At 45.0% G+C, this 91,488-nt stretch carries 99 protein-coding genes, 1 tRNA gene and 1 pseudogene; 32 read left to right on the forward strand and 69 right to left on the reverse strand.

Annotated elements, in window-relative coordinates; translation table 11 throughout:
• Positions 1-354: 354 nt before the first annotated feature.
• Both QZ938_RS07100 and QZ938_RS07105 read right to left on the reverse strand, forming a co-directional pair.
• Positions 355-1,359 carry a glycosyltransferase family 2 protein gene (locus QZ938_RS07100; RefSeq protein WP_293348377.1) on the reverse strand — a complete coding sequence of 335 codons (1,005 nt, stop codon included), beginning with the start codon at positions 1,357-1,359 and terminating at the stop codon, positions 355-357.
• A 208-nt stretch (positions 1,360-1,567) separates the two neighbouring features.
• Positions 1,568-2,326 carry a C40 family peptidase gene (locus QZ938_RS07105; RefSeq protein ID WP_293348204.1) on the reverse strand — a complete coding sequence of 253 codons (759 nt, stop codon included), beginning with the start codon at positions 2,324-2,326 and terminating at the stop codon, positions 1,568-1,570.
• A gap of 109 nt (positions 2,327-2,435) precedes the next feature.
• On the opposite strand from QZ938_RS07105, the gene QZ938_RS07110 reads away from it, so the two are divergent.
• Positions 2,436-3,374 carry a serine hydrolase gene (locus QZ938_RS07110; protein ID WP_293156705.1) on the forward strand — a complete coding sequence of 313 codons (939 nt, stop codon included), beginning with the start codon at positions 2,436-2,438 and terminating at the stop codon, positions 3,372-3,374.
• Between the two features lie 414 nt (positions 3,375-3,788).
• Here the strand turns inward: QZ938_RS07110 and QZ938_RS07115 are convergent.
• From QZ938_RS07115 to alr, 4 genes are all read right to left on the reverse strand, one after another.
• Positions 3,789-3,877, reverse strand: a tRNA-Ser gene (locus tag QZ938_RS07115).
• Positions 3,878-4,165: 288 nt separating this feature from the next.
• On the reverse strand, positions 4,166-5,293 hold the full coding sequence (locus QZ938_RS07120; protein ID WP_293156684.1) for a patatin-like phospholipase family protein: 1,128 nt from the start codon (positions 5,291-5,293) through the stop codon (positions 4,166-4,168).
• Positions 5,294-5,442: 149 nt separating this feature from the next.
• The gene (locus tag QZ938_RS07125; protein ID WP_293156687.1) at positions 5,443-6,282 is read right to left on the reverse strand and encodes a mechanosensitive ion channel family protein; all 840 of its coding nucleotides are present in this window, start codon (positions 6,280-6,282) and stop codon (positions 5,443-5,445) included.
• An 80-nt stretch (positions 6,283-6,362) separates the two neighbouring features.
• Positions 6,363-7,565 (reverse strand): alanine racemase, encoded by a 1,203-nt coding sequence (alr, locus tag QZ938_RS07130; protein WP_293156690.1) that lies wholly within the window; start codon positions 7,563-7,565, stop codon positions 6,363-6,365.
• A 96-nt stretch (positions 7,566-7,661) separates the two neighbouring features.
• On the opposite strand from alr, the gene QZ938_RS07135 reads away from it, so the two are divergent.
• Positions 7,662-9,404: a peptidoglycan-binding protein gene (locus tag QZ938_RS07135; RefSeq protein WP_293348201.1), complete on the forward strand. Its 1,743-nt coding sequence runs from the start codon at positions 7,662-7,664 to the stop codon at positions 9,402-9,404.
• A gap of 466 nt (positions 9,405-9,870) precedes the next feature.
• Here QZ938_RS07135 and QZ938_RS07140 read toward each other — a convergent pair whose 3' ends face one another.
• The 3 genes and pseudogenes from QZ938_RS07140 to QZ938_RS07150 all read right to left on the reverse strand — a co-directional run.
• Positions 9,871-10,887, reverse strand: a complete 1,017-nt coding sequence (locus QZ938_RS07140) for an S-layer homology domain-containing protein (RefSeq protein WP_293348198.1) — start codon at positions 10,885-10,887, stop codon at positions 9,871-9,873.
• 79 nt (positions 10,888-10,966) lie between these two features.
• Positions 10,967-11,164: a DUF3370 family protein gene (locus tag QZ938_RS07145; protein ID WP_363318773.1), complete on the reverse strand. Its 198-nt coding sequence runs from the start codon at positions 11,162-11,164 to the stop codon at positions 10,967-10,969.
• 53 nt (positions 11,165-11,217) lie between these two features.
• A pseudogene (locus QZ938_RS07150) lies at positions 11,218-11,451 on the reverse strand (Uma2 family endonuclease); the annotation flags it as partial.
• 105 nt (positions 11,452-11,556) lie between these two features.
• Between QZ938_RS07150 and QZ938_RS07155 the strand changes: the two are divergent.
• A complete protein-coding gene (locus QZ938_RS07155; RefSeq protein ID WP_293348195.1) occupies positions 11,557-12,291 on the forward strand; it encodes a hypothetical protein in 735 nt (244 codons plus the stop codon).
• Positions 12,292-12,305: 14 nt separating this feature from the next.
• Positions 12,306-13,142: a DUF6602 domain-containing protein gene (locus QZ938_RS07160; RefSeq protein ID WP_293348192.1), complete on the forward strand. Its 837-nt coding sequence runs from the start codon at positions 12,306-12,308 to the stop codon at positions 13,140-13,142.
• 157 nt (positions 13,143-13,299) lie between these two features.
• Here the strand turns inward: QZ938_RS07160 and QZ938_RS07165 are convergent, their stop codons facing one another.
• The 3 genes from QZ938_RS07165 to QZ938_RS07175 all read right to left on the reverse strand — a co-directional run bounded on the left by QZ938_RS07165 (position 13,300) and on the right by QZ938_RS07175 (position 16,162).
• The gene (locus QZ938_RS07165) at positions 13,300-14,193 is read right to left on the reverse strand and encodes a hypothetical protein (protein WP_293348189.1); all 894 of its coding nucleotides are present in this window, start codon (positions 14,191-14,193) and stop codon (positions 13,300-13,302) included.
• 320 nt (positions 14,194-14,513) lie between these two features.
• A complete protein-coding gene (locus QZ938_RS07170) occupies positions 14,514-15,119 on the reverse strand; it encodes a DUF1517 domain-containing protein (RefSeq protein WP_293156368.1) in 606 nt (201 codons plus the stop codon).
• Positions 15,120-15,670: 551 nt separating this feature from the next.
• Positions 15,671-16,162, reverse strand: coding sequence for a hypothetical protein (locus QZ938_RS07175; RefSeq protein ID WP_293348186.1), 492 nt, complete (start codon positions 16,160-16,162; stop codon positions 15,671-15,673).
• A gap of 358 nt (positions 16,163-16,520) precedes the next feature.
• Between QZ938_RS07175 and rfbB the strand changes: the two genes are divergently transcribed.
• The 4 genes from rfbB (at position 16,521) to QZ938_RS07195 (ending at position 20,275) form a co-directional block, all read left to right on the forward strand.
• On the forward strand, positions 16,521-17,627 hold the full coding sequence (gene rfbB / locus QZ938_RS07180) for a dTDP-glucose 4,6-dehydratase (RefSeq protein ID WP_293348183.1): 1,107 nt from the start codon (positions 16,521-16,523) through the stop codon (positions 17,625-17,627).
• Between the two features lie 277 nt (positions 17,628-17,904).
• Positions 17,905-18,753 carry a cyanoexosortase A gene (crtA, locus tag QZ938_RS07185; protein WP_293156359.1) on the forward strand — a complete coding sequence of 283 codons (849 nt, stop codon included), beginning with the start codon at positions 17,905-17,907 and terminating at the stop codon, positions 18,751-18,753.
• 2 nt (positions 18,754-18,755) lie between these two features.
• Positions 18,756-19,424: a cyanoexosortase A system-associated protein gene (locus QZ938_RS07190; RefSeq protein ID WP_293348180.1), complete on the forward strand. Its 669-nt coding sequence runs from the start codon at positions 18,756-18,758 to the stop codon at positions 19,422-19,424.
• A gap of 173 nt (positions 19,425-19,597) precedes the next feature.
• Positions 19,598-20,275 (forward strand): HpsJ family protein, encoded by a 678-nt coding sequence (locus QZ938_RS07195; protein ID WP_293331224.1) that lies wholly within the window; start codon positions 19,598-19,600, stop codon positions 20,273-20,275.
• A gap of 667 nt (positions 20,276-20,942) precedes the next feature.
• On the opposite strand, the gene mgtA is transcribed toward QZ938_RS07195, so the two are convergent.
• The 19 genes from mgtA to QZ938_RS07290 all read right to left on the reverse strand — a co-directional run bounded on the left by mgtA (position 20,943) and on the right by QZ938_RS07290 (position 42,494).
• Positions 20,943-23,459, reverse strand: coding sequence for a magnesium-translocating P-type ATPase (gene mgtA / locus QZ938_RS07200; protein WP_293348177.1), 2,517 nt, complete (start codon positions 23,457-23,459; stop codon positions 20,943-20,945).
• 216 nt (positions 23,460-23,675) lie between these two features.
• Positions 23,676-25,271, reverse strand: coding sequence for an oleate hydratase (locus QZ938_RS07205; RefSeq protein WP_293348174.1), 1,596 nt, complete (start codon positions 25,269-25,271; stop codon positions 23,676-23,678).
• Between the two features lies 1 nt (position 25,272).
• Positions 25,273-25,476 carry a hypothetical protein gene (locus QZ938_RS07210; RefSeq protein WP_293348171.1) on the reverse strand — a complete coding sequence of 68 codons (204 nt, stop codon included), beginning with the start codon at positions 25,474-25,476 and terminating at the stop codon, positions 25,273-25,275.
• Between the two features lie 25 nt (positions 25,477-25,501).
• Entirely contained in the window at positions 25,502-26,899 is a 1,398-nt protein-coding gene (locus tag QZ938_RS07215; RefSeq protein ID WP_293348168.1) for a sugar porter family MFS transporter, read from the reverse strand.
• Positions 26,900-26,943: 44 nt separating this feature from the next.
• Positions 26,944-27,225 (reverse strand): hypothetical protein, encoded by a 282-nt coding sequence (locus QZ938_RS07220; protein ID WP_293156338.1) that lies wholly within the window; start codon positions 27,223-27,225, stop codon positions 26,944-26,946.
• A 248-nt stretch (positions 27,226-27,473) separates the two neighbouring features.
• The gene (locus QZ938_RS07225; protein WP_293348165.1) at positions 27,474-27,878 is read right to left on the reverse strand and encodes a hypothetical protein; all 405 of its coding nucleotides are present in this window, start codon (positions 27,876-27,878) and stop codon (positions 27,474-27,476) included.
• A 320-nt stretch (positions 27,879-28,198) separates the two neighbouring features.
• Positions 28,199-28,867, reverse strand: a complete 669-nt coding sequence (locus tag QZ938_RS07230; protein ID WP_293348162.1) for a DUF2807 domain-containing protein — start codon at positions 28,865-28,867, stop codon at positions 28,199-28,201.
• A gap of 52 nt (positions 28,868-28,919) precedes the next feature.
• Positions 28,920-29,714 carry a DUF6544 family protein gene (locus QZ938_RS07235; protein WP_293348159.1) on the reverse strand — a complete coding sequence of 265 codons (795 nt, stop codon included), beginning with the start codon at positions 29,712-29,714 and terminating at the stop codon, positions 28,920-28,922.
• A gap of 70 nt (positions 29,715-29,784) precedes the next feature.
• The gene (locus QZ938_RS07240; protein ID WP_293348155.1) at positions 29,785-30,312 is read right to left on the reverse strand and encodes a DUF3122 domain-containing protein; all 528 of its coding nucleotides are present in this window, start codon (positions 30,310-30,312) and stop codon (positions 29,785-29,787) included.
• Positions 30,313-30,356: 44 nt separating this feature from the next.
• The gene (locus QZ938_RS07245) at positions 30,357-31,229 is read right to left on the reverse strand and encodes a hypothetical protein (protein WP_293348152.1); all 873 of its coding nucleotides are present in this window, start codon (positions 31,227-31,229) and stop codon (positions 30,357-30,359) included.
• 221 nt (positions 31,230-31,450) lie between these two features.
• On the reverse strand, positions 31,451-32,266 hold the full coding sequence (locus QZ938_RS07250; protein WP_293348149.1) for a potassium channel family protein: 816 nt from the start codon (positions 32,264-32,266) through the stop codon (positions 31,451-31,453).
• A gap of 142 nt (positions 32,267-32,408) precedes the next feature.
• Positions 32,409-34,088: an HlyD family efflux transporter periplasmic adaptor subunit gene (locus tag QZ938_RS07255; protein ID WP_293348147.1), complete on the reverse strand. Its 1,680-nt coding sequence runs from the start codon at positions 34,086-34,088 to the stop codon at positions 32,409-32,411.
• A 114-nt stretch (positions 34,089-34,202) separates the two neighbouring features.
• Positions 34,203-35,327, reverse strand: coding sequence for an ABC transporter permease (locus QZ938_RS07260; RefSeq protein ID WP_293156315.1), 1,125 nt, complete (start codon positions 35,325-35,327; stop codon positions 34,203-34,205).
• Between the two features lie 173 nt (positions 35,328-35,500).
• Positions 35,501-36,613 (reverse strand): ABC transporter permease, encoded by a 1,113-nt coding sequence (locus tag QZ938_RS07265; RefSeq protein ID WP_293348144.1) that lies wholly within the window; start codon positions 36,611-36,613, stop codon positions 35,501-35,503.
• Entirely contained in the window at positions 36,610-38,616 is a 2,007-nt protein-coding gene (locus QZ938_RS07270; RefSeq protein ID WP_293348141.1) for an ATP-binding cassette domain-containing protein, read from the reverse strand. The genes QZ938_RS07265 and QZ938_RS07270 overlap by 4 nt, the downstream gene beginning before the upstream one ends.
• A 452-nt stretch (positions 38,617-39,068) precedes the next feature.
• Positions 39,069-39,380, reverse strand: a complete 312-nt coding sequence (locus tag QZ938_RS07275; RefSeq protein ID WP_293348138.1) for a chaperone modulator CbpM — start codon at positions 39,378-39,380, stop codon at positions 39,069-39,071.
• Positions 39,377-40,336 carry a DnaJ C-terminal domain-containing protein gene (locus QZ938_RS07280; protein WP_293348135.1) on the reverse strand — a complete coding sequence of 320 codons (960 nt, stop codon included), beginning with the start codon at positions 40,334-40,336 and terminating at the stop codon, positions 39,377-39,379. The genes QZ938_RS07275 and QZ938_RS07280 overlap by 4 nt, the downstream gene beginning before the upstream one ends.
• A gap of 406 nt (positions 40,337-40,742) precedes the next feature.
• Entirely contained in the window at positions 40,743-41,000 is a 258-nt protein-coding gene (locus QZ938_RS07285) for a hypothetical protein (protein WP_293348132.1), read from the reverse strand.
• An 18-nt stretch (positions 41,001-41,018) separates the two neighbouring features.
• Complete coding sequence (locus QZ938_RS07290) at positions 41,019-42,494, reverse strand: SbmA/BacA-like family transporter (RefSeq protein WP_293348129.1); 1,476 nt, start codon at positions 42,492-42,494, stop codon at positions 41,019-41,021.
• A 99-nt stretch (positions 42,495-42,593) separates the two neighbouring features.
• On the opposite strand from QZ938_RS07290, the gene QZ938_RS07295 reads away from it, so the two are divergent.
• From QZ938_RS07295 to QZ938_RS07305, 3 genes are all read left to right on the forward strand, one after another.
• Complete coding sequence (locus QZ938_RS07295) at positions 42,594-42,770, forward strand: hypothetical protein (protein WP_293348126.1); 177 nt, start codon at positions 42,594-42,596, stop codon at positions 42,768-42,770.
• 548 nt (positions 42,771-43,318) lie between these two features.
• Positions 43,319-44,464 carry an ATP/GTP-binding protein gene (locus QZ938_RS07300; protein WP_293348123.1) on the forward strand — a complete coding sequence of 382 codons (1,146 nt, stop codon included), beginning with the start codon at positions 43,319-43,321 and terminating at the stop codon, positions 44,462-44,464.
• Positions 44,465-44,466: 2 nt separating this feature from the next.
• Complete coding sequence (locus tag QZ938_RS07305) at positions 44,467-45,117, forward strand: DUF3226 domain-containing protein (RefSeq protein WP_293348120.1); 651 nt, start codon at positions 44,467-44,469, stop codon at positions 45,115-45,117.
• A gap of 163 nt (positions 45,118-45,280) precedes the next feature.
• On the opposite strand, the gene QZ938_RS07310 is transcribed toward QZ938_RS07305, so the two are convergent.
• The 15 genes from QZ938_RS07310 to rpaB all read right to left on the reverse strand — a co-directional run bounded on the left by QZ938_RS07310 (position 45,281) and on the right by rpaB (position 58,799).
• Positions 45,281-46,075 (reverse strand): SDR family NAD(P)-dependent oxidoreductase, encoded by a 795-nt coding sequence (locus QZ938_RS07310; protein ID WP_293348117.1) that lies wholly within the window; start codon positions 46,073-46,075, stop codon positions 45,281-45,283.
• Positions 46,076-46,409: 334 nt separating this feature from the next.
• A complete protein-coding gene (locus QZ938_RS07315; protein WP_293348114.1) occupies positions 46,410-47,408 on the reverse strand; it encodes an NADP-dependent oxidoreductase in 999 nt (332 codons plus the stop codon).
• Between the two features lie 117 nt (positions 47,409-47,525).
• The gene (locus tag QZ938_RS07320) at positions 47,526-48,572 is read right to left on the reverse strand and encodes an NAD(P)-dependent alcohol dehydrogenase (RefSeq protein WP_293348111.1); all 1,047 of its coding nucleotides are present in this window, start codon (positions 48,570-48,572) and stop codon (positions 47,526-47,528) included.
• 424 nt (positions 48,573-48,996) lie between these two features.
• Entirely contained in the window at positions 48,997-49,980 is a 984-nt protein-coding gene (locus tag QZ938_RS07325) for an aldo/keto reductase (RefSeq protein WP_293363079.1), read from the reverse strand.
• Complete coding sequence (locus QZ938_RS07330) at positions 49,977-50,141, reverse strand: hypothetical protein (protein WP_293348105.1); 165 nt, start codon at positions 50,139-50,141, stop codon at positions 49,977-49,979. Before QZ938_RS07330 ends, QZ938_RS07325 begins: the two co-directional genes overlap by 4 nt.
• 12 nt (positions 50,142-50,153) lie before the next feature.
• Positions 50,154-50,567: a DUF5335 family protein gene (locus tag QZ938_RS07335; RefSeq protein WP_293348102.1), complete on the reverse strand. Its 414-nt coding sequence runs from the start codon at positions 50,565-50,567 to the stop codon at positions 50,154-50,156.
• Positions 50,568-50,746: 179 nt separating this feature from the next.
• Positions 50,747-51,418, reverse strand: coding sequence for a glutathione S-transferase (locus QZ938_RS07340; protein WP_293348374.1), 672 nt, complete (start codon positions 51,416-51,418; stop codon positions 50,747-50,749).
• A gap of 161 nt (positions 51,419-51,579) precedes the next feature.
• Entirely contained in the window at positions 51,580-52,119 is a 540-nt protein-coding gene (locus QZ938_RS07345; protein WP_293348099.1) for a general stress protein, read from the reverse strand.
• A 434-nt stretch (positions 52,120-52,553) separates the two neighbouring features.
• Entirely contained in the window at positions 52,554-52,982 is a 429-nt protein-coding gene (locus QZ938_RS07350; RefSeq protein WP_293158441.1) for a hypothetical protein, read from the reverse strand.
• A 59-nt stretch (positions 52,983-53,041) separates the two neighbouring features.
• On the reverse strand, positions 53,042-53,419 hold the full coding sequence (locus QZ938_RS07355) for a hypothetical protein (RefSeq protein WP_293158438.1): 378 nt from the start codon (positions 53,417-53,419) through the stop codon (positions 53,042-53,044).
• A 268-nt stretch (positions 53,420-53,687) separates the two neighbouring features.
• Entirely contained in the window at positions 53,688-56,291 is a 2,604-nt protein-coding gene (locus tag QZ938_RS07360) for a cation-translocating P-type ATPase (protein WP_293348096.1), read from the reverse strand.
• A gap of 29 nt (positions 56,292-56,320) precedes the next feature.
• Positions 56,321-56,770, reverse strand: a complete 450-nt coding sequence (locus tag QZ938_RS07365; protein WP_293331288.1) for a pyridoxamine 5'-phosphate oxidase family protein — start codon at positions 56,768-56,770, stop codon at positions 56,321-56,323.
• A 233-nt stretch (positions 56,771-57,003) separates the two neighbouring features.
• Positions 57,004-57,174 (reverse strand): hypothetical protein, encoded by a 171-nt coding sequence (locus QZ938_RS07370; protein WP_363318772.1) that lies wholly within the window; start codon positions 57,172-57,174, stop codon positions 57,004-57,006.
• Positions 57,175-57,316: 142 nt separating this feature from the next.
• Positions 57,317-57,958 carry a cofactor assembly of complex C subunit B gene (locus tag QZ938_RS07375; protein ID WP_293154822.1) on the reverse strand — a complete coding sequence of 214 codons (642 nt, stop codon included), beginning with the start codon at positions 57,956-57,958 and terminating at the stop codon, positions 57,317-57,319.
• A 109-nt stretch (positions 57,959-58,067) separates the two neighbouring features.
• On the reverse strand, positions 58,068-58,799 hold the full coding sequence (gene rpaB / locus QZ938_RS07380) for a response regulator transcription factor RpaB (protein WP_071587789.1): 732 nt from the start codon (positions 58,797-58,799) through the stop codon (positions 58,068-58,070).
• A 164-nt stretch (positions 58,800-58,963) separates the two neighbouring features.
• Here rpaB and radA point away from each other — a divergent pair, with 164 nt between their 5' ends.
• The 10 genes from radA to QZ938_RS07430 all read left to right on the forward strand — a co-directional run bounded on the left by radA (position 58,964) and on the right by QZ938_RS07430 (position 64,666).
• Positions 58,964-60,520 carry a DNA repair protein RadA gene (gene radA / locus QZ938_RS07385; protein WP_293348090.1) on the forward strand — a complete coding sequence of 519 codons (1,557 nt, stop codon included), beginning with the start codon at positions 58,964-58,966 and terminating at the stop codon, positions 60,518-60,520.
• A gap of 52 nt (positions 60,521-60,572) precedes the next feature.
• Entirely contained in the window at positions 60,573-60,806 is a 234-nt protein-coding gene (locus QZ938_RS07390; RefSeq protein WP_293154836.1) for a hypothetical protein, read from the forward strand.
• A gap of 3 nt (positions 60,807-60,809) precedes the next feature.
• Entirely contained in the window at positions 60,810-61,139 is a 330-nt protein-coding gene (locus QZ938_RS07395; RefSeq protein ID WP_293348087.1) for a type II toxin-antitoxin system PemK/MazF family toxin, read from the forward strand.
• 81 nt (positions 61,140-61,220) lie between these two features.
• A complete protein-coding gene (locus QZ938_RS07400; protein ID WP_293154842.1) occupies positions 61,221-61,451 on the forward strand; it encodes a type II toxin-antitoxin system Phd/YefM family antitoxin in 231 nt (76 codons plus the stop codon).
• A complete protein-coding gene (locus QZ938_RS07405) occupies positions 61,448-61,834 on the forward strand; it encodes a type II toxin-antitoxin system VapC family toxin (RefSeq protein ID WP_293348084.1) in 387 nt (128 codons plus the stop codon). Before QZ938_RS07400 ends, QZ938_RS07405 begins: the two co-directional genes overlap by 4 nt.
• Positions 61,835-61,865: 31 nt before the next feature.
• Complete coding sequence (locus QZ938_RS07410; protein ID WP_293154848.1) at positions 61,866-62,090, forward strand: hypothetical protein; 225 nt, start codon at positions 61,866-61,868, stop codon at positions 62,088-62,090.
• On the forward strand, positions 62,090-62,329 hold the full coding sequence (locus QZ938_RS07415; RefSeq protein WP_293331300.1) for a type II toxin-antitoxin system HicA family toxin: 240 nt from the start codon (positions 62,090-62,092) through the stop codon (positions 62,327-62,329). Before QZ938_RS07410 ends, QZ938_RS07415 begins: the two co-directional genes overlap by 1 nt.
• Before the next feature lie 63 nt (positions 62,330-62,392).
• Positions 62,393-63,349, forward strand: a complete 957-nt coding sequence (locus QZ938_RS07420) for a WD40 repeat domain-containing protein (RefSeq protein WP_293348081.1) — start codon at positions 62,393-62,395, stop codon at positions 63,347-63,349.
• Positions 63,350-63,395: 46 nt separating this feature from the next.
• Positions 63,396-64,253 carry a TIGR02587 family membrane protein gene (locus QZ938_RS07425; protein WP_293348078.1) on the forward strand — a complete coding sequence of 286 codons (858 nt, stop codon included), beginning with the start codon at positions 63,396-63,398 and terminating at the stop codon, positions 64,251-64,253.
• Positions 64,250-64,666 (forward strand): TIGR02588 family protein, encoded by a 417-nt coding sequence (locus tag QZ938_RS07430; RefSeq protein ID WP_293154854.1) that lies wholly within the window; start codon positions 64,250-64,252, stop codon positions 64,664-64,666. The genes QZ938_RS07425 and QZ938_RS07430 overlap by 4 nt, the downstream gene beginning before the upstream one ends.
• Positions 64,667-65,011: 345 nt before the next feature.
• Here QZ938_RS07430 and QZ938_RS07435 read toward each other — a convergent pair whose 3' ends face one another.
• The 8 genes from QZ938_RS07435 to QZ938_RS07470 form a co-directional block, all read right to left on the reverse strand.
• Positions 65,012-65,605 (reverse strand): CPBP family intramembrane glutamic endopeptidase, encoded by a 594-nt coding sequence (locus QZ938_RS07435; protein ID WP_293154857.1) that lies wholly within the window; start codon positions 65,603-65,605, stop codon positions 65,012-65,014.
• Positions 65,606-65,636: 31 nt separating this feature from the next.
• Entirely contained in the window at positions 65,637-66,719 is a 1,083-nt protein-coding gene (locus QZ938_RS07440; protein WP_293348075.1) for a DUF3326 domain-containing protein, read from the reverse strand.
• Complete coding sequence (locus tag QZ938_RS07445; protein WP_293154985.1) at positions 66,716-66,907, reverse strand: hypothetical protein; 192 nt, start codon at positions 66,905-66,907, stop codon at positions 66,716-66,718. Before QZ938_RS07445 ends, QZ938_RS07440 begins: the two co-directional genes overlap by 4 nt.
• A gap of 65 nt (positions 66,908-66,972) precedes the next feature.
• Positions 66,973-67,290, reverse strand: coding sequence for a 2Fe-2S iron-sulfur cluster-binding protein (locus tag QZ938_RS07450; RefSeq protein WP_293154863.1), 318 nt, complete (start codon positions 67,288-67,290; stop codon positions 66,973-66,975).
• A gap of 246 nt (positions 67,291-67,536) precedes the next feature.
• Positions 67,537-68,082, reverse strand: a complete 546-nt coding sequence (locus QZ938_RS07455) for a Uma2 family endonuclease (protein ID WP_293348072.1) — start codon at positions 68,080-68,082, stop codon at positions 67,537-67,539.
• Between the two features lie 305 nt (positions 68,083-68,387).
• A complete protein-coding gene (locus QZ938_RS07460) occupies positions 68,388-69,569 on the reverse strand; it encodes a GTPase (RefSeq protein WP_293348069.1) in 1,182 nt (393 codons plus the stop codon).
• Positions 69,570-69,765: 196 nt separating this feature from the next.
• Positions 69,766-70,305 (reverse strand): Uma2 family endonuclease, encoded by a 540-nt coding sequence (locus QZ938_RS07465; RefSeq protein ID WP_293348066.1) that lies wholly within the window; start codon positions 70,303-70,305, stop codon positions 69,766-69,768.
• Between the two features lie 194 nt (positions 70,306-70,499).
• Positions 70,500-71,141 carry a PD-(D/E)XK nuclease family protein gene (locus QZ938_RS07470; protein ID WP_293348062.1) on the reverse strand — a complete coding sequence of 214 codons (642 nt, stop codon included), beginning with the start codon at positions 71,139-71,141 and terminating at the stop codon, positions 70,500-70,502.
• 236 nt (positions 71,142-71,377) lie between these two features.
• Here QZ938_RS07470 and QZ938_RS07475 point away from each other — a divergent pair, with 236 nt between their 5' ends.
• Positions 71,378-72,322, forward strand: a complete 945-nt coding sequence (locus QZ938_RS07475) for a hypothetical protein (RefSeq protein WP_293348059.1) — start codon at positions 71,378-71,380, stop codon at positions 72,320-72,322.
• Positions 72,323-72,369: 47 nt separating this feature from the next.
• Here the strand turns inward: QZ938_RS07475 and QZ938_RS07480 are convergent, their stop codons facing one another.
• On the reverse strand, positions 72,370-72,570 hold the full coding sequence (locus QZ938_RS07480; protein WP_293348056.1) for a hypothetical protein: 201 nt from the start codon (positions 72,568-72,570) through the stop codon (positions 72,370-72,372).
• The gene (locus QZ938_RS07485; protein WP_293348053.1) at positions 72,567-72,938 is read right to left on the reverse strand and encodes a BrnT family toxin; all 372 of its coding nucleotides are present in this window, start codon (positions 72,936-72,938) and stop codon (positions 72,567-72,569) included. Before QZ938_RS07485 ends, QZ938_RS07480 begins: the two co-directional genes overlap by 4 nt.
• On the opposite strand from QZ938_RS07485, the gene QZ938_RS07490 reads away from it, so the two are divergent.
• The gene (locus QZ938_RS07490; protein ID WP_293348050.1) at positions 72,938-76,405 is read left to right on the forward strand and encodes a tetratricopeptide repeat protein; all 3,468 of its coding nucleotides are present in this window, start codon (positions 72,938-72,940) and stop codon (positions 76,403-76,405) included. The two genes, QZ938_RS07485 and QZ938_RS07490, sit on opposite strands and share 1 nt — an antisense overlap.
• Positions 76,406-76,537: 132 nt before the next feature.
• Here QZ938_RS07490 and QZ938_RS07495 read toward each other — a convergent pair whose 3' ends face one another.
• Positions 76,538-77,026: a hypothetical protein gene (locus QZ938_RS07495; RefSeq protein WP_293154881.1), complete on the reverse strand. Its 489-nt coding sequence runs from the start codon at positions 77,024-77,026 to the stop codon at positions 76,538-76,540.
• Between the two features lie 188 nt (positions 77,027-77,214).
• Here QZ938_RS07495 and QZ938_RS07500 point away from each other — a divergent pair, with 188 nt between their 5' ends.
• The 3 genes from QZ938_RS07500 to QZ938_RS07510 are packed head-to-tail and all read left to right on the forward strand — an operon-like array spanning position 77,215 to position 77,966.
• On the forward strand, positions 77,215-77,427 hold the full coding sequence (locus QZ938_RS07500; RefSeq protein WP_106149040.1) for a helix-turn-helix transcriptional regulator: 213 nt from the start codon (positions 77,215-77,217) through the stop codon (positions 77,425-77,427).
• A gap of 57 nt (positions 77,428-77,484) precedes the next feature.
• Positions 77,485-77,697, forward strand: a complete 213-nt coding sequence (locus tag QZ938_RS07505) for a helix-turn-helix transcriptional regulator (protein WP_293154889.1) — start codon at positions 77,485-77,487, stop codon at positions 77,695-77,697.
• Positions 77,698-77,753: 56 nt separating this feature from the next.
• Positions 77,754-77,966 carry a helix-turn-helix transcriptional regulator gene (locus tag QZ938_RS07510; protein WP_106149042.1) on the forward strand — a complete coding sequence of 71 codons (213 nt, stop codon included), beginning with the start codon at positions 77,754-77,756 and terminating at the stop codon, positions 77,964-77,966.
• Between the two features lie 89 nt (positions 77,967-78,055).
• Here the strand turns inward: QZ938_RS07510 and QZ938_RS07515 are convergent, their stop codons facing one another.
• The 11 genes from QZ938_RS07515 to QZ938_RS07565 form a co-directional block, all read right to left on the reverse strand.
• Positions 78,056-78,241 carry a hypothetical protein gene (locus QZ938_RS07515; RefSeq protein WP_293154892.1) on the reverse strand — a complete coding sequence of 62 codons (186 nt, stop codon included), beginning with the start codon at positions 78,239-78,241 and terminating at the stop codon, positions 78,056-78,058.
• Positions 78,242-78,456: 215 nt separating this feature from the next.
• A complete protein-coding gene (locus QZ938_RS07520; protein ID WP_293154895.1) occupies positions 78,457-79,407 on the reverse strand; it encodes a F0F1 ATP synthase subunit gamma in 951 nt (316 codons plus the stop codon).
• 483 nt (positions 79,408-79,890) lie between these two features.
• Positions 79,891-81,408 (reverse strand): F0F1 ATP synthase subunit alpha, encoded by a 1,518-nt coding sequence (gene atpA / locus QZ938_RS07525; RefSeq protein WP_293154898.1) that lies wholly within the window; start codon positions 81,406-81,408, stop codon positions 79,891-79,893.
• A gap of 313 nt (positions 81,409-81,721) precedes the next feature.
• Positions 81,722-82,267, reverse strand: a complete 546-nt coding sequence (gene atpH / locus QZ938_RS07530) for an ATP synthase F1 subunit delta (protein ID WP_293154901.1) — start codon at positions 82,265-82,267, stop codon at positions 81,722-81,724.
• Between the two features lie 3 nt (positions 82,268-82,270).
• Positions 82,271-82,798, reverse strand: a complete 528-nt coding sequence (locus tag QZ938_RS07535; RefSeq protein WP_293154906.1) for a F0F1 ATP synthase subunit B — start codon at positions 82,796-82,798, stop codon at positions 82,271-82,273.
• Positions 82,799-82,885: 87 nt separating this feature from the next.
• Positions 82,886-83,353 (reverse strand): F0F1 ATP synthase subunit B', encoded by a 468-nt coding sequence (locus QZ938_RS07540; protein WP_293154909.1) that lies wholly within the window; start codon positions 83,351-83,353, stop codon positions 82,886-82,888.
• A 27-nt stretch (positions 83,354-83,380) separates the two neighbouring features.
• Positions 83,381-83,626, reverse strand: a complete 246-nt coding sequence (atpE, locus tag QZ938_RS07545; RefSeq protein WP_193972048.1) for an ATP synthase F0 subunit C — start codon at positions 83,624-83,626, stop codon at positions 83,381-83,383.
• Positions 83,627-83,752: 126 nt separating this feature from the next.
• On the reverse strand, positions 83,753-84,508 hold the full coding sequence (gene atpB / locus QZ938_RS07550; RefSeq protein WP_293154916.1) for a F0F1 ATP synthase subunit A: 756 nt from the start codon (positions 84,506-84,508) through the stop codon (positions 83,753-83,755).
• Positions 84,509-84,535: 27 nt separating this feature from the next.
• Positions 84,536-84,907, reverse strand: coding sequence for an ATP synthase subunit I (locus QZ938_RS07555; RefSeq protein WP_293180536.1), 372 nt, complete (start codon positions 84,905-84,907; stop codon positions 84,536-84,538).
• 516 nt (positions 84,908-85,423) lie between these two features.
• Positions 85,424-86,713: a calcium-binding protein gene (locus tag QZ938_RS07560; RefSeq protein WP_293348047.1), complete on the reverse strand. Its 1,290-nt coding sequence runs from the start codon at positions 86,711-86,713 to the stop codon at positions 85,424-85,426.
• A 135-nt stretch (positions 86,714-86,848) separates the two neighbouring features.
• Positions 86,849-87,301 carry a nitrate reductase associated protein gene (locus tag QZ938_RS07565; RefSeq protein WP_293348044.1) on the reverse strand — a complete coding sequence of 151 codons (453 nt, stop codon included), beginning with the start codon at positions 87,299-87,301 and terminating at the stop codon, positions 86,849-86,851.
• Positions 87,302-87,466: 165 nt separating this feature from the next.
• Here QZ938_RS07565 and moaA point away from each other — a divergent pair, with 165 nt between their 5' ends.
• The 3 genes from moaA to QZ938_RS07580 all read left to right on the forward strand — a co-directional run bounded on the left by moaA (position 87,467) and on the right by QZ938_RS07580 (position 89,188).
• Positions 87,467-88,456: a GTP 3',8-cyclase MoaA gene (moaA, locus tag QZ938_RS07570; protein WP_293348041.1), complete on the forward strand. Its 990-nt coding sequence runs from the start codon at positions 87,467-87,469 to the stop codon at positions 88,454-88,456.
• Positions 88,457-88,544: 88 nt separating this feature from the next.
• On the forward strand, positions 88,545-88,895 hold the full coding sequence (locus QZ938_RS07575) for a type II toxin-antitoxin system RelE/ParE family toxin (protein ID WP_194009249.1): 351 nt from the start codon (positions 88,545-88,547) through the stop codon (positions 88,893-88,895).
• Positions 88,892-89,188, forward strand: a complete 297-nt coding sequence (locus QZ938_RS07580) for an XRE family transcriptional regulator (protein ID WP_293348034.1) — start codon at positions 88,892-88,894, stop codon at positions 89,186-89,188. Before QZ938_RS07575 ends, QZ938_RS07580 begins: the two co-directional genes overlap by 4 nt.
• A 26-nt stretch (positions 89,189-89,214) precedes the next feature.
• Here the strand turns inward: QZ938_RS07580 and QZ938_RS07585 are convergent, their stop codons facing one another.
• On the reverse strand, positions 89,215-89,814 hold the full coding sequence (locus QZ938_RS07585) for a Uma2 family endonuclease (protein WP_293348031.1): 600 nt from the start codon (positions 89,812-89,814) through the stop codon (positions 89,215-89,217).
• Between the two features lie 31 nt (positions 89,815-89,845).
• On the opposite strand from QZ938_RS07585, the gene QZ938_RS07590 reads away from it, so the two are divergent.
• From QZ938_RS07590 to QZ938_RS07600, 3 genes are all read left to right on the forward strand, one after another.
• Positions 89,846-89,986 (forward strand): hypothetical protein, encoded by a 141-nt coding sequence (locus tag QZ938_RS07590; protein WP_293348028.1) that lies wholly within the window; start codon positions 89,846-89,848, stop codon positions 89,984-89,986.
• Positions 89,987-90,238: 252 nt separating this feature from the next.
• A complete protein-coding gene (locus tag QZ938_RS07595) occupies positions 90,239-90,436 on the forward strand; it encodes a hypothetical protein (protein ID WP_293348025.1) in 198 nt (65 codons plus the stop codon).
• A 406-nt stretch (positions 90,437-90,842) separates the two neighbouring features.
• Positions 90,843-91,220: a hypothetical protein gene (locus tag QZ938_RS07600; RefSeq protein WP_293348022.1), complete on the forward strand. Its 378-nt coding sequence runs from the start codon at positions 90,843-90,845 to the stop codon at positions 91,218-91,220.
• Positions 91,221-91,488: the final 268 nt, after the last annotated feature.

Here is a 91,488-nt window from a genome sequence, read left to right on the forward strand (position 1 = left end):
AATCGCCGAGTATAGTCAGAAAAGGGGTTTTAAAATTTCCGATTTCTTCAGTCCGCGCAGGCGGACTTTGTTTGTGTAGTAGCGATTTCAATCGCCGAGTATAATCGACACCAATTTCAATCGCCGAGTATAGTCAGAAAAGGGGTTTTAAAATTTCCGATTTCTTCAGTCCGCGCAGGCGGACTTTGTTTGTGTAGTAGCGATTTCAATCGCCGAGTATAATCGACACCAATTTCAATCGCCGAATATAGTCAGAAAAGGGGTTTTAAAATTTCCGATTTCTTCAGTCCGCGCAGGCGGACTTTGTTTGTGTAGTAGCGATTTCAATCGCCGAGTATAATCGACACCAATCTTTTATTTAGAACCAAACACCTCACGCACCCGATAAATCGGTTTTCCCTGAGACTCGTGATAAGTCCGCATCATGACTTCCGCCAACAAACCAAAACAAAATAACTGCACGCCCGTCAACAACAACACCACAGCCAAAATCAGCAAAGGACGATTGCCAATAATTTGACCGAAACCCAATTTGAGGACTGTCAAATAAATCCCTAAAACCGTTCCCAAAGCCATCGAACTCATGCCCAAAAGTCCAAAAACGTGCATCGGTCGAGTTAGGAACTTCTTCATAAAAGAAATAGTCAACAAATCCATCAATACCCGAAAAGTCCGCCAAATGCCATACTTGCTTTGACCGAAACGGCGCGCGTGATGTCGCACCGGAATCTCTGCAATTCTCGCCCCTTCAATAAATGCCAAAGCAGGCAAAAATCTGTGCAACTCCCCGTAAAGATTTAAGTCTGCAACTAACTCAGATTTATAAGCTTTCAAAGAACAGCCGTAGTCGTGCAAAGTTACGCCCGTAACGCGACCAATTAACCAGTTAGCAATTTTAGAAGGAATCAGGCGGCTAATAGTATTGTCCTGCCGATTTTTGCGCCAACCGCTAACTAAATCGTAGCCTTCATTTAACTTTTCCAGCAACACCGGAATATCAGCAGGGTCATTTTGCAAATCGCCGTCTAGGGTAACAATAGCACGGCCTGTCGAGCGATCGAAACCTGCCGACATGGCAGCAGTTTGCCCGTAATTGCGGCGCAAAAGCACAGCACAAAGGTCATCGCGACTACCGGCTAGCTGCTTGAGAAGGTCAGCAGAACCGTCTTTAGAACCGTCATCTACACAGATAATTTGATAGCTGAGTCCAGAGGGTTGAATCGCAGAGGCGATCGCCTCAATCAGATGAGGCAAACTTTCCACCTCATTATACACTGGCACCACGACCGAAACGTCGATCGCCACCTCAGTTGCAGCCTGCTGTTCGGCCAATTTTTCCAAAAATAATGCAGCGTCCATTGCTTTGTTAGATAACATCATTGGTCATTAATCATTGGTCATTAGTCATTGGTCATTGGTCATTAGTTATTAGTTATTAGTTTTTAGTTATTAGTTTTTAGTTATTAGTTATTAGTCAACGGTCATTGGTCAACTGTTAACTGTTAACTAAAATAGGGCGGGTACGGGGACACCGCCCCTACAACTGTCAACTGTCAACTGTCCACTGTCAACTGTCCACTGTCAACTGTCCACTAGGTTGATAACTTGCCACAACTTTACCATATCCGCGCAATTGCTGGTAATAAGCTCGACTGACTGCATCCCCATCATCCGACAAAACATTGATACCAATACCGTCGCGACCTTGTACTTTTCCAGAACTGTGAATGTAGCAATTATCTCCAAGGTACAATCCTACATGAGTTGCTTTTTCCGGCGTACCAAAAAATACTAAATCTCCCGGTTCTAAATCGCTAACACTAATAGATGTAGTAAAAGCTTCTTGCTGGTAAGCATCCCTCGGCAACCAGATACCCGCAGCCACAAAAGCAGCTTGCATCAATCCCGAACAATCATAATTTGGCCCGACTGTACCGCCCCAAAGGTAATAATTGGATTGCTGCATCGCCTCGCGAGTAAAGGTAATTGCGATCGACAATTTATCCCTAATTTGAGCCTCAGAAAGCACCAGAGGATGATACACTGTTTCTGTGACTTCGAGCAACTCAATATCTCGAAGATCCAGCCATCCCGGATAATCGTCTTCGCACAGCCGCACCATCACAGCCGTTGTATCCCCCTGCACAAGGGAATCTATGCCATCTCTCCCACCCTTAACAAGGGGGGGCTGGGGGGGGTCAAAAAGGAGCAAATGTCGCCCCAAGGCTGCTTGAGTGGCCAAACGATCGCACTTTGGGGAATCGTAAATATTTATGTGCGATCGCGCTCGATACTCCACACCATCAGATAATTGATAATTGACCATTGCTAATTGCTAATTGCTAATTATTTGCTATTAATTGTTCGCACTTAACGATTTATTGCCATTAGCCAACCGCCAACCGCCGTTAATCGTCAGCAGTCAACCATTAACCATGACATTTTTCCACAAAGACGAACAATTAGAAACCCTCGGCAGTAGCATTATAGATGCAGTCCAGGCAGAATTTACAGGATTGAAGGGCGATCGTACAGCAGTAACCTGGATCGTCTACGATCCGCCAGTGCGAGTCAACACAGGTGGCGCCCTAAGTCCACAAGAATTTTGGAAATATCAACCGCGAGGTTTTAGCGCCAGGGCTTCCGAACGAATTTATCCCGCCAGCATCGTCAAACTATTCTACCTTGTTGCCATCTGGGAATGGACACAAAAAGGCATGATTCAAACATCGCCAGAATTAGAACGCGCCGTCCGAGATATGATAGTTGACTCCAGCAACGACGCCACCAGCTTAGTAGTAGACGCCCTCACGGGCACCACCAGCGGCCCCGAATTATCACCAGGCCCCTTTGAAACTTGGAAACAGCAGCGAAACCTCATCAACCGTTACTTTCAATCATTAGATTGGCCGGAATTACAAAACATTAACGCCAATCAAAAAACCTGGTGCGACGGCCCCTACGGTCGCGAGCGAGCATTTGTGGGAGAATTAATGGAAAATAGGAATATGCTGACTACAAATGCAGCGGCGCGTTTGCTGCATACTATCATCGGTGGCGTAGCTGTTTCTGCACAAGCATCGCAAGACATGATGGGTTTAATGAAACGCAGTTTAGAACCAGCAGCATTAGAAGCAGATCCCGAAAATCAAGTTACAGGTTTTTTAGGTGGCGGATTACCAGAAAATACAAAATTGTGGTCAAAAGCGGGGTTGACAAGTCAAGTTCGTCATGATGCTGCTTATATTGAAATACTTGGTTTGCGGCCGTATTTGTTAGTTGTCTTTACCGAGGGGAAAGAGAATAGCAAAAATGAAGAGATTTTGCCTTTTATCTCGCGGCAGTTTGTGGAAGCAATGAAGGCACTTGATTAGATTTGGTAGCTGATGATTGCTGCTAAATTAATTCAAATACAGTATCTATTCGGATAGGGAAATGGTAATTTTGTTTTCGTTGGTTTAAGGTCAGCTCGCGCTTGGGGCAAGGTACGTAGTTGCGCTTGAGCGCTCTTTCCTAATCTTATAAAGAGCGCTGGGCATTACTTAATCAGGGTAGGAAAATGGATAACTTGAAAATTCAGCTATATTGACTCACTGGTTTGTTTTATTTTTTCACCTTGATTCCTTTTGATTCATTTATACCTTAAATTCGCAATCCCGGAGCGCTGAAGCGCAACTACGTACCTTTTTTTCTCTGCTTTATACCGCAAATTAGCAATGCCGGAGCGCTGAAGCGCAACTACGTACCTTTTTTACGTTGAGTCGTTCCTAGGGAACGAGCTTTTAGAACGGAGAGGGAGGGATTTGAACCCTCGAAGGATGTTAACACCCTTAACAGATTAGCAATCTGCCGCTTTCGACCACTCAGCCACCTCTCCAAGATGACGGTAACTAATAATAGCACACACATCCTCGTCTTGCCAACCCCTAAACCAAAAATTCCTGAATCACTCTCGCTGTATACGTTTGATCGAAAAAGGAAAAATTCTCCCAATCTCCCGGGTGCATCTGGTTTTTGAAGAGGACGAAGCATGACCGCATATAAGTTATTAGTTATAATCCCATATTGATTGCGGTCATGCTTCGCCCCTACGGATATATTTGCCTTGCGCCAGATGCACCCAATCTCCCCCTCTCCCCCTCTCCCAATCTCCTCTCCCGATCGCCTATTCCCCAAAGCCCCTGGCCTTCAAGTGCTTTTCCCAGCTAAAATTGGAACTCAAAAAGAACCTCTTAGTAGACAAATACCCCAATCGATATAGCTTAGCCTTGCGATCGCCATCAAGTTGAAAATCCGTCGTCGTCACGCCAGCTTCACTCACATCTATATTAATTACCCTGCCTTTATCCATTTCCCGCTGGTGATAGCGGTCTCTTGCTTTCATCATCGTTCGGAACATCGCCGCCAGCATTGACAGCGGAGTGTTAATTTTAACTTGACTCTCAATGCCAGTATCGACCAATCGAAACCCAAAGGTAAACCAGCGGGGCATAACGGGAGTTGAACCGACAGATTGTTTGTCATAAATCCATAGCGGGAAATTGCTCAGAATTCCGCCATCGACAATTAAGTCGTCACCCAGTTTTCCTGGCTCAAAAAATAGCGGAATGCTCATCGACAATCGCACTGCTTCAGCTACGCTAAAATCTTCGGGATTTTGGAGGCGCAACTGTTGGTACAAGGCATCGGAATCGGCAGAGTCTTGACGCCGCAAGTCGTCGGGCAGTACCAACATTTCACCGCGACTTAGGTTTGAGATTACTACTTTTAATTCCCGCTCTTTTAGCTGTTTTTTGACATCAGCAAAAGTGTGCAAGTGACCTTTGCTAAGTGTTGCTTCCAACCACTGCCGGAAAGGTTGTGCTGAATATTCTCCCATCTGGCGGCTAATTGTGAGGAAAAGTAGCGTCCAAGCTGGAGATTGCAAGTCGTCGGCGGGGTCGCCGTTTAAAATTAGAGGACTGTTTTTTTGAGTTAAAAATAGGCTGTAATCAAGCTGTCCTAACAACTCCTCCAAGTCGTCCATTGACAAGTCTGTTGCCAATACTGCGGCAGTAATTGCACCCGCAGAAGTACCGGCCAATTTTCGCCAGCGGATGCCCAAATCGTGGCAGCATCTGAGTGCGCCTAAAAATGCAAGTCCGCGCACGCCACCGCCTTCAAAAATGGCGTCGGCATAGATTTGATTTTGTTCGTCGGGAGGCGGAAATTTTTTGATAATTGTTTCTTTCTCGGTGGCGGACATCCTGACACCGGGTTCTTGCAAAATTTGTTGGGGAGACCAATTACTCATTTTAGATTTGGGATTTGGGATTTGGGATTTGGGATTTATAGAGAAGATACCAGTTTAATCGGGTACATATCAGAAACCTGGAAGTGCCAGCATGGAGCAGTACCATACTAAAATTGTTTTTTGTACTGCGTTTGTTTGAAAAGTGTTATTTATTGTTGTTGATTTTTGTGGGCATTCATGGCTTCTTTGACGTGTTCTTGAATTTGCGATCGCACTTGTTCGTAGGCCACCGACGCGCACCAGGGTCGCAGAGATAGAATAGTTGTATCAGGAGAGATCTCGATTACCAAACAAGTTGGGGGCGGATTTTCCAACACCAGCGGGTGAGAGTGGGCAATTTCTAATAACTCAGCCATCATCGGACGGATCTGCCGATCGCCAATATCAATTTTTAAGTCTACTCGCCTCGTACCCATCGCTGTGGTATTTTTCAGTGTACCGTTAAATAAATTATTATTCGGAACAATAATTTTTACGCGATCGTCCGTCACGACGGTTGTTGAAAAAATCCCGATGCTATCGACAACTCCCTTGACATCCGTAGCTTCGATCGTATCTCCGACTTCAAAGGGCCGCAAGCTAATCAACATAACCCCAGCAGCAAAGTGCGATAGAGTATTTTGCCACGCCAAACCAATCGCCAAACCCGCCGCGCCGACTACCGCCACCACGCTAGTAGTTTGAATTCCCAACTGACTCAAAGCCGCGACTGCGCCGACAACCAAAATCGCAATTTCGGCAGCTTGAACTAAGAATTTCCGCAGCGTGGGCTCGGTGCGGCCCAGAGCTCGACGAGTCACGTTACCCGCCAACCCGATCGCAAATCGCGTAATTAACAAAATGCCGATCGCCCACAGCACTTGAGGTACAATTTGAAAACCCAATTCTACGAATTTTCTAGAGAATTCTTGAGCTACTTGCATCGCCTGTATTCTCTCTGCATCTAGCTGGGCGGTGAAGGTTTGAACTGGCGGTAAAAATGTCTTCATAACTGTATAAACTAAGAGGGCTGAAGCCCAACAACATACCTCATCTTTCTGATAACCGCTATAAAGTCATCTAAAAACAGTTAACAGTTTACTGTAACGCGGGGCAATCGGTGTTTAAAACCGCACAAAATTTCCCAGGAAATAGTCCCTAAGATTTCTGCCCAATCGTCAGCAGTAATTTTATTTTCTCCATCATTCCCCAACAACGTCACCACTTCACCGACTTCTAAATCGGGAATATCAGTCACATCCAGCATTAATTGATCCATCGTCACGGCCCCGACTTGCGGCACAAATTTACCCCTAACTAAAACCTGCATTTTAGTAGAAAGATTGCGCGGAATCCCGTCTGCATAACCAATACCAACTACGGCAATCTGTGTCTCGCGCCCAGCAATAAATTTATAGCCATAACTGACGCCGGTGCCTGCTGCAATTGTTTTCACCTGCGTTACTCGGGCTTTGACCTGCATTGCGGGCTGCAAAGAAGCGATCGCCTGCAAGTGAGGAGCAGGATAAAGACCGTAGGTAGCCAAACCCGCTCGTACTAAATCGTAGTGCAAATCGGGGTCTGTGAGGGCGGCAGCAGAGTTTGCCAAGTGCAGGCGACAGGGGTTAATTCCTGCTGCTTGGATTTGGGCGATCGCCTTTTTGAACCGTTGCTGTTGCTCTCTCATCACGGCGGGATCGGGACTGTCGGCTGTCGCCAAGTGAGAGTAAATGCTGGCTAATTTTAAATTTGGCAAACCATTGACTAATTGCACAAATTCTGTTGCCTCTTGCCAAGAAGTACCCAAGCGAGACATCCCCGTATCTAACTTAGCGTGAACGGGCAAAGATTGGTTGAGACTGACGAGAACTTCCGAAAAAATTAGGGCTTGTTTGGCAGTACAAATAGTGGGTTGCAAGTGCCATTGGGCGATCGCCTTTACCTGTGCTGGTGTATTGGTTGCCCCCAACAGCAAAATCGGTGCTTCTATCCCAGCTTCCCGCAACTCTATGCCTTCGGGAATTGTCGCGACTCCCAGCCAACTAGCACCTGCTTGCAATGCGGTTTTACTGACTGCGATCGCACCGTGCCCGTAAGCATCCGCTTTCACAACTGCCATCAGTTCTGTGTTGGGAGACAATAGATCCTTAAGCTGTTTTACATTGTGAGTTAAAGCTGCTAAATCTATTTCTACCCAAGCCCGCTGGCAAAGTCCGCCGTCACCGTCCCACAGCACCGTCTGGCGGGATTTTTGGGTTGTCGATCCTGCGGCCGTTTGTTCCTCACTCAACATTGTCGATCGCTCCTACTTGCTGGCACCATTAAAAACTGCTGGGAGATTGCACTCTCGGTGCAATTATAATTAAATTTTTGTTTTAATCAATGTGTTATGCCGGTTAACAAAAATCCTGCAACACTAGACCCGAGCCAAACCGTTATATCATCAGTGGTTGCCAAATCTCAAATCCAAAATCTCAAATCTAACATCTCAAATGGTATTAGCTGGTGTATCATAGCATCAAAAATACCCGTAAAAACTATGGACGGATTGGCTTACCTGCATTTAGCTGAAACTTGGGAAACGCCCCCAGCTCAAACTCGATCGCCCAACTCGAAAACGCACCTAAATTTAGCTGCAACTCCTTTACTCTTCTTTACAACCTCTCTGGCAATTTTAAATTTAGTCTATCCCGCCCTCACCATCACAATCACAAAAGGCGATTCAGGCCCGGAAGTTGTCGAAGTACAGAAAACTCTGCAAGCCTCAGGACATTTTGGCGGTAGGGCTACAGGATTTTTCGGTTCCGTAACCCAGGCTGCGGTGAAAAAGTTCCAAGCAGACAACAACCTGAAAGTTGACGGAATAGTCGGCCCTCAAACCTTGTCAGCGATCAAAGGCAAGTCGCCAGCCGCCAGCGCTGACAAGGAACCTGCGGAAAAAACAGCATCAAAGGTCGATCGACCTTCGCCATCTCCTACCGCCACAGAAAACAGCAACCAACTCCAAGATACAACTAAAAATCAACCAGAACAACCTCTTTTTCAAGAACCATTTTTACCACCATTTAAAACAGAAACTGCTGCGCCAAGTTCCGACAAAAAAGAAAATGAATTACCCGGCAAAAGGCTTGCAAACACCGAAGGAAAAATGACTTTGAAAAAAACTATTTACGGCAAAATATCGCCGAAATCAATAGTTTATTCGGGATCGGGTTTATTTTTTGCTCAAAACATGATGTACAGCCACAGCATAACAGTTTACAATAGGAAATTTAAATTAGTCAAGACTATTTCCGATACAGTAAACTTGTCAAAATTTGGCTTTTCTAAATTCAAAGGCAATTACAAAGGTTCTCCCGTAGAAGCTGCCTTTTCAACAGATGGTAAATATGGCTATGTATCGAACTATCAAATGTACGGTTCTGGGTTTGACAATCCCGGGAGCGACAGGTGTTCTCCATCAGCCAAACACGACCAAAGTTTCCTGTACCGCATCAACACCCAAACGTTGAAAATAGAAAAGATAATTCCTGTAGGTGCGGTTCCGAAATTTAATGCTGTTTCACCTGACAATCGCTTCGTACTCGCGAGCAATTGGTGTACTTGGGATTTGAGCGTAGTTGATATCAATAAAAACCGCGAAGTCGAGCGGGTAAAACTGGGTGCATATCCTCGGGGTATTGTGGTTACTCCCGATTCAAGAAATGCCTATATTGCCGTCATGGGTTCTTCGGATATTGCAAAAGTCAATCTCCTAGACTTTTCGGTAGAATGGTTGAAAAATATTGGTAATGCGCCGCGTCATTTGACGATAGATCCCAATGGCAAGTATATGTATGCCACTTTGAACGGTGAAGGGAATGTGGCAAAGATCGATCTGGCAACTGGTGAAGTGATAGATAAGGTTTCGACTGGAAATGCACCTCGCAGCATGACAATTTCTGGTGACGGCAAACTGATTTATGTAGTTAACTATTCATCGAATACTGTTAGCAAGGTGAGGACTAGCGACCTTAAAGTGCTGCAAACAGTTAATGTTAATTCAAGTCCGATCGGGATTACTTACGATCCGGAAACTAATCAGGTTTGGGTGGCTTGTTATTCTGGCAGCATTATGGTGTTTCAAGATTAATCTACCAGGTTCGTAGTGAGGACTTCAGTCCGCAGAAAATCTGGAAAAAGGACTAAAGTCCTTACGACAAACCAGGTTCGTAGTGAGGACTTCAGTCCGCAGAAAATCTGGAAAAAGGACTTGCATTCCCTACGACAAACCAGGTTCGTAGTGAGGACTTCAGTCCGCAGAAAATCTGAAAAAAGGACTTGCATTCCCTACTACAAACCGGGAGCATCTCATTTTTGTAAAAAGCATTTTTTCTTTGAGTGCGAGCACCTCAAGAGCTCGCGTATTGTACAATACGCGAGCTCTTGAGGTGCTCGCACTATAAATACAAAACTGAGATGCTCCCCTATAAACTAGGTTCGTAGTGAGGACTTCAGTCCTCAGGAAATACAAAAAAAAGGACTGAAGTCCTTACTACAAACAATAACGATTAAATCTGATTTTGGGGCGTGGGTTCGACTGCACCCCAAAAATCTTATTATTTGGATGGCTTTACAGGCTTAAGAACATAGTCAGAAGGCTTAACAGGAACCTTACCTTGTTTCGCCATCGCTTCGTAAATCATAGCTGCTACTTCCGCGCGAGTTGCTATTTTATTAGGCTGCAAAAGAGTGGGTTTCGGATGATTGACAACAATGCCAGCTTCCGTGGCTGCTGCTACTTTGTTGACTGCCCATTTCGGCACTTTTTTCCTGTCTGTATAAACTTGTAATGTTCTACTGGCTTTCGCTGACGGTTTCAGGTTTAAACCGCTAGCTAAAGCTGCGATGACTTCCACGCGCGGGACTTCTTTATCGGGACGGAAGGCATTGTCTGGGTATCCTTTAAGATATCCAGTTTTGACGCTGTGGTCGATCGCCCCAGCGATCGGACTGTTATTCTTCACGTCTTTAAAATTAATCGGTTTGCGGCGCGGTTCTTTGTCCGACATTCCCTGAATTAAGCGCGCTAGTTCCGATCGCGTAATCGGTTCGTCTGGCCGAAACTTGTTGTCCGTGAAATCAGCAAAAAATTGCCGATCGGCTAAAGCTACAATGAATGGACGCGCCCAATATTTGTCAGGAACATCGGAGAATTTAACGGGCCCGGCTTTTGGTTTAGCCGCTTTCGGTTTGGTAATGACTGGAGGGACAGCCTCGCGCTCACTTGGCGTTTCGGGAACAACAACCGTCCCCATAGGAGGAACTACTGGAAAAAGTGGCCCTATAGGTGCCACAGGGACGACATCAGGTTGCGAGGGAAGGATCGTTCTAGCGGGCGATCGCACTTCGGGACTCGCCGCCGGTGGTGTTAATATTGTAGAGTTCCCAGGCTCAGCAGCAGGTTGAGAAAAAACGGCTGGAAATTGCCAACTTCTGGCATTCAATCGATCGGGATTTCTGCCTGTTACCCAAAAGAAAATTGCTCCCATCGTGCCGAAAGCAACCAAGATCGCAATTAATTCATCAAATCCTAAAGGTTTTCTTTTCCCTGACGGGGGTTGTGAAGAAGACATACTTGTCACCTACATATCAATGAAGCAATTAAATCACATATTTTTTGAGTCTGCCGGAGGCAGAGATCGCTCCCATCAACTATTCCAAAGTTTTCACCGTCAACACCTGCGGCGGCGTAGCATCGGGAGGATAGATAAAATTAATTTGGATCGATCGCCTTTCACCCGCTGCTAACTTCAACTTTACCATCGGTTCCACAACTTGACCGACGCGCTGCCACAAATGCACGTAACGAGTCGTAGCTCCATTGCGATCGTCTTGGTAGCGCAATCGCACAGTACCTCGAAAATAAGGAAAATCCAGCGACGGTTTGCGAAAGCGCAAGCCGTTTCGGCTCCCTTTTCTGGAGGGTCAGTTTCGCGCCAGTAAATACCGCTATCTTGCCCGATCGCATATTGTCCGTCGGGGTGGAGGGTTTGCAGTGTAGTTTCCAGGGAGTCGGTGAGTAGGATACTCTGGGGATGTTCTTGGAAGTTTTTCGCACAATTGCCGTCGGAGTCAGGTAGTTGGGTGCGATCGGGAAAGGCGGGTGGTAATGTTGTGGGGTTGAGGCTTTGGGTCATGTCAGCTATCCGGTGGTGAAAGGACAGATGCTTTATTAATTAGAGGATAGCGATCGCCGATTGGGAGGCTTTATACTGTTTTATACGTTTTATGAGGATAGATCGATGAGTGGGAAACGTTGGATTCAATACTTCACATCCGTCAGAACTGAAATTAATTTTCTCCTTGGAGCTTGCCTCACTACTGTTATTGCGATCGATTTTATTTTCTCAAATGTTCCTGAACTGTTTCAAGGCGGAGCTAAACTCGGAGCAATCGTTGATAGACTGTGCTTGTCTTATATATCAAGCTACATATTCTTTTTCCTTGTTGTTCATATAAAAAGTCAAAAAGACAAAGAGAATCTGTATCCATATATAGCCAAGAAAACCTATCGAGTTATTGGCGATGCAAAGAGTGTAATTGAACACTTTAAACAACAAACTAGCTGCCAATTAGAAGAAAAGTATCCTACCTTATCTGAAGTAGAAGAAATGTGTCGTTCTATCGATCCACATGGTCAAGCACCTCTAATTATTCCACATTTAGGAAACTATGCTACTTGGATTCAATATTTGAACTGTTCCAGAAGACGAACTGAGGAAAGCATCTCAAAAATTTACCTAAAAATGCAGTTTTTGGATTCTGAATACTTGGGATTAGTCGTTAACATTCAAGATTGTAATCTTTTTTGGATAATTAACGATTTGAGTGGTATGACATTCCCAATAACTAACACTGATTTATCATTTATTGCAAAGGAACTACATCAGTATTTCGAGTATGTAAAGATTTTAGAGGAGTATGCAGATCGCAAACTCAAAGATTATAAGGATTCATGGTATACTCAGAACAGTTAAGAATCCAGTTTCATATGAAGAAATTAAACCTTGCAAAATTGCTATCACTAGCTGGGGATCGCATGAGCAGAGATCTCAAGGAACAGTTAATATCTCATCCAGGGGAATTAGGGACTGAAAGGGAAGAGGTTTTACGCAGTTTTCTTCGGTTACACTTGCCCAAGCGTTTTGAGGTTTCAACAGGATTTATTTTTGATTCAGCAGGCAACTTGAGTAAGCAGCTAGATATAATTGTTGCCGATTCCCTTATTTGTCCACGTTTTGAAACAGCAGGTGGTAAACGTATTTATCCTTGTGAATGTGTTGTAGCAGTTGGACAAGTTCGCTCCTCCATCACATCAGTATCAGCACTAAATGAAGCATTGCTCAATCTACACTCTGCCAAAGATTTAGATCGCTCTGCAAAAGGCAGTGCTATTGATAAGAAATACGATGAATGGATCGACAATAGAGAAAATTATTTACACCAAATCTTCACATTTGTTTTTGTTACAGGTAAATCGCTTTCGCTAAATTCAATAAAACCTGAAATGCTCAATTATATTAGTTCCTATGAACCACACCTGTGGACTAATGTAATTTTTGCACTAGATCAATATCTTGTTACATTTTGTTGTGAGGATGGTGTATGCCCTAATCCAATGCACGCTCGTGGTATCTCATTCCAAAGTGCCTCTAGTAGACAAGATATTCTCCTGCGTTTTTATAAGCTACTGGGTAGAGCAATTGAAGTAACAAGAGTGAGTGGACTTCCTTACTGGCAATATCTAGAGGGTGTGGGAGAGGATTGGGATGTTGATGTTTGGCATTCTATGGCTGAGTATCCACCCCCGTTATTGCGCGATCTGTAATTCTAATTCTCGATCAATTGTCTGCTTTAAAGCAGTTTTAAACGCGGTATATTTGACCCTCTAAATAACTCGATCGACCTAGGTAGTTGTAGGGTGCGTCAATTTGACAAACTTCCCACTCAGGCGCAGATATTTGAGGGCGACGCACCATAGATTCTTAGCGCCTTCTGCCACTTCCGAAAGAACGATTGCGACTGGGTTGGCGAGAACTCCTCCCGCTACCAAAACTTGGCTGTCGCTTGTATTGATTTGGACGCGACTGTGGCGATCGCCTCAAATCGCTGCCGCCGTAACCCGAACCGGTCGATCGATTGGCTCCTGGCTGTGCTGGGCGTCTTACTGGCACGTTCGATGTGGGCGATCGCAAGCGGCCGGTCGTCCTTAAAACTTGACGGTTTCTCACAGCCGGAGGCGGGGCTTGGTAGCGAGTTTGATACTGCTGGACAGCTTGGCCGTAAGTATTCCCATACCCGCCATATCCGGTCATAATTCCCGGCTGATACAGAGGCGGCATATAATATCGCGGGCTAAATAACAAACTGCCGATCGCCTGACCCGCCAAAGCCCCAGCAAACGGTGCCCAGAAGCCTGATTGTTGTCTCACTACCACTGTTTGCGGCTGACCGGTTTGAGGATTATTCACAGTTTCAGTCACGTTGTGAACGTACTCAATTTTAAAATCTTCTGTCAAATGCAAGCTCGCTTTATTGTTATCCAAATTTAGATAACTTTTCTTCCCTGCCGATATTTCTTCGGCCGTCAAGCGAGCCATTTGCAAATCGGTAGTGCGGTAAACCGGGGTACTGCCGGGGGGAGTATTTAGCAACATCAAATTGTATTCGCCGTCACTATCGTCGTAGGTAGCTTGTTGTACGGCATATTGACCTTGAGCCAAGTTATTGCTCGGTGCCTGACGCGGTGTATTCACACTCCGATTTGCCGGAGGATTTGGTGCCGGATTTACAGGAGTTTCTGTGCGAGGAGAACCGCACGCAGTTGCAGTCCACAAGAATGTTAAAGCCATTAAATAAATTGTCAGTTTTCGCAGCATGATAATAATTAGTCATGGGGCATTGGGAATGGGGCATTGGGCATTGGTAATTAGTCATCAATACGCTTGGTTTAACACTGTTTTTTGTCATTGCTACGAACGAATTAATTGCAGTCGGGAATATCTCTTTCCCAAACACCCGATCGCACTTTGGACTAGACTAAACTCTTGATTGATTCCTAAGAAGAGGACTGAAGTCCTTACTACAAACCTTGTTTATTTTTACTCTTTTATTTTAGCGCGCGTCGGTCACAATTATTTGTGAGGATAGCGAATTGTGTTCGCGGGTTGCCAATTCAATTTTTTGATTTTTCTCATTGTTAAAGGGGAATGAGTTCTGGGAAATTGACCAAAACTTGGTCGTTGGTAAGTTCGTCTCCCAACTGTGCGGGAGAAAAGTGAACTTGCACCGCTCGCAGCCTTTCTTGGTAATGTAAATTAATCAGTGCTTTTAAACCGACTTTCAGGGCCTCGATCTCAGCGAGGTCAGTTTCTAGAGCCGGAACTTCACCTTCATAGGCGACTGTCAACATTACCACCACATTTCTAGTTACTGGTAAAGACAAGGGGGAATTTTTATCGGAAACAGATGTGCTGTATTGAGGCTCGCTGAGATAGCGATCGGCTGAATCAGTAAAAAGTTCATCCACATAATCGCCTGTTTCGCCTTCATCCCAAAAAACATCGCCTTCATTAGCGGCTGCTCGCCAGTAGTTGTCATACTGCAACAGGTGATTGCAAATTTCAACCAGCCCTTCTCCTAACACTGCTACATCGCCATCGGCATCAATTGCTTCTCTGGCGGTGCGGTTGAGAATTCCTAACAGCGGTGCAACTTCTTCGCCTGTTAGCTGAAGGAAGATGCGACAAACTGCAAATCGAGTTTTACCCGTAAATTGATTGAATCGATCGCGCCAAGCATTCATAATAACCTATAGTTTGTCATCTGTAGGGCTATATTTCCAACGATAGCAGGCGATTTGAACTCTTGCCGTCTAACCTCAGATTGAGATCGAGGGCATTTTGAGCGATCGCCCCTGCCTACAGTCTCGCTTTGACTCAGGTAAACTTCAAGTATCGGCAAGATACTCCAATTGCCAGCATTCGCCTTCCAATCTCGAAATTATCTGCGTTAATCAGCTTTCATCTGCGGTTTTCTTCTAGCATCAAAGATTTACGCAATTCAAGTCTATTGAGTTAGTTGCTTCCACAAATAACTGACGCAGCAACCGGATTCCAACGATGAAAAGATCCAGGTTGCAGGTTATTGCGCCCGATCGCGATTCGGCGTACAAATTATATCGCTTCCGGTTGCATCGGAATGATTTAACCGCAGAGGCCGCAGAGAACACAGAGAGAGAGACAAGAGAGATGAATAATTCCGATGCTACGGGATTTGATATTAATAATTTCCCATCAAAAAACCTCCAGCCTTGGGACTGGAGGCTACCTGTGCGAATACTTTGGTTTGATATAATTATTTGACGATCGCGCTTTCGACTGGTTCGATCGCACTTTCGGAACTGGTCTCGGTAACTTGCGCTACGGGCAAATCCAGCTCGCCGCCCGGAGCTTCCGGGTGTTCGCGAACGCCTGCAACCGCATCTGCTGGCTCAGCTACACCTGTATCTGCGATCGGATCTAGCGACTCTTCAAAAACTTCAAAATTATCGCTCATCGCAGCGCAAGCAGCAGAGGCGCGCTGACCGGCGCGGTAGCTCATGTAGGCCGCACCTCCACCCAAAATCCCAGCCAAACCTAGGAAACCGAGAGCTACTGTTTTGTTGGATTTCCACGGATTAATTTGATCCGAGCCGTCGGAACCTAGGATCGTTGGCCCAGAAGCAGATTGAGCGGCCCCAGATTTTTTGTAGGAACAGGGGAAAGCAGATGCGGCGTCACCTATGGCGATGCTGCTCGCGATCGCGACGGTAGAAGCAATGCCAGCTAACACTTGAAACTTCTTCATGCTGCTCTGGATTTTGTAAAGGATAATTAAAAAATTAATGGTAACAGCTCTTTACAAATCTATCAACAAGCGATCGCCGCCCACATCACAGATCGATCGCAACTGCCAACATCTCTCAATCCCCCTTGAAATTTAAAGTTGCCAGGTAAAAAAGCTGAAACCATTGTTAAGCAAGCGTTTTGACAAACAAGCCGTTATAAATTAAAGTCAACCGAGTCAATATTGCGATCGCGCCCAAATTAGAAAATCTGAAGTCAGACAATAGAAATTTTAATCACAGGGCGACCCACACTTGATGAAAAACTACTTTTAAGGCTACTTTTGAAAAGGCTTATTTATTGGAAAAACTTTTATTTTTATGACAAACAGCGGGAATCAAGGCATTGAGCGACATCCTCATCGATTGTTGGTGACGGGCGGGGCTGGATTTATCGGCTCGAATTTTGTGCATCACTGGTGCAGCAGCTATCCGGGCGATCGAGTAGTCGTGCTCGACGCTTTAACCTACGCCGGCAACAGACAAACCCTGGCAAGTTTGGAAGGAGGAGAAAATTTTCGGTTTGTGCAGGGAGATATTTGCGATCGCGCCCTAGTCGATACCTTGCTGAAAGAAGAAAACATCAACACAGTCGCCCACTTTGCCGCAGAATCTCACGTCGATCGATCGATTATCGGGCCTGGCGCCTTCGTTCAAACCAACGTAGTCGGAACCTTCACACTCTTAGAAGCCTTCCGCAAGCATTGGGAAGTAATTGATGATTCGTCTGTCAAATCACAAATGCGCTTCCTCCACGTTTCTACCGACGAAGTTTACGGCAGTCTCGGCCCCGACGACCCAGCATTTACCGAAACAACCGCCTACTCCCCCAACAGTCCCTACTCAGCCTCCAAAGCTGGCAGCGACCACCTCGCCCGCGCCTATTTCCACACCTACGGGCTCCCAACAATCATCACCAACTGTTCCAACAATTACGGCCCCTATCACTTCCCCGAAAAGCTGATTCCATTAATGTGCATCAATATGCTATTGGGCAAACCGCTACCAGTATACGGCGACGGTCAAAACGTCCGAGATTGGCTGTTCGTGCTCGACCACTGCCGCGCCTTAGATGCCGTTATCAACCGCGGCCAGCCCGGGGAAACCTACAATGTCGGCGGCAACAACGAGGTGAAAAATCTCGATTTAGTCAAAATGCTCTGCCAACTAATGGACGAATTAGCTGCTGATTTGCCCGCACGTCCTTGCGAACAACTGATCTCATTTGTCAAAGATAGAGCCGGGCACGATCGGCGTTATGCTATTGATGCCAACAAAATTAAAACAGAGTTAGGTTGGACTCCCTCAGTCACAGTTGAAGAAGGTTTGCGGCAGACCGTGGAATGGTATTTAGCCCATCGCGAGTGGTGGGAACCCCTGCTTTCCGAGGAATATCAAACTTACTACAGCAAGATATACGCTAATTAGTTATTGGTTATTGGTTATTGGTTATTGGTTATTAGTTATTGGTTATTAGTTATTAGTTATTAAAACCAGTAATTAACACCTAATACTTAACAACCAACAAATAACGACCAACAATGACTTTTACATTTATCACATACATTGACAATTGTCAATGTATGTGAAGATTTAGTTAAACTTCATTCATAGCCCATAAAAGCAACTGTTTGTAGCTGATAATTTCAAAAGAGCGATCGAAGTTAAGCATTTTAAAAGTTTTTAGTAAAAACAGAAAGCAGCAATGACCGAAATCAACTGGCTCAAACACATCCAAGAACCGAAATACTGGCTGTTAGGCATCGCCTCCGGTTTGATTGGCGTGCAACTGACTCTGACTTCCAGAACCAACGACACAGACCTATTTGGCACAATGTTACTGTTTTGGGGAGTTGTAGCATTTCTCATTTGGGAAAGGCACGAATCCTTAACCTTTGAAAGCGGAATTTTCGCCAGCTTCTTTGGAGCCTCCTTAATTGCTTTTATCTTGCTCAAAAGTTCTTCGATATTTGGATACGACTTTTTTATCAGGGCTTCGCCTTTCTTGATAGGAATCAGTCTGGCGTTGCTAGCTTCCGGCACCAAAGGACTGAAACAATATTGGCAGGAACTGCTAATTCTTGCCTATACAGCTATTCCTCCCGGATTGATCGGAGTATTTGCTAATGTAGCCCTATACACAGCCAAATTTTCAAATTTTCTCCTGCACTATATAGGATTTGAAGTTCAACGTAAAGGAGTTTTTCTCATCCTAGAAAAGGGCAGCGTCGAAGTATATCACGGCTGTTCGGGGGTGAATGCAATTCTACAATTGCTAGGACTAGCCCTGGTTTTCTTACTGATGTTTCCTACAACTGTGGCGCAAAAAATTGTAGTACCAATCCTTGCAGTCGTGATTGCATTTGTAGTTAATGCAGCCCGAGTTGCTCTCATGGCAGTGCTAGTATCATTATCTCAACCCGAAGCATTTAAATACTGGCACGAAGGAAATGGTTCGGTAGTCTTTTCGATGATTGCTGTATTAATTTTCGGGTTATTCTGCTGGTTTGCTATCTTAAAAAACGAACCACAAAATCAGGAGCAAGAAAATTAATAATGGCTATTACCTATTGGAAACCAGTTAGAATTTCTCTTTTGGCTGTTACTCTTACAGGAGTTTTATTAGTCGCAGGCAAATTGACATTCTATCCCTCGAAAGGCAATAATTCTGCAACCAAGTTTGAATTTCCCTCTACGGTGCCTCTAGCAGAGTGGAAACTACAAAACAGCGCGCCGCTGAAAATTAGCGATACCTCAGAAGTCAAGGTTGCCAGAAAGTATGAATATCAAAAAAGTAACATTGCTCTAGAAATAGAGATGCGCTATGTGGTAGGTACCATCGGGGATGTGGAAAGTATGATGAAGGGACATACTATTCTGAAGTCGTCTCCTGGTAAACTAACATTAGCAAACACTCAAGGCGCGGGGTTTCACGGAATTTTGCAACAGCAAAATCGATTGTATTTGAGTTCGTGTATCAATCCTCGCGGCAGTGCTACAGTCACTGCCGAACAGTTTAGATACAATCGCAACACTCGCGATTGGCAGCCAAACCGGGTTTTGTTTTGGCTGTTGGGTAGGGGAAATATTCAAGACAGGCGATGTTTGTGGACTCAGATGTCTGTGCCTTTGGATAAAACAACTCCAGAAAATGCCCAAAAACTGCTAGAAAATGCTTGGGTTTCTTGGTATGGGTGGTGGCAGCCGCGATTTCCGGAACCTTAAGTCAGTCAATTTCAGATTTGAGATTTGAGATTTGAGATTTACAATGGCAGATGAATCTGAGAGCTCTAACTTGGGTCTAAAATTTGGAGACTCGACTGCTTCAATCTGTAGCTTGTATCCGTTTTTAGCGGATTGAGAGAGATTTTTTTGTTAACAACAACTGTGATTGTCTTATGAATGACGTACAAAGCGAGCAAGGTTTTTCTATCTACAGGCTGCGTTGGATTGGCTACGGTCTATTAATTCTATCTTTATTAGATACGATCGCAGTTTTTCTGCCAGCAAATTTTGGCAATCGCGTCTGGGAATTGCAGACAATTGGGGCTATAGTCGAACGGGTACCAGTTCCTCTATTGGCAATGGCGCTGATATTTTTTGGCGAAGGATATGACCGCAGAAGTTTGGAAAACATTCTTTTGAAAGTTTTGTCTTGGGTTTGCCTGCTGCTGGCGGTGATTTTTCTGTTGATGATGCCCTTGGGAATTTTTGGCACTATCTATGTCAACAACCAAAATGACAAGCAAATTACTACTCAAGCCGACCAACAATTAGCTCAATTGCAGCAAGTAGAAGAACGGCTGAATAAGGGTACTCCTGAAGATTTAAAGACTTTGGCTGGGGAACTTAGCCGTTTGGGAGTGCAAGCGAATACGCAAAACCCGCAGGAATTGAAAAGCCAAATTCTTTCGAGAATTACTCCGGCTAAGGAACGCTTGCAGGCGCAAAGGGCCACGGTGCAGTCAAATCAGCGCATGGGGTTATTTAAAAATGCTGTTAAGTGGCTGCTGGGCGCGTTGATTTCTAGCGTCTTGTTTTTCACGATATGGCGCGGTACTGACTGGGCTAGGTAGTAAGTATTGGTCTCAACTTAAGTCTGAAACGATTGAATCATCTCGCTTTTATCCGAGTCCAGATTCCCCGCGCATTCCCCTTCTGAAGCAGGGTAGTTTTATTCTGGGAAAAGAAATCTGAAACTACCGAAAGCATCGCTCAAAAGTCGGTTAGCGTCCCAGACGCAACTCTCATATTAATAAAGGTACGTAGTTGGGCTTCAGCCTCTTTATCTATATGTCTAAAGAGGGCTGAAGCCCAACTACGTACCTATTTCTATGATTACTATAAAACCACGGTGCTAAATCCCGTTTAACAAGGGGAACTTTGAGCGGATTCTTGTCCCCGCCTTTTTTGAATGGGGCTTAGGCGAATCTGTCTTAACCCAAGCGTATTGTATTATTTTAAGCAACTAAGTTTCTGTATTCAGAACTGTTGAAAGTACGATCGCCCCTACGCGATTGAATCAAAGTATTTTGCCATTCTTGGGTGATTACTGACTTATGGGCGATCGCACTTCCTAATTTAAACCTAATTTTTGTCTAAAAACATATACCACATTTCGCTAGAAAAAGTTGCAATTTGAACTCGGTTTTGGTCAAATAAGTAAGCTATCTCTGTTTTTAATTATATCTAACGATTCATTAAGTTATTGATTTTTCATGCCTAAGTTTTGCGCCTTAACGACTAAAATTTCACTCGTTGATAAAACACTCGTTTCACATTCTCAGCCGCCGTAACGTACAACAGGACGATCGCACCCAGCACCAACACAAAACTCAACGGCAACGGTTGAAACCCCAGCAGCCTTCCCAAAGGTGTCCAGGGAATGACGATCGTCACTCCTACGGTAGCCAGCGTCGCCATCAACAAGTATTTCCCCGGTTTACTGTCGAAAATAGATTTGCGAGTACGAACGACCAGCACAACCATCGAAGCCGAGATGACAGACTCCAAAAACCAGCCGGTTCTAAACTGTTGTGGTTGCGCGTGTAGCAGCAACAGCAGCGCCCCAAACGTCAGGTAATCAAAGATGGAACTCAGCAAACCAAACACAATCATGAAGTTGCGGATAAACTTGATATCCATCCGGCGCGGTTTGCTGACTAATTCCTTGTCTACGCGATCGGTTGCGATCGTCAATTCCGGGAAATCAGTTAATAAGTTCGTCAGCAAAATCTGACTGGGTAACAGAGGCAAAAAGGGCAGAAATAGAGAAATTCCCGCCATGCTAAACATATTACCAAAATTAGCGCTAGTTGCCATAAACACATATTTTAAAGTGTTAGCAAAGGTAATTCGTCCTTCCTTAACACCTTCGATCAGGACATTCAAATCCTTTTCCATCAACACAATATCAGCAGCTTCCTTCGCCACATCCACAGCACTTTCTACCGAAATACCAACATCAGCAGCATGAAGCGCAGAAGCATCGTTAATGCCATCTCCTAGATATCCAACCACATTCCCCGCTTTTTTGAGGGCGATGATAATCCGCTCTTTTTGGTTTGGTTCTACCTCGGCAAAAACATTTGTATTTTGTACTCGGTGCATCAAGGCTTCATCACTGAGCTTTTCTAGTTCAGAACCTGTTAAAGCCTTTGGTTCAGATAGTCCTACCTGCTCAACAATACTCATAGCAACCGCCTTACTATCTCCAGTAATCATCTTCGGAGTAATTCCCAACATTTCCAACTCTTTGAGGGTGTCAGCGATGCCAGGTTTGGGCGGATCGAAGAGCGCAATGTAGCCGAGAAATGTCATGTTGGTTTCATCATCTTTGCTGAAGGAATCGCGCTCGCAATCCCGATAAGCCACACCCAAGGCTCTAAATCCTTTACTACCCAAATCTTCCGCTTGTTGGTGGAGTTTTTGTCGCTCGTTTGTAATATCGATCGTTTTTCCTTCCGCAGTTTCAACGGTTGAGCAAACATCCAAAATATTTTTCAGCGCGCCTTTCGTAATAATTAAATGCGTACTGTCTTTTTTGAACAGAATGCTGAGACGTTTGCGGTTGAAATCATAGGGGACTTCATCTAGTTTTTGATAACCCGAAATGTCGAAGGTTTTGTATTCGCGAATCGCTTTGTCGATCGGATTCACGTAACCAGATTCAGAGGCGGCGTTCAAATAAGCATAAAGTAAAACGCGATCGCTATCTTTCCCCTCGACATCAACCGCAGAATGAATTTTCACCTCTCCTTCCGTCAGCGTCCCCGTTTTATCGGTGCAAAATACATTCATACTGCCAAAATTCTCGATCGCAGGTAAGCGCTTCACAATCACCCGCTTTTTCGCCATTGTCTGGGCACCGCGCGCCAGGTTAACGCTGACGATAGCTGGCAACAATTGAGGAGTCAAACCCACCGCCAGCGCTAGAGAAAACATAAAGGATTCCAGCACAGGGCGATGCAGGTAGACATTGGCGGCAAAAATTAGAGCGACTAAAACGAGCGTTACTTCCATCAAAAAGTAGCCAAATTTGCTCAGTCCATGTTCAAAATCCGTTTCGGGAGGTCTTAGTTTTAGACGTTCCGATACCTTGCCAAATTCAGTATCTTTGCCAGTATGAACAACTACTGCTTTCCCCGTTCCACTAATCACATTAGTTCCCATATAAAGGGAATTGGTGCGTTGATTTAGTCCAGTTTCAGCGGGCAATACACCATTTAATTTGTCAACCGGATAGGTTTCTCCTGTCAGTGCTGCTTCATTAACAGATAAATCTTTTGACTCTAAAACTAGACAGTCGCCGGGAATATTTTTACCCGCACAAAGCACCACAATGTCCCCCGGCACTACTTCCTCATTGGGGATTTCTTGAGATTGACCATCCCTCAACACAGTGGCTTTAACTTGCACTAAAGCTAATAGTTTTTCGACAGCGTTGGACGCTCCTCGCTCTTGCCAAAATCCTAACAATCCACTGATGATAACGATCGTCAAAATCATGATGGCATCTAGGGCATCTTTGAGAAAAATCGAGAGCAGCGCCGCCAAAATCAGAATCACGATAATCGGACTCTTGAACTGATTGAGCAACAGCACGAATGCGCTCGATTTGTGTGTTTGTTTGAGGCTGTTTGCGCCGTACTGGCTCAGGCGTTGTGACGCATCAGCACGGGTTAATCCTGCGGCTGTAGAGTGCGTCTGCTGAAGCACCTGCTCTGTGGACAAGCTCCAAAATGTGGACTGTGGATTCATGATTTTATACCTAATTTTTAATTTTTCGCAAGCAACCTTGTTCGCACAAAAGCAGCAGCAGCCACCAAACTATGAAAATTTCTAAAGCCCATCTCCCTATAGCGATCCTAAATGAATCGTAAATTTTTAACCCCACCCCAGCCCTCCCCATGAATCAGGGGAGGGAGCAAGAAATTCACAAATGATTTACGATCGCTATATCTACTTAGACAAAACTCATTTAAACGCTTTAACTAAAGCCTCAAACTGTACTCGCAGTGACTTGTCATGAGGCGAAATTGGTGGAATCGGCCGATCGATACCTAGGAATTGATATACCGCCATTTGAGCAACTCGCACCGAATACTCAACCGTGAAAACAACATCATCAGGAATTTCGACAAACTGGCTGATGAAAGCTAGATTCTTCGAGCTACGAGGAATCGGTAACGGTCGATCCGTGCGTAAACGAGGCATAAACATACTCGTAATGTACGGCATCCGGCAAGGAATGCAGTTTGCCGATTCCACGGTATCCAAATCAAATCGCAGATGGCCACAGAGCTCTCGCAGAATTTCTGCACCATTGCAATCGCTCATCGGCTTGGGAACGAAATCGCCCACGCGATCGGGAAAAAGGGCATATCCCCAGAAAACCTGTACGTCAGCAGGCTGATTTATGAAGTGGGGTTGATACGCAAGGACGATCGACATCAGCCAGTTTGAGTCTTTAAACGTGATCAGCCCTCCAGTGCCCGCTTGATTGCCACTAAATTTGGCAATTTTATCGAAGAATGCAGGGTTTTTCAATGTGACTGTAAAAGACTCCCAGAGAGACTCTGCAATGCTACTGTTGAAAGCAGCAGGATTCCCAAAATCTGGGCTTTGTGCCGCCAATTTTTCCCACAAATTCCAACTGTCGCAGTCCTGTTTAGTCAGCTTTTTGGGTGCACCTGTCATCGATCCCAAACTTGAGGCATCTGTCATAGATCCGTTTTGTAGAAAAACCAGATCCCTGTCTTTAACTGCGATCGTTTTGCTTTCACCATTTTGTTGATAATGAATGCCTGTCACTACAAACTTGCTCTCTTCGATGTTGTGATTCTCGTTCTGAGAGACTCCACCAACAAGATCCGTCACCTTGCAATCTAGGATAAAATTAACATCTTGAGCTGCGAGCCAATTCTGCAATGGACGAACCAATGAATCGTACTGATTGTAGATAGTTCGCTTCACCCCACCGAGGGTTTCAATACGAGAGAATTCGAGCATAAAGCGATGCAAATAACGCTTGAATTCAACGGCACTATGCCACGGCTGGAATGCAAATGTAGTCGCCCACATATACCAGAATTCAGTGTCAAAAAATTCAGGAGAAAGCCAATCTGTGATACAGCTAGTGCCCAAATCATTTTCATCAGCCAAGGTGAGTTTCAGCAATTCCTCACGATTTTGCATAGAAAAGCCCATCGAACTCACGGGGACTTTCCCACGACGGCTGTCAACTAGACGCGCCATAGAATTTGACTTGTGCTGCTCATTGAACTCCATAGTTTCATCAAATACCGTTTTGCCGGGTGAACTCAGGGAAGGTATTGACTTATAAAGATCCCAAGTGCACTCGTAATTATCGGTTGTTACCATTCGTCCTCCCCGCAGCGAATAACCGTTTACAGGGTTCCCGGCTCCATCCAAACTCCCACCTAACATGGGCTTTGCTTCTAGGATAAAAATATTTTTGCCAGGGAATCCGCCGTCGCGAATCATAAAGGCTGCGGCTGCCAAAGAGCCGATACCACCACCCAACAGATAAGCATTAGATTCGTTATTCATGTCAATTAATCCCCGATAATTTTGGTTGAATATTGTCTGACTTCTCTGTACTTCCCGCAGCGACTTCTGCATCTAGTCTGCTAGAAATAGCTGACAAGGTTGGTTTTTGTGTTTCTTCCATCCTCGCCATTGCTAAGAAGATTGTCGTAGCAGGTTCCAAATTGTCAAGAATTTGTTTGGTGAAGTTGTCAATTGTAGTAATCACGATCAGTCCTCTGGTATGCCAAAGATTACATTTGTTCGAGTTCCATTCCTTTGGTTTCCTTAATAAAAAAGGCAACAAAAAAGATTGAGATTGCTGCCGATATTGTGTAAACACCGTAGGCCGCACCCAGTCCAAAATATTTTAATAGCGGAGGAAAGGTTGTAGAGACGACAAAATTTGCAATCCACTGTACTGCTGCGGCGATGGATAGTGCTGATGTCCGAATTTTGTTATTAAAGATTTCGCCCAAAAGTACCCAAACCACAGGGCCCCAGGAAAAACCGAAACAAAATACATACAGGTTGGCTGCTAGAAGGGCGATGATGCCAGCAGAACCAATTAGGGTTGGATTGCCAGAGGTATCTAAGGCGGCATTCCCGAAAATAACGGTCAATGTACCTAAAGTTACCGTCATGCCGATCGACCCTACAAGCAGCAAAGGTTTGCGACCAAACTTATCGATAAAAGTAATTGCAATCAACGTCGTTATAATGTTAACTGCACCTGTAATTATCGTGAGTTTGAGAGAATCTTGTTCGGAAAAACCAACAGCCCGCCACAAAACGCTGCTGTAGTAAAAAATTACATTGATACCAACAAACTGCTGCAATACTGATAGACCTATGCCGATCCAAACAATTGGTAATAGTCTGCCACTTTTTCCAAAAAGGTCAGACAAGTTAGGCTTGCGGTCTTTCAAAATAGTTTGCCGAATGTCTGCGATTTTTGAGGAGACATTACCATCTACAATTTTTGTCAGAATAATAGCAGCTTCCTGTTCTCGTCCTTGAGCTATTAAATAGCGCGGAGATTCAGGAATTGCCAACGCAGCCATGCCATAAATCACGGCTGGAATAGCTGCGGTTAAAAACATCCAGCGCCAAGCAGTTATCCCAAACAAAAATGGTAGTTCTGCCGAACCCGCCAATGCAGCAATAGAATAGTCACTTAATAGCGCAATGAAGATTCCCAGGACGATCGCCAATTGCTGGAGCGATCCGAGCCTGCCGCGCATCTCAGCGGGGGAGCATTCGGCAATGTAAGCTGGTGCAATGACGCTAGCAATACCAACTGCAATCCCCCCCAGTAATCGCCAAAAGATAAAGTCCCAAATGCCGAAGGCAAATCCCGATCCAAGAGCGCCGATCGTAAATAATCCTGCGGCAATTAGCATTGCTTTAACTCGACCATAACGATCGGCAATTTGTCCAGCACAGAAGGCTCCCAGCGCAGAGCCTAACAAAGCCAGAGATACTGCCAAACCCGTCAACCAGCTACCGGCATTAAACGCTTTTGTTAGGGCTATAATTGCGCCATTGACTACAGCAGTATCAAAACCAAATAAAAAGCCACCGAGAGCAGCCGCCCCACAAATTAAGATGACATGATATGTGTTGGTTTTATGAGTTGTCGCAGATATCATTATGCTTGTACTCCACGATGTTGAGTTTATTCATGCTTGTCTACTTATTGAATTTTTGACGCAATCAGACCGACAAGCACAATTAGACCTAATGCTCGACGAAAGTAGTTAACGCCTTGAAACAGTTCTTCCCAAGCCCAAGTAAATAAGACACCAAAAGCTACTAAATCCAACCCTAAATGAATTTTGCCTGTTGTAAAAATGAGCTTTAATAAACTAGCTACAATCCAGACGATGAGTGGTAGATTTGGCGGCTGAGCTATGACAATTTTGCCTTCGCTGTCCCGGAATGTGCGATCGAACAATGTATCTTCTCTGGTTTCCATGAGTTTATGGTCTAAATGTAGTAAGTAAGTCGGTGTAAATAATTCAAGGTTTGTAGTGAGGGCTTTAGCCCTGTAAAAAAGGGCTAAAGCCCTCACTACGAACCAATCTCAGTAATTGTCAAATTACTTAACATACTTTGTTTTATTAGCGTCTACTTACTTAAGAGGTATGAATTGAATTGAATTACTTACACAAATCTTTGTCGATCGCGCATTGAATTTTGGCTGAATATTTTTGCGATCTAACGCTACTCGGCAAAGTGCTGTCGAATCTTGGCCGCGATTTGATTGTCCGTCATCTTGTCAACTGTCTCAATACCGACGATACGTCCACCGAGGTTATTTGATTCAAGACGTTTTTTTAGTTCATCCTTTGCCTCACCAGGCCCAAATATCAGAATATACTCTGCATCACAAATCAACGCAATCACCTCATCGTAGTAAATATTGAGTTCTCCAGTAAAATATCTCTGGCGACTATCATCTGCGGGTACTTGATATGATTCATAGCTACCCTTAAGCGGTGAATCACCCGATCGCCTAGGCTGTTTTTCTGCCTCCGATACTATCTGTTTCGTCTCTTCCCCTTTCTCAGTAATAGTCAGAATACTAGCCTTCCGATGGTCAATCCACAGCCCTGTTTTTGTTGTCATTGGAGCTCCTTTGTTCGCTATTCTTTGAGACTTATAGTTTTTACTAATACCAATTTAATGGGTCGTTGCATATATCTCGATCCCCCTAAATCCCCCTTAAGAAGGGGGACTTTGAGCGCTTCCTATCCCCCCCGACCTAAGGGGGACTAGGGGCGATCGGAATTCTATGCAGCCTCATAAAAAACTGGTATAAGCCACAGGATAAATGTAATTTTGTTATTAGCTTACTCTTTAAAATTGACGAAAGTATTCTTCTTAAGGCATAGTTTTGATAAAGGTTCAGAATGCTGAAGCCAAATCAATTTGCGACTTGCGAAAAGCTACCGTTTTTTGATTTTTCCCAAACCCTCCACAGACTCCCGGACTTGGGGAGAACCGACATACTCGATCGCCCCCACGCCGGATACAGATGCGTTCAATTGCTCGCTCACATTAACCACAGCGCTCCCCACGCCACTGTTCCGAACGGTAGCCTGCTTAGTCTTGAACTCCTCGCCCTGGAAGCCTCCGACCCCGGAAAGGGTTAGATCGAGTACATCGGCGCTACCTGCGATCGCCATGCTACCCACTCCATCCAGAGAAACCGACAACCGCTTGCTTTGGATACCCTTTGCCTCAATACTGCCGACACCGTTCAGGTGCAAGCCTTCTAGGCTTTTGACTTCCACGACGAACTCAATGGGTTTGCTGGGATTGATGGCGGCATCGTTGACAGTGCCGAGATACAGGGTGCGATCGGCTACACGACCCTCTAGGAGGGGCAAGATGTTGTCCTCAGCGCTAATTGTGAGGGATTCTTTTCCCGTTTGCTGTACCTTGACCATGCCCACAGATTTAAAGTAAATCGATGAGAATCCAGCCACTTCTTGGGATGCGATTTTGACGATTCCGGAGCCTCTAACCCCGTTATTACCAATATTGAAATAGCAGCCTGAGAATATGCTCAAAGCTACTAAACATGATAGCAACCAGTATCGTTTTGTTTTCATTGTTTTGTCTCCATTGGTTTAAAGTAAAATTTACATAAATTGATTTAGTTGCTCACGATGCGAACTCATAGTCAATCTCTGTAATTCTTCCTTTAAAATAGAGCCGAATGCCTTCTGGATACTCCCATCCCACCTCGCCTTCTAAAGGAATCAGCATCCCATTGCGAACTGAATATTCCCCAAATCGGCCGCACCAAGGCATCGCAGTCAGCTTATCGCGATAACGAGCTTCAGCCCGACAAGTCGCGATCGCACCTTCAGCATTAAACTTAAATACTAGGGAGACAGTTGTTGCGCCATCCGTCAAAGTAGCGCGCGCAGATGTATCGTCGATCGCATCCCAGCGCACACCTTGACTCGGTAATAGTGCAGTCGGATACCAAGGAGTCTCAGCAAAGAACCGCAATAATTCACCTTGGTTAGCTTCAGGAGTACCGCCCACATCAGCAACGGTAAAAAGACCGAGTAATGATGCGTGTAAACTGCCTTCTCCTAACAGATAGGTATCATGAACAAAGGCATTAACTCCTGGTGCCATCTGGATGCGTGCATCCCAATCAAAACCCGGACGTTGAGCGATCGCAAGTTGAGTCGCAGTAAACGGACTCCACTTATCCTCCATTTCATTCATATTGAACAGTCCTTGCTGAGAGAGTTTGACCGCAGAGGCGATCGCTTGTCCGTCCTTAAGAACTGTCCGAAAAAATCGCTGTACGGGGGCTGGCAAGCCTTCAAGCTCTTTCTGGTCATAGATTTTGGGCTTAATTGTTCGCCGTCCATTTGTTAATTTTGCTCGTAGGCGATCGGTATCTGACTGCCATCGATAGCCAGCATAAATGATAGCCATTCCCAAGCTTAGGAAAATTGAAAAAACAATAATTGTAGTCCACTTAATCCACATAATATTTACCTAGATTTTATGGTGATTTATAACTGCCAACAGCCTGCCATTCTTCGACTAAAGATGGTGGGACTGACAAGCTAACAGGTTCACCATCGATAGTTGGTAATGATAATTTCAGAGGAATCTCCGCCTGCAACTGCGGTAATAATGGCTGGAGGTTATACTGTCCGACGTTGGGTTCGGGAACGGCCCCCTCGGTGAAAATATCACTAGAAGCTTCGGTAGCTGTGAGTGTTTTTCCTAGGGAATCAGTCAGAGTTAGAGGTTGAGTGCGATCGATCTTCGTCACTCCAGGAAAACCCACCAACCGCAGATCGAAACTCGTCTGGTTATCTGGGCTGATGCGTTTAAAGGCGATCGCTTGCCAGTAATTGCCATGCTGATCTATGAGGGTTTGCCTCGATTGATAAACCATCTGTCCTGGTGCTTCCTCTAGTTGGCGAATGGCGGCAATAGCTGAATTTTGCCCAACTCCAACTAAGATGCAAAACCAGATAGCAAGTCCGATTAATATGGTCTGAATCGACTTTCCAAATATCATAGATTTCTCCTGAAGTTGAATTATGAAAATTTCTACTCACCTACTCAAGAAATAGCTATTTGGGGTTTTTCTCTACCAAATTGCCACAGTAAGATGACACCTAATCCGAACAGATTGATCAGGGAAACTACTAACCCTCCGAAAAATGGAATTAGTGTCAGAATAGTTAGAATTGCCAAACCGACCAAAAACTGCTGCTGCAAAGATCGATCGCCCTTACCAACTACACGTTGACCGACAAAAAGCGCTACGCCTAATGAGCCGACTAGGGCCGTGACAACCGCAGTCAAAATCAGGAGTGGAATCAGGGGAATCCCAATCAGCGTAATCGCGAGAAACACCGTGGCGAAAACAAAGGAAACAGTCGCCCCAATCCCCCATAAAGCTGTCAAACCGGGACTTTGACGCAATTGTGCCGCCAAATTCGGTAGGAATTGTGGGCTGCTATGCAAAATAATCAGTCCTAAAATAGCTGCTACTACTGCGGAACAAATTCTAAAAAGGGCACTGAAGAAATACTGACCAAAGAAGCTACTTCTGCCGCGATTAGAGCCATACATCATGCCATGTCGATCGCTAAATGTAGCACGTTCACCACTAACGATCGCACCTGGTTCCTGCACGATTTTGCCACCAAAGGAGTAAGCATCACCCTCCACCCGCGCTCCTTTTTTCAGGATGACATCCCCGCCAAACGCCATCGCAGTATCCAAAACTCTGGCATTAGGAGAAACCGTAACGCTTCCCCCAAAAGCATGGGCATTTTCGACAACTTGATTCTCTGCTACGATGATATTTCCACCAAAGCGAATCAGGTTAGTATTGTTGATATTGATATCAGTCTGCGCCAGGGCATTGCCTGCAAATATCAAGCAAATCGTGGCTAGGAAAGCTAGAATTAATTGTTGCCATTTCATAAAGTTTATCTCATCAATAAAAAGAATCTGGACTATATTTTATGATATTCAACAAAGGTGAGGAAACTGTGAAGAAAGCTTAGACAGAATCGCAATAATTTATATTTTTGTGCATACATTATGCTACCTTAGCTATCCTACTCTTTAAAATTAGCAAAGGTATTGTTCTTAAGGAATATTTTTTATGAAAGCAGGGTTGAATTTATATCATTCTCAGCAATTCAACGATCTAAATTTTGTCGTGTTAAGGCTTGAATCTCTGTTCGTAGTGCGCTAATTTCTGTTTGCAGAGCTTGAATTGATTTTGCACTTGCTATTTCTGCTTGCTCATTTTCCGCATCCTGACTCACAAAAAATGTTGCCAGTGTTGCCGTCAAATAGCCGCATACTGCGATCGCATACAACCCCAGCAAAAAGCATAGCACCCGCCCTTCCGCCGTTTTCGGGAAGTAATCAGAGCCGATCGTAGTCATCAGCATTGCCGTCCACCACAGCGCCGTAGCATAGTCAGTAATACCACCAGTACCATCAGGAAGTTTGCGCTCAAACGCATACATTCCAGCCGCTCCAATTAAAGTGACGATCGCAGTTAACGCCACCACATAGCCAAATCCTCGGCGCTGAAAACTGGCAGAGAGCAATCGCATTCCCCGACTGGTACGGATTGTCAAACGAACTAACTGGAATCCTCGCACCGCATGAATCGATCGCAAAGGCTGGATAACTCGCAAAATCCGAAAGATTCGCAACGCTGGAATCAATAGTGACAAGGCGATTAACCAGTTGTGCTTCAGGTAAGAAAGTTTGCGAGGAGCTAGCACAAATTTGATGCCAAAATCCAGGATAAAGGCGATCCAAATAGTAGTCCCGATCGCCTCTAGTAAAGAATTCAGTCCCCAAACTAGCTCGACGATAAACAGTCCCAACCAGGCAAAACTCAGCACCAGCATCGGCGTTTCTACCCAATCTTCCCACTGTTGCAGGACTTCGCAACGCTCTCGATCCAAGGCTGATTCTGGTTGTTTGCGATCGCTCATAATTTCTTACATCTGAGATATTACAGCAATGTCAATAAGCTCTTTATGGGCGGGCTAGAAGCCCACCCCACAAGAAAATTCACTTTTTGTGGAACAGGCATCTTGCCTGTTCTTGACAATCGTGCAAGATGTGACTTACATCTTACTTTTTCAACTGAATTTCGGCATCTACAGGCATACCCGGTTTGACAAAACCACCAGGTTTATCAAAGCTCAATTTCACACCAAATACTTGCTCCACGCGGTCTTTTTGGAAATAGATATTTTCTGGTGTAAATGATGCTTTGGAATCAATAGATATCACCTTTGCATTTAAGGGATGTTCGTGTTTTGGATCGCTATCGAGGTAGACTTTGGTAGGTTGTCCTACCCGAATTCGAGCGATTTGTTCTCCCGGAATAAACCCCCGCATATAAACTTGTTTCATATCTACTATTCGCAGCAATGGGCGACTTGGTAACACTACGGTTCCAGGTTCCACGCTGCGGGTGGTGACGATTCCTGCGATCGGGCTTTTTACAGTTAAATTATTCAAACGACTCTGGATCAGTTGTTGATTTGCTTGTGCTGTTTTGACATCTGCCTGTGCTCCCAAAAGCGCGACTTTTGCTTGATTTATCTGGGTTTGGAGGCGGCCGATATTCGTTGTTTGGCGATCGGGATTCAGGGCTGTGGTTTGTGCTTGGGTTAATTTTCCTTGAGCAATTGCGATCGCATTACGGGCCACTTCTACACCAGCCTGACGACTTTCCAGCATCGCCTGGGCAGTCTCAAATGCGGTTTGTGCTAAATCGGCGCGCTGTCGAGTTTCTGCACCCAGATTGGCTAGATTCACAAAGCGATCGCGATCGACTTTTGTCTGTTTTAGCAACGCTCTGGCTTCTGCTACCCGTGCCTGCTCCTGCTTGATGGCTGACTGTGCCGTGCTCACCATTGCTTCTGCTTCTGCGATTTTGCCGATCGTATCACCTTCAGACTGTTTGAGATTTAATTTTGTATCTGCTACCTGACTATTTAATACCGAAATCTGAAGAAGAGCCGTTGCTTCTCGTTGTTTAGCGGCATCAACATTTGACTTAGTTGCTAATAGTTCTGACTGCAATTCCTCGTCATCTAACCGTACCAACAATTGCCCTTTCTTTACGGTTGCACCTTCTCGAACTGTTACCTCTTTAACACGACCAGATCCTTTGGTACTGACATCAGTTTCATAGCCTTCGATGCGCCCACTAAAAGGGATGAGGTTATTGTTTTTAGGACGGAAGAAATTATACCAAATTCCTGCACCGATACCTGCGATCGCGATAGTTCCTACTAGCAACCACAACCAAAGGTGAGAAGATTTAGGCGCAGGTGGTGGCACAGAATCAGTCGGTGGTGGTTCTGCGGAAGATTTAGGTGCGGGTGGTTGAACAACATCAATCGGTGGTGATTCTATAGAAGATTTAGGCGTAGGTGGTTGAACAACATCAGTCGGTGGTGATTCTATAGAAGATTTAGGTGCAGGTGGTTGAACAACATCAGTCGATTGTGCTTCTGTAGAAGATTTAGGCGTAGGTGGTTGAACAACATCAGTCGATTGTGCTTCTGTAGAAGATTTAACCACAGGTGCTTGAACAGAATCAGTTGGTGGTGATTCTATAGAAGATTTAACCGCAGGTGGTTGAACAGCATCAATCGGTTGTGCTTCTCTGAAAAGCTTAGAAGAATCAGTTAAATTAGTCATGGTAATTGGTAATTGGTAATCGAAAATTGGTAATTGGTAATTGGTAATTGGGAATCGGCAATTGGGAATCGGCAATTGGGAATTGGGAATCGGCAATTGATAATTGGGAATCGGGCACAGAGAATTAGTAACTTGTATAGATTAGAAAAAGTTCCTTCTTCCTTCTTCCTTCTTCCTTCTTCCTTCTTCCTTCTTCCTTCTTCCTTCTTCCTAACTAAGTTGTTTCCGATAACGATTTGCACTTACAAGCAGAGTTGCTATGGCAAACAAAATCATCGCGATCGCGTGCAACCACCAAACCTCTAACCCAGTCCCCTTAAGCAGAATCCCCCGCAAAATGACCAGATAATGATAAAGAGGATTAATTTTCGCAATCCAACGAAACAGCAAAGGCATACTATTCACCGCCGTCACAGCACCGCCCAATAAAATAATCGGGATGTTTAAAAAGATGCCAATTAGAATCGTTTGTAATTTGTTTTCAGAAAATGTCGAAATAGCTAACCCAATAGCAACCCCAATTTGAATGTAGAGAATCGAGAAAATCAACAACAAAAATAAATTACCTCGCAATGGTAGTTGAAACACCAAAAATGCAGCAGCAAAACACATCAGCAAAGTTATGGTGAGTAAACCAGAAATAGGAACAATTTTAGAAATCAGAATTGCCGTAGAAGCCACGGGTGTCATCAGTAATTGCTCTAAAGTTCCCTGATCTTTTTCTCGCACTGCTTCCACGGCGGCGGCGAGAATTGCACTGAGAGTAACGATCGCACCAATGACTCCAGGTACAAAGAACCAACTATCCAAAGTACCGGGATTGTAGCGGAAAGTGATTTCCGACTGAACCGGAGCCTTCAATCCTGTTGATAGCGGTTGATATTGTTCTACTAAATTGAGGTTAAATTGAGTGGCAATTTGGGCAATATAACCCTTGGCAATGCCAGAACTATAGGCATTAATGCCATCAATTATGACCGCAACTTCTGACTTGCCAGTTTCCAACAAATCGCGACTAAAACTAGCGGGAATCATCAAGCCAGCATCGACTTGTCCGTGTTCGATCTGTCGAGTCAAATCCTGCTGGTTGTTGGTATGGCGACTGGCAATAAATACCTGATTTACCGTGAAAGCATCGACTAATTGCCGACTGATGGCCACCTGATTTTGGTCTAGAATGCCTAGCCGTAGATGGGTGACATTGGAGTTTAAGACATAGCCGAAAATTACCATAGAAACAATTGGTGCGATGGTTAGGAAAATTACCAGTTGCCGATTTCGCAATAGTTCGGTGGATTCTTTAATTAACAGAGCAAAGAGACGACTATTTAACATTGTTTATTCTCAAGTTATATAGGACTTACGCAGGGGCCCCAGAAACCGGGTTTTTTAGAGAATCTATGGGTGAAAACGAAGTATTTTAGTCAAAAACCCGGTTTCTTTGGTTGGGTGCATAATTCCTGTACTACAAAATCCCCAATTCCCCATTCCCAATTCCCCATTTCCAATTAATCTGACAATTGCATTCGACGCATTCCCCACCACGCAAGTGCAAATTCCGCCATACTCAAAATAAGCATAGCGAGAATCAATTCCCAAGTACCAAACCAACCGGAACCCCGCACAAAAACATCTCGACATAGTTCTATGTAGTACCGTACTGGCACTAGATAGGATGCAATTGAAAATGGAAATGGTACACTATTCAGAGGAAAAAGAAACCCTGCTAACAGAAAGCCAGTTAATACTTTAATTGTGCCGATCGCCTGCACTGCCGCACTTTGAGTTGTGGTAAAAATGCCGATAATCAAACCCAACTGCACCCCAGCTAACATAAACACAGGCGTACCAATTATCAATGGTGTTGGATCGCCAATAAACCGCACTCCAAATAAGCCGAAACCGACAACAAACAAGATAATTGCTTCTCCTAAACCCACAGCGATATAGGCTAAGGATTTGCCAATTAGCAGTTCAAAGGCGCTGAGACTAGAAGCATAAAGTTGCAGAATTGTACCCTGTTCTTTTTCGCGTACAAGGGCGATCGCAATTAATAACGGCGGGAAGATTGCCAGAATTACTCCATAACTGCCAGGTACAATAAACAGAGATTCCTGCCGTCCCGGATTGAACCACAAACGTACTTGAGCCACAACTCCCAATGTCTGAGATAATTGTCCTAATTGCTCTTGTACAACAGCTAAAGTTGTTCCTTTGACAGCTAGATCGCTAACACGGGCATTGATGGTATCGCTACCATCAATTACTACCTGCACTTTTCCGGTTCTTCCGGCTGCTGCATCTGCGGCAAAACCAGGAGGAATGGTAATTTGTACTTGAGCAGTATCGCGATCGATCGCATCCGGAAACCGCATTCCTTCCCACTTCGCCGGAACAAATAAATTAGTGGCATAAAGTCGTTCAATGTAGCTGCGACTGAGGGTAGTTCGATCTAAATCGCGCACTACTAGAGAGATATTTTTTGCTTCTAAACGAATGGCGTAGCCAATAATTAGTAAGGCAATTACTGGTAGGATAAATGCTAGCGCAACGCCTAAGCGATCGCGCTGAAACTGTTGCAATTCTTTGAAAACTTGATTGCGAATTCTTCGGATGGTCATGGTGGTGCGCCTCCTGCCCGTTGTACTTCTCCAATAAAGGCATCTTCTAGGGAAAATGCGATCGGTTCGGTTTCAATTAGTGGTAAATTAGCTTGTTTTAAAAGTGCTTCTACTTGGGATAATTCTTGTTTGGGATCGTCTAAGACGATGTGGAGCCGATCGCCAAAAATGGAGACGCGCCAAGGTTCTAGGTGTTCTCGCAGGCGATCGTAACTTTCTTGCAATTTCCCGACACGCAATTCAAATAATTGACCCGGTTGTGCTGATTTAATCTCACTTGCCGAACCTTCTGCCACTTTGCGCCCTGCTACCATAAAACACATCCGATTGCATTGTTCTGCCTCATTCATATAGTGGGTAGTAACGAGAATTGCAGTGCCATTACGAGCAAAGTCATTAATTAATTGCCAGAATTGTTTGCGCGCTAATACATCAACGCCGGAGGTAGGTTCATCGAGAAATAAAATCTCTGGTTCGTGCATGACTGATGCCCCAAAAGCAACTCGTTGTTTCCATCCACCAGGTAATTGCTTAGTTAGTAAATGTTCTTGTTTTTCTAAGCCACAAATTGAGAGTACCCAGCGAATCTTTTCCTGTCGCTGTTTAGGGGGAATGCCATAGACTCCACTGTAAAACTGTAGGTTTTCGAGAATTGTCAGGTCATTATAAAGGGTGAACTTTTGACTCATGTAGCCAATTTTTTGTCGCAGTTGAGCACTTCGCAGATTGCCTATTTCTCCAGCGATCGAGATTTTTCCCGAACTGATTGGTAATAGTCCGCACAGCATTTTGATCGTGGTAGTTTTGCCCGCGCCATTTGCACCTAATAGTCCATAAACTTCGCCATAATGAAGGTCTAAGTTGAGATTTACCACTGCATGAAAAGTACCAAAAATCCGGTTGAGATTGCTAGCACAGATGGCGATGGCAGGATTTTGGGTTATTTCTTGTTTCCTGTTTGGTTTTGAAGCTGCGGTTTGCGATCGCGGAAATGGCACAAATTCGGGAACTCCTCCTTTTTTCCGTAGTAGGGTTGTAAATACGTTTTCCAGGGTTGGTTTTTCCGACTGAATATCAATCTTGTCGTCGCTGGTTTTTGACTCGTGAGTTAATCGATCGCGCACCAGGATTTCGCCTTGTTTGGCATCTTTGACTAGGACTTCAATGCGATCGCCATAGGTTGCGACATCAGCAATCTGTGCTTGATTGACTAAGGGCAATAAAGCTTGTTCAGTTTTGACTAACTCCGGTGTCCGAATCACCAACCGTTGCAGCCCCAGAGCGGCTTTAAGTGCTGCTGGAGTACCAATTTGTTGAATCTGCCCATCGTAAATCAAAGCCACGCGATCGCACCTTTCTGCCTCATCTAAATCGGGAGTAGCGACAACAACGGTGATTTCCTGGGCCGTTAATCCCGCCAAAATATCCCAAAACTCGCGACGGGCAATGGTATCAACTCCCGTAGTTGGTTCATCTAACAATAAGACTTGGGGCTCAGCAATCAGCGCACAACAGAGGGCTAATTTCTGCTTCATACCACCAGAAAGACGGCCGGCAAGGCGATCGCAAAATTTATCCAATTGCATCAATTTCAGATACTTACTGCGTCGCATTTCTAGCTGATTTTCTGGCACTAACCGCAATCCTGCACTATAATTAATATTTTCCTCAACACTGAGGTCTGGATAAAGAGAGAATTGTTGGGTAAGATACCCCGTATAGTTGCGGGCATCTCTGGCAGGTAATTTGAGGATTTGCGCTTCCCCAGCCGTGGCTTCCATCACCCCACCGAGAATATTAAAAACAGTAGTTTTGCCAGCACCATCGGGGCCGATTAGCCCAAATAATTCTCCCCGATTTACATCTAGGTCAATGCCCTTAAGTGCGATGGTTTTACCATAATATTTGTATAGTTTTTTAATTGCGATCGTGCTATTGTTTGGGGCAGAAGTAGATGGGATATTGCGATCGCGATCGACTGGATTTTGCAAGGATTGAGTCATGATTTTATCCAAAATGTAAACCAATCGCCGTTTAAACATCAAAACTTAAAAGTGCAATTACAAATAAATACGGTTCAGTTAACACTCTTAATCCTCCGGAGATCCCCCTAAATCCCCCTTAAGAAGGGGGACTTTGAGAAGAATATTGTCCCCTATTTGTAGGGGCGGTACCCCCGTGTCCGCCCTCGGCTTTGAGAAGAATATTGTCCCCTATTTGTAGGGGCGGTACCCCCGTGCGTGCCCTCGGCTTTGAGAAGAATATTGTCCCCTCTTTGTAGGGGCGGTGCCCCCGTGCGTGCCCTCGGCTTTGAGAAGAATATTGTCCCCTCTTTGTAGGATGGTACTCCCGTGCCCGCCCTCGGCTTTGAGAAGAATCTTGTCCCCCCCTTTTTAAGGGGGGTTAGGGGGGATCGGAATTCTATACAACGAACTATAAAATTGGTATAATACTGTTAATTAACTGTCGATCGATGAGACTGATGCGCCTTAAGTTGTGCCCGCAATCGAGCAATTTCAGATGCCATATCGAGCACCATTGCAGCGCCAGCTAAGTTCAATCCCAAGTCTTGACGCAACCGCTGAATCTGAGCAATTCGAGCAATTTCGCGGCGATGTAGCATTGAGCCGATCGCCTCGATTACACCTAACTCGACATAAACTTGTACAATTGCGATCGAAGTTTCCGTCACAAATGCAGCATATTCAAAGGTGTAAAGTTGCTCACCTTCGAGTGAAACCACGATTGTTGAAAGGCTGAAACTCATAATTTAATCTCCTCTAACTGGGCGCGGGGGTTAAAATTAGTATTGGCTTGGATTTTTTCATAGCATTCTTGCTCGATCGCACTTAAGTCTTTTGGCGTGACAATCAAGAGTTTGGCGAGTAAGTCACCACGTCCCCCTTTTTGCAATGTCCAGCCTTTGCCGCGCAGTCTGAGGGATTGTCCCGATCGCACTCCTTTAGGCACCTTCATCGTCACGCTACCATCGGGTGTGGGAACGCTGATTTCGGCCCCTAAAACCGCTTCATCGGGGCGAATTGGTACGTCACAAACGAGGTCATTCCCCTCAAATCGGAAGAAGGGATGGGGTAATATTTCGATGGTGAGATACAAGTCGCCACGCTGTTGAGAAAAGGGACTCGCGCGGCCTTTACCTTTGAGGCGAATGCGACTACCTGGTTTTGCGCCTGGGGGAATGCGAACTTCGATGGTTTCATCGTCGAATTGCAGGCGTTTTTGGACACCGTGAAACGCTTCGGAAAATGTCAGGGCGATCGCAGCTTCGCTATCCGGTGCGGGGGCTTGCGATCGAAATCCGCTACCATAATCATCGAAGCCGCTGGTGGCGTTGGTTCTACTTTGCGATCGGTTTTGCGATCGACCTAATAAATCGTTAATGAATGAGTTAAAATCGCCGTATTGATCGAAGTCAACCGTCCCGGTATTAGTTCCTCTAGATGGTGGCGCTTCACTGTAACCAGGATGGTTCCAATGTTCGCCAAAGCGATCGTATTTCGGCCGTTTCTCGGAATCGGAAAGCACCTCATTTGCTTCATTGAGATCTTTGAATTTTGCCTCTGCTTCTTTATCTCCAGGATTTAGATCGGGATGATATTTGCGAGCAAGTTTGCGGTAAGCTCGTTTGATTTCTTCGGGAGTTGCTGTTTTGCTGACTCCTAGGATGGTGTAATAGTCTTTAAAATCCGTTGCTGTTGGCATTTTTGACCTTTTAAATTTGGTATATCTTTAGTTGGGAAGTTACATGATTGGCTAGAAAAAGTCATGTTATTTTGTGATATCTATTTTGGTTGGATCGGATTTTTTAACCGCAGAGAGCGCAGAGGGCGCAGAGGAAGAGAGGAGAGAGATGAATGTTTTTGATGCGGAGGAATTTGATATAAGTTTTTTCTGATTTTATCCTGTTAAATTTATTTTTTATATACTCACTCTAACTACACTCGTAATCACCAGTAAATGAATCAATCAATAGACAGATATTTAAGTTCTATTTTTTAAGTTAAATCTCTATCAATAGGAATAGAGTAAGCAATCAAGAATGAGGACACGGCACTGCCGTGTCCCTACCCGATTAATTATAGGGACACGGCATTGCGGTGTCCTCCGTTTAGATTTTGATATCTTCAACAACCAAATTATCAGCAATGAAAACAGGTAGAAGTTCAGATGATTTTAGTGACCAAGTGCGATCGGCGGTCAAATCCAAGATATTCTGATGATAATTACTCAAACTTTCTCGATGTCCAATGCTCAAAAATGTCATGCCAGATTCTTGTAACTGTTGGTACAAATGTTTTTCATTACTAGAATCGAGGGCGCTAGTAGCCTCATCTAAAATTGCATAGCTAGGTTTATTTAGCAGCAAACGCGCGAAAATTAGGCGCTATTGTTCTCCCAAAGATAGAAGTTCTGCCCAATTTTGTTCAGTATTAAATCCTCCGTAACTCTCCTCTAAGTTCGGTAGATTTACCTGGATCAAAATTTGCCTCAACTCCGAATCTTCCACTGATATATCCATATTTGGATACAGCATTTGATCGCGTAACGTTCCTAAAATCATGTAAGGCCGCTGGGACAGAAATAACATTTCATTCAGGGTAGGCCGCAAAATTGTACCAGTCCCTGAATCCCACAATCCAACGATCGCCCTTAGCAAAGAACTTTTCCCGCAACCGCTAGGCCCTCTCACCAGCAAACCCTCGCCAGCAGACAGTTTCACCGATAGATCCTCCACCAAAGTCCGTTGGCGGTTAGGTGTTTGGAGGGTCATATTTTCGATCGCCAGTCGATCGCCAATTTCAGTTTTGATACTCGTTTTCGGGGCGTCCTCAGACTCCTGGGAAGTTAAATCATGAGTTTCCAAAGACTCCAAAAAGGTGTACAAACGCTCGACACCCGCGCCAAAAGTAGCAAGGGATTGAAAGCGTGCCACAATTAGATTAAGCGAGAAAAAGACTCGGATAAAAGCCCCTTGCGCCTCGGTAACTTTCCCAACTTCTAAATCACCCGCAAAAATGCCAGGGGCGACTACAATTGCAGGCAAAATGAACGGGATAAATTCATAGGCGTTAGTCAGGATATTGAGATTCAACTCCCAAAAAATCAAGCGCTTGAAATTATCAAAAGCTTCGACAAATCTGCCTTTTACGCGATCGGACTCGCAGTCTTCTCCCTGATAAAAGGCGATCGCCTCCGCATTTTCCCGCACCCGCACTAAACTAAACCGGAAATCAGCCTCTTTTTTAAGCTGTCCAAAATTGAGTCGCATTAAGGGCTTCCCGAATACTCCAATTGTCGCCAAAGTGCCGACCAGGGCGTAGAGTACCAAAAACAAGATTAACGGCTGAGAAATGCCCCAGAGTACCCCACTAAATGCCACTACGGCCAACAAAGAATCAACTACCGCCAGCAGTAATTTTAACGATTCTTGGGTAAAACTTTTGACATCTTCAGCAATCCGCTGATCGGGATTATCGATGTCCGCATCCCCATGATTGAGATTATAAAATGCGCGATTCTGGAAATAACGATCGATAAAACGGTTAGTCAACCATCGCCGCCACTCCAACCCCAGGCGATCGCGCAAATAATCATAGCCTGCATAAAGTGGTGCATAAATAACTAATGTTCCAGCAAAAATCAGAATCGTTTGCCAAAATCTAGCTTCATCGTGAGCCGATAACGCCGAGATTAGCTCGCCTCGCTTGTTGTTGAGTAATACGCTTAGCCCCGTGTAGCCAAAGGATAATAGGATGACTAATAGCAATAAGCCGCGCGCCCGCCATTTTTCATCGCTTGACCAGTATGATTTGGCGATCGCCCAGAACTGTTTGAGTATAGTTAGATTAAATCGTTGCATTACTTTTATTCATACAAAATTGCTTACCTATTTAATATAATAGGAAAACAGGATTGAAAGCGCAAAAATTCCAAATCTTGGCTTTGAAAAATAGCAGGTGTGTCAAACTGTGTCCAGGAAAGATGGCAGCGCGATCGGCAAGGAGTAGTAGCGGAACATCGCCCCTGGTTCCATAAATTGCTCCATCACCAGAAATCTTTACTGATTACTTTCAAGTATTGCCTTCGTCTGCAAAAGTCCTTGAATATTCGTGCCGCCATCGCTGCTAGCTATTAAATAGATGCGATCGCTATTGGAGTTAAAGGATACCCTCGCATCTTTGACATTAAAACCTTGCTGTGGTATGATATACACGAATAGAGCAAGATAGTGATTAGAATGCTGATCAATAATCAAACTAGGATAAATTTACTGGGTTTGAGCGATCGCCTAAAAATCACGACTCACAGGAATAGCGATCGCAATACATTACTCCCCTGAGATAGCAGACCTTGTAGGGTTTGTTAATGCAATGTAACGCACCCAAACGTTACTTCAAACTAATTGTTTGTGCGTTACTCTCCGCTAGGACACTCTACAAGGTTGCATTTTGCCAAATAAGACTCTATTCAGGGATGTTACCCTGCAAAAATCTTGTTATTACACTTATTGGTTGCTTTATGTTACAATTTATGAAATATTTACCTTGTATAAGTATTTATCCTGTAATCTGCAAGATAATACATAGTTATACACCTAAGCTAGACGACTCTGGAAACAGCTAAGTGTATTACAATGAATCACTCTGATAATCTTAATTAATTTTTACCCATGAGCTTAATTCTATGCTGAGGACGATAAGAATCCAAAATTTTCGCGGATTCCGGTCTTTCGAGCTTAACAACCTCGGTAGATTGAACTTATTGGTTGGAACTAATAATAGTGGAAAAACCTCTGTTTTAGAGGCAATTCAACTTTTATGTTCACGTAATAATCTTGAACCTCTTAGAGAGGTCATGAACAGTCGAGGTGAATCTTTTTGGGCTGAACACAAGAGAGAACGAGAGCTAGATATCCGCCATCTTTTCTATGGTCATGATATTGAACCAGATAGCGAGTTTTCAGTATTAGGGGTTCGTGAAAACAGCGAGGAGAAACTTGTAGTAACGGTAGGTTTTCGCGGAAAGCGACCCCGCTATGATTCACTTTCTAACGGTTCTGAACAACTAAGAATTCTTGAAAATGAGGGCTTTGATGATAGTTCAGAAAACTTTAAAGAGCTTGAATTTGCCATTGGATGGATACATGGAGGTGAAAATGAAAGTTGGGAGCGCCCTTTATCGAGCAACGGTGGGTTGTCTGAGGATTATATTCGTCGGATGACGACGATGAGGACAGGTGTACCTAAAAAGATTGAAATGAAAACTCAATTTGTTACTTCCTCTGCACTTACATCTAAGGAGATGATTGAGCTATTTGACCAAATTGTTTTAACACCTGAAGAGAACCTTGTACAAGAAGCCCTTCAAACAATTGAACCTAAGATTGAACGTATTGCCTCAGTTAGTTCTGACCGATATCGCCAGGTAGCGCGTGAAGGATTTGTAGTGCGTTTATCTGGTGGCGATCAACGAGTTCCTATTGGCAGTATGGGAGATGGTATATGGCGTATTTTAGGACTTGCATTAGCGACTGTAGGTGCAGCGAACGGAGTTCTGCTTGTGGACGAAATTGATACAGGCTTACATTTCAGCACAATGTCTGATATGTGGAAATTGATATGGGAAACTGCCAAAAGGCTAAACGTACAAGTTTTTGCAACTACACATAACAGTGACTGTTGGACTAGTTTAGCTAGTATTGCTAGTCGGGAAGATACAGCAGAGGACGGAATTACTATTCAAAGAATAGAGCGAGATAAAGATGTGGGTGTAGTCTTTAGTGAACGTGAGATTGTCGTTGCAGCTAATAGAGGTATTGAGGTACGTTAGCAATGACAAGCAAATATAAGCCTAAAAAGCTCATTGTTGAGGGAGATCAAGATAAAAGGGTTATACCTGAATTAATAGAAGCTAACGGGATCACATGGGGAGAAACAAAAGAAACTGCAATTGTCGATATAGAATCTTACGGTAGCGATCAATTTATTGATGAAACTATTATTTCTACTGAGTTAAAAGCATCCGGTCGAACAGCATTAGGCTTAATCATAGATGCAGATAATGATTTAAGTTCACGTTGGGCTAGCATTAAAAATGCTTGTTCCAGGAGTATTACTGATCTTCCTGAAGAAATACCAGAATCAGGACTAATTTGCCTAACTGCTTCTGGTGTTAAATTTGGAGTTTGGATAATGCCAGATAATAAAGCTCAAGGTATGTTAGAAACATTCTTGATGTATTTAATTCCAGATGAGAATGAATCTATTTGGCAGTATGCTCAGGAAACTGCTAAAGAAGCTAAAAATAAGGGAGCAGCTTTCATAGATGCTCATCATGATAAAGCATATATTTATACTTGGTTGGCTTGGCAAGATCCACCAGGACGCCAATTGCATAATGCAGTTATGGAAAGAATCCTTGATCCAACTCATACCAAAGCACAAACTTTTGTGAGTTGGTTTAGGCAATTATACGATTTATGATATTTGCTAGCGATCGCCCAAAACTCACGACTCACAGGAATAGCGATCGCTTTAGGGTGAGTTAATGAAATGTAACACTCCTTATTTTTGTTTGAACGAAAGCATTCTGTTCAAAAATGTAGGGAGTGAGAGATTTTCCAAGCACATCAAGGTAAAAACTTCGCTACACAATCGATCGCACTAATCCACCCTCGACTCGCAGGGCAGCACCATTAATCGCAGAAGCTAAGGGACTGGCAACAAACGCAACTAACGCAGCAACTTCAGAAGTGGAAGCAAATCGCTGAATTAGGGAAGATGCACGAGTCTTAGTAAAAAACTCTTTCTCGACTTGTTCGATCGAAATATTTTGATCCTTAGATAATCCCTGGATAAAGTCTTCCACCCCTTCAGAACGAGTTGGGCCCGGCAATACCGTATTGACAGTGACCTGACTGCCTGCGGTTGTTTCTGCCAAACCACGACTCAAGGCCAATTGTGCAGTTTTGGTTACGCCATAGTGAATCATTTCGGCGGGAATATTCAAGCCAGATTCACTAGAAATAAAAATAATGCGCCCCCAATCTTGCTTTAGCATCAGCGGCAAGTAATGGCGCGAGAGTCGCACACCGCTCATCACATTCACTTCCAGAATATTCATCCACTCTTCATCGGAGATATCTGCAAATGCTTTGGAACCATAAATTCCCAAGTTGTTCACCAAAATGTTGACTTCTGGTACTTTTTGAAGTAACAATTCAACTCCGGCTGGCGTTCCCAAATCGGCAGCAATGCCCTGAAGTTTGGCATTCGGAACACTTTGCTGAATCTGGTCGATCGCATTATTTACGCGCTCTTGCGTTCTGCCATTGACAATAACCGTCGCCCCTTCTTCAGCAAGTACACTAACAATTGCCAGTCCAATTCCACCCGTTGAACCACTGACCAATGCCACCTTTCCTGATAGTTTGAGATCCATATTTTTTTAAACCAAATATAGCAGTTGACAGTTGATAGTAGGGTGCGTCGCCACCAACTATCCCAAACAAAAATTGACAATTTCAAAGCGACGCACCTTACAGTGGACAGTTGTAGGGTGCGTCGCCACCAACCATCTCAAACAAAAATTGACAATTTCAAAGCGACGCACCTTACAGTTGATAGTTGATAGTTATGGTATCCGAATTAAACAGTCGATCGAGCCCTCTTTTGAGACTCGATTCATTAGGTTAGTGATGCCCTATAGCCGAAGTAGCGATTGCTATAACGTCAAATAATTACCTACGACTATGGCCCAATCAATTGGTCACCACCTAATCCAACTTCACCACCATTTTTCCAAGATTTTTGCCTTCAAACAGGCCGATAAATGCGCCAGCCGCTTGGTCAATTCCTACTACCACAGTTTCTTGATTCTTCAATTTTCCAGCTTGGAAATAACCGCCGACTTCCTGTTCAAATTCGCCCTGACGATCGAGCGAATCACCAACAATCAGCCCTTTCATCGTTAACCGTTTGCCAATCATATTAAACAGGTTGTTCGGGCCCGGCTGCGGGTTGTTGTAACCGGAGATGCTGCCACAAGCGATAATCCGGCCGTGCACGCGCAGGGCCGAGAGCGCCGCTTGCAGGGTTTCGCCTCCAACATTGTCGAAATAGACATCAATTCCGTCTGGTGCGGCCTGGTTCAATTGTTCGAGGACTGGGCCAGAATTGTAATTGAAAGCGCGATCGAATCCGCATTCTTCTAGCAGAAACTTGACTTTTTCCGCTGAACCTGCTGAGCCGATGACCTGACATCCGCGCAGTTTTGCCAATTGTCCCGCCACACTTCCCACCGCGCCGGCGGCACCGGAAATAAAGATGGTGTCGCCCGCTTTAACATCTACCAAATTCAATCCAGCCCAAGCCGTCATCCCCGTCATCCCGATCGCACCGAGGTAAACCGATAGCGGTTGAACTTCGCGGTTGACAGGATGCAACTCTTTGGGCGCAGCGGTGAAGTATTCCCGCCAGCCAAAGTTGGAAGTGACAACATCACCTGGCTTGAATTCTGGGGCGCTGGATTCGATGACTTCGCCGACTGCGCCGCCTTGTAGAGCTTGACCTAACTCGAAGGACGGCACATAGGATTTGCTCTCATTCATGCGTCCGCGCATATACGGATCGACCGAAATGTAGCGATTGCGAACGAGTACCTGTCCGTCTTGAATTGGCTTGATTTCGGTTTGGGCGATCGCAAAATTATCTGCGGTGGGGACTCCGTTAGGGCGGGAGACTAGGTGAATTTCGCGGCTGATTGTATTTGTCATAATTTTTGTCCTTGATGTTAATAAACGAGAGTTGTTCATCTCAGTGGCTTTAGTTACTGAGATGAACCAACGACACTGCGATTAAAATCGCTACTTTATCAGAGCGGAAACAACTTATTAAGCCTGTTTTAACGATGCCATATCAATAACGAAGCGATATTTCACGTCGCTTTTCACCAGGCGATCGTAGGCTTCATTGATTTTCTGAATTGGGATGAGTTCAATATCCGAAGTGATGTTATGCTTGCCGCAGAAATCCAGCATTTCCTGAGTTTCTTTGATGCCACCAATCAGCGAGCCGCTGAGACTGCGCCGACCAAAAATTAAGCTACCGACATTCAGAGAAAGCGGTTCGGCCGGTACCCCGACTTGGGTGAGGTTGCCATCGCGCTTTAATAGAATGAGGTAAGCATTGATGTCGTGTTGCGCGGATACAGTGTCGAGAATGAAATGGAAACTATTTAGGTGTTTTTTCATCTCATCGGCATTCTTGGAATTGACGACTTCATCTGCTCCCAGCCGCAGGGCATCTTCAACTTTGTTCGGCGAGGTGGTGAATACAACGACATGGGCGCCCAAAGCCTTCGCCAATTTCACCCCCATGTGTCCCAGTCCACCGAGTCCCACAACACCAACTTTCTGACCTTTGGTAACATTGTTGTGCCGCAATGGCGAATAAGTGGTGATTCCAGCGCAAAGCAGCGGGGCGACGGCAGCGAGATTCAAATTCTTGGGAACTTGCAGCACAAACGCTTCATCTACGACGATGCTGTCAGAGTATCCCCCGAAAGTCATCCCACCAACGTGTTTGTCGGGGGAGTTGTATGTGAAAGTCACGTTGTCGCAGAACTGTTCCAAGTCTTCCTCGCAGTTGACACAAGTGCGACAGGAATCGACCATGCAGCCGACTCCTGCGGTGTCGCCTTCCTTAAATTTTTTGACTTGCGCGCCAACTTTTACAACTCGTCCGACGATTTCATGGCCGGGCACGCAAGGGTATGTGGTGTTTTGCCATTCGTTGCGGGCGGTGTGCAAGTCGGAGTGACACACGCCGCAATATAGAATTTCGATCTGCACGTCGTGCTCGCCGACATCGCGGCGTTGAAAGTTGAAGGGTGCGAGTGGACTCGTGGCGTTTTGTACTGCGTAGGCGTTTGTTTTCATGGATTGTGCTCCTGATTGTTTACTTATGTCGGGATGACGATCGCCCACGGCAATTCGTACCGAGAGGGCGGGCACGGGGGCACCGCCCCTACAAAGGCACGGCTGTAGGGGTCGTGCCCCCGTGCCGACCCTCCCCAAATCCTAACGATTGACGGTGCTCATATCGGGGTAACGATCGCCCACCGCAATTCGTACCGAGAGGGCGGGCACGGGGGCACCGCCCCTACAAAGGCACGGCTGTAGGGGTCGTGCCCCCGTGCCGACCCTCCCCATCTTGGCTAGTTCGCCAATTCCTAACGATTGACGGTGCTCATATCGGGGTAACGATCGCCCACCGCAATTCTAAGAGGGCGGGCACGGGGGCACCGCCCCTACAAAGGCACGGCTGTAGGGGTCGTGCCCCCGTGCCGACCCTCCCCAAATCCTAACGATTGACGGTGCTCATATCGGGGTAACGATCGCCCACCGCAATTCCCAACGGCAGCGCTTTGGCGATTTGGTCGAGTTCGGCTTGAGTCAGCGTTATATCTGCGGCGGCAATGTTTTCTTCGAGATAGGTGCGGCGTTTTGTGCCTGGAATCGGCACGATATCTTCGCCCTGAGCTAATACCCAGGCGAGCGCCAACTGTCCGGCTTTGATGCCCTTAGCCGCAGCCATTTGCTCGATTTGCTCGACGAGTTCCAGATTTTGCTGGATATTCTCGGCTTGAAAGCGAGGATATCTTTGCGATCGATAGTCTCCTTCCGATAGCGTGTCGAGGCTCTTGATTTTGCCCGTCAGGAACCCGCGCCCGAGGGGGCTGTAAGGCACAAAGCCAATCCCTAACTCCCGACAAGTAGGCAAAATCTCGGTTTCTGGCTCGCGGCTCCACAGCGAATATTCCGTCTGAAGTGCGGAAATCGGATGCACTGCTTGAGCGCGGCGGATGGTGTTGGTGGCGGCTTCGGAAAGGCCTAGGTAGCGGACTTTTCCGGCTTGAACGAGTTCTGCCATTGCGCCGACGGTTTCTTCGATCGGAGTATTGGGATCGACTCGGTGCTGGTAGTAAAGGTCGATCGTCTCTACACCCAGACGCTTGAGACTGGCATCGCAACACGATCGCACGTATTCGGGCTTGCCATTCACGCCCCCAAAACTGCCGTCGCTACCGCGCACGTTGCCGAACTTGGTGGCGATAATGACTCGATCGCGACAGTCTTTAATCGCTTTACCGACTAATTCCTCATTTTGGCCGACACCGTACATATCAGCCGTGTCGAGGAAAGTCACGCCTAACTCTAAGGCGCGGTGAATTGTGGCGATCGATTCTGACTCATCGGTTGTCCCGTAGAATTCGGACATCCCCATGCAGCCGAGTCCTAATTCCGAGACGATTAATCCTTGATTCCCCAGTTTTCGCTGTTTCATGTTCTGTCACTCTCAAGTTCTTGACGTGTCGGACGGATGATGATTTGATTCACATCAACATCACCCGGCTGCTCGATCGCAAAGGCGATCGCGCCAGCAATGGCATCTGCACCAATAGCGATTTCATAAAGTGCATTGATGTTCGCTGCTAAATCCAGCATTATTCAACCAGCTCAACTAGCTTGTAGCTGGATCAATGTTTGTCTCCCAGCAGCGTCACTAATCCGCAGCGCCACCATCACACCGTTTGAGTTTTGTCCGGTTAAAACTTCTGTCGGCGAATCGACCGTGTGAGCGTAACTCACCTCATCTTTACCTACTTCAATTACCAAATCATCTCCCTTACCAGGGCGATCGTAAATAATGGCATGAAGAGGTGCGTTCTTAATCAATTCTGCATCACCGGCTTCTGAATCGATGATTTCGATCGAAATATGCCGTCCGCGATTGCCATCGGTAAATTGATCGAAAAATTCACCCCATCGCTCGCGGGGAACTGATTTGTTTATGTCAATCTTGTTGGTCGTTTCCATTTTATTCACCATGATGATTGTTTGTGAAAGAGTAGTAAAAAGAAACCAAGCCATGAAATACTCCCTTCCCACTCGAAGAATATGGAATATTGAACCGCGAAGACGCGAAGGACACGAAGGAAGAGTTAAGAAGAAGTACAATGATCTTCTAACGGGAAGGGAGTAGTTACTAAGTACAAAAGTGGAATTAAACGGAAGATGACTGTAGGGTGGGCGATGCCCATTCTGTCAATTTAACTCGCAACTTTGTACGCGCCACCTCGTTCTGATGCTCGTTGATAAGCTGGACGGGTGTGGATGCGATCGAGAAAATTCATCAACTTTGGTCGGCTGGCATTTAAACCTCCTCGCGCAACTGCTATCTCGATCGGAAAACTGAGCTGAATATCGGCTGCGGTGAATTCATTTCCCACAAACCACGAGCTTTTTCCCAATTCTGCTTCCAGGTAATCAAGATGCTGCTTGATTTGAGGTTCGATGAACGAAGTTTTGGTACGACTCACGATCGATCGCGCGATCGGTTTGAGAAAAAACGGCATGGCTTGCTCTTCTATGCGATCGAAGACCAACTTCAATAGCAGCGGCGGCATAGCTGAACCTTCGGCATAATGCAGCCAGTAAGTATATCGCAACCGATCGGGTGTATTGGGTGGAGGAGCAAACCTTCCTGTACCATATTTCTCAACCAGATACTCAATGATGGCTCCAGACTCCGCCAAAGTTAGCGCCCCGTCCGTGATAACTGGCGATTTACCGAGTGGATGTACTTGACGCAGGGATGCTGGCGCTAGTAGGGTTTCGGGATCGCGATCGTAATACTTGATGTCATACTCCAGTCCCAGTTCTTCTAGCAGCCACAATATGCGCTGGGAACGAGAATTATTCAAGTGATGGACGATAATCATGAGTTTCAATAGTTGCAGGACAGTTCGCGATCGTTTTGATTCAACTCATCAACCTGACGGACTTGTTGGAGTGGAATAGACCTCTCCCATAATTATTGTGGAACAGGCATCTTGCCTGTTCAAAACAGGCTTTTGTGAAGATGACTATTGTTAAAAAAGTCTTAGACTGCGATCGACATACTCATTTCCTGACTAATTTTGTCTAGCATCTGCTTCGCCTGACTGACATCGTGATTGCTACCTGTCACCAGGATAATGAACTCGCCTGCTTGAATTTGAGTGTCATACTTCACTATCTCGTGGTTCGGGATTCCTAAGCCTCCCAAGGCACCAGCCAATCCTCCTACAGCAGCGGCACCAGCGCCACCAACCAGCGTTCCTTCCAACCAACCAGCCAACACCCCAGCAATGGGGCCAGCAACGACTATAGGACCCATTCCCGGAATAAATAGCACTCCAGCCCCGGCTAAAATCCCAAATAAACCTCCGACGAAGCTACCCCAATAACCTCCTCCTGCGGCTCCAGCTTTGGCTGTATCTTTCCAGGTGAGAAATCCGCGCACGTGTTCAGTGGTGTGGTAGTCTTTGCCAATTATCGAGAGCTTTTGCATATCGAAGCCTTTTTTTTGCAGCTCCAATACAACCCTTTCAGCTTCTGAATGGGAGGGGAAATGACCAACAATCGTATGTGTGTATGACATGAATTTGTTTCCTTTGTTATTTGCCCGAATGAAGGACAAAATTTTTAATTCTTGATTTGTTTTTTATCTTTTGATGTTCGATTTTATCTGGTTGAGCTTCGATTTAATCTCAACCTTGACTTCTTTTGCCATCAACTGAACTTTAACAAAAACCACACAATATAACCTCTACCTTTTGATTTAAAATTTACACAAATTCCCAATCCTAACCTATACCTTTTGATTGCTTTGAGGAGATGTTATATCAAAAAAAAGAGCGGAATAACTGGCATTATTCCGCTCTTAAGCTAAAGTCAGGAAACGGCACTGCCGTCTCTCCTCCTCCTACAATTAATCCGTGTAGGGAAACGGCACTGCCGTCTCCTCCTTCTACAATTAATCCGCGTAGGGAAACGGCACTGCCGTCTCCTCCCTTAGCTTAGTTTAATCGTGTCTTACTTCTGCGTAGTTTCCGCAGCAGCAGTTGTAGCATCTAATCTGGTACAAATCGCTTTCAAGGTTGCTTCTTCCGCTTCTTCCATCGTCGCCATTGCGAATAAAATTGCTGTATTGGCATAGTCCTCAGCTTGATCCGCCCGATGTTCGAGTTTCTTGACTTCGCGATTTGTTTTCCATTCGTCAACGTTTGACTTCACCTCAGATTCTTTTTCCTCGAATTGAGTTTTGAGTTTTGCCCGATACTCATCAAATTGTTGTTTTTTAGCTTCCAGATTTGTCTTCGTTTCATCAAGTTTCGACTGAAGCTCAGCTTGAGTATTTTTTGTGGCAGATTGAATACTTTCCGTCAGCGACTTTGCCCGGTTTTCAATCGCTTCTAAATTGTCATGGAGTTGTTTAGTGAAGTTGTCAATAGTCGTACTCATTTTGTTTCCTTTAGTATGCTAATGTTTTCTAAATTATCGATGGCATTGTCAATCCAAGATTATTTACCAAAAAAATTCTTGACTGCTGTAGTGGCTTTATCGGCAGCATTTTCGACTCTGGAATTATTGGCATCAACTCCAATTTTTGTTTCAGTTAAGTCATCTTTAATCTTCATTTTGACAGATCTTGCTTGATCTTCCATTGCTGACTGTGCCTTCCCAATCTTTTGCTGAGCAGAGCCTTTGACTTCTTCTGCCTTACCAGTTACTTGCTTAGAAATACTAGCAGCACTGGTGGCAAATAGAGGCGATGCGATCGCAGGTGATGGCGCAAAAACGACACTTTGGCAAATTACAGCAAGTATCAATAATCCACCGATAACTTTTGTTAAATGGTGTTGTAGGTTAGAAACGAAAGTCTTGGTGTTTATTTGCATGATGATTCCTCTAGTATGTTGAGTTTATGAGACTGGTCAATAGTATTATTGAATAGCCAGCGAGTCATAAAAATCTTTGTTGTTAATTACCTTATCTACTCTGCCGGTGAATAAATAAAACAACTCTCATGAATTCAATGATTTCACGTTCTGGAGTTATCGCCATCTATCTTAGGTTGAGGGTGTGAATATCTTAAGAGGTAGATATGTCATTATTTTTACCGTAAGCAACCTTTGCTGCTAGAACTAATATTTATTCAGTCTCTGACTACGATCTCATTTTTGTAGTTTGTTTCAACAGTTCAAACCAGATTAAGCTAATTAATCCACCGCCCAAACAGATCGCAAGATCGATCGCACGTAGCAGAGAAAAGCTGAACAAATGACGCAAAAACGGGACATATAGCACCAAACCAAGGAACAACAGTCCGCCACCAAGCACCCACCACAGGGCGGGATTTGGCGATTTCAGTATTTTCAAGCTGAGGCGGGAAGTCGAACCTTCGCTCAAAATTAGTGCTAAGTTTGCCAAAATCAACGTCGTAAACGTTAATGCACGGGCATCAAATTCGCCTTGTCTGCGATACAGGGCGATCGCAAAAATCGCCAGCACAACCGCCAAAATTCCGCATCCTTGCAACACAGCCAAGGAGAGCGTTTTCTTGCCAAATAAAGGTTCTTTGGGGTTGCGGGGAGGGCGCTGCATCACCGTTGCTTCTGCGGGTTCGGCTTCTAATACGATCGAGCAAGCTGGATCGATAATTAAATGTAAAAATGCCACATGAACCGGAAGCAATACTAACGGTAATTTAAACAATACTGGAATCAAAGACATTCCGGCGATCGGGATATGAATCGCAATCAGATATGACATGGCTTTGCGGAGATTGTCAAAAATTCTGCGCCCCAGTTTGACTGCTTGGACGATCGACGAAAAATCATCATCTAGTAACACCAAAGCCGCAGATTCACGGGCTACATCGGTGCCTCGCTCACCCATCGCAATCCCGATTTGAGCAGCTTTGAGAGCCGGAGCATCATTCACACCATCCCCTGTCATGGCAACGACTTCGCCCTTAGATTTCAAAGCATTAACTAACCGCAACTTGTGTTCGGGAACGGCTCGTGCAAAAATATTTGTACTTTGAATCCGCTGCTCTAATTCAGCGTCGCTCATGCCATCTAATTCTGCTCCGGTGACAACGGCTCCCATTTGCATCAATCCCACTTGACGAGCAATGGTTTGAGCAGTTTCGGGATAATCACCTGTAATCATCACAACTCGAATTCCAGCGGTATAACATTCTTGAATCGCAGCCGCCACGGTTGGACGCACTGGATCGGAAAGTCCGACTAATCCGATAAATTCAAAGGGAAAGTCATGTTGTTGATCGGGCAAATGCTCAATATTCAGCGACGGATGTGGTGGCAAAAATGGCGGCGGCGCACCGACAAGTGATGCTTTGGCAACACCTAATACCCGCAATCCTTGACTTGCCATTGCACTGACTTGGGCTGCCATAATTTGCTGCTGTTGGGGCGTGAAATGGCAGAGATCCGCGATCGCCTCCGGTGCTCCTTTTGCCGCAACTTCATACAATTTGCGATCTGCTGACTCCCAAACGTGAGACATTGCCAGTAGATGCGGTGATAGCGGATATTCTCGTAACAGTTTCCAATCACCGTGCAAATGTTCGGTATGCGCCAAATAGCGATCGCCCAATTGCTTAAAAGCTTTTTCCATTGGATCGAATGGATCTCTTTGGCTTGCCAGAATACAGAACTCGACTAACTGATGAACTGCTTCTGGAAGTGCCTCTGAGGAATGCAATCCCAAATCGTAAGGCTGAGATTTTTCTGCCTGGTTGTAGGCGAATAGCTGCTGCACAGCCATCTGATTCTGAGTCAACGTCCCCGTTTTATCCACGCACAAAACGGTTGCGGAACCTACGGTTTCAACGGCCGAGGCGCGGCGAGCTAAGACATGATTCTGAGAAATCCGCCAAGCTCCCAATGCTAGGAAGATTGTCACGACAACCGGAAATTCATTCGGCAAAATTGCCATTGCTAAGGTAATTCCGGCGAGAACTCCTTTAAGCCAATCTCCTGTTGTGAATCCATAAATTACCACAATTGCCACACAAAGCGATAAAGCAATGCCAAATAAGCGGCTCACCAATCGATTCATTTCCTGTTGCAAAGGCGTGGTTTCTGGCTTAATTTTTTGCAAAGCCTTGCCAATTTTGCCCATTTCTGTTTGAGCGCCGATCGCCTTTACTTGAGCAATTCCCTGTCCCTGAACCACCAATGTGCCAGAATACACAAACGGCAATTCATCACCTCCGGGACGCGCCATCTCCACGTTACCCACAGCGGTAACTTTGCGAACCGGTAGCGATTCCCCGGTTAATAACGACTCATCGGTTGACAGATTTGAGCAAGATAGGACGATCGCATCCACAGACACGCGATCGCCCTCTGCGAGCACTAAGAAATCGCCCCTAACCACTTCTCGCCCCGCAATCCGTTTGCGCTCTCCATCGCGAATCACCAAGGCGCGAGGGCTGGAAAGATCGCGCAAAGCTTCTAGGGCGTGTTCGGTTTTGCCTTCTTGGTAGAGACTAATTCCGGTGATAAAAAAGACGAAACCTAGCAAAATCAAGGCTTCTTGTAAGTCGCCTAAAATCCAATAAATGATACCACCGCCGACGAGTAACAGAAAAATCGGATCTTGAATACTATTCCAGGCGATCGACAACAGATTGCGCGATTGTGCCGAGGCGAGTTCGTTGTAGCCGTCATCTTTGAGTCGGGCGATCGCATTTTGCTCAGATAAGCCGATCGCAGTATTGGGATCGAAAGTCGCAACCATATTTCTTTTCCTCTGAAATATCTCGGTGATTAGCGGCTGCTGACTCCATCTGTAGTACGCCCGCTCATCTCACTCGCATCAATGCGGTAAATTGCGATCGCCTCGGAACGTCCCTGACTATCAATCCAGGTGCGATTGATCGCAGGTGATAGCATGGGATTGCGCTCTTTGACGAGGTGCATTACTCGATCGATATCTGCTTGCTCGGTGAGGCGGGAAGCTCGACCATTGACAATAACACTGCGCCAATGAAGAGGCTCGCGTATTTCTTCAACCTGCAAACAAATTTCGGGATTCGCATCAAGATCGTGAGTCTTCATGCCGATCGTGGTAAACAGGTAAATGTCATCTGCTTCGAGATAATAATTCATGGGTATCACGTAGGGCTTGCCTTCGTGGATGCAGCCCAGATGACCGTATCCTACTGTGTGTAGGAGTTCCTGTATTTCTTTTGAACTCAGTTCATCAATATCTAACATTAGTATTTTCCTAAAGGTTTAGTTAATTAGTCGTATTTAATAGAAATAGTCCAGGCTTTACATCTGTCATTAGATATAGTCGAGATCCTCACAAATCTTCTGCCCGCTTAGGAACGCAAATTAAATAATTTACACTCTTGAAAGTGGGATAGGCCAGAAGAACCCGTCCTTTCTGTACGGGTTCTCCCGCCCATCCCACAAGAATCATTAAATTGTAAGTTATTTAATTCTCATTACTTAATTGCTGTTTTTTTACCCACAGCTACGCTCGCTACGACTAAACAAGCGGTGATTAGGGCGATCGGCTCCAGAGTCTCACCAAGCAAAATAGCCGAAGCCAGCAGCGTCAAAAATGGTTGCAACAACTGAATTTGACCTACCCCTGCAACTCCACCCATCGCCATCCCGTGATACAATGTGCGTCAGAAAATAGCTTTTCCATGATTGAGACAATAACGTATTCTGACGCACCCTACGACTGTCTCTAGCCGAAGCTGCGGGCACCAAAACCCTACCAACTAAAATCTAAAATCTAAAATCTAAAATCTAAAATTGGTTGAGGGTATTTTCTAGTTTTTCGGCAATGCCTTCAACCCAATTTTCATCTTGCTTGGTATAGCTGCGCGGCGCGTTAGCACCTAATATTAATACGCCTTGAGTGCCGATCGGCTGACAGATAACTCCTTGGGTATTTTCTGGCAAATAGTCGAATTCGATTTTGCCGGGATAGATATTCAGATTTACTAGATAAACTGGTTTGTTTTTGTCGAGCACTCGCTGCAATATTGGCCCTGGCTTGACTTCGGGATTGATGCCTAAGATGCCGCGCCTCAATAAGACTTTTCCTTGATAGACAATGACGATCGCCCTTGTGGCCGTATTTGTCAACAGCAAACGCGACGCCCAAGCTAATTCTAGCTTGACGGCATCGGGCAAATCCGGCGCCAGCTCGAAGCCTTCAGAGCCGGTAAGCTGTACCGAATCGGGCGATCGCGCTTGCACCTGTTGCCACAGCAAACCTGTTAAAATCAGCAGGGCGCTGATAATTACTCCCAAAACGTCCGATCGAGTTTGAGAGTCTGTAATTTGCTCTGTCAGGAAGCGGTTCACCACCAGCAGCGTACCTGCTAACCCTCCCGCAACTAAGGGTAGTTGCCGCAAAACTTTATTTGGATCCGATTTTGTCATTAGTCATTAGTTAGGATTAAGGTTCGTAGTGCGTCGGGAGTGTCCGCAGAATAAGAGCGGACTGAAGTCCGCACTACGAACCGAACCGCCAACTGCCAACTGCCACAGGTCAACCGACTTCGCCAATTTCGACAATGCGCTGGAATAGATAGCCGGTGCCGCGGGCGGTGAGAATTAATTCAGGATTGCTGGGGTCGTCTTCCAACTTTGCCCTCAGCCGGGAGATGTGAACGTCCACAACGCGGGTGTCTACGTGGCGTTCTGGCGTGTATCCCCAAACTTCTTGCAAAATTTCCGATCGCGAAAAAGGCTCTCCAGAACGGCTGACAAGCAGCTCTAACAAGCTGAATTCCATGCCTGTGAGCCGAATTCGTTCGTCGCCTTTATAAACTTGGCGCTTGTTTGTGTCAATCCTAATGTTGGTGACGTGGATGACTCCCGAACTGGGAATTCCTGAGGCGCCGTTTTTGTCAACCCGGCGCAGTACCGAACGGATGCGGGCTTCGAGCTCTTTGGGAGAGAAAGGTTTGACGACGTAATCGTCGGCGCCCAATTCTAAACCGGTGATGCGATCGGCTACGTCTCCCAAAGCGGTTAGCATGATGATGGGTACGTCTGATTCTTTGCGTAACTCCTGACACACCCCGTAACCGTCGAGCTTCGGCATCATCACGTCCAAAACTACTAAGTCGGGTTCGGTGTTGCGAAATGTTTCGAGAGCTTCTTCACCGTCAGCAGCGGTGACGACATCGTAGCCAATCATGGAAAGGCGAGTCTCCAGAATGCGCCGGATACTGGCTTCGTCATCGACTACCAGAATTTTTTCTTTATGATTTTCCAAGTTACCGAGCACTCCTTAAGTTACATTTCAGATAATCTTAATTTTTTGTACCCTATCATAGAATATACAGATTGAATCGTGTATGGCGATCGGTCTGAAAGCTTGATAATTGCTTTAACTCAGACTTTTCTAAATGTTAGGGTGACTATTTATCATAGTAAACAATGCCTAAGCCTCGAATACAATATATTTGTCGGGAATGTGGGTATGATTCACCACAATATTTTGGCAGGTGTCCTAGCTGTCACAAGTGGGATTCTTTTGACGAGCAGTTAGAACCACATACTGCTGGTGGGCCACGGGCTGGTTTGACTGGGGTGACAACTAAGTCAGTGGGCGGTTCGCCTCCTGATAAGTCGAAGGGTCAACCAAAGGTATCTTTTAGATTATCGCAGATTTCCGACCAAACTCAGTCTCGCTGGCCTTCTGGCTATGGGGAACTCGATCGAGTTTTGGGAGGTGGGATTGTTCCGGGATCGCTGGTGTTGATTGGCGGGGAACCGGGAATCGGGAAATCGACGCTGCTATTACAGATGGCGAATATGTTGGCGCGCAAGGATAGAATACTCTATGTTAGTGCGGAGGAGTCTGGTCAGCAAGTAAAATTGCGATCGCAGCGCTTGGGTGTGGCTAATCCGGTTAATTTGTCAAGCAATGGCGGAAATATATCTGATAGCAATGGAGAGGCTAAAACCGATTCCCAGGACAATTCAGCGGAGAATTTCTACTTGCTTCCAGAGACGGATTTAGAAGTTGTTTTGCGGGAGTTGGAAGCGCTGAAACCGAATGTGGCGGTGATTGATAGCATCCAAACTATTTATTTTGCTAATTTAACATCGGCTCCGGGTTCGGTGGCTCAGGTACGGGAATGTACGTCTGCTTTGATGCAGGTTGCAAAAAGGGAAAATATTACTTTATTCTTGGTTGGTCACGTTACTAAGGATGGATCTTTGGCGGGGCCGAGGGTTTTGGAGCATTTGGTAGATACTGTACTGTATTTTGAGGGCGATAGATTTGCTTCTCATCGCCTTTTGCGATCGATGAAAAACCGTTTTGGCGCGACTCACGAAATCGGTGTTTTTGAAATGGTAGCCAATGGTTTGCGAGAAGTAGATAATCCGTCGGAGTTGTTTTTAGGCAATAAAGATGAATTTTCTCCGGGTACTTCGACGACGGTTGCTTGCGAGGGAACTCGACCGATTTTAGTGGAGATTCAGGCGTTAGTCAGCCCTGCAAGTTTTGGTGCGCCACGCCGTTCTACTACTGGTGTGGATAGTAGTAGATTGCAGCAAATTTTGGCTGTTTTGGAGAAAAGGGTGGGGATTCCTTTGTCTAAATTGGATGTGATTGTGGCGTCGGTAGGCGGGTTGAAGGTGGAGGAACCGGCGGCGGATTTGGGGGTGGCGATCGCAGTTGTGGCCAGTTTTCGCGATCGGGTAATTGATGCACGCACAGTTTTGCTCGGAGAAGTCGGTTTGGGCGGACAAGTACGCCCAGTTTCGCAATTAGAACTGCGACTGAGAGAAGCAGCGAAATTGGGCTTCAAAAGGGCGATTATTCCGAAGAATCAATCCGTGCCAGATTTGGGGATGGAAATTATTCCGGTGGCTAGAGTGATCGATGCAATCATTGCGGCGATTCCGGCTACTCCGGCTCAGTTGCAGTCGGATGATACGGAGTTGCCTTCTGTTGATTTGGAGGAAGAGGATTTGTCTAATTGAGATTATGTTAAGGTAGCAATAACTGGGGAAACACAAATCTAAAACTCACATTATGAAAGCCTACGAATTTCCAGCAAAAGTTACATCGGAAGGAAAAATAAACTTGACCGATGACATTTTAAAATACTTGGCAGTCAACCAAGATGTAAGAGTGATAATTCTAGTGAATGAACAAACAAACTCAGAAACAGATGAAGTAGAGGAAAAAACAGATTGGCATCGTCTTGCTGCCACACAATTCTTTGCAGATTGCAGCGAAGAAGATACAATTTACGATCGGGTTTGAGCTATGTCTAATTATCAGTCTGGAGAATTAGTTATAGTCGCATTCTTATTTGCGGGTGCAACCGAAACTAAACGCCGTCCTGGCCTGGTACTGCTGGACACAGGAGATGAAGACATGATTGTTGCCAAGATAACCAGTCAAATTCCTCGTACAAGCTTTGATGTCGAAATTCAGGAATGGCAACAAGCAGGATTAAAGCGACCTTCAGCGGTTCGCTTGCATAAACTGAACACATTACAAAAAAGTTTAGTTGAAAGGAGACTGGGAATATTAACCCCTGATGATTTGGCGCAAGTGCGAGATAGAGTCAAACAAATCTGGTCTTTCATTTGATGAAAATACAGGATCGCAAGCTTCATTAGTCACGGTCAATCTCAAATCTCAAATTTCCAACTTTATGCGGAGGCACGAGTTATGTATCAAGTAGATATTGTTGAGGCAAAAGAAAAGCTTTTGGAATTAATCGAAGCGGCGATGAGAGGTGAAGAAGTTTCGATTAGTAAAGATAATCAGCCTGTTGTAAAATTGGTAGGAATTCCCAAACAAGCTAAACCCAATCGGCAAGCAGGGAGTGCTAAAGGCATGGTTTGGATGTCCGATGATTTTGATGAACCGCTAGAAGAATTTAAGGAGTACATGGAATGAGGTTGTTGTTGGACACTCATGCCTTTATTTGGTACGCGACAGATAGTTCAAGACTCAGCACAACAGCGCGATCGCTAATTGACAACGGAAATAACGATATTATCTTCAGTACAGCTAGCGTCTGGGAAATGGCGATTAAGCATAGCATAGGCAGGCTAAATTTTAGTATGCCTTTTATGGAGTTTATCAAGCAGCAGATCGCAGTTAATAGAATTGAGATACTGGAAATAAGTTTCGACCACATTGAGGTTGTAGCTTCACTGCCTTTACATCACTGCGATCCATTTGACAGGCTGATAATTGCACAATCTATGGCGGAACAGATACCAGTTTTGAGCGTTGATGGTATTTTTGATGCGTATGCGATCGCGCGCCTGTGGTGAATTAAGTTAGTATAAAAATAAAGAGGCGAAGATGAAACAATTTAGAATTATAATTGAAAAACATCCCGACGGTTATGTAGCCTATCCCCTTGGCATCAAAGGTGTTGTAGTTGGTGAAGGTAACACCTATGAGGAAGCATTAGCTGATGTCAAGTCAGCTATTCGCTGCTACATCGAGATATTCGGCCAAGAAATTATGGAAGACGAATCATCCGCTGTCGAGACTTTTTTAGTAAAGGCAGAGGTGGCTATTTAATGTCGAAATTTCCTGTCGATGCTCCTAAAAAACGAGTCATCAGAACATTTCAGTTTTTGGGTTTTAGGATTATTAGAGAACGCGAACATATTGTCATGGTGCGAGAAAATCAGGATGGCACGGAGACTCCGCTGGTAATGCCTAACCACGATCAAATAAAATCAGGGACACTGAGAGCAATTTGTACTCAGGCGGGAATTTCAAGAGAGGAATTTTTAATAGCTTATGCACAAAGTTGAGTGGAGATGCTATCTAAGCTCGCACTTAAAATATGTCAAATTATCGATCGCCATAAGTTATAAATGTTTCAAACTCCCAACTGGCAATGCGTACACACCCTTCACGGACATTCAAGTTCGGTAACTTCTGTTGTCATCACCCCAGACGGACAGACTATAGTTAGCGGAAGTTCTGACAGCACAATTAAGCTGTGGAACCTCAACACAGGGGAAGAAATTCATACTTTAGCAGGACATTCACAAGGGGTTACATCTATTACCCTCAGCCCTGACGGGCAAACTCTTGCTAGCGGTAGTAAAGATGCAACTATCAAACTATGGAATCTCAGCAATAAAGAGGAAATTTACACCATTAACGGCCATTCAAACATAATTACTTCTGTAGCCATCAGTCCCGACGAAAAGACTCTGGCAAGTGCCAGTGAAGACACAACTATCAAACTTTGGAACCTTAGCAATGGAAAACAAATTCGGACTTTAAAGTGGCCAGTAGAAGTATATTATGGTTTGGATGTTTTATTCAGTCCTGACGGAAAGATTCTAGTCAGTAGCAGTGGAGATGATTATGTTTCTCTAAGTGCAGTAGCTTTTAATTTAGCCACTGGAGACGAAATCTGGACAAAGCATTGGAAAGAGGGGATGGACTCTGTTTATGCGATCGCTGTCAGCCCTGATGCAGAAAATTTTGCTACCTTGCACTCTCGGGGGAATATCAAGTTGTGGAATCTCTATACAGGGGCAAAAATTTATACTCTTGCGGAAACTTCAATGGGAGACTTCTGCTTAGCTTTTAGCCCTGATGGTAAAATTTTAGCAAGTGGTGGGTGGGATTCTGACAGCGAAGATGATAGCAGGGAACCTGGTATTATCGAACTTTGGAATCTTGACGCTAGAGAGAAACTTTGCAGTCTCTTGGGGCATTCATGGGGAGTTTATTCCGTGGCTTTTAGTCCGGATGGGCAGACTCTAGTTAGTGGAAGTGATGAAAATACTATCAAGATTTGGCAAAGAGATTTATAAGCGCGGGAAATTTTGTATAATTTTTAATTAGCTTTTTAGCCGAAATATGAACAAAGCAAAAAAACAGCGCAAAAATCAGTGGTCAAATGAACTAAGAGATATTATTCGAGGTGCATCGGGCGGCTTTTTGTTCGGCATTCCGCTGCTTTATACGATGGAGGTTTGGTGGATCGGTTCCTCTACTAAACCAGCGCAAATGTCGATCGCCATTGTAACTACTTTTATCGTCGTTTTCTTGCTGACTCGCACTGAAGGCTTTCGCAAAACTAAGGACATCCGGTGGCGGGATGCTGCAATCGATAGCGTAGAAGCGATCGCGATTGGGATTGTCTGCGCCGCTGTTATCCTGTTTTTGCTCCGGGAAATTACGCCGGATACTCCGCTGCAACAAGCTTTGGGGAAAATCATTTTTGAAGGCTTGCCCTTTGCCTTGGGAGTGGCCCTGGCAAGCGGTTTCTTGAGTGGCGATCGCTATCAAAGCTCAGACAGCGACAGCGAACCGATGATTAATCCCACTTTAGCAGATATCGGCGCTACTTTAATCGGCGCGATGATCATTGCTTTCAACATCGCCCCAACTGACGAAATTCCCATGCTAGCCGCAGCTATTTCGCCACCTTGGCAATTAGCAATTATCGCCGCTTCGCTGCTAATTTCCTACGGTATTGTATTCGTAGCTGACTTTACTTATCAAGCAAAACGCCAGCAGCATCAAGGAATTTTTCAGAGTCCCCTCAGCGAAACAGTGATGGCTTATTTAGTATCGCTAGTGGCTTCTGCATTTATGCTGTTTTTTTTCCACAAACTCAGCTTTGACGATCCGTGGTCTGTTTGGTTGGGCTATACGTTAGTATTGGGATTGCCGGCAACTGTTGGCGGCGCGGCGGGGAGGTTGGCGGTATGAATGACAGTAATGAGGAAAGTAATAACGAACAGCCACAAAAAAGAACTTTTGCTGAATGGGTAACATTTGCGATCGCCTGTTCGATCCTGTCTACCATCACCGGACTCGTACTTTACAACTGGGTGACTAAAAAACAGGAACCTCCTGTGATTTCTGTGACTCGCAACGAGCCAATTCGCGCCACGCAAGGGCAATTTTACGTACCGTTTAAAGTTACTAACACGGGTGGCGAAACGGCAGAATCAGTGCAAGTTGTAGCCGAACTGCGCGTCAAGGGCGAAGTCTTGGAATCTGCCGATCAGCAAATTGATTTTTTGTCAAGCGGCGAAACTAAAGAAGGAGCTTTTATCTTCAGCCGTAACCCCAGTCAAGGTGAATTGATTGTGCGATCGAGCAGTTATCAACTGCCTTAATAAAGATCGGATTCGACGGTTTTAATATATCAAAAGTCAATTGATCGTGTGTCGTCAATTACAGCATAAAAAAGGTTCGTAGTGAGGACTTTAGTCCTTGAATTTCTGCGGACTGAAGTCCTCACTACAAACAAATACCAAAGGTTCGTAGTGAGGACTTTAGTCCTTTGATTTCTGCGGACTGAAGTCCTCACTACAAACAAATACCAAAGGTTCGTAGTAAGGACTTTAGTCCTTTGATTTCTGCGGACTGAAGTCCTCACTACAAACCAATCTAGTAATGACTTTAGTCCTTGGATTTCTGCGGACTGAAGTCCTCACTACAAACCAATCTGCGCGATCGCTCTACCGCTTCACCATATTGTGTTCCCACTTCCAAACACAGCTAGAAATCAAATTCGTGCAGACATGAGCTGTAATTGGTACTAACAAATTGCCAGTAGCTAAAACACTGTAACCCAGCAGGAAACCCACAGCCGTCGCCCAAACAGCATAAGGCCACTGATCCATTCCTCCCAAGTGCAGAATGCCGAAACAAAAACTCGATAAAACTAAACCGGTCACATTCAAGCCCAAACCAGACAGCATCACGCCTCGAAATAGCAATTCTTCGCTAAGTCCCGGTAGCAGTCCCAGCCAAATTAAATCCGGCCAAAACAAAGGTTTGAGCACTACTTCTAAGTAAATGTCTGCACTCCGGCGATAACCGGGCCAGAGTTGATATACGATCGCACTACCGCCTGTAATTGCCAGTCCGATCGCCAATCCTTTGAACAAATCCATGACGATGAATTTCACGGGTAAAAGCGATACCGATCCAAATATCAACCACAATTTAGCTACCGCCAGCAACATAATTGCTGTCACGCCCATTGCTACTAAAACCTGAGTGCGCGTCAACGGTTCAATTTCGGGATTTTCGGGAAGTTTTTCTGGCACTTAATCAATTTTAGATTTTAGGTTTTAGATTTTAGATTTGTTGAGTTGAGTCAGACAAACACCGCAGGGAGGAGATGTCTGCACCCAAAGAAGCTGGACTAATGCCGGCTCGTAAAGCGACCAATACGCCGATCGCCTCTAAATATGAGTTTACCTGCAAAGCTTTGATTCCGAGTTTTTCTGGGGAAGCTTGCATCTGGGTTTTGTTGTCACCCACAGCAATAATTTGTACTGTCGATCGCCCGCTCAAACTTAGAATAGCACTGCCACCGCACGCTGTGGCCGGTATTACCATCGCATCAACTCGATCGGCAGTAATGGATAATTGGCTGTGTTCCTGGGCTTTCTGTGTTGTAAACTGGGGAGCTTTGCTAAGACCCGCGAGCACGCAAGGTAAGAAAGTATAACCGATTTCCTCCGCAGCCGATCGCGGCGAAAGATGTGGATCGAGGGGAAGTGGCGACAGGGCGGGGGCGTGGGCGCAGGGAATTTTAAATGTTCTGACAATGAGGTGACTGATGACTGCTTCCGCGCCTGCGAGGGGATCGACTCCTTTGCCGCGGCGGTAGTTTTCCAGCGCGACGCTACCTTCATCGTCGGGAAATCTGGCCACAACCGCGATCGCCTGGACTTTGGCTTGTGCGATCAATTTGTCGGCTGCGCGCAGTAAACTGTCGGGATTGCCGATCGTCCCCCAGGATGCCCCTGATTCTGAAATGCGTAATTCTACTTGCAGGGGGCGATCGGTCAAAATACAATCAGTTATGTTTAAACCCAATGTAGCTCTAGCAGCATCAACCGCTTGCAAGTGGCGCAATTGTAACTCCGGTTCGATCGCGCAATCCACGATTAAGCCGATGCGATTTTGATGTACCGGTTGCAGTCCCCAGCATCCGGCGGCAAATTTGTCAAGAGCATAACCTTCCACGTAAAGGGCGTTAGGTATGGGCCAATAAAGTTGAGCGCCGTTGAGGACGTTGGGGTGAGTAATTAGCGTATCAGAAACTTGGGCGATCGCCCTAGCGACAGGTAGAGCATCTCCTGCAAACCCACCGATCGAGGCTCCAACGCCTGTGGGGACTATCAAAACCACTGTTAAAGGGGGGGGGTTCACGCTGATACCGGGGATGCTTCCACGAGCACGTAGCCTTCTACCAGGGCTTTTTGGCGATCGACATCCACATCTGTGACTGCCCAGCGCAGGGGTTCGCCGTGCTTTTGCAGTTCAATTTCAATAGCCGAGTGGAGTTCTTCGGCGGTGTCCTGGAGGTCAACTTCTGCGGAAATGAAATGGGTGGTCATGGGGCGATCCATAGTGGTTTTACCGCGATCGGTACTTAGGTACTTACGTAAATTTTAGCTTAGTCCTAGGATTTACCGAACTGGCGAGCGTAAACAATGTCTTCTTTTTCAGTTTCTATCTTCAAGTGCGATCGGGGAAAAGAAACGCAAAGTAACACATAACCTTCAGCCTGAAGTTCCGGACTAACACCCATGCAATCAACCTGCTTCAGTTGACCCTCAACCACCTTAGCAGCGCAAGTAGTACAAACCCCCGAATTGCAAGAGTTGGGCAAATCAATCCCCGCGGCGATCGCAGTTTGCAGAATTGGTTGATCTTCCGGCACTTCTACGGTATAAGTGCTGCCTTGGTGGAGTAATTCAACAGTGTAAGTTTGAGACATATTTCAATTATTGGTTTTAATTCCCAATTGGAATCTACGGTAGATTTGCAAACAAAGCAGAAAACATTGTACCGCTGTTGGTGATTTGGTGCAAGTTGACAAAATTTATAGGAGTTACGCACGGGGGCCTAGAAACCGGTTTTTTTACAAAAATACTTGATTGCAGCCCTTAAATTCTGTAAAAACCCGGTTTCTTTGTAATGACACGCAATATATGTTCACTCACTTAATAACTAATTTCTGCCTTCAACCCAACAACTCATCAACCGCAACACTAAAACCCAGCAGCACTAACTGAGTGCTGATTACGTCACCGGAATTAAACGCTAACTTTTGAGTTTGAGTCATTATCAATATCCAGCAACTTTCTGGAAAAACAATCCAAACTTCCAGACAACCAGAATCCAAATACTCTTGTGCTTTCAGAAAAACATCTTCCGCAATATCAGTAGGAGAAACAATTTCAGCAATTAATAGCGGACTTTGAGGAAAAGTAGCAACATCACCATATTCAGCAACAAGTTCAGCAGTCAGATAAGCAACATCAGGGCGACGCACTCGCCTGTCAGTACGACAAGGAACTTCAGTATAAACTTCGCCCCCTTGTCCGCTAGATATCTTGTAACTTCTCCAAGAAAAATCTAGTCTAGATTGGATTCTACTGTGTTTTACTGTCATTCCATTTTTCTCCGATATTTGCCCGTCCACCCATTCCATATCGTCGGGGGGACTAGCGATGAAGTCTTCTAGAGAAACATTTTCTGATAAAACGGCTGTCATTACCATAGCCATTGACTCCCTTTTGCAGAATTCAATAATATTATAGCGGTTCTCAAAAAGATAAGTTACGTTGTTGGGCTTGGGCCCTCTTAGTTTAAGCGATTATATAAGCTGTCAGTCATACCTCATATTTTTGATAAAGGCTATATATCAATCTTTGGTAATGGATAATTGGTAATGGGTAATTGGTAATGAGTTATGGGAACTAAAAAATAACAATGCCCAATGCCCAATCCCTCCGCTACGCTCCGCCCAATGCCCAATCCCTCCGCTACGCTCCGCCCAATGCCCTCTTTGGCCGATGCCCAATTCCCAATCTACTCAATATTAATTTGATTCGGTGGCTGTGGTTGATTCTGCTTCTCATCCTTCAAAGTTTTACGCCCCGACGACGCATAATCCTTGTACAAATCCACAAACATCTTAGTCAACTGCTGCAAAGAAAGCTGTTCACCATTAACTTGAGCTTTCATATAAGCTTTCAGCACTTCAATGTAAGCCAAACCGAGGGCAAGGGTGAGAGTTGCCGCTGTCGCACCGGAGATAGCGCCGCCGACAATTGTACCCGCACCCGGAATCATTTTAATCAAATTAGTCACAATACTTCTACCAACAGCAGTCACCCCACCAGCACCGCTAATAGCAGACAGCATCGCCGAAACAAAACCCTTATCAAAGGGCATTCCAAAAATCACAGTAATATTAGCAATCATTGCCGTTTGCATCGCCATCAAAATCGGCGCATCGGCAAACGGTACGGGAGTCGCGCCGACAATCGCAGAACCAGCAACATAACCAGTCACATACTTAAATGCCATATCAGATTTGAGTGCGATATTAGCAATTTGTTCTTTGACAAAAGCTTTTTTAGCTACTTCCGGTAGCAGTTGAAAAGTTGCATCGACCAACTTATCTAAACCGTGAGATTTTACAGTATAATCCTCATCAATTTGTTCCGGTTCAGCCATGACGGGAATAATTTGACTGACTGGCAAATTCATGTGTTCCAGTTGCTTGAAAAACTCGCTCGGTTTTTTTGATGTAGTTTGAGTCAGAACTAAAATAACTGGTACATCTTTAACTTCCATTTCCTTGAGCCAGCTTTCCTCTACAGCTTCTATTCTATTGGCGCTGTGATTGATGCAGTACCAGATGACGTGAATGTGTTCTTTGGGGTGCAAAAGTCTTTGGTCTTCAATTAGTTTAGCAACGTTTAATTGAATAATTTTAATTTGTTCGGCGTTGAGTTCGAGTCCCGGAGTGTCGTAAACTGTAATTGGACAATTCGGTTTTGTGTATTGGCGAATACCGTGAGTGACGGGGCGGCCGACTCCGGTTTCTGCTAAGCGCTGGCGAAACACAGAATTGATCAGGGTACTTTTGCCGACTCCGGTTTTGCCGATGACTAAAACATTGCACTGTCCCACTTGGTTTTCTGCGTCTTTGAAAGCGTAGTAACTTCTATTTAAAAGCTCATCTAGGGAAAAGTCGTCTGACATGGCGTTTTCTAGAATGGTGGGATATTAAGGATTAAGCATTCATTGTTAATGTTAAGCCCACCGAATAGAATTCGGGGCTACACAAACGAAGTTGTTAATGTTAAGCCCGCCGAATAGAATTCGGGGCTACACAAACGAAGTCCGCCTGCGCGGACTGGGGGAGTCTCAAATATATTGTAGCAATTTAGTTTGATGTTTAAGCTAGCAAGCGATCGACCTCGATGCTAAAACCCATCAAGATTTGTTGAGTGGTGGCGGTATCGCCGGATCTAAATGTCAATATTCGATCTTGAGTCATCACAAATATTAAACGACTATCGGGAAAAACTAGCCAGACTTCCTGACAGCTAGATGCTAAATATTCCTGTGCTTTGAGAAAAACATCTTCAGCGATATCGGTGGGTGAAACTATTTCCGCAATTAAGGGGAAACTTTGGGGTAAAGTGGCAAGGTTGCCAAATTGTGCGACTAATTCGGGTGTGAGATAAGCGACATCGGGACGGCGAATTTGTTGGTTAGTGCGGCAAGGTGGTGAAATATAAACTTCACCTCGCTGTTTGCTGGAAATCATGTAATTTGCCCAAGCACAACCCAGGTTTGATTGAATTTTACCATGCTTGAGTGTGGCTCCATTTTTCTCCACGAGTTGTCCATCCACCCATTCCATCTGGTCGAGGGGATTAGCCATGAACTCTTCTAGAGTAAAATGCTTCTGTGCGGCATTAGCAGTGACCATAGTTATTTCCTCGCTTTTAGCAAACTTACTTGTTACTATTATGGGCGATCGGGAAGGGCGATCGTACTTTTGCCGACACTGCTGAAATTATACTGCAACGCCCTCAGTCAAAGCAACGTAGGCGGACTTGGTTCTAATAGCGACAACTTTTCACCTATCGGTTGTCGCTATTATGGATATTTCCTGTACTTAACTCATGCAAATAACTCTGTTTCTCGGCTCATTTTTACAGAACAGCAGGCAGAGGGAACCTGACAATAGCGACATTCCCAATCGCTAGGTTTTGGGTTGGGAGGTTGAGAATTACAAAGCATGGCAATTAACTGCTGCAAACGCTGTCTAAAATGCTCATTAACATACCACTTGGGAATATCTAAAATGCCATCTCGATAAACTAATCGGCCGTGCGGAATATGACCTTTAAACAGATTTTTGGTTTCGGGGGCAAAGGGCAACATTGACATATAGAGAAGCACTTGCATTTTATGTGAATCTTTGCGCTTGCCGGTTTTGATATCTTCGACAACTGCCCAATCATCTTTAATAGCAATGATATCTGGTCGGCCGGCAACGCAGATATCAAAGGTTTGACCTTTATATTTGAATGAATTTTGATTTTCAACATAGACGGTGAAACCTTCATTTTGCAGTTGTACTGCTCGTTGAATCAGCTTTTCTTCATGTTCTGAGGGGTCATAGGTACTCGGTTGTTTTTCAAATTGATAGTGAGTTCGTTGCCATAATGCGTGTAGGCAATCTTTTTCGGTTGCTAAGACTTCGGCAAGCCCAGTTACAGTGGCGTAGGGATTGAATCTTTTTTGCGCTTGTGTTGGCATATTTTTTAGAGGTTTGTTTGGGATGTCTTTACGATGACACCCACTCCCAAATGATGTCTAGTTAATTTCAAATAATTATTGGTAAAAACAAATGATGATTTTGATTGATTAAATAATTGCAAATAATCCCATATTATGGCAAATAATTTTAAATAATGACTTAGCGCTAAGGAGTTGCCAGCTAGATACAAGCTTGCTAAGATAAGATGATAAGGCTAAGTTATGGCAGTGGATGTATGAATCTCAAGCAAAATTTTCAAAACCAAATCGCGGAAGAGCTATTCCCTGGAAACCTGACTGAGGATAAGGCTTGTTTTATTCGGCGATTCGCCCCGGAAAATCACCCGAAGAACAGAGAAAGCACTCATAAAGAAATTGCTGAACTAATGAAAAACGATTTAGGAGTTTATTGCGAAAATAAAATAAGTCAAACCATTCGGAAGGTGATTGAGGTAATCGATCAAAAATATGGAGAGGAGATGAAAGCGGACGGCGTGAATACTGAGGTGCTATTAAATCTTAAGCAAGGAGGGAAAAAGGATAAAGAGAGTGAGCAAAAAATTAGCCCTTGGCAAGAGGTTTATAAGTGGTTGTGGAATGATAAGTTTTTGAAGTGGCTTGAAAAAAATGGCTGGCAAATTTTGCAGGAAAAAGCTAAGTCTCCTGACAATTGGCTACAGTTTTTGACCGAAGAGGAAATGACAGCCGTACAGGTAAATAGAGGCTTAGTTCGGCAAACACCTCCCCCTTCGGTACAGAAAATTACGCTAACGATTCCGGCAAATCAGTCGCTTTGGATGGAAATTAATTTAGAAAGTTTAGAACGTTATAATTATCAATTGCTGTTGTTGAATCGCAGCAAGGATGGTCAATGTTTACTCTGTCCATCATCATGCTATGCACCGAATTCTATTATGGAAAAAAGGGTAAGTTGGTTTCCTCAAAAGGATTCTTGGGCAGATTACAACAAGCAAAACTTTATGTTTGGAGAAGCAGGAAATGAGGAATTTTTAGCAATTGCCTTGGAGAAGCCTTTGAGTTTGCCTTGGTTAACCCCCCACCAAGAGGAAGAATTCCCCGAATGGAATGCTGAACGGATTAAGGAGTTATTTGAACAATTGGAACAGCAAGGCAATTGGCAAGTTTTTTATCAAAGTTTTGAGGTGGTAGAAAAACAGTAACCTGGAAGCTATAAACTTAGTTTATTTTAATAAACCGGGTTTCTCACCTACTCAATACTTTGAATGAGTTTAATGTTATTTCTCAGCCATTCATTGACCAAAACTTGCACCTCAATCTTTTTATGCTCAGCAATTTTAGTCACAAATTCCTCGACATCGGGTTCGAGATAAATGGGATAATGAAACGTAGCATCAGGATGGTAAAATTTGCCTTGCTCTGATGCAGAAAAATCATACTCTGATTTCATAATTTCCTCTCTTGATAAGCTTGGGTTTCTGTGAAATTAGCTTTACGGGCTGAAATAATCCGAATTATACATGAGGTGCGATCGGTTTGTTCAAAGGTATGGATGACAACCCTTAAAATTCCTGTTTCGTCTAAGCCTATGGTAATCCATCTATCTTCATCTTGACTGTGTTCTTCATCATAGATTGTTAATTGAGAGCGATCGCGGAAAACAGTTGATGCCAAACGGAAATTTAATTGATGCTTGCGAATATTTTGCTTTTCTTTGGCTGGATTCCAATCAAAGTTATAATCTAAGGCAATTGAGCAAGGTAAATTAAGTACAATTAAATCATAACATAAATTACCTAAAATAAAGGAAAATAACAATGTACGAAGATCGCATGCCAGCCTATTTACAACTCATCCAAAAACTGATCGAATCTTCTAATGGGGAAAAATGGCAAATCTTAAATGCACACCCTGAGTTACTCGATCCCGGACTTTTGTCAATGATCATTGTGGTTGCTAAAAAAATTCATGATAGGGGCAACCAAGATGTAGCTAACTTTTTAACTAATCTTGCCTTGCAATTGGCAGAAAATATTGCCAATGACCAGCAGCCAACAGTAATCAAAGAACAGACAGCAGATATTTTATTTAGGTGGGGAAATGAGCAATTTTACATCCACCAGACGCTTGTAGCTCTCCATTGCTGGCAACAATGCCTTACCATTTATCAAGCTATTCATCATTGTCAAGGAAAAGCGATTGCGCTGGGTAATTTAGGTAATGCTTACTTTGCTCTGGCAGAGTACGAACAAGCGATCGGCTACTGGAAACAGACCTTAGACAGTTTGCAGGAAATCAAAGACAGCCGAAGGCAAGTGACTGCATTAAGAAATTTAGGAAAAGCTTACTTCGCTCTAGCCGAGTACGAACAAGCGATCAACTTCTACGAACAGTCTTTAGGCCTTTGTCGGGAAATCAAAGACCGAGCAGAGGAAGCATCTTCGTTGCTAAGTTTAGGAATAGCTTACCAATATTTGGGAGAGTATGAACGAGCGTTGGATTGCCACGAAGAGTCTTTAGCTATTCATCGGAAAATCGAATACCGACAAGGGGAAGCAGCTTCACTGGCAAGTTTAGGTATAACTTACAAATTTATAGGAAAGTACACACAAGCGATCAAGTACAACACAGATTCTTTAGCTATTAGTCGGGAAATCCAAGACCGCCAAGGGGAAGCGACTTCTCTGGGAAATTTAGGGATTGTTTACGACTCTCTTGGAGAATACGAACAAGCGATAGACTACCACGAACAGTCTTTAGCCATTAGTCACGAAATCAAAGACCAAAAAAACAAAGCGAGTTCTCTAATAGGTCTAGGCAACGTTTACTTATCTATGGGACAGTACGAAAAAGCAATCGACTACTACAAACAATCTTTAGACATTAAAAAGAAAATCAGAGAGCGGCCCGGGGAAGCAACTGCCCTGGGAAATTTAGGTAACGCTTACTTATGTATGGGAAAGTACGAACAAGCGATTGCTTACCACGAACAGTCTTTAGCCATTTGTCGGGCCATCGAATATCACCAAGGAAAAGCGAATTCTCTGGGAAGTTTAGGCAGCGCTTACTTCTATCTAGGACAGCATGAACTAGCGATCAGCTTCCACAAAGATTCTTTAGCTATTTGTCGGCAAATCAACGATCGGCGAGGAGAAGCGACTTGTTTCGCAAATTTAGGTAGCGTTTACTGCTCTCTGGGAAAATACGAACAAGCGATAGACTATCACGAACAGTCTTTAGCCATTTGTCGAGAACTCGAATACCGACAAGGGGAAGCAGCTTCTCTAGGAAATATAGGCAACGCTTACTTACCTCTTGGAAAGTACGAACAAGCGATTGCTTACCACGAACAGTCTTTAGCAATTTGTGGAGAAATCAAACATAGGCAAGGGGAAGCATCTGTTCTCAACAACATAGCCATTGCTTACCGTGAATTGCAGCAAACAGAGAAAGCCATTGAGAACTATCAAGACTCCCTCAAAATTGCCACCCCCGAAACTATGCCAGCCGAATGCTTCAGAACAGGTCGTAATCTAGGTGATATTGGCTTTACCCAAGGCGACTGGCATCTCGCATTAGAAGGATACGAACCCGCCATAAAAGCAGTAGAACAACTCCGCAAAGGCTCAACCACCGACGATCGCCGCCAAAAAATCATTGCAGAAGCCATCTCCGTTTACGCCAACACCGTCCAATGCTACATCAACCTCAAAAAATACGATCGAGCTGTCGAAACCGCCGATCGCTCTCGATCGCGCCACCTCGCCGACTTATTCGCCAGCAAAGACCTCTACCCCCAAGGCGAAATTCCCCCAGAAGTCGAAGCATACTATCGCCTGCAACAACAAAGCGATCGTTTGCGTTCCTCTGAAAATGACGGAATGAAATCACTCGCCATCACTCGCCAGCCAACCCCAAACTGCGACGCTATTATCGCAAAGATTAAAGAATTAGAAGATGAAAAAAAGAAAGCTTGGCTGAAAATTCGCAGCAAAGACCAAGTTTTGGCGGGTCAACTGCAACCAGATCCCCTCTATTTCAAGGATATGCAAGCGTTAATTCCCGATGCCGAAACCGCCATCCTCAATTTTTACACCACTGGCGAACATACCCACATTTTCATCTTGCGCCAAAATCAACCAACCCAACTGCACACCTGCGAAGGTCAAGGACTTGAAACCTTGCAAGATTGGCTATTCAATAACTGGTTAACACCTTATAAAAAAAACGAATACGAATGGAAAAATCAAATGGGTGCAGTTCTCCACGAACTCGCTAACCGCCTGCAAATTAATCAACTAATTTCCCAACATCTCAACGGCATCAAAGAACTGATTATTATCCCTCACCTGTACCTGCATCAAATCCCCTTTGCGGCCTTACCTTTAAACAACATTCCCATTCCCCACAGCGATACAGCCTCGGACAGAGTACGCGGCTTAAAACCTCTTAGCAAACCTCCAAACAACCCTGCCCAAACCCCACCCCAACAACAACCCGAATACCTCAGCGATCGCTTCCGCATCCGCATCGTTCCCAGTTGCCAAATACTCAACTTTTGCCACCAGCGAGGCAACCTCGAACCTGTCACAATGGGAATCGTCGAAAATGCCACAGGCGACCTCGTTTTCACAGGCTACGAGTGCGAAACCCTGGCAACCATGCACCAAGTCGATAAAAATTCTCGCCTCCAATACCAGCAAGCCACAATCGGCAACTATCAAAATTTACTCGATCGAGTGCAAGTCCTCCATTCCAGCCATCACGCCAGTTCCGATCTGAATAATTCCCTGGAATCAAAACTGCTATTATCCGACGGCGACATCAACCTCGGTCGCATTTTCACCTGGAGATTTTCAGACTTAGCAGAAGTCTTCCTCTCCTGCTGCGAAACCAATTTAACCTTTACCGAAATTACCGACGATCCGCTCTCCATTGCTAGCGGTTTCCTCTGTGCAGGTGCGCGAAATGTAGTCAGTACCTTGTGGGCTGTGGACGATTTAGCAACGGCTTTATTTTGCATTTTCTACTATCAGGAAAAGAGGGATAATAGCCGATCGCAAGCGCTGCGAAAAGCACAATTCAAGCTCCGCAACTTGACAGGCGATGAGTTGTCTGGTAAATATAAATGGCAGTTAGAGGCTTATTTTGAGCAACAAAAAGGAGAAAACCAAGCAGAAATTGTCAAAAATGTGCGATTGCGATTAGATTGGCTTTGTCGGGAAAAATTGCCCTTTGTCAGTCCCCATTATTGGGCAGGGTTTGTGTCGCAGGGTTTGGCGTAGGAGAAAGAGTAGGATTCACATTCATCGACGCATCAAAACCACAGAAACCGGGTTTTTCACTTAGTTAAAGGCTGGGATGCCGTATTTTCGCAAAAAAACCCGGTTTCTAATCACCCGTGTTTTAGTCATAATTTAGAAATGTTCCAGCAGAGATTTCTCTTGGGCGTAAACCTTTCGCAGCGACTCCAGCCCGATCGCCCCCAACATCAATTTAACCACCCCAACTAACTCTCCCCACTCCAACAATTCAGCAACAGAAACGGCTTCCCGAAATCTCTCCGCATAGAAATCCACCCAAAAATCCGGCGCGTATCTCTCCTTCAGACTCGCCATCCGCCGCTTCCAATAACCAAAATCTAAACCAGACGGCGATTCCACTCCCACCACCGGGGGAAAGTCGGCATAACTCACAAACCGACTCATCCCTTGGGCGTGCACGTACAGGATATGCGCCCAGCACTCGAAGCGATATATTTGTTCTACCGCGATTTTCAGCAGCCGCGCGATCGCCTCTTTTGTGACAAACCGGCTCAATCTGTGCCTGGGGGTTGATTTTGGTCGAAAGCTTGCTAACATAGTTGATACATCCCACTTGATGGGAATTTCAGATGGTTGGTACATCCCAATTACTTGGAATTTCAGACGGTTGGTACATCCCACTTGATGGGAATTTCAGATGGTTAATACATCCCAGTTGATGGGATTTGAACTTTGATAGGCGATCGTCCTTGAGTTTTCCAGGCCTAGGGGCGATCGCTTTTTACATTATAATGATTGTACGACCTATATCAATCATCTGTCAAGAGTTTATGGGTTTAATTAGATTGCGGGTTAGAGAATTTGCTGGTGAGAAAGGCTGGACGATCAAAGAGGTTTCTGACCGATCGGGAGTCAACTACAGCACCCTCAGCACCTATTCGCGTTCTCCAGGAATGGCAATGGTTGATTTTACTTGTCTGCTCAAGTTGGCACGTACTTTTGACGTGATGGTCGAAGACTTGGTTGAGGTCGTCAAAGAATAGGCGATCGCCTTTTACAGTACAATCCTATGACTTATATCAATCACATCTCAAGAGCTTATGGGTTTAATTAGATTGCGGGTTAAAGAGTTTGCTGCTGAGAAAGGCTGGACGATCAAAGAGGTTTCAGAGCGATCGGGCGTAGTCTACAGTACGCTCAGAACCTATGCCCGATCGCCCGGTTTAGCAACAATTGATGTGACAGCCTTGGACAAGTTGGCGAGGACTTTTGATGTGATGGTCGAAGATTTGTATGAGATTGTCCAAGATTAGCCGATCGCCTTTTGGGATAAAAATATCTTATGATGGTACACCATCATTTGTCAAGTATGGGTTTAGTCAGACTAAAAGTCAGGGAATTTGCGGCTGAGAAAGGTTGGACGCTAAAAGAGGTTTCAGAGCGATCGGGAGTAATTTACAGTACAGTCAGACACTACGCCCGCTGTCCGGGAGTTTCAACTATTGACTTCATTTCCATACACAAATTGGCTCGCACCTTTGATGTAATGATTGAAGACTTGGTGGAAATTGTGCAGGAATAGGCGATCGCTCCTCACTTCATAATTCCCTTACAGTTAAACAACTAAATGTCTTGCCCTGTATGCGTTATATCAACCGCTACGCGTAGCAGCTACGTGTTGTTTTGGTTTTGACTTGCTTCTATTTTTGGTTGTTCGGCCTGCTTGACATATTCCTCCATAAATTCAAGCAAAACATCTCTCATATTTTTACCCTCTCTAGCAACAGCCGACTTAAATCGGTTCCGCAATTCCGGGGGCATTTCTACTCTAATAGCCACAGTTTTTTTGTCACTCATATAGGTTTAAAGCTTTAAAACATATAGATTATCATCTCATCTGCGTTCATCTGCGCTAATCCGCCTGTATCTGCGGTTAAAAGAGAATTTCTTAACCGCAGATGATAATGGATTAACGCGGATTCACGCAGATGAAGAGAAGAGACTTCAAATAAAAAAAGCGCCTGAGTTACCCCAGACGCCTAGCATAAAATTAACAATTTGTCAAGTCTAACTTAACCGTTTAAAGCCTCAGCACCGCCGCAAACTTCCAGAATTTCCTGAGTAATTGCCGCTTGTCGCGCCTTGTTATAAGTCAGCGTCAAACTGCCGATCAAATCGCTAGCATTCTCACTTGCATTGTTCATCGCTGTCATCCGCGCCGCCAACTCGCTAGCCGCAGACTCTTGCAAAGCCCGCAGCAATTGGTTGTTCAAATACAACGGCAAAAGAGCATCCAAAATTTGCGCCGGATCTTGCTCGAAAATCATGTCCCGCGGCAAACTCTTCGTAGGTTTAGAAACTTTCTCCCGCGATACTTGAAACTGTCCGCCTTTTGTTGTCAAGCGGAAGATTTCATCATCGGGAGTTTCCAAACCTTGGGGGTCGAGGGGTAACAAGGTTTGAATTACTGGACGCGAACTAATTAGTGACACAAACTTGGTGTAAATTAGCTCAACTCTATCCACAGTTCCCGACAGGAACAAAGACAGCAATTCGTCAGCAATTAGCGCTGCTTCCGGTGCTGTTGGGATTTGTTCCAAGTTAGTGTAAGTAGCATCAATTGGCTGATCGCGGCGTTGGAAATACTGAGTAGCTTTGCGTCCTACCAACACGAATTTGTAGTTTAAGCCTTCAGCTTTGATTTCCTTGGCGCGATTTTCGGCGTATCTAATGATGTTGCCGTTGTAGCCACCGCACAAACCCCGATCGCCCGAAACGACCAAAAGTCCGACTGTTCTGACTTCGCGTTTTTTCAGCAGCGGCAAATCCTGGCTTTCAAACTTCAAGCGTTCCGCCAAACCGTACAATACTTCTGCCAAGCGATCGGCAAAAGGACGAGTAGCAGTCACCTGTTCTTGAGCGCGGCGCACCTTCGCAGCAGCCACCAAGCGCATTGCTTCTGTAATCTTTTTAGTGTTCTTGACCGACTTAATGCGATCGCGAATAGTTTTGAGATTTGCCATAACTTTCTCCTTTTTCCTTAGCTTTTATTTCTGAGTTCTTAGTTCCCAGCCATCAGTTTTTAAATTTAGCTGCGGTAGAGACACGGCATTTTCTATTGGTATCAATTTTAAGACCCAAACCAGATGTCTCTCTCGTTTTTCTCAAAGTCTCGATCCCCCTAAATCCCCCTTAAAAAGGGGGACTTTGAGTGTTTCTAGTCTCTCCCTGATAGTCGGGAGACTTTGAATACTCTTGTCCCCCCCTTCTTAAGGGGGGCTAGGGGGGATCCGTGACTTAACTAAGTCTCGATCCCCCTAAATCCCCCTTAAGAAGGGGGACTTTGAGTGTTTCTAGTCTCTCCCTGATAGTCGGGAGACTTTGAATGCTTCCACTCTCTCCCTGATAGTCGGGAGACTTTGAATACTCTTGTCCCCCCCTTATTAAGGGGGGCTAGGGGGGATCGAAACTCAACTAATCACTAATCACTGATGACTAATGACTAATTACGCAGAAACCAAGAAAGTTTGCTTGTACTCTGTGATGCCTTCTTTCAGCAGCTTCTCAGCTTCATCAGTCAAAGCTTTACCGCCTTGAACGATTTCGCCGTACTTCGGCTTGCTAGTCCGCAAATAGTCGCGCAAACCAACAGTAAACTTGCTTACTTTGTCCACATCAATGTCATCCATGTAGCCGTTAATACCGGCATAGATTACAGCCACTTGTTCGTTCATCGGCAGAGGAGAACTTTGCGCTTGTTTCAACAGTTCGCGCAAGCGTTGACCGCGGGCCAATTGATTTTGAGTAGCTTTATCCAAGTCAGAAGCAAACTGAGAAAATGCTGCCAATTCTTCAAACTGCGCCAATTCCAATTTCACCTTACCGGCTACTTTTTTCATTGCCTTAGTTTGAGCCGCTGAACCTACCCGCGATACCGAAATACCGGGGTTTACTGCTGGACGCAAACCAGAGTTGAACAAGTCAGAAGAAAGGAAGATTTGACCGTCGGTAATCGAAATTACGTTGGTAGGAATGTAGGCAGAAACGTCGCCAGCTTGGGTTTCAATGATTGGCAAAGCTGTCATGCTGCCTTCGCCCAAGTCGTCGCTCAATTTAGCAGCGCGTTCTAGCAAGCGAGAGTGCAGGTAGAAAACGTCTCCGGGATATGCTTCGCGACCGGGAGGACGGCGCAGCAACAAGGACATTTGGCGGTAGGCCTGTGCTTGCTTGGAAAGGTCATCGTAAATGACCAAGGTGTGCTTGCCTTTGTACATGAAATACTCGGCTAAGCTGGCGCCTGTGTAAGGTGCCAAATATTGCAGGGTTGCGGGGTCGCTAGCGTTGGCTGCTACGACGATTGTGTAGTCCATCGCGCCCTTTTCTTGCAGGACGTTGACGATGTTAGCTACGGTAGAAGCTTTTTGACCGATCGCCACATACACGCAAATTACATCTTCCGATTTTTGGTTGATGATTGTGTCGATCGCGATCGCAGTTTTACCAGTTTGACGGTCTCCAATAATCAGTTCCCGCTGTCCTCTTCCCACAGGAATCATCGCATCAATAGCGGTAATCCCTGTTTGCATCGGTTCGTAAACAGAACGGCGAGAAACGATACCAGGTGCCGGAGATTCAATCAAACGAGACTCAGTAGTTTTAATATCGCCTTTGCCGTCGATAGGACGGGCTAAAGCATCAACTACGCGGCCCAACATTGCTTCACCAACGGGGACTTCAGCAATTCTGCCAGTAGCAGTAACTGCGGAACCTTCTTGAATGCCTAGGCCTTGGCCCATCAACACTGCACCGACGTTATCTTGTTCGAGGTTCAGTGCGATACCCACAGTGCCGTCGGCAAATTCTAGCAATTCGCCGGACATAGCCTTATCCAAGCCATAAATCCGGGCAATGCCGTCGCCTACTTGCAAAACAGTACCGACGTTAGAGACTTTTACATCTTGGTCGTACTGTTCAATTTGCTGGCGAATAATGCTGCTAATTTCGTCAGGTCTGATTGCTGCCATGTCAATTATTATTTGTCAGTTGTCAGTTGTCAGTCAGTCGATTTTAGATTTTAGATTTTAGATTTTAGATTTACTCGCAGCGTTGCATCTGGGAGTTTGAACTCTTAGTCTAAAATTTCGATCTTTCCACGACTTTAAGTCTAGTGCTTGTACCCATTTTTGGGCGGGTGGATGTTTTTGGCAAGAAAGAATTGAGATTTGGCAGTAAGTATTTGGGACTAACAACTCAAAAACAGAAATTCATTGATTTCTGCCTTTTGTTTAATTCTTCCCTTATTCTTTCTTCCTTCTTCCTTCTTCCTTCTTCCTTAAATCAGGAACTCAAGCGAATTCCGAGACGGCGCAATTGTCCCCGCAGGCTAGCATCAATTACTTGAGAGCCTACTTTAATTACCACACCGCCGATTAAATCTGCGTCTATTTTTGTTTCAATTTCTACGCTGCGAGCGCTGGTCATCGCCTGGACTTTCTCGCGAACAGTTTGCTGTTGAGCGTCTGAAAGTGGGACTGCCGATGTAACTTCAGCCAATACTGTTTGGTTGAGTTCTCGGAGCTTTGCCAAGTATTGTTGGCCAATGCCTTCTAAAAAAAGAATTCTTCCTTTGTCTACTAAAAGCTTCAGAAAGTTGTGCATCAAGGGGTTCATTTCTTCACCCGCTATTTGCCCAATCACAGCTTTTTTTGCATCCGCTTTGATCAGCGGATTGGCTAAAAATTGACGTAATTCTTCCGAACCTTCTAGCAGGCTAAGCAAAGAACGAATGTCTTCGCCGAACTTTTCTGAGAGATTGCTGGACTGAGCCAGTGACATCAAGGCAGATGAGTAAGGCTGTAAGACTGCTGTGCTAACGATACTCACTTTTTAGCCTCCCAGTAACGCAATGCTGCGATCGATTAAGTGGTTTTGGGCGTTGTCGTCCAAGCTAGTTTTTAACTCACCTTCCACTTTTGCTAATGCCAAAGATACAACCGTCGATCTCAGTTGGGCGATCGCTCTTTCCCGCTCCGCTTCCAACTCTTGACCTGCTGTTGCTTTCATGCGTTCAACTTCCTGCGCCGCTTGAGCTAGAATTGCTTCTTTTGCTACGATCGCATTTGCTTCAGCAGCGGAGCGAATTCGTTCCGCTTCTGCTTGAGCCTGAGTCAATTTTTGCTGTTGTTCTGCTAAGGCTGCCGCTGCATCTTTTTGGCGAGTTTCTGCATCTTTAATCGCCTCTTCAATGGCGGAGCGTCTTTCGCCTAGGATATTTCCTAAAAAGCCGCGCCCGAAGTAAAACAGCAATCCAATAACAATGCTCAGGTTAATCAGGTTGGTTTCTAAAATATCGAAATTTAAACCGAAACCACCTTCCCCGCTAGCTTCTGTGGCTAGCAATAAAACAGTCCCCATGATTCTCTTCCATAATTGCGCGTGCAGGTTGGATGAACCGATTTAAGATTTGAGAATTCACCCAAAATCTCAAACTGTTCGATCGAGCTATTTGGCCAATGCTGTGCCCAATAGCTTTTCAAGAATTTGTCGGCTCAGAGTATCTACCTCTTGTTCTAGCGAGCGCATTGCCTCTTGCTTTTGCTGCTCAATCTCTTGGCCTGCCTTTTCTCGCGAAACTTGAGCTTCTTTTTGAGCCTCAGCTACTTTTGCCGACGCGATTTTTTTGGCATCCGCTTGAGCCGTAGCAATTACTGCCTGAGACTGTTTGCGAGTTTCTCCCAGTTTTTGGTCGTATTCCTGCGCTAATTTCTGGGCTTTTGCCAAGCGTTCCTGAGCTGACACTTGAGTGGTACGAATGTATTCGTCCCGATCGTCCAGAACCTTAGTCAAGGGCTTATAGAAAACCGCATTGAGGACTACCGTCAAAACTAGGAACTGCAATGCCATAAATGGCAAAGTTGCATCAAAATCAAACACTTTTAGTTCCTCCTTGTTTTTGGGGCGGAAAGACATCCGCCCCTTTTTTGCAATCCTTCAATATTAAGCGAAGGGATTAGCAAACAGCAGCACCAATGCAATAACCAGACCGTAGATGGTCAAGGATTCCATGAATGCTAAGCTCAGCAGGAGAGTGCCGCGAATTTTGCCTTCTGCTTCCGGCTGACGCGCAATACCTTCTACTGCTTGACCTGCGGCATTACCTTGACCGATACCAGGTCCAATCGCGCCTAAACCAATAGCTAGACCGGCGGCGATAACAGAAGCAGCAGCAATTGTCGGATTCATGATAAATTTCCTTAATCTTTGTGTACAGAGTTCAAGAGAGATGTTGGGTAATTGGTCATTAGTCATTAGTCATTAGACCGCTGACTTTTGACTGTTCGCTATTAGCCTTTACCCAATTTTAGAGAGTTAATCGTGATGTTCGTCGCCGTGTCCTTCCAATGCTTCGTGAATGTAAGCTCCTGCCAAGGTGGCAAATACCAAAGCTTGAATCGCACTGGTAAACAGACCCAACATCATTACGGGCAGAGGTACGAACAGGGGAACTAATAACACCAACACAGCTACCACTAATTCATCCGCTAAGATGTTACCAAATAAACGGAAGCTCAGGGAAAGAGGTTTGGTGAAATCTTCTAAAATCGCGATCGGTAACAAAATTGGGGTCGGTTCGATGTACTTACTAAAGTAACCCAAACCCCGCTTACTGAAACCTGCATAAAAATATGCCAAAGAAGTCAGCAATGCTAGTGCTACCGTCGTGTTGATGTCATTAGTCGGAGCAGCTAGTTCGCCCGCTGGCAACTTAATTAGCTTCCAAGGAACTAAAGCGCCCGACCAATTCGATACAAAAATAAACAGGAACAATGTGCCAATAAATGGCAGCCAAGGACGGTACTCTTTCTCGCCGAGTTGATTTCTAGCCAAGTCTCGAACGAATTCTAAGGCGTACTCCATGAAATTTTGCATTCCGCTCGGAATTCTCTGCACATTGCGAGTTGCCGCGAGGGAAGCTATCAGGAGGAGAGCAATCACAATCCAGGAGGTAATAAATACCTGTCCGTGAACTTTGAGACTGCCTATGTGCCAGTAGAAATGCTTTCCTACTTCCAACTCAGCGAGGGGAAAAGCATTAAAGGCATTTAAGACATTTAGCATTTCCATTCACAAGAAGTTCACACAGTGGAGGGTTCACCGACTGCCTGACCCATTGGCAGGGTCGGTAACAAACAGGCTTTGCAGCATATAAAAGACGATCGCGCCCTTATACGTCAGAAATCCCAAAAATATGGGCAAAATCTGTAGCTCTTTCAACTGAGTTGATACTACAATCAACCCAATAAATACAGCTAACCTATTTTTGCTCAGACTCGTTTTTTGCGGGCCGATGCGTTCAACGTCTTTAGCCAACATTCTCAAGTAAACCACACCGGCGATCGCCCCAAGCATATAATTTAGGGCAATGTTGAGTGAATAAAAAATCCACACCGAGATAAAAATTATTCCCGTGAAAGCGAGAGTGACCACAAACAACTGTTGTTGAAGTTTGTAGAAATCTTGCATAGTGTCGGTGGACTCCGGTTCGGACGAACCTGTCTGAGAGATGTCCCCCGTTTCAGCGATGGATGCGCGAGATTGATCTGACAAGGTTACTTGACTTTTAAAGCAGTCGGTGTTAGTTGACTCCCACTACAATTAATTCGGTTGAAACCGTCTTGTAGCGACAAGTGTGACAAAAGCTACAGCTCGTACACTTCAGATCGAATAATACCACGCGCAGGTAACATAACTTAAAAAAAAATGAATTTTTTGATTGATTTCTGAGAAAGGTAGATTCGAGACCCAGCCTCACATGGGAGTTCTGCCGGACACAGTCGAGGGGTTGAAATCCCTCTCGGGTTCTTGGATTGTGCGATTGTTCCGAAGGCCGACAGGGAATTAATTCCCTGTCTCATAGCACAAGTCGGTTAAAAACCGACTGAAATCAGCAATCATTTTTAATTATTCGGCGACTGACAACTTTCGGTACGAGACAGCAGTTTTTAACGCCTGTCGGACGATCGGGCTACTGATACAAAGTTAAAAGTCCCCACTCAATGTGGTAAAGTTGGCGGCGCTTAAAGCCGCAGGTTGAATTCCGGCAACCAGGCCTAAAATTTGTCCGGTAGCAAGAATCCGAATAGCTGTGTTGCTACCCGAAGCATCTAAGGCAATTCCTGCAAAGGCTAGTCCGTTGGTAAGGCCGATCGCATCTTGACCCGCCGTAAAATCCGCAATAACATCGGCTTCAGATACGCTGGAGGCCGCTGCGTTTACCCGCAGTACAAACAAATCGTTTCCAGCTTCACCCGTCAGAACGTCTCTACCCAAGTCACCTACCAGTTGGTCGTTACCTTCTCCTCCAATCAGCGCATCGTTGTTCTGTCCGCCGCGCAGGATGTCATCGCCCGCACCGCCAGAGAGCGTATCATTTCCGAGATTTCCAGAGATAATGTCATTGCCGGCGTTGCCATCGATGCGATCGTTACCGCGACCGCCCCAGAGCGTATCGTTGCCATCGCCTCCTAGTATGGTATCGTTGCCGGCATTGCCATTTACGCGATCGGCAGATGGCGAGCCTTGGATAAAGTCGTTGCCATCTAAACCTTGAACCAAGAGATTGCCGACTCGAGCTGGATCGATCGTAAAGTTATCGGCATTGGCAGAAAGGTTGAAAAAGGAGCCATCGGGCCCAAAGGGGACAGGAGAAATGGTTGCAGGTGCGAAACCATATTGAAGATGATCGACTTCCCAGTTATTTTTACCGGGCATCGACAATCGAATCGATGATATCCCGTTTTGATTCACAACTCCAAAGAATCTATCTTCTGAGGTAGTACGCGAAATACTCTGATCGCCCAGCGAAAAGGGGCCGATAACCCCCAGAGATTCTCCCGATGGCCCAAACGCCTCAAATAACGTGTTATTTACCAAGTCGCCAGACAGGGGTGTGCCGCCACCATTCCTGCCAATATCCGTCCAAACGATTCCAGCATGGGTTGGTAATTGACCCCCAAGTGCATTAGCAGAAAATTTGAAGGTAAAGCTGCTAGTCTGGAAATTGGAGAATAAGCTCCTGCTGTTTCCTCTGGCTTGACCATCAATAACACCGTCATCGCCGTCCACCGAGTCGCTGAACGCAGTTGTAATATTTGTTGTGGCCAACTCAGGAACAGTAACGCCCGGTGTATTTAAAGCGCCGTCTTCAAAGTCTTCTAAATGAAAGTAAGTGAATCTTACTGGGCTAAACGGGCTGATGGCACTTCCTGCTGATGGATTGTTGAAAGCTGAGTAGGGCAGTGGGCCAAAAAACTGAGGATTGTTAGACATGGTGTCTTGAAAGTAAATCGTACTTAAGAGTTATGTGGCCGCTGAAAATGACGGGATATGGTAAAGAAATCGCTCCTAACCAATAACCTACATTGAGCGATCGCTCGCGCTGGCTGCAAACTTTCTAACATACAATTATTGAATAATGCCAAACTCTTGAAGTGCCGGGAGAAAGTTTTTATTCTCGTGGCTCGATCGACTAAGTTTGATTAAAGCAAATCGCTCGATCGGCTGCAAACCGCTCCACTGGGCGTCGGTAACAGTCAATCCGAGCTCTTGCGCTTTTCCTGTGACGGATTCTGGTATTGTTGCAGCATCCATCCAGGGGGGATTTTGGTCGATCGCCAAATCGGTTCCACATTTTCCAGTATGTTGGATTAATATTTGGTTTAGCTGTTCTCGGTAATCTTGAATTTCTGGACTTGTCAAACAAGGAAGCTCTACAAGTGTTTGGCGTTCTGCTTGAGTAAAATGATTCCAATCTTGCAACTTGAGTTTAATGCCGCAAGTATCTAATTTGAGGCGTACTTGCATTGGGATGCAGCGGAGGGCTTCTACAAAATCGGCTTCAAATTTAAAGAATGTCATAGGTATATGGATTTACAAATTAGATTTTTTTTATTTACCGCAGAGGGCGCAGAGAGCGCAGAGTAAGAGATGAGAGAGAAATCTATGCAGGTCTTTTGTTCTGTTTCAATCATGGCAGAAAATCGAGTCAGCATCTATAATTAAATAATATTACAAAGTATTGACATGAATCCCGTAGACTACCTTCGGATTAGTTTGATAGACCGCTGCAATTTCCGGTGTCTCTACTGTATGCCGGAAGGTAGCGAGTTGGACTATGTTTTGCAGCAGCAGTTGTTAACTCACTCGGAATTGCTAACTTTGCTGCGGGAAGTTTTCATACCTGTGGGATTTACTAAGTTTCGGTTGACTGGTGGGGAACCGCTGTTGCGCCCTGGGGTTGTTGAGTTGGTTGGGGCGATCGCATCTTTGCCGGAAACGCGAGATTTGTCAATGACAACTAATGGCTTTTTGCTGGCGGGAATGGCCCAAAATCTTTACAATGCTGGTTTGCGCCGGATTAATATTAGTTTGGATTCGCTGGAACCGGAGACTTTTGATAAGATAATTGGCAGTCGCGGCCGATCGCGCTGGATGCAAGTTTGGCAGGGAATTCAAGCGGCTTATGAAGCTGGATTCGACCCGCTGAAACTGAATGTGGTGGTGATTCCCGGTGTTAATGACGGCGAAATATTGGAGTTGGCAGAATTAACTATTAACCGGAATTGGCACGTTCGTTTTATTGAGTTTATGCCGATCGGCAATGGCGATTTATTTGGCGATAAGGGTTGGGTAGCTTCGGCAGATTTGCGGCAACAAATTAGCGATAAATATGGTTTAGCCGAGTCGGGAATTCGCGGAAATGGGCCGGCGGATGTGTTTCAAATTCCGGGGGCGAAGGGGACTTTAGGGTTTATCAGTCAGATGTCGGAGTGTTTTTGCGATCGGTGCAATCGGATGCGTTTGTCTGCTGACGGGTGGCTGCGGCCTTGTCTGCTGAACGAAACCGGACAAATTGACTTGAAAACTGCTTTGCGGAATGGGGTGTCTACGGGCGAATTGCGCGATCGAGTGCGGCAGATATTGGAGATTAAACCGGAGATTAATTTCAAGCAGCGAGATTCGGGAACTACTCAAGGAAATTACAGCCGCACAATGTCTCAAATCGGCGGCTGAACTAACCGACATAGAGCGCTGAAGAAATAAAATACTTAAGGCAATACTTGAGTATAATTGTCACAGTATTCGATTCTCAACAAACTCGATGACCATCAAGCCGATTCGGTGGGTTGGCCCTGCCCGCGAAGAAATCCAATCTCTTCCTGAAGATGCCCGAAAAGAAGCCGGTTTTTCACTTTGGACTCTCCAGCAGGGCATACAACCACCAGACTTTAAACCGATGTCGATCGTAGGTAAAGGCGTTGAAGAAATTCGGATTCGGACAGAAAATGCCTATCGGGTTTTCTATATTGCTAGATTTGAAGAAGCTATTTATGTGCTCCATGCCTTCCAAAAGAAAACTCAGAAAACAGCCAAGAAAAATATCGAAGTTGGGCAGAAACGCTACCAAGAGTTGTTACAAAATCGTTTAAACTCAAGAGAACCGGAACAATGAGCGAAAATACTATTACCCAAGCAGTCGATAATATCTTTCTAGACCTCGGATTCTCATCTGAAGAAGCTGATAACTTACTAATCCGATCGCAACTAATTCTCGCCCTGACTCATCAGATTAAAGAGCGCGGTTGGACTCTCAATCAAACGGCTCAACATCTCCAACAGTCCAACGATCGAATCAAAGCTCTAACTCAAGGTAAAATAGGGCAGTTTTCCGTTGACAGTCTGATTGCAATGCTCAATAAAGTAGGTATGACTGTCAAAGTCGAAATTTGCCCCAAGGTAGCTTAGGTGAAAATTATGCAATTTGGCGCATTCTACAACTGAAACTCTCCTCCCAAAACTTGTCCAGCCGTTAAATTCAACTGCGGAAAAGTCGGCGATATCAGCGCTTGTTCCCCTTGAAAAACCCCAACTTCGACATACTCACCTGATTCTAGTCGGAGTACCGCTACCATCTGCTCTTGAGGGTCAACAATCCAATATTCAGGGATACCCCGCGCTGCATATTGAGCTCGTTTATTAATGTAATCGCGATCGCGCCCAACTCTACCTGGACTAACAACCTCGACAACCAACTGAGGAGGTGGCATAGTTTGGGTGATGGTTAGCCGGGAGGCTGTCAGCAAGATGTGTTCGGGGCGCAAAACCACCAAATCTGGGTAGCGGTTAGCTGCGTCGCCCTCCCGCAGGATCGGAACTTGGATTTCGCACATATGTGTTCTGATCAGCCTCAGTGGGATGAACCCGCTACTAGCCAGAGTGAATAGTAGATAGTTAGCAATGAAATTGTTGGGTTCGGATTCGGGCGGCAATGTTACTAACTCTCCATCAATTAATTCGTAGCGATTGTCGGTGTCATCCTCATAGGTGAGGTATTCTTCAAAGGTGAGTTTTTGTTTGTGGGCTTGTATCATTTTTTATCTTCCAGGATTGCTTGTTATTAAAATGTTTACACATCCGGGGGAAGTGGCGGTCGCAGTGATTTTCATTGAATTAACAAGCTGGGTAGCACTGTCCGATCGACACGGGGCGATCGCCCCGACACCACAAGCAAGGCTACAAAATGCACCATCTGGCGGGGTCTAGCGGGTTTTGGGATGATTCCACCTGTGGCAGTGGCAAGGCTGGCAGAGTTGCATCACAGGCAAAGTTTGCGGGTCTAGCGTGGGTTCCCCGCCTAGCTTGATTTATAAATATTTCAGCCTGTAAATCAGGATATGCTGATATGCTGACTGAGCTGTACTGGTTTCGAGTCTTAGGTTGAGAAATCAAATTTATTTGAAAGAGCTGGTTTACGATATTGTCTAAGTAAACCAACTTTGTGGGAGATCATGGGGTATGAGCGGTAGTAATTCAAGCGATAAAACCGATCCGAAGGCAATGAATGATCCGAAGGCAATGAATAATCCGAAGGCAATGAATGATCCGAAGGCAATGAATGATCCGAAGGCAATGAATGATCCGAAAGCCATGCCTATCGACGATGAGAACTCAAGCGATAAGAGTGATCGGAGAACTGGATCTATTGGCTCTTAAACTGTAAACAAGCCCAACAGGTAAATTGTCTGTCCTGCCTAGCCATAGCACTTTTAAACCCAGGGTCAGGATATTGAATTATGCTGAGCTCGCTGTAGCAGTTTCAAGCCCTAGGCTGGGAAAAATGGCTATCCTGAATCAGATTCGCAAGGAGGAATCAGCATTTTGTAGTCAAGTTTTAAACCTCTAAACTTGTTTATAGGCAAATAAAGAAAACTTGTTTACAGGTTCTCTAGCTAACATCAAGGGCGGTCGGCGAAAAGATTGGCTGGGAGAAACAGACTGTTTAAAATCGACATTAAGGTACAGAATATTATACGAGCGAGCAGCCGAATAGCATGAAACAATTGTGATGTCTATAAAATATTCTGCTGTACAACCTAATCTCAAAAAAGGAGCATAGACGATGGGTGAAGCGAAACGGCGCAAACAGGAAGATCCTAACTACGGGAAGGAACCTAAGAAGCCAAAACCAGTGATTCAACTGGGAAAATTCATGAACTTATACGAAGAAGGAACTATTACTCCAAGTCAACGCGAAGAGGCCGGAATAAAAGACTGTGAACGGTGCGTAGCTTTTACGATTGAGGGCTTCAGAATTCGGGGTGTTGCATTTCTGTCCGTAGAGAGAAAGGGAAATAGAAAGGGAAAAATTCGTGTTGACATAATTCCTTCTTTTGAAGAAAGTGGCTTATCAAAAATTGAGGAAAAGATACTCCGTTCTGCTGAGCCTGAAATTCGCAGAATTGTGACCGAAGCCTATAAGACCAACCTCTATCGCTAAGTTAAGATTGATGGGAGGACAGACATTAGACGTTATAACTCGAATTCCCAACCTGGGGTCTGCAACCCTTAAAACTACGTCAGAATAGGTTAATCTTCTGATGAAGTTGTAAACGCAGTTTTCTAAGTAGCGAGAACTGCTGGGAGCATCCCGGTTATGTAAATATCGGAATAACAATAGTCCGGACAGTTTTCAATGACCAACGGTAGAATGGGGGTTCTGGGTTCCAGCCTCTGTGAAATATTAACGGTAGAATGAGGCTTTGGGT

The organism is Microcoleus sp. CAWBG27 (genome assembly GCF_020883145.1).
In the GTDB taxonomy this organism is placed as follows: Bacteria; Cyanobacteriota; Cyanobacteriia; order Cyanobacteriales; family Microcoleaceae; genus Microcoleus.

Excerpts from the sequence above, each read along its gene's own strand:
- QZ938_RS07160 (WP_293348192.1), top strand. The coding sequence starts at position 12,306 with ATGAAGAAATTAAACCTTGCAAAATTGCTATCACTAGCTGGGGATCGC.
- QZ938_RS07155 (WP_293348195.1), top strand. The coding sequence starts at position 11,557 with ATGAGTGGGAAACGTTGGATTCAATACTTCACATCCGTCAGAACTGAA.
- QZ938_RS07165 (WP_293348189.1), bottom strand. The coding sequence starts at position 14,193 with ATGCTGCGAAAACTGACAATTTATTTAATGGCTTTAACATTCTTGTGG.
- QZ938_RS07195 (WP_293331224.1), top strand. The coding sequence starts at position 19,598 with ATGAATGACGTACAAAGCGAGCAAGGTTTTTCTATCTACAGGCTGCGT.
- QZ938_RS07595 (WP_293348025.1), top strand. The coding sequence starts at position 90,239 with ATGAGCGGTAGTAATTCAAGCGATAAAACCGATCCGAAGGCAATGAAT.
- QZ938_RS07240 (WP_293348155.1), bottom strand. The coding sequence starts at position 30,312 with ATGATATTTGGAAAGTCGATTCAGACCATATTAATCGGACTTGCTATC.
- QZ938_RS07220 (WP_293156338.1), bottom strand. The coding sequence starts at position 27,225 with ATGGAAACCAGAGAAGATACATTGTTCGATCGCACATTCCGGGACAGC.
- QZ938_RS07170 (WP_293156368.1), bottom strand. The coding sequence starts at position 15,119 with ATGAATGCTTGGCGCGATCGATTCAATCAATTTACGGGTAAAACTCGA.
- QZ938_RS07290 (WP_293348129.1), bottom strand. The coding sequence starts at position 42,494 with ATGCAACGATTTAATCTAACTATACTCAAACAGTTCTGGGCGATCGCC.
- mgtA (WP_293348177.1), bottom strand. The coding sequence starts at position 23,459 with ATGAATCCACAGTCCACATTTTGGAGCTTGTCCACAGAGCAGGTGCTT.
- QZ938_RS07305 (WP_293348120.1), top strand. The coding sequence starts at position 44,467 with ATGACAAGCAAATATAAGCCTAAAAAGCTCATTGTTGAGGGAGATCAA.
- QZ938_RS07580 (WP_293348034.1), top strand. The coding sequence starts at position 88,892 with ATGAGCGAAAATACTATTACCCAAGCAGTCGATAATATCTTTCTAGAC.
- QZ938_RS07280 (WP_293348135.1), bottom strand. The coding sequence starts at position 40,336 with ATGCCAACAGCAACGGATTTTAAAGACTATTACACCATCCTAGGAGTC.
- QZ938_RS07120 (WP_293156684.1), bottom strand. The coding sequence starts at position 5,293 with ATGAGTAATTGGTCTCCCCAACAAATTTTGCAAGAACCCGGTGTCAGG.
- QZ938_RS07350 (WP_293158441.1), bottom strand. The coding sequence starts at position 52,982 with ATGAGTACGACTATTGACAACTTCACTAAACAACTCCATGACAATTTA.
- QZ938_RS07500 (WP_106149040.1), top strand. The coding sequence starts at position 77,215 with ATGGGTTTAATTAGATTGCGGGTTAGAGAATTTGCTGGTGAGAAAGGC.
- moaA (WP_293348041.1), top strand. The coding sequence starts at position 87,467 with ATGAATCCCGTAGACTACCTTCGGATTAGTTTGATAGACCGCTGCAAT.
- QZ938_RS07270 (WP_293348141.1), bottom strand. The coding sequence starts at position 38,616 with ATGACTCAATCCTTGCAAAATCCAGTCGATCGCGATCGCAATATCCCA.
- QZ938_RS07400 (WP_293154842.1), top strand. The coding sequence starts at position 61,221 with ATGTATCAAGTAGATATTGTTGAGGCAAAAGAAAAGCTTTTGGAATTA.
- QZ938_RS07205 (WP_293348174.1), bottom strand. The coding sequence starts at position 25,271 with ATGAATAACGAATCTAATGCTTATCTGTTGGGTGGTGGTATCGGCTCT.
- QZ938_RS07585 (WP_293348031.1), bottom strand. The coding sequence starts at position 89,814 with ATGATACAAGCCCACAAACAAAAACTCACCTTTGAAGAATACCTCACC.
- QZ938_RS07390 (WP_293154836.1), top strand. The coding sequence starts at position 60,573 with ATGAAAGCCTACGAATTTCCAGCAAAAGTTACATCGGAAGGAAAAATA.
- QZ938_RS07110 (WP_293156705.1), top strand. The coding sequence starts at position 2,436 with ATGACATTTTTCCACAAAGACGAACAATTAGAAACCCTCGGCAGTAGC.
- QZ938_RS07345 (WP_293348099.1), bottom strand. The coding sequence starts at position 52,119 with ATGTCATACACACATACGATTGTTGGTCATTTCCCCTCCCATTCAGAA.
- QZ938_RS07515 (WP_293154892.1), bottom strand. The coding sequence starts at position 78,241 with ATGAGTGACAAAAAAACTGTGGCTATTAGAGTAGAAATGCCCCCGGAA.
- QZ938_RS07235 (WP_293348159.1), bottom strand. The coding sequence starts at position 29,714 with ATGGCTATCATTTATGCTGGCTATCGATGGCAGTCAGATACCGATCGC.
- QZ938_RS07100 (WP_293348377.1), bottom strand. The coding sequence starts at position 1,359 with ATGGACGCTGCATTATTTTTGGAAAAATTGGCCGAACAGCAGGCTGCA.
- QZ938_RS07405 (WP_293348084.1), top strand. The coding sequence starts at position 61,448 with ATGAGGTTGTTGTTGGACACTCATGCCTTTATTTGGTACGCGACAGAT.
- QZ938_RS07335 (WP_293348102.1), bottom strand. The coding sequence starts at position 50,567 with ATGGCTTGGTTTCTTTTTACTACTCTTTCACAAACAATCATCATGGTG.
- QZ938_RS07600 (WP_293348022.1), top strand. The coding sequence starts at position 90,843 with ATGGGTGAAGCGAAACGGCGCAAACAGGAAGATCCTAACTACGGGAAG.
- QZ938_RS07540 (WP_293154909.1), bottom strand. The coding sequence starts at position 83,353 with ATGTCTTTCCGCCCCAAAAACAAGGAGGAACTAAAAGTGTTTGATTTT.
- QZ938_RS07430 (WP_293154854.1), top strand. The coding sequence starts at position 64,250 with ATGAATGACAGTAATGAGGAAAGTAATAACGAACAGCCACAAAAAAGA.
- QZ938_RS07365 (WP_293331288.1), bottom strand. The coding sequence starts at position 56,770 with ATGTTAGATATTGATGAACTGAGTTCAAAAGAAATACAGGAACTCCTA.
- QZ938_RS07505 (WP_293154889.1), top strand. The coding sequence starts at position 77,485 with ATGGGTTTAATTAGATTGCGGGTTAAAGAGTTTGCTGCTGAGAAAGGC.
- QZ938_RS07215 (WP_293348168.1), bottom strand. The coding sequence starts at position 26,899 with ATGATATCTGCGACAACTCATAAAACCAACACATATCATGTCATCTTA.
- QZ938_RS07140 (WP_293348198.1), bottom strand. The coding sequence starts at position 10,887 with ATGTCTTCTTCACAACCCCCGTCAGGGAAAAGAAAACCTTTAGGATTT.
- QZ938_RS07360 (WP_293348096.1), bottom strand. The coding sequence starts at position 56,291 with ATGGTTGCGACTTTCGATCCCAATACTGCGATCGGCTTATCTGAGCAA.
- QZ938_RS07355 (WP_293158438.1), bottom strand. The coding sequence starts at position 53,419 with ATGCAAATAAACACCAAGACTTTCGTTTCTAACCTACAACACCATTTA.
- QZ938_RS07535 (WP_293154906.1), bottom strand. The coding sequence starts at position 82,798 with ATGGGGACTGTTTTATTGCTAGCCACAGAAGCTAGCGGGGAAGGTGGT.
- QZ938_RS07410 (WP_293154848.1), top strand. The coding sequence starts at position 61,866 with ATGAAACAATTTAGAATTATAATTGAAAAACATCCCGACGGTTATGTA.
- QZ938_RS07450 (WP_293154863.1), bottom strand. The coding sequence starts at position 67,290 with ATGTCTCAAACTTACACTGTTGAATTACTCCACCAAGGCAGCACTTAT.
- QZ938_RS07310 (WP_293348117.1), bottom strand. The coding sequence starts at position 46,075 with ATGGATCTCAAACTATCAGGAAAGGTGGCATTGGTCAGTGGTTCAACG.
- QZ938_RS07415 (WP_293331300.1), top strand. The coding sequence starts at position 62,090 with ATGTCGAAATTTCCTGTCGATGCTCCTAAAAAACGAGTCATCAGAACA.
- QZ938_RS07300 (WP_293348123.1), top strand. The coding sequence starts at position 43,319 with ATGCTGAGGACGATAAGAATCCAAAATTTTCGCGGATTCCGGTCTTTC.
- atpE (WP_193972048.1), bottom strand. The coding sequence starts at position 83,626 with ATGAATCCGACAATTGCTGCTGCTTCTGTTATCGCCGCCGGTCTAGCT.
- atpA (WP_293154898.1), bottom strand. The coding sequence starts at position 81,408 with ATGGCAGCAATCAGACCTGACGAAATTAGCAGCATTATTCGCCAGCAA.
- QZ938_RS07395 (WP_293348087.1), top strand. The coding sequence starts at position 60,810 with ATGTCTAATTATCAGTCTGGAGAATTAGTTATAGTCGCATTCTTATTT.
- QZ938_RS07470 (WP_293348062.1), bottom strand. The coding sequence starts at position 71,141 with ATGCCAACACAAGCGCAAAAAAGATTCAATCCCTACGCCACTGTAACT.
- QZ938_RS07520 (WP_293154895.1), bottom strand. The coding sequence starts at position 79,407 with ATGGCAAATCTCAAAACTATTCGCGATCGCATTAAGTCGGTCAAGAAC.
- QZ938_RS07175 (WP_293348186.1), bottom strand. The coding sequence starts at position 16,162 with ATGAAGAAGTTTCAAGTGTTAGCTGGCATTGCTTCTACCGTCGCGATC.
- QZ938_RS07370 (WP_363318772.1), bottom strand. The coding sequence starts at position 57,174 with ATGGCGATGGGTGGAGTTGCAGGGGTAGGTCAAATTCAGTTGTTGCAA.
- QZ938_RS07250 (WP_293348149.1), bottom strand. The coding sequence starts at position 32,266 with ATGAGCGATCGCAAACAACCAGAATCAGCCTTGGATCGAGAGCGTTGC.
- radA (WP_293348090.1), top strand. The coding sequence starts at position 58,964 with ATGCCTAAGCCTCGAATACAATATATTTGTCGGGAATGTGGGTATGAT.
- crtA (WP_293156359.1), top strand. The coding sequence starts at position 17,905 with ATGACCGAAATCAACTGGCTCAAACACATCCAAGAACCGAAATACTGG.
- QZ938_RS07420 (WP_293348081.1), top strand. The coding sequence starts at position 62,393 with ATGTTTCAAACTCCCAACTGGCAATGCGTACACACCCTTCACGGACAT.
- QZ938_RS07340 (WP_293348374.1), bottom strand. The coding sequence starts at position 51,418 with ATGATTATCGTCCATCACTTGAATAATTCTCGTTCCCAGCGCATATTG.
- QZ938_RS07590 (WP_293348028.1), top strand. The coding sequence starts at position 89,846 with ATGTTTACACATCCGGGGGAAGTGGCGGTCGCAGTGATTTTCATTGAA.
- QZ938_RS07455 (WP_293348072.1), bottom strand. The coding sequence starts at position 68,082 with ATGGCTATGGTAATGACAGCCGTTTTATCAGAAAATGTTTCTCTAGAA.
- QZ938_RS07480 (WP_293348056.1), bottom strand. The coding sequence starts at position 72,570 with ATGAAATCAGAGTATGATTTTTCTGCATCAGAGCAAGGCAAATTTTAC.
- QZ938_RS07230 (WP_293348162.1), bottom strand. The coding sequence starts at position 28,867 with ATGAAAACAAAACGATACTGGTTGCTATCATGTTTAGTAGCTTTGAGC.
- QZ938_RS07560 (WP_293348047.1), bottom strand. The coding sequence starts at position 86,713 with ATGTCTAACAATCCTCAGTTTTTTGGCCCACTGCCCTACTCAGCTTTC.
- QZ938_RS07275 (WP_293348138.1), bottom strand. The coding sequence starts at position 39,380 with ATGAGTTTCAGCCTTTCAACAATCGTGGTTTCACTCGAAGGTGAGCAA.
- QZ938_RS07490 (WP_293348050.1), top strand. The coding sequence starts at position 72,938 with ATGTACGAAGATCGCATGCCAGCCTATTTACAACTCATCCAAAAACTG.
- atpB (WP_293154916.1), bottom strand. The coding sequence starts at position 84,508 with ATGGAAATGCTAAATGTCTTAAATGCCTTTAATGCTTTTCCCCTCGCT.
- QZ938_RS07190 (WP_293348180.1), top strand. The coding sequence starts at position 18,756 with ATGGCTATTACCTATTGGAAACCAGTTAGAATTTCTCTTTTGGCTGTT.
- QZ938_RS07510 (WP_106149042.1), top strand. The coding sequence starts at position 77,754 with ATGGGTTTAGTCAGACTAAAAGTCAGGGAATTTGCGGCTGAGAAAGGT.
- QZ938_RS07375 (WP_293154822.1), bottom strand. The coding sequence starts at position 57,958 with ATGACAAAATCGGATCCAAATAAAGTTTTGCGGCAACTACCCTTAGTT.
- QZ938_RS07125 (WP_293156687.1), bottom strand. The coding sequence starts at position 6,282 with ATGAAGACATTTTTACCGCCAGTTCAAACCTTCACCGCCCAGCTAGAT.
- QZ938_RS07575 (WP_194009249.1), top strand. The coding sequence starts at position 88,545 with ATGACCATCAAGCCGATTCGGTGGGTTGGCCCTGCCCGCGAAGAAATC.
- QZ938_RS07245 (WP_293348152.1), bottom strand. The coding sequence starts at position 31,229 with ATGAAATGGCAACAATTAATTCTAGCTTTCCTAGCCACGATTTGCTTG.
- QZ938_RS07265 (WP_293348144.1), bottom strand. The coding sequence starts at position 36,613 with ATGACCATCCGAAGAATTCGCAATCAAGTTTTCAAAGAATTGCAACAG.
- alr (WP_293156690.1), bottom strand. The coding sequence starts at position 7,565 with ATGTTGAGTGAGGAACAAACGGCCGCAGGATCGACAACCCAAAAATCC.
- QZ938_RS07325 (WP_293363079.1), bottom strand. The coding sequence starts at position 49,980 with ATGAAACAGCGAAAACTGGGGAATCAAGGATTAATCGTCTCGGAATTA.
- QZ938_RS07315 (WP_293348114.1), bottom strand. The coding sequence starts at position 47,408 with ATGACAAATACAATCAGCCGCGAAATTCACCTAGTCTCCCGCCCTAAC.
- QZ938_RS07555 (WP_293180536.1), bottom strand. The coding sequence starts at position 84,907 with ATGCAAGATTTCTACAAACTTCAACAACAGTTGTTTGTGGTCACTCTC.
- QZ938_RS07460 (WP_293348069.1), bottom strand. The coding sequence starts at position 69,569 with ATGTCAGACGACTTTTCCCTAGATGAGCTTTTAAATAGAAGTTACTAC.
- QZ938_RS07425 (WP_293348078.1), top strand. The coding sequence starts at position 63,396 with ATGAACAAAGCAAAAAAACAGCGCAAAAATCAGTGGTCAAATGAACTA.
- QZ938_RS07260 (WP_293156315.1), bottom strand. The coding sequence starts at position 35,327 with ATGTTAAATAGTCGTCTCTTTGCTCTGTTAATTAAAGAATCCACCGAA.
- QZ938_RS07565 (WP_293348044.1), bottom strand. The coding sequence starts at position 87,301 with ATGACATTCTTTAAATTTGAAGCCGATTTTGTAGAAGCCCTCCGCTGC.
- QZ938_RS07105 (WP_293348204.1), bottom strand. The coding sequence starts at position 2,326 with ATGGTCAATTATCAATTATCTGATGGTGTGGAGTATCGAGCGCGATCG.
- QZ938_RS07225 (WP_293348165.1), bottom strand. The coding sequence starts at position 27,878 with ATGACAACAAAAACAGGGCTGTGGATTGACCATCGGAAGGCTAGTATT.
- QZ938_RS07465 (WP_293348066.1), bottom strand. The coding sequence starts at position 70,305 with ATGGTCACTGCTAATGCCGCACAGAAGCATTTTACTCTAGAAGAGTTC.
- QZ938_RS07320 (WP_293348111.1), bottom strand. The coding sequence starts at position 48,572 with ATGAAAACAAACGCCTACGCAGTACAAAACGCCACGAGTCCACTCGCA.
- QZ938_RS07445 (WP_293154985.1), bottom strand. The coding sequence starts at position 66,907 with ATGACCACCCATTTCATTTCCGCAGAAGTTGACCTCCAGGACACCGCC.
- rfbB (WP_293348183.1), top strand. The coding sequence starts at position 16,521 with ATGACAAACAGCGGGAATCAAGGCATTGAGCGACATCCTCATCGATTG.
- QZ938_RS07330 (WP_293348105.1), bottom strand. The coding sequence starts at position 50,141 with ATGCTGGATTTAGCAGCGAACATCAATGCACTTTATGAAATCGCTATT.
- QZ938_RS07475 (WP_293348059.1), top strand. The coding sequence starts at position 71,378 with ATGAATCTCAAGCAAAATTTTCAAAACCAAATCGCGGAAGAGCTATTC.
- QZ938_RS07495 (WP_293154881.1), bottom strand. The coding sequence starts at position 77,026 with ATGTACCAACCATCTGAAATTCCCATCAAGTGGGATGTATCAACTATG.
- QZ938_RS07135 (WP_293348201.1), top strand. The coding sequence starts at position 7,662 with ATGCCGGTTAACAAAAATCCTGCAACACTAGACCCGAGCCAAACCGTT.